General features: G+C 72.0%; 86 protein-coding genes, 1 tRNA gene and 1 pseudogene (1 of these 88 running past the window's edge). 50 read left to right on the plus strand and 38 right to left on the minus strand.

The features are described 5' to 3' along the window. From glpR to galU, 6 genes are all read right to left on the minus strand, one after another. Positions 1–1,279, minus strand: partial view of a gephyrin-like molybdotransferase receptor GlpR gene (gene glpR / locus HUT18_RS12745; protein WP_176100534.1) — the 5' portion only. 98 nt of this gene lie to the left of the window's left edge; 1,279 of the gene's 1,377 nt are visible here — the first part of the coding sequence; the start codon lies at positions 1,277–1,279; its stop codon lies off the left edge, out of view. A gap of 287 nt (positions 1,280–1,566) precedes the next feature. Further along, a complete protein-coding gene (locus tag HUT18_RS12750; RefSeq protein WP_176104468.1) occupies positions 1,567–2,238 on the minus strand; it encodes a GNAT family N-acetyltransferase in 672 nt (223 codons plus the stop codon). Further along, the gene (locus HUT18_RS12755; protein WP_176100536.1) at positions 2,235–2,777 is read right to left on the minus strand and encodes a molybdenum cofactor biosynthesis protein B; all 543 of its coding nucleotides are present in this window, start codon (positions 2,775–2,777) and stop codon (positions 2,235–2,237) included. Before HUT18_RS12755 ends, HUT18_RS12750 begins: the two co-directional genes overlap by 4 nt. Further along, positions 2,774–3,274 (minus strand): cyclic pyranopterin monophosphate synthase MoaC, encoded by a 501-nt coding sequence (gene moaC, locus HUT18_RS12760; RefSeq protein WP_176100537.1) that lies wholly within the window; start codon positions 3,272–3,274, stop codon positions 2,774–2,776. Before moaC ends, HUT18_RS12755 begins: the two co-directional genes overlap by 4 nt. A 250-nt stretch (positions 3,275–3,524) precedes the next feature. After that, positions 3,525–4,859: a gephyrin-like molybdotransferase Glp gene (gene glp, locus HUT18_RS12765; RefSeq protein WP_254878563.1), complete on the minus strand. Its 1,335-nt coding sequence runs from the start codon at positions 4,857–4,859 to the stop codon at positions 3,525–3,527. Between the two features lie 4 nt (positions 4,860–4,863). Beyond that, positions 4,864–5,769, minus strand: a complete 906-nt coding sequence (gene galU, locus HUT18_RS12770) for a UTP--glucose-1-phosphate uridylyltransferase GalU (protein WP_176100541.1) — start codon at positions 5,767–5,769, stop codon at positions 4,864–4,866. 95 nt (positions 5,770–5,864) lie between these two features. Between galU and HUT18_RS12775 the strand changes: the two genes are divergently transcribed. Beyond that, entirely contained in the window at positions 5,865–6,482 is a 618-nt protein-coding gene (locus HUT18_RS12775) for a 5-formyltetrahydrofolate cyclo-ligase (RefSeq protein WP_176100542.1), read from the plus strand. A gap of 70 nt (positions 6,483–6,552) precedes the next feature. On the opposite strand, the gene HUT18_RS12780 is transcribed toward HUT18_RS12775, so the two are convergent. Beyond that, positions 6,553–9,303, minus strand: a complete 2,751-nt coding sequence (locus HUT18_RS12780; protein ID WP_176100544.1) for a penicillin acylase family protein — start codon at positions 9,301–9,303, stop codon at positions 6,553–6,555. Between the two features lie 345 nt (positions 9,304–9,648). Here HUT18_RS12780 and HUT18_RS12785 point away from each other — a divergent pair, with 345 nt between their 5' ends. From HUT18_RS12785 to mscL, 6 genes and pseudogenes are all read left to right on the plus strand, one after another. Continuing rightward, the gene (locus HUT18_RS12785) at positions 9,649–11,142 is read left to right on the plus strand and encodes a potassium/proton antiporter (protein WP_176104469.1); all 1,494 of its coding nucleotides are present in this window, start codon (positions 9,649–9,651) and stop codon (positions 11,140–11,142) included. Positions 11,143–11,539: 397 nt separating this feature from the next. Further along, positions 11,540–12,870, plus strand: a pseudogene (locus HUT18_RS12790) (MFS transporter). A gap of 68 nt (positions 12,871–12,938) precedes the next feature. Then, positions 12,939–13,304 carry an FmdB family zinc ribbon protein gene (locus HUT18_RS12795; protein ID WP_176100546.1) on the plus strand — a complete coding sequence of 122 codons (366 nt, stop codon included), beginning with the start codon at positions 12,939–12,941 and terminating at the stop codon, positions 13,302–13,304. Positions 13,305–13,417: 113 nt separating this feature from the next. Continuing rightward, complete coding sequence (locus tag HUT18_RS12800) at positions 13,418–14,350, plus strand: S-methyl-5'-thioadenosine phosphorylase (RefSeq protein ID WP_254878564.1); 933 nt, start codon at positions 13,418–13,420, stop codon at positions 14,348–14,350. Positions 14,351–14,850: 500 nt separating this feature from the next. Beyond that, positions 14,851–15,363, plus strand: a complete 513-nt coding sequence (locus HUT18_RS12805; RefSeq protein WP_254878565.1) for a hypothetical protein — start codon at positions 14,851–14,853, stop codon at positions 15,361–15,363. 129 nt (positions 15,364–15,492) lie between these two features. Then, entirely contained in the window at positions 15,493–15,999 is a 507-nt protein-coding gene (gene mscL, locus HUT18_RS12810) for a large conductance mechanosensitive channel protein MscL (protein WP_176100548.1), read from the plus strand. Positions 16,000–16,039: 40 nt separating this feature from the next. Here mscL and HUT18_RS12815 read toward each other — a convergent pair whose 3' ends face one another. Then, positions 16,040–16,219, minus strand: coding sequence for a hypothetical protein (locus HUT18_RS12815; RefSeq protein ID WP_176100550.1), 180 nt, complete (start codon positions 16,217–16,219; stop codon positions 16,040–16,042). Between the two features lie 56 nt (positions 16,220–16,275). Here HUT18_RS12815 and HUT18_RS12820 point away from each other — a divergent pair, with 56 nt between their 5' ends. From HUT18_RS12820 to HUT18_RS12835, 4 genes are all read left to right on the plus strand, one after another. After that, positions 16,276–17,538, plus strand: a complete 1,263-nt coding sequence (locus HUT18_RS12820; protein ID WP_176100552.1) for a low temperature requirement protein A — start codon at positions 16,276–16,278, stop codon at positions 17,536–17,538. Between the two features lie 13 nt (positions 17,539–17,551). Continuing rightward, positions 17,552–18,640: a P1 family peptidase gene (locus HUT18_RS12825; protein WP_176100553.1), complete on the plus strand. Its 1,089-nt coding sequence runs from the start codon at positions 17,552–17,554 to the stop codon at positions 18,638–18,640. A gap of 532 nt (positions 18,641–19,172) precedes the next feature. Then, entirely contained in the window at positions 19,173–20,351 is a 1,179-nt protein-coding gene (locus HUT18_RS12830; RefSeq protein WP_254878990.1) for an Ig-like domain-containing protein, read from the plus strand. A 316-nt stretch (positions 20,352–20,667) separates the two neighbouring features. Further along, positions 20,668–21,447: a DUF6227 family protein gene (locus tag HUT18_RS12835; protein ID WP_176100555.1), complete on the plus strand. Its 780-nt coding sequence runs from the start codon at positions 20,668–20,670 to the stop codon at positions 21,445–21,447. A gap of 230 nt (positions 21,448–21,677) precedes the next feature. Here HUT18_RS12835 and HUT18_RS12840 read toward each other — a convergent pair whose 3' ends face one another. Next, the gene (locus HUT18_RS12840) at positions 21,678–22,727 is read right to left on the minus strand and encodes an RNA polymerase sigma factor RpoD/SigA (protein WP_176100557.1); all 1,050 of its coding nucleotides are present in this window, start codon (positions 22,725–22,727) and stop codon (positions 21,678–21,680) included. A gap of 134 nt (positions 22,728–22,861) precedes the next feature. On the opposite strand from HUT18_RS12840, the gene HUT18_RS12845 reads away from it, so the two are divergent. The 3 genes from HUT18_RS12845 to HUT18_RS12855 all read left to right on the plus strand — a co-directional run bounded on the left by HUT18_RS12845 (position 22,862) and on the right by HUT18_RS12855 (position 25,690). Continuing rightward, positions 22,862–23,536: a GNAT family N-acetyltransferase gene (locus tag HUT18_RS12845; RefSeq protein WP_176100559.1), complete on the plus strand. Its 675-nt coding sequence runs from the start codon at positions 22,862–22,864 to the stop codon at positions 23,534–23,536. Between the two features lie 146 nt (positions 23,537–23,682). Then, positions 23,683–24,192, plus strand: coding sequence for a MarR family winged helix-turn-helix transcriptional regulator (locus HUT18_RS12850; protein WP_176100561.1), 510 nt, complete (start codon positions 23,683–23,685; stop codon positions 24,190–24,192). Positions 24,193–24,403: 211 nt separating this feature from the next. Further along, entirely contained in the window at positions 24,404–25,690 is a 1,287-nt protein-coding gene (locus HUT18_RS12855) for a M6 family metalloprotease domain-containing protein (protein WP_176100563.1), read from the plus strand. Positions 25,691–25,849: 159 nt separating this feature from the next. Here HUT18_RS12855 and HUT18_RS12860 read toward each other — a convergent pair. Further along, positions 25,850–25,922 (minus strand) — tRNA-Arg (locus HUT18_RS12860). Positions 25,923–26,085: 163 nt separating this feature from the next. On the opposite strand from HUT18_RS12860, the gene HUT18_RS12865 reads away from it, so the two are divergent. Beyond that, complete coding sequence (locus HUT18_RS12865; protein WP_176100565.1) at positions 26,086–26,586, plus strand: glutathione peroxidase; 501 nt, start codon at positions 26,086–26,088, stop codon at positions 26,584–26,586. 135 nt (positions 26,587–26,721) lie between these two features. Here the strand turns inward: HUT18_RS12865 and HUT18_RS12870 are convergent, their stop codons facing one another. Next, positions 26,722–28,569, minus strand: a complete 1,848-nt coding sequence (locus tag HUT18_RS12870) for an MFS transporter (RefSeq protein ID WP_176100567.1) — start codon at positions 28,567–28,569, stop codon at positions 26,722–26,724. Between the two features lie 396 nt (positions 28,570–28,965). Further along, entirely contained in the window at positions 28,966–31,176 is a 2,211-nt protein-coding gene (locus HUT18_RS34180; RefSeq protein ID WP_176100569.1) for a D-alanyl-D-alanine carboxypeptidase, read from the minus strand. Positions 31,177–32,252: 1,076 nt separating this feature from the next. Here HUT18_RS34180 and HUT18_RS12880 point away from each other — a divergent pair. The 3 genes from HUT18_RS12880 (at position 32,253) to HUT18_RS12890 (ending at position 34,959) form a co-directional block, all read left to right on the plus strand. Beyond that, complete coding sequence (locus HUT18_RS12880; RefSeq protein ID WP_176100571.1) at positions 32,253–32,981, plus strand: GPP34 family phosphoprotein; 729 nt, start codon at positions 32,253–32,255, stop codon at positions 32,979–32,981. Between the two features lie 379 nt (positions 32,982–33,360). Further along, positions 33,361–34,218 carry a helix-turn-helix transcriptional regulator gene (locus HUT18_RS12885; RefSeq protein ID WP_176100573.1) on the plus strand — a complete coding sequence of 286 codons (858 nt, stop codon included), beginning with the start codon at positions 33,361–33,363 and terminating at the stop codon, positions 34,216–34,218. 531 nt (positions 34,219–34,749) lie between these two features. Further along, positions 34,750–34,959, plus strand: a complete 210-nt coding sequence (locus HUT18_RS12890) for a DUF397 domain-containing protein (RefSeq protein ID WP_176100575.1) — start codon at positions 34,750–34,752, stop codon at positions 34,957–34,959. Between the two features lie 308 nt (positions 34,960–35,267). Here HUT18_RS12890 and HUT18_RS12895 read toward each other — a convergent pair whose 3' ends face one another. The 3 genes from HUT18_RS12895 to HUT18_RS12905 form a co-directional block, all read right to left on the minus strand. After that, the gene (locus tag HUT18_RS12895) at positions 35,268–36,383 is read right to left on the minus strand and encodes an ADP-ribosylglycohydrolase family protein (protein ID WP_176100577.1); all 1,116 of its coding nucleotides are present in this window, start codon (positions 36,381–36,383) and stop codon (positions 35,268–35,270) included. Between the two features lie 303 nt (positions 36,384–36,686). Beyond that, positions 36,687–39,341 carry a bifunctional FO biosynthesis protein CofGH gene (locus tag HUT18_RS12900; protein ID WP_176100579.1) on the minus strand — a complete coding sequence of 885 codons (2,655 nt, stop codon included), beginning with the start codon at positions 39,339–39,341 and terminating at the stop codon, positions 36,687–36,689. A 167-nt stretch (positions 39,342–39,508) separates the two neighbouring features. Further along, the gene (locus HUT18_RS12905; RefSeq protein WP_176100581.1) at positions 39,509–40,411 is read right to left on the minus strand and encodes a TIGR03619 family F420-dependent LLM class oxidoreductase; all 903 of its coding nucleotides are present in this window, start codon (positions 40,409–40,411) and stop codon (positions 39,509–39,511) included. Between the two features lie 224 nt (positions 40,412–40,635). On the opposite strand from HUT18_RS12905, the gene HUT18_RS12910 reads away from it, so the two are divergent. The 5 genes from HUT18_RS12910 to HUT18_RS34310 all read left to right on the plus strand — a co-directional run bounded on the left by HUT18_RS12910 (position 40,636) and on the right by HUT18_RS34310 (position 49,949). Continuing rightward, positions 40,636–42,165, plus strand: a complete 1,530-nt coding sequence (locus HUT18_RS12910; RefSeq protein ID WP_176100583.1) for a CehA/McbA family metallohydrolase — start codon at positions 40,636–40,638, stop codon at positions 42,163–42,165. 834 nt (positions 42,166–42,999) lie between these two features. Then, on the plus strand, positions 43,000–45,957 hold the full coding sequence (locus HUT18_RS12915; RefSeq protein WP_176100585.1) for an AfsR/SARP family transcriptional regulator: 2,958 nt from the start codon (positions 43,000–43,002) through the stop codon (positions 45,955–45,957). A gap of 307 nt (positions 45,958–46,264) precedes the next feature. Continuing rightward, positions 46,265–46,459, plus strand: coding sequence for a hypothetical protein (locus HUT18_RS12920; RefSeq protein WP_176100587.1), 195 nt, complete (start codon positions 46,265–46,267; stop codon positions 46,457–46,459). Positions 46,460–46,980: 521 nt separating this feature from the next. Then, the gene (locus tag HUT18_RS12925) at positions 46,981–48,801 is read left to right on the plus strand and encodes an HNH endonuclease signature motif containing protein (RefSeq protein ID WP_254878566.1); all 1,821 of its coding nucleotides are present in this window, start codon (positions 46,981–46,983) and stop codon (positions 48,799–48,801) included. 149 nt (positions 48,802–48,950) lie between these two features. Beyond that, a complete protein-coding gene (locus tag HUT18_RS34310; protein ID WP_176100589.1) occupies positions 48,951–49,949 on the plus strand; it encodes a hypothetical protein in 999 nt (332 codons plus the stop codon). Between the two features lie 243 nt (positions 49,950–50,192). On the opposite strand, the gene HUT18_RS12935 is transcribed toward HUT18_RS34310, so the two are convergent. Beyond that, positions 50,193–52,688, minus strand: coding sequence for a PQQ-binding-like beta-propeller repeat protein (locus HUT18_RS12935; protein ID WP_176100591.1), 2,496 nt, complete (start codon positions 52,686–52,688; stop codon positions 50,193–50,195). 374 nt (positions 52,689–53,062) lie between these two features. Then, positions 53,063–53,842, minus strand: a complete 780-nt coding sequence (locus HUT18_RS12940) for a VOC family protein (RefSeq protein WP_176100593.1) — start codon at positions 53,840–53,842, stop codon at positions 53,063–53,065. Between the two features lie 386 nt (positions 53,843–54,228). Between HUT18_RS12940 and HUT18_RS12945 the strand changes: the two genes are divergently transcribed. From HUT18_RS12945 to HUT18_RS12965, 5 genes are all read left to right on the plus strand, one after another. Continuing rightward, on the plus strand, positions 54,229–54,876 hold the full coding sequence (locus HUT18_RS12945) for a TetR family transcriptional regulator (protein WP_176100595.1): 648 nt from the start codon (positions 54,229–54,231) through the stop codon (positions 54,874–54,876). Positions 54,877–55,474: 598 nt separating this feature from the next. Then, positions 55,475–56,086, plus strand: a complete 612-nt coding sequence (locus HUT18_RS12950; RefSeq protein ID WP_254878993.1) for a pyridoxal 5'-phosphate synthase — start codon at positions 55,475–55,477, stop codon at positions 56,084–56,086. 152 nt (positions 56,087–56,238) lie between these two features. Beyond that, a complete protein-coding gene (locus tag HUT18_RS12955; RefSeq protein ID WP_176100599.1) occupies positions 56,239–57,453 on the plus strand; it encodes an NAD(P)/FAD-dependent oxidoreductase in 1,215 nt (404 codons plus the stop codon). 66 nt (positions 57,454–57,519) lie between these two features. Beyond that, positions 57,520–59,139 carry an ABC-F family ATP-binding cassette domain-containing protein gene (locus HUT18_RS12960; protein WP_176100601.1) on the plus strand — a complete coding sequence of 540 codons (1,620 nt, stop codon included), beginning with the start codon at positions 57,520–57,522 and terminating at the stop codon, positions 59,137–59,139. Between the two features lie 212 nt (positions 59,140–59,351). Then, positions 59,352–61,841 carry an acetate--CoA ligase family protein gene (locus HUT18_RS12965; RefSeq protein ID WP_176100603.1) on the plus strand — a complete coding sequence of 830 codons (2,490 nt, stop codon included), beginning with the start codon at positions 59,352–59,354 and terminating at the stop codon, positions 61,839–61,841. A 151-nt stretch (positions 61,842–61,992) separates the two neighbouring features. On the opposite strand, the gene HUT18_RS12970 is transcribed toward HUT18_RS12965, so the two are convergent. Next, positions 61,993–63,279 carry an MFS transporter gene (locus HUT18_RS12970; RefSeq protein WP_176100605.1) on the minus strand — a complete coding sequence of 429 codons (1,287 nt, stop codon included), beginning with the start codon at positions 63,277–63,279 and terminating at the stop codon, positions 61,993–61,995. A 71-nt stretch (positions 63,280–63,350) separates the two neighbouring features. Here HUT18_RS12970 and HUT18_RS12975 point away from each other — a divergent pair, with 71 nt between their 5' ends. Continuing rightward, positions 63,351–64,364, plus strand: coding sequence for a GlxA family transcriptional regulator (locus HUT18_RS12975; protein ID WP_176100606.1), 1,014 nt, complete (start codon positions 63,351–63,353; stop codon positions 64,362–64,364). A 67-nt stretch (positions 64,365–64,431) separates the two neighbouring features. Here HUT18_RS12975 and HUT18_RS12980 read toward each other — a convergent pair whose 3' ends face one another. The 3 genes from HUT18_RS12980 to HUT18_RS33730 form a co-directional block, all read right to left on the minus strand. Next, complete coding sequence (locus HUT18_RS12980) at positions 64,432–64,917, minus strand: ATP-binding protein (RefSeq protein ID WP_176100608.1); 486 nt, start codon at positions 64,915–64,917, stop codon at positions 64,432–64,434. Positions 64,918–65,523: 606 nt separating this feature from the next. Further along, positions 65,524–66,036: an EF-hand domain-containing protein gene (locus HUT18_RS12985; RefSeq protein ID WP_176100610.1), complete on the minus strand. Its 513-nt coding sequence runs from the start codon at positions 66,034–66,036 to the stop codon at positions 65,524–65,526. Between the two features lie 206 nt (positions 66,037–66,242). Beyond that, positions 66,243–66,617 carry an STAS domain-containing protein gene (locus HUT18_RS33730; RefSeq protein WP_254878567.1) on the minus strand — a complete coding sequence of 125 codons (375 nt, stop codon included), beginning with the start codon at positions 66,615–66,617 and terminating at the stop codon, positions 66,243–66,245. 604 nt (positions 66,618–67,221) lie between these two features. Between HUT18_RS33730 and HUT18_RS12995 the strand changes: the two genes are divergently transcribed. Further along, positions 67,222–67,803 (plus strand): sigma-70 family RNA polymerase sigma factor, encoded by a 582-nt coding sequence (locus HUT18_RS12995; RefSeq protein ID WP_176100613.1) that lies wholly within the window; start codon positions 67,222–67,224, stop codon positions 67,801–67,803. A gap of 76 nt (positions 67,804–67,879) precedes the next feature. Further along, positions 67,880–69,322 (plus strand): MDMPI N domain containing protein, encoded by a 1,443-nt coding sequence (locus tag HUT18_RS13000; protein ID WP_254878568.1) that lies wholly within the window; start codon positions 67,880–67,882, stop codon positions 69,320–69,322. A 67-nt stretch (positions 69,323–69,389) separates the two neighbouring features. Here the strand turns inward: HUT18_RS13000 and purU are convergent, their stop codons facing one another. Continuing rightward, positions 69,390–70,295 carry a formyltetrahydrofolate deformylase gene (gene purU / locus HUT18_RS13005; protein WP_254878569.1) on the minus strand — a complete coding sequence of 302 codons (906 nt, stop codon included), beginning with the start codon at positions 70,293–70,295 and terminating at the stop codon, positions 69,390–69,392. Positions 70,296–70,433: 138 nt separating this feature from the next. Further along, positions 70,434–70,880: a hypothetical protein gene (locus HUT18_RS13010; RefSeq protein ID WP_176104477.1), complete on the minus strand. Its 447-nt coding sequence runs from the start codon at positions 70,878–70,880 to the stop codon at positions 70,434–70,436. Positions 70,881–71,051: 171 nt separating this feature from the next. On the opposite strand from HUT18_RS13010, the gene HUT18_RS13015 reads away from it, so the two are divergent. Then, positions 71,052–72,359 carry an ABC transporter substrate-binding protein gene (locus HUT18_RS13015; RefSeq protein ID WP_176100614.1) on the plus strand — a complete coding sequence of 436 codons (1,308 nt, stop codon included), beginning with the start codon at positions 71,052–71,054 and terminating at the stop codon, positions 72,357–72,359. A gap of 76 nt (positions 72,360–72,435) precedes the next feature. After that, positions 72,436–73,143, plus strand: coding sequence for an AAA family ATPase (locus tag HUT18_RS13020; RefSeq protein WP_176100616.1), 708 nt, complete (start codon positions 72,436–72,438; stop codon positions 73,141–73,143). A gap of 27 nt (positions 73,144–73,170) precedes the next feature. Here HUT18_RS13020 and HUT18_RS13025 read toward each other — a convergent pair whose 3' ends face one another. Continuing rightward, positions 73,171–75,243 (minus strand): hypothetical protein, encoded by a 2,073-nt coding sequence (locus HUT18_RS13025; RefSeq protein ID WP_176100618.1) that lies wholly within the window; start codon positions 75,241–75,243, stop codon positions 73,171–73,173. A gap of 144 nt (positions 75,244–75,387) precedes the next feature. Then, complete coding sequence (locus HUT18_RS13030; protein WP_176100620.1) at positions 75,388–76,770, minus strand: transcriptional regulator; 1,383 nt, start codon at positions 76,768–76,770, stop codon at positions 75,388–75,390. A gap of 815 nt (positions 76,771–77,585) precedes the next feature. On the opposite strand from HUT18_RS13030, the gene HUT18_RS13035 reads away from it, so the two are divergent. Beyond that, positions 77,586–79,040, plus strand: a complete 1,455-nt coding sequence (locus tag HUT18_RS13035) for a PAS domain-containing protein (protein ID WP_254878570.1) — start codon at positions 77,586–77,588, stop codon at positions 79,038–79,040. Between the two features lie 101 nt (positions 79,041–79,141). On the opposite strand, the gene HUT18_RS13040 is transcribed toward HUT18_RS13035, so the two are convergent. Further along, positions 79,142–79,918: an SIS domain-containing protein gene (locus tag HUT18_RS13040; protein WP_254878994.1), complete on the minus strand. Its 777-nt coding sequence runs from the start codon at positions 79,916–79,918 to the stop codon at positions 79,142–79,144. A 436-nt stretch (positions 79,919–80,354) separates the two neighbouring features. Here HUT18_RS13040 and HUT18_RS13045 point away from each other — a divergent pair, with 436 nt between their 5' ends. After that, positions 80,355–81,047, plus strand: a complete 693-nt coding sequence (locus HUT18_RS13045; RefSeq protein WP_176100635.1) for a metal-dependent transcriptional regulator — start codon at positions 80,355–80,357, stop codon at positions 81,045–81,047. A 318-nt stretch (positions 81,048–81,365) separates the two neighbouring features. Continuing rightward, a complete protein-coding gene (locus tag HUT18_RS13050) occupies positions 81,366–82,328 on the plus strand; it encodes an alpha/beta fold hydrolase (RefSeq protein ID WP_176100637.1) in 963 nt (320 codons plus the stop codon). Positions 82,329–82,365: 37 nt separating this feature from the next. Here the strand turns inward: HUT18_RS13050 and pdxH are convergent, their stop codons facing one another. Next, a complete protein-coding gene (pdxH, locus tag HUT18_RS13055) occupies positions 82,366–83,022 on the minus strand; it encodes a pyridoxamine 5'-phosphate oxidase (RefSeq protein WP_254878995.1) in 657 nt (218 codons plus the stop codon). Between the two features lie 295 nt (positions 83,023–83,317). Between pdxH and HUT18_RS13060 the strand changes: the two genes are divergently transcribed. Beyond that, on the plus strand, positions 83,318–84,418 hold the full coding sequence (locus tag HUT18_RS13060) for a citrate synthase 2 (RefSeq protein ID WP_176100641.1): 1,101 nt from the start codon (positions 83,318–83,320) through the stop codon (positions 84,416–84,418). 53 nt (positions 84,419–84,471) lie between these two features. Here the strand turns inward: HUT18_RS13060 and HUT18_RS13065 are convergent, their stop codons facing one another. The 9 genes from HUT18_RS13065 to HUT18_RS13105 form a co-directional block, all read right to left on the minus strand. Continuing rightward, complete coding sequence (locus tag HUT18_RS13065; protein ID WP_176100643.1) at positions 84,472–85,059, minus strand: TetR/AcrR family transcriptional regulator; 588 nt, start codon at positions 85,057–85,059, stop codon at positions 84,472–84,474. Further along, positions 85,047–85,778 (minus strand): enoyl-CoA hydratase family protein, encoded by a 732-nt coding sequence (locus tag HUT18_RS13070; protein WP_176100645.1) that lies wholly within the window; start codon positions 85,776–85,778, stop codon positions 85,047–85,049. The genes HUT18_RS13065 and HUT18_RS13070 overlap by 13 nt, the downstream gene beginning before the upstream one ends. 62 nt (positions 85,779–85,840) lie before the next feature. After that, positions 85,841–87,469 carry a 4-coumarate--CoA ligase family protein gene (locus tag HUT18_RS13075; RefSeq protein WP_176104478.1) on the minus strand — a complete coding sequence of 543 codons (1,629 nt, stop codon included), beginning with the start codon at positions 87,467–87,469 and terminating at the stop codon, positions 85,841–85,843. Positions 87,470–87,576: 107 nt separating this feature from the next. Continuing rightward, positions 87,577–88,743 carry an acyl-CoA dehydrogenase family protein gene (locus HUT18_RS13080; RefSeq protein ID WP_176100646.1) on the minus strand — a complete coding sequence of 389 codons (1,167 nt, stop codon included), beginning with the start codon at positions 88,741–88,743 and terminating at the stop codon, positions 87,577–87,579. A gap of 95 nt (positions 88,744–88,838) precedes the next feature. Further along, positions 88,839–90,917 carry a biotin carboxylase N-terminal domain-containing protein gene (locus tag HUT18_RS13085; protein WP_176104479.1) on the minus strand — a complete coding sequence of 693 codons (2,079 nt, stop codon included), beginning with the start codon at positions 90,915–90,917 and terminating at the stop codon, positions 88,839–88,841. A 41-nt stretch (positions 90,918–90,958) separates the two neighbouring features. Further along, a complete protein-coding gene (locus HUT18_RS13090) occupies positions 90,959–92,557 on the minus strand; it encodes an acyl-CoA carboxylase subunit beta (RefSeq protein WP_176100648.1) in 1,599 nt (532 codons plus the stop codon). Continuing rightward, positions 92,554–94,410: an acyclic terpene utilization AtuA family protein gene (locus HUT18_RS13095; protein ID WP_176100650.1), complete on the minus strand. Its 1,857-nt coding sequence runs from the start codon at positions 94,408–94,410 to the stop codon at positions 92,554–92,556. Before HUT18_RS13095 ends, HUT18_RS13090 begins: the two co-directional genes overlap by 4 nt. Then, positions 94,407–95,261 (minus strand): TIGR03084 family metal-binding protein, encoded by an 855-nt coding sequence (locus HUT18_RS13100; protein ID WP_176100652.1) that lies wholly within the window; start codon positions 95,259–95,261, stop codon positions 94,407–94,409. Before HUT18_RS13100 ends, HUT18_RS13095 begins: the two co-directional genes overlap by 4 nt. A 182-nt stretch (positions 95,262–95,443) precedes the next feature. After that, on the minus strand, positions 95,444–96,412 hold the full coding sequence (locus tag HUT18_RS13105; protein ID WP_176100654.1) for a DMT family transporter: 969 nt from the start codon (positions 96,410–96,412) through the stop codon (positions 95,444–95,446). A gap of 238 nt (positions 96,413–96,650) precedes the next feature. Here HUT18_RS13105 and HUT18_RS13110 point away from each other — a divergent pair, with 238 nt between their 5' ends. The 12 genes from HUT18_RS13110 (at position 96,651) to HUT18_RS13165 (ending at position 109,509) form a co-directional block, all read left to right on the plus strand. Then, positions 96,651–98,342, plus strand: coding sequence for an amidohydrolase (locus HUT18_RS13110; protein ID WP_176100656.1), 1,692 nt, complete (start codon positions 96,651–96,653; stop codon positions 98,340–98,342). A 208-nt stretch (positions 98,343–98,550) separates the two neighbouring features. Then, positions 98,551–98,928 carry a VOC family protein gene (locus tag HUT18_RS13115; protein ID WP_176100658.1) on the plus strand — a complete coding sequence of 126 codons (378 nt, stop codon included), beginning with the start codon at positions 98,551–98,553 and terminating at the stop codon, positions 98,926–98,928. A 183-nt stretch (positions 98,929–99,111) separates the two neighbouring features. Continuing rightward, a complete protein-coding gene (locus HUT18_RS13120) occupies positions 99,112–99,891 on the plus strand; it encodes a serine/threonine protein kinase (RefSeq protein ID WP_254878996.1) in 780 nt (259 codons plus the stop codon). Positions 99,892–99,927: 36 nt separating this feature from the next. Next, positions 99,928–101,607: a serine/threonine-protein kinase gene (locus tag HUT18_RS13125; protein WP_368661521.1), complete on the plus strand. Its 1,680-nt coding sequence runs from the start codon at positions 99,928–99,930 to the stop codon at positions 101,605–101,607. Between the two features lie 449 nt (positions 101,608–102,056). Beyond that, positions 102,057–103,061, plus strand: a complete 1,005-nt coding sequence (locus HUT18_RS13130) for an alpha/beta hydrolase family protein (RefSeq protein WP_254878571.1) — start codon at positions 102,057–102,059, stop codon at positions 103,059–103,061. Between the two features lie 130 nt (positions 103,062–103,191). Then, complete coding sequence (locus HUT18_RS13135) at positions 103,192–103,992, plus strand: peptidase S1 (protein ID WP_176100662.1); 801 nt, start codon at positions 103,192–103,194, stop codon at positions 103,990–103,992. Between the two features lie 227 nt (positions 103,993–104,219). Then, entirely contained in the window at positions 104,220–104,945 is a 726-nt protein-coding gene (locus HUT18_RS13140; RefSeq protein WP_176100664.1) for a C39 family peptidase, read from the plus strand. Positions 104,946–105,339: 394 nt separating this feature from the next. Beyond that, positions 105,340–105,522, plus strand: coding sequence for a hypothetical protein (locus tag HUT18_RS13145; protein ID WP_176100666.1), 183 nt, complete (start codon positions 105,340–105,342; stop codon positions 105,520–105,522). Between the two features lie 9 nt (positions 105,523–105,531). Then, positions 105,532–106,245: a hypothetical protein gene (locus HUT18_RS13150; protein WP_176100668.1), complete on the plus strand. Its 714-nt coding sequence runs from the start codon at positions 105,532–105,534 to the stop codon at positions 106,243–106,245. Next, positions 106,242–107,201 carry a hypothetical protein gene (locus tag HUT18_RS13155; RefSeq protein ID WP_176100670.1) on the plus strand — a complete coding sequence of 320 codons (960 nt, stop codon included), beginning with the start codon at positions 106,242–106,244 and terminating at the stop codon, positions 107,199–107,201. Before HUT18_RS13150 ends, HUT18_RS13155 begins: the two co-directional genes overlap by 4 nt. Next, positions 107,198–108,187 carry a hypothetical protein gene (locus HUT18_RS13160; protein WP_254878572.1) on the plus strand — a complete coding sequence of 330 codons (990 nt, stop codon included), beginning with the start codon at positions 107,198–107,200 and terminating at the stop codon, positions 108,185–108,187. Before HUT18_RS13155 ends, HUT18_RS13160 begins: the two co-directional genes overlap by 4 nt. A gap of 74 nt (positions 108,188–108,261) precedes the next feature. Continuing rightward, positions 108,262–109,509 (plus strand): serine hydrolase, encoded by a 1,248-nt coding sequence (locus HUT18_RS13165; protein ID WP_254878573.1) that lies wholly within the window; start codon positions 108,262–108,264, stop codon positions 109,507–109,509. Here HUT18_RS13165 and HUT18_RS13170 read toward each other — a convergent pair. Beyond that, positions 109,410–112,313 carry an FAD-binding and (Fe-S)-binding domain-containing protein gene (locus tag HUT18_RS13170; protein WP_254878997.1) on the minus strand — a complete coding sequence of 968 codons (2,904 nt, stop codon included), beginning with the start codon at positions 112,311–112,313 and terminating at the stop codon, positions 109,410–109,412. The genes HUT18_RS13165 and HUT18_RS13170 overlap by 100 nt on opposite strands. Before the next feature lie 281 nt (positions 112,314–112,594). On the opposite strand from HUT18_RS13170, the gene serC reads away from it, so the two are divergent. After that, on the plus strand, positions 112,595–113,713 hold the full coding sequence (gene serC, locus HUT18_RS13175; protein WP_176100671.1) for a phosphoserine transaminase: 1,119 nt from the start codon (positions 112,595–112,597) through the stop codon (positions 113,711–113,713). 133 nt (positions 113,714–113,846) lie between these two features. On the opposite strand, the gene HUT18_RS13180 is transcribed toward serC, so the two are convergent. Then, on the minus strand, positions 113,847–115,094 hold the full coding sequence (locus tag HUT18_RS13180; protein ID WP_176100673.1) for a DUF6777 domain-containing protein: 1,248 nt from the start codon (positions 115,092–115,094) through the stop codon (positions 113,847–113,849). Between the last annotated feature and the right edge of the window lie 249 nt (positions 115,095–115,343).

The raw sequence follows: 115,343 nt of genomic DNA on the forward strand, positions 1-115,343 counted from the left end.
GGGCGTCGCTGCGCTCGTCCGGTGTCTCGCTCTCGTCGTCCGCGGCGGGGGCGGCCGAGCGCCGGTCCCCGGTGCCGCGTCGGTCCGCGGAGCCGTTGCCGCGCCGGTCGCCCTTGCCGGAGCCTTGGGCTCCCGACTCGGTGCGCGTCCGGTCCTCGGGCTGTCGCCCGCGGCCGCCCGGTTCGGCGGCGCTGGAGCGGGCGGCGCTCCAGGTGTCGGGGGCGCCGAGGTCGACGCTGCCGGTGGCACGAGGGGCGACCGGGGCGGTGACGTACGTGGGCAGTGGCACCGGGACCGGGTCCCAGCTCTCGCCACGGGCGGGGCCTCGGCGCTCGCGCTGCTGGTCGACCCACTCCGCGTGGTCCGTCTGCTCGACCAGCGCGCGGCGGTCCGCGGCGAGGGAGGAGCGGGCCGGGTCGGCGGAGGTGCCCGGGCCGGGGCGCGGTTCGCCCGTACCGTGCTCCGCCTGGGCGTCGCGCCGCGCGGCCTGGCGCTCGCGCAGCCGTCGCGCCGCTTCCTCGTCCTTGCGGCGGTCCATGACGTAGGCGTACCGGCGTCGTTCCTGCCTGCGCAGGTGGACGATGTACACGCTCAGCAGTACGGCGGGCGCCACCGGCGCCCACAGGAAGGCCAGTCCGCCGACCCCCGCGACCACCGCGCCGACCGAGAAGGCGGCGAAGAGCAGCAGGGTGGTGCGGCGACGGCGGGCGAGTACCTGCGTACGCCGGGCGCGCGCCTCGCTGCTTTCACGGGAATCCCGGGAATCCCGAGGATCCCGGGACTCGCGAACCTCACGAGATCCGACGGCTTCTCGGGATTCCCGAGTTTCCCGGGCATCGCGGGGATCGCGGAACTCCTGGTCGGTCTCGGCGTGCTCGTCGAAACCGGAGGCCTCGGCCCGCGCTTCGGGCCGCAGTTCGGCACGCACTTCGCCGCGGCGGTTTTCCGCGCGGGCGGGGCGGGCGCGGTCCGGCGCTTCGGCGCGGGCCGGTTGTTCCGGGTGCTGCCTCGGGGGCACGGCGAAGGCCCGGACGTCGACCGAGTCGGTGACTTCGCCCGGGGAGAGGGGCGGCTCGGCGATTTCGTCCGAGCGCGCCTTCAGGTCCTTGGCGTACCGGCGTTCCATTCCCGCCCGGCCGGACAGAAGCCTTATGGCGGTGCTGAAACGTTCTGTTGGACGGGCCTCGTTCAGCTCGTCCTGCCTACGGAGCCACATCGGCACCAGGTAGGCGGCCCAGGCCCCGACAATGACTGCGTAGATGAGGCCGCTGCTGCTCACGCGTTACACGGTAGAGGGGTTCGCATGAGGCCATCTGCCAATTCGGCCGGTGTGTCGCACGATCTGGCTGATATTTTCAAGTTTTCTTCCGACCGTTGTGATCAACACCCCACGCCCATAAGGGAATTAAAACGCCCGAGTGACTCGATTCGCCCTCGATATTCGAACACGCATTCCCTTCTCCGTGATGTGCGCGAGTCGGCGGTGAATTTGCCGTCGGCATGCGCATGCGTAGCGCTTGCTTTCGGCCATGCGAACAGGCGCGGCGGATGGCGGGTGTGCGGGGGTTATTGGGGGGCGCGGGGATCGCGGTGCGAGCCGGTGTGGTGGGGCGGGGTGGGTGGCTGCGGGGTGCGGGTGCGGTGCCAGCGTTCGAGCAGCCCGTCGGCGGCCTCGTCGGCGGTGAGGGCGTAGACGAGGTGGTCGCGCCAGTCGCCGTCGATGTGCAGGAAGCGGGGGCGCAGGCCCTCCTCGCGGAAGCCGAGTTTCTCCACCACGCGGCGGCTCGGGACGTTCTCGGGGCGGATGCAGACCTCGATGCGGTGCAGGCCCACGGTGCGGAAACAGTGGTCCACGGCCAGCGCGACGGCGGTGGGCATCACACCGCGGCCCGCGACCGCGCGGTCGACCCAGTACCCGACATGCCCCGAGCACATGGAGCCCCAGGAGATACCGGCCACCGTCAACTGCCCGGCCAGCGCGCCCCGGTACTCCACCACGAACGGCAGCATGCGCCCCGCGTGCGCCTCCGCGCGCAGGTGCCGGACCATCTGCCGGTACGTGGGACGGTGCGCGACGGGGCCCGTCGGGGTGGGCGGGGGCACGGTGGCCTCCCAGGGGCGCAGCCAGTCCCGGTTGCGCCGGTTGACCTCGCGCCAGGCGCGCTGGTCACGCAGCTTTATCGGCCGCAACAGGACATCGCCGTCCGCGAGTTCGACCGGCCAGGACAGACTGTTCAGTGCGACCCACCCGCCCCGCCGGCCGGATGGTCCCCGCCGCGCAACTGGTCCACGGCGTGCGCGAGCAGCGGTTCGAGCACGGCGAGCCCGTCGCGTACGCCGCCGCTGGAGCCCGGAAGGTTGACGATCAGGGTGCGCCCGGCGACTCCGGCCAGCCCCCGGGAGAGGGCGGCGGTCGGCACCTTGGGGCGGCCGTGCGCGCGGATCGCCTCGGCGATGCCGGGGACCTCGCGGTCCAGGACGGCGCGGGTGGCCTCGGGGGTGCGGTCGGTGGGCGAGATGCCGGTGCCGCCGGTGGTGAGGACCACGTCGTGGCCCTCCCGTACGCCGGTGCGCAGCGCCTGTTCGACGGGGTCGCCGTCGGGCACCACGCGCGGGCCCGCCACCTCGAAGCCGAGCGTCTTCAGGGCCTCGGCGATCAGCGGTCCGCCGCGGTCCTCGTAGACCCCGGCGGCGGCCCGGTTGGAGGCAGTGATCACCAGTGCGCGGTACGGGAGTTGCGCGGCCGGTGCGGCCGGGTGGTCGTGGGGTGCGCTCACTGCCCGGCCTCCGCGCGGAGCCAGTCGCCGGACTTGCCGCCGGTCTTCTCCTCGACGCGTACGTCGGTGATGACGGCGGCCTTGTCGACGGCCTTGACCATGTCGACGACCGTGAGGGCCGCGACGGACACCGCGGTCAGCGCCTCCATCTCGACACCCGTGCGGTCGGTGGTCTTGACCCGGGCCCGGATCTCCACCGCCTCGTCGGTGACGGTGAGGTCGAGTTTCACACCGGACAGGGCGAGCGGGTGGCACAGCGGTACGAGGTCGGGGGTGCGCTTGGCGCCCATGATCCCGGCGATGCGCGCGGTGGCGAGTGCGTCGCCCTTGGGCACGCCCTCGCCGCGCAGCAGTGCGACGACCCGCGGCGAGACCAGGACCCGGCCGCTGGCGTGCGCGGTGCGCGCGGTGACGTCCTTGCCGGACACGTCGACCATGTGGGCCGCGCCCGCCGCGTCGAGGTGGGTGAGCCCGCTGCTGGGGTCCTTGGCTGTCATGTGCTGTGGCGCTCCCGGTCCGGGTCGCGCCGCGGACCGGCCGCCGACCGGCCGCGCGCGGACCATGTGTGCGCGACACCGTACCGCGCGGGGCACGCCGGGAGCCGGGCAGCACCGGCAGCCGGGGCACGCGGCGCGCGAGCCGAGCGCGCACCACCGCCTCCCGCGCCCCGCTGCTACGACCACCCCGGCCACCCAGCCACCACGGGCACCACGGCGGGCTACGGCCACCACGGCGAACGCCGCGCCCTCACCCCAGCAGCAGTACCTCGACCTCGGCCCCGGGCCGCAACTCGGTCGTCGACTCCGGGACGACGATCAGCGCGTCGGCCTTCGCGAGGGCGGCGACCAGGTGCGAGCCCGCGCCGCCGACCGGGGTGACCTCGCCGCGCGCCGCGTCGTAACGGCCGCGCAGGAACTGGCGTTTACCCTCCGGTGAGCCGAGCGGCTTCTTCGTGCGCAGCACGGCGCGGGCGCTCGGCCGGTGGATGTCCTCGACGCCCATCAGGGTGCGGATGGCGGGCCGTACGAACAGTTCGAAGGAGACGTAGGAGGAGACCGGGTTGCCGGGCAGGGCGAACAGCGGGGTGTGGTCGGGGCCGATCGAGCCGAAGCCCTGCGGTTTGCCGGGCTGCATGGCGAGCCTGCGGAACTCGACGCCGCTGCCGTCCTCCTCGGCGTCGGTGGTGTGCGCGAGGGCCTCCTTGACCACGTCGTACGCGCCGACGCTGACGCCGCCGGAGGTGACCAGGAGGTCGGCGCGGATGAGTTGGTCCTCGATGGTGGCGCGCAGGGTCTCGGCATCGTCGGCGACGGCGCCGACCCGGAAGGCGAGCGCACCGGCCTCGCGGGCGGCGGCGGTCAGCGCGAAGGAGTTGGAGTCGTAGATCTCGCCGGGGCCCAGTTCGGTGCCGGGCGGGCGCAGTTCGCTGCCGGTGGACAGGACCACCACGCGCGGGCGCGGCCGTACCCGTACGGCGGGGGTGCCGATGGCGGCGAGCAGGGCGAGTTGCGGGGCGCCCAGGACGGCGCCCGCGCGCAGCGCGCGCTCCCCGGCGCGGACGTCGCTGCCCGCGCGGCGGACGTGCGCCCCCTCGGCCGCGGGCTTGAACACCCGTACCTCACCGCCCGCGCCGCCGGGCGCCAGGCTGTGCGCGGTCATCGACTCGACCGGGCCCTCGCCGAGCCCGCCGTCGGTCCACTCGACGGGGACGACCGCGTCGGCGCCGGGCGGCAGCGGCGCACCGGTCATGATGCGGGCCGCCCGCCCGGGGCCGACGGTGGGCGGCTCTCCCGCGCCCGCGGCGACGTCGCCGACGACCTCCAGCGCGGCCGGGTAGGTCGCCGAGGCCTCGGCGACGTCGGCGGCGCGTACCGCGTAGCCGTCCATCGAGCTGTTGTCGAAGGGGGGCAGGGAGACGGGCACGGTGACGTCGTCGACCAGGACGCAGCCCTGGGCGTCGAGCAGCTGGAGTTCGATGGGCTCCAACGGTCGGACGGTGGCGAGGATGTCCTCCAGGTGCTGCGCCACCGACCACACATGGCCCTCGCCCTGGCCCGCGACCCGCGTCGTGGTACTGCTCAAATCGCTACATCTCCTCGGTGACGTAACTGCGAAGCCAGGCCCGGAAGTCGGGCCCGAGGTCCTCACGTTCGCACGCGAGTCGGACAATGGCACGCAGGTAGTCGCCGCGGTCGCCGGTGTCATAGCGGCGGCCCTTGAAGACGACGCCGTGCACCGGGCCGCCCACCTTCTCGTCGGCGGCGAGCTGCTGGAGGGCGTCGGTGAGCTGGATCTCGCCGCCGCGGCCGGGCTCGGTCTTGCGCAGTATGTCGAAGATGTGCGGGTCGAGGACGTAGCGGCCGATGATGGCGAAGTTGCTGGGCGCGTCCGCCGCGTCGGGCTTCTCGACCAGGCCGGTGACCTTGACGACGTCCGCCTCGTCGGTGGCCTCGACGGCCGCGCAGCCGTACATGTGGATCTGCGCCGGGTCGACCTCCATCAGCGCGATCACGGTGCCGCCGTGCTGCTCCTGGATGTCGGTCATCCGGGCGAGCAGCGGGTCGCGCGGGTCGATGAGGTCGTCGCCCAGGAGGACGGCGAAGGGCTCGTTGCCCACGTGCGGGGCGGCGCAGAGCACCGCGTGACCGAGCCCCTTGGGGTCGCCCTGGCGGACGTAGTGCATCGTCGCGAGGTCGCTGGACTCCTGGACCTTGGCGAGCCGGGTGCGGTCACCCTTCTTGGTGAGGGCCTCTTCGAGCTCGTAGTTGCGGTCGAAGTGGTCCTCGAGCGGGCGCTTGTTGCGACCAGTGATCATCAGGACGTCGTCGAGGCCCGCGGCCACGGCCTCCTCGACCACGTACTGGATGGCCGGCTTGTCCACAACCGGCAGCATTTCCTTGGGGGTTGCCTTCGTGGCGGGCAGGAAACGGGTGCCGAGTCCCGCCGCCGGAATGACAGCCTTGGTGATCCTGGTGTGGGGGTGCTCAGTCATGCCCGCCACCCTAACCGGTGCCTTTAAGAGGAATGTGATGGTCCGGTTAATTTGGCCGGTCTGTGCCCACCTGCGGAAAGAAGCGTGAACGTGAAATGAACGAGACCCAGCGCCAAGCGGATTCTGGCAAGCGGACATTGCGCCGGGAGTTCCTCTCGGTGAGGAACCGGTTGACGGAAGATGACGTACGGGAAAAGGCGGTGCTGCTTGCCGAGCGCGCCCTCGAACTGCCCGTGCTCGCCGGGGCGTCCACGGTCGCCGCCTATGTGTCGATGAGCACAGAACCCGGGACCGGGCCGCTGATCGAGGCGCTGGACGCGCGCGGGGTGCGGGTGCTGCTGCCGGTCCTGCTCGCGGACAACGACCTGTCCTGGGGCGCGTACCAGGGCCCCGACTCGCTGGTGGAGGTCCACCACCGGGGAAAGATGGCGCTGCACGAGCCGTCCGGTCCGCCGCTCGGCACGGACGCGGTGCTCGACGCGGATGCCGTACTGCTGCCGGGGGTCGCGGTGGACCGTGCGGGTGTGCGGCTCGGCCGCGGCGGCGGCAGCTACGACCGGGTACTCGCCCGACTGGCGCGCGCGGGCAAGGACCCGGCCCTGGTGGTCCTGCTCTACGACGCGGAGGTGGTGGCCCGCCTGCCGCACGAGCCGCACGACCGGCCGGTGCACGCGGCGGTGACGCCGTCAAAGGTCCACCGCTTCGGTGTCTGATCCCGTAACCGAAAAACGCCCGAGGGGCCCCGTCGCCGGAGCCCCTCGGTCATGTTGATGTGCGGCGACGTCAGGGCCGCAGCACCAGCGTGTCCTCGGTCGCCTTCTTCACGGCCTCTTCGGAGAACGCCCAGGTGTACAGCTCGCCCTTGGCCCACTTGTCGGTCTGGTCCGTGTAGTGGTCGCTGTAGGCGTGGCCCGAGGCGCCGGTGAGGTTGACCCACTTCGACTTGTCGAGGTCGTCGAGGTTGACCACCATCCGCATGGACGGCACCCAGACCACTCCGTAGCCGCCCGCCGCGTTCCAGCCGGTGGCGTTGACGGCCGCCTCGCCGCCGCCGAGGTCCCAGGGGCCGCGGTTGAGCAGGAACTGCACGAAGCCGGGGCCCTCGGTGCCGAGCGTCTGGTTCTTCAGGGTCAGCCGGTGCAGGCGTCCCCAGCTCCAGGTGTCGACGTCCTTGCCGAGCTTGGCGGTCAGGTCCCAGCGGGCGTCGGTCATGGCCCGGCGGAAGAGCTCGTCACGGGTGTCGGTGGCCTTCTCGGTACGCGTCTTGGGCGACTGCCACCAGTCGTTCTTCTCGTCCTCGACGATGCGGCGGACCACTTCCATCCACCGGTCGCCGCCGTCGGGCTGCGCCGAGTCCGGCTCGCGCTCGCCGCACTCGCGGACCTTGCGGCCCTCGTCGGCGGGCTGGGTGTTGTCGGTCGGCTCGACGGACAGGCACTCGTCCTCGACGCGCAGTTCCTTGGGCAGCTTGTCGCCGAAGGCCAGTTGCAGGATGTGCCGCCAGACGCCGTTGAAGTACGCGGCCGCCGCCGAGTCCGGGTCCTGGGTGTAGTCCCAGCCCTCAAGGAGCTTCTGCGCCTCGCGTACGTACGGGTCGGAGATGTCGATCTTCAGCAGCATCGGCGTGAGCAGCTTGGCGATCTCGCTGCTGTTGTCCGTCTGCATGAGGCGCATGTCCTCGGTGGAGATCTTGCCGCCGTTCTTGGTCTTCTGCTCGATCAGGTCGTTGATCCGCTGGCTTCGGGTGCCGTAGCCCCAGTCCTTGGTGAGCAGGTGCGGGTACTTGTCGGGGTCGACGACGGCCTGGTTGGCGGTGACGATGTAGCCGCGCTTCGGGTTGTACTCGTAGGGCAGTTCGTCCTGGTCCAGGTAGTCGGTCCAGTCGTACTCGCGGTCCCAGCCCGGGGCGGGCAGCGAGCCGTCGCCCTTGCCGCGTACGGGGATGCGGCCCGGCGCCTGGTAGCCGATGTTGCCCTCGGTGTCCGCGTAGATGAGGTTCTGCGAGGGCACTTCGAAGGACTCGGCGGCCTTGCGGAACTCCTGCCAGTTGCCCGCCTTGTTGAGCGAGAAGACGGCGTCCATGGTGCGGCCGGGCGTCAGGGCGGTCCACTTCAGGGCGACGCCGTAGCCCTCGCCGCGGTCGGGGGCGGACGCGTCCACGCCCGCCTTCCTGCCGACCTCGCGCAACTCGTCGTTGCGGTCGGAGATCAGCGGGCCGTGCTCGGTCTCGCGGACGGTGATCTTCCTGTCGGTGCCGTCGGCGACCTTGATGATCTCCTCGCGGCGGGCGAAGGGGCGCACCTTGCCGTCGTAGGTGTAGCCCTCGTCGCTGAACTTCTCCAGGTAGAGGTCGGTGACGTCGGCACCGAGGTTGGTCATGCCCCAGGAGATCTTGTCGTTGTGGCCGATGATCACGCCCGGCGTCCCGGCGAAGGTGTAGCCGGAGACGTCGTACTGGCACTTCTCGCTCACGCTGCGGCAGTGCAGGCCCATCTGGTACCAGACCGAGGGCAGCGAGGGCGCCAGGTGCGGGTCGTTGGCGAGCAGCGGCTTGCCGGTGATGGTGTGGCTGCCGCCGACCACCCAGGAGTTGGAGCCGATGCCGTTGCCGTTGGGGCCGAGCGAGGAGGGCACCGCGTCGAGCACCTCGGAGAGCTTCGACAGCTGAGTGCCCAGGCCCGGGGCCTCGGTGCCGCCCGCGAGGCCGGTGCCGGACTCCGCCCCTTCGGCGGCGTCCGCGCTCTTGACGCCGCCCTTGGGGTCGTACGTCTTGGTCGCCTCGTCGTAGCCGCCCTCCTCGACGATCGGCTTGTGCTCGTCGTACGGGTAGGGCGGGTACAGGTCCTTGATCTGCTGCGAGCCGAGGCGGCTGGTCATCAGTGAACGGTCGATCTCGTCCTGCATGTTGGCGCGCAGGTCCCAGGCCATGGCCTTGAGCCAGGCCACCGAGTCGACCGGGCTCCACTTGCCGGGGCTGTAGTCGTTGGCGAAGCCCAACGCCGCGTACTCCAGGGAGAGTTCCTTGCCCGACTTGTCCTCGAGGTAGGCGTTGACGCCCTTGGTGTACGCCTTCAGATACGACTTGGTGGCGGGCGACAGCTTGGTGTCGTACTCCTTCTTCGCCACCCGGTCCCAGCCGAGGGTGCGCAGGAACTCGTCGGTGTCGACCTGGCTCTTGCCGAACATCTCCGACAGGCGCCCGGAGGTGGTGTGCCTGCGCACGTCCATCTCCCAGAACCGGTCCTGGGCCTGGACGAAGCCCTGTGCCATGAACAGGTCCTCGTCGGAGTTGGCGTAGATGTGCGGGACGCCCTGGCCGTCGCGGCGTACGTCGACCGGGCCCGACAGGCCGTCGAGGCGGATGGAGCCCTTGGTCTGCGGCAGTGAGGCGCGCACGGTGTCCACGCCCCAGTAGGCGCCGTAGCCGATGCCCGCGACCAGGGCCAGAGCCAGGACGATCACGAGGAGCCGGGCTCGGCGCCCCTTCTTCTTGCCGGCCTTGTGACCGGAAGAGGCGTTGGTGTGTGCAGGCATCGCTGTCCTTGCTGTCCTTCGCAAAGCGGCAGGCTGATCGAGAAGACCCGGGCGCGACACAGGTGTCGGCCGCCGCGGTCCGCGGTTCTGAAGAGCGCTGGAGCAACCATAGGCGCACAGTTGAAGGGGTCAGGAGGCGGTGTCTGGCTGGGAATTGAGGGCGGTGTTCGCTCACAGCCGAAGAGCGTCAAGAAAACGTCAAAGATTAGGTAAGGTAACGAAGTAACGGCGCCCGAGATGCCGATGCCATACCCGGACCAACCGCCGTGAACGGCACGCGATCCGGCGCACCCCGGCCCATACGGACGTCAACAGCACGGAAACAGAAGCGGAAAGGACCAGCCCCTGACTGTCCACGACCTCAACCAGCTGCTGCTCGTCTGCTCCCTTGTCCTGCTCGTCGCCGTCGCGGCGGTGCGCATCTCCTCCCGCAGCGGGCTCCCCAGCCTGCTCGTCTACCTCGGCATCGGCATGGCCATGGGGCAGGACGGCATCGGCAACGTCACCTTCAACAATGCCGAGTTGACCCAAGTCATAGGCTATGCGGCACTTGTCGTGATTCTCGCCGAGGGCGGTCTCGGCACCAAATGGCGAGAAATCAAGCCCGCGTTGCCCGCCGCCGTCATGCTCTCGCTCGTCGGCGTCGCCGTGAGCGTGGGTGTCACGGCGGCAGGAGCGCACTACCTCGTCGGCCTGGAATGGCGCGAGGCGCTGATCATCGGCGCGGTGGTCTCCTCGACCGACGCCGCCGCCGTCTTCTCCGTCCTGCGCAAGGTGCCGCTGCCCTCCCGCCTGACCGGCGCCCTGGAGGCCGAATCCGGCTTCAACGACGCCCCGGTCGTCATCCTCGTCGTCGCCTTCTCCGCCGAGGGCCCGATCGAGGACTGGTACCACCTGCTGACCGAGATCACCGCGGAGCTCGCCATCGGCGCGGCCATCGGTCTCGCGGTCGGCTGGCTCGGCGCCTTCGGGCTGCGGCACGTGGCCCTGCCCGCCTCCGGCCTCTACCCGATCGCGGTCCTGGCCATCGCGGTGACCGCCTACGCGGCCGGTGCCCTCGCGCACGGCAGCGGATTCCTCGCCGTCTACCTCGCCTCGGTCATCCTCGGCAACGCCCGCCTGCCGCACTTCCCGGCCACCCGCGGCTTCGCCGAGGGCCTCGGCTGGATCGCGCAGATCGGCATGTTCGTCCTGCTCGGACTGCTCGTGACACCGCACGAGATGGCGGACGACATCCTGCCCGCCCTCCTCATCGGACTGGTCCTGACCCTGGTCGCCCGGCCGGTCTCGGTGGCCCTGAGCCTGCTGCCCTTCCGCATGCCCTGGCAGGACCGGGTACTGCTGTCCTGGGCCGGGCTGCGCGGCGCCGTGCCCATCATCCTGGCCACCATTCCGATGGTCAGCGGGGTCGACGACAACCGGCGCATCTTCAACATCGTCTTCGTCCTGGTCGTCGTCTACACCCTGGTGCAGGGCCCGACCCTGCCCTGGCTGGCCCGCCGCCTGCGCCTGACCGGCGCGGACACCGCCGCCGACCTCGGCATCGAGTCGGCCCCGCTGGAGCGGCTGCGCGGGCACCTGCTGTCGGTGGCGGTTCCGGAGGGCTCGCGCATGCACGGCGTGGAGGTCGCCGAACTGCGGCTGCCCAAGGGCGCGGCGGTCACCCTCGTCGTCCGCGACGCAACCTCCTTCGTCCCGCTGCCCACGACCGTGCTGCGGCACGGCGACGAACTCCTCGTCGTCGCCACCGACCCGGTCCGCGACGCCGCCGAACGCCGCCTGCGCGCGGTCGGCCGGGGCGGCAAGCTCGCGGGCTGGCTGGGCACAGGCGGCAACTGACGAGCGGGCGGCACCTGACGAGTGGGTGGCAACTGACGTGCGGCGACCGAGCGCGGCGGGCCGGTGCCTGCCTCGTTGCGGCGGGCCGGTTCCTGCTTCGTTGCGGCGGGCCGCCGCCTGCCTCGATTCCGTGCACCGCCCGGCCTCGTTCCGGGCCGATCGCCGGGAACGGGGCAGGCCCGGCGCCCCGGCCGCGACCTCCGCCGGGGTCGCGATGGCCTGTACGATGGGCGCGCATTTGTACGTCACCACCTCTGCCTGACGCAGAGCTGGCGCGACCGTATGGCGGCCGAAGCAGCCGGTGATCCACCGCGCGGCCCGGTATCTACCGCAGCTCCGCGCAAGAGGACAGCTCTCGGCGTGCTCCCGCGCTACCAGGCGGCAGAAAGGCCCGGCCGTGCCGTCCACGGTCACCCCCGCCGAATCCCCGGCTTCCCCCACGCCCCCCGCGCCCTCGGCACCCCGCCCCGGATACGCACGACTGCTGCGTACGAAGGGTGCCTGGACCTTTCTCGTCCCCGGCTTCGCGGCCCGTCAGCCGTTCGCGATGCTGACCCTCTCGATCGTCCTGCTGGTGCGGCACACCACCGGCTCGTACGGCACGGCGGGCGCCGTCGCCGCGGTCACCGGCGTCTCGATGGCGCTGTGCGCCCCGCTCGGCGGACGCCTCGCCGACCGGTTCGGCCAGCGCCGCGTCCTGGTGCCCGGCGCCGTCCTGCACGCGCTGTCCGCGCTCGCGCTCACCGCGCTCGCGCTGGCGCACGCGCCCGTCGCGAGCCTGTTCGCGACGGCCGCGGCGACCGGCGCCTGCGTACCGCAGATAGGCCCCATGGTGCGGGCCCGCTGGGCACGCCTGCTCGGCAACTCCCCGCTGCAGTCCACGGCGACCGCCTTCGAATCGGTCACCGACGAACTGACCTTCGTCCTCGGCCCGCTGCTGGCCACCGCCCTGTGCACCACCGTCGACCCGGCAGCGGGCCTGATCGCCGAGGCGGCGCTGACCCTCGCGGGCGGGCTGCTGTTCGCCGCCCAGCGCGCGACGGAACCGACGCCCGCCGCCGCGGGGCGCAAGGCCGTCGGTGGTGGCCCGGGCCGCACCGCCCACGGGGCGTCGGCCCTGCGCAGCGGCGGCGTACGCCTCCTCGCGGTCGCCTTCCTCGGCATCGGCACCGTCTTCGGCGGCATGCAGGTCTCGCTGGCCGCCTTCACCGAGTCGATCGACCGCCCCGGCCTCAACGGCGTGCTCTACGGGATCTTCGCCGCGGGCAACATGCTCGCCGGCCTCCTCTACGGCGCCGTCGCCTTCCGCCGCGGCCCCGAGCAACGGCTCGTCCTCGGCTACGCGGCCCTCACGCTCGCGGCCTCGGCCCTGTGGGCGGCCGACTCGGTGCTGCTGCTCGCCGCCCTCGGCCTGCTCGTCGGCAGCTGTGTCGCACCCGCGATCATCACCGGCTACACCCTGGTCGAGCGCCTCGTCCCGGCCGCCTCGCGCACCGAGGCGTTCACCTGGCTGACCGGCGCCGTCGCCCTGGGCCAGGCCCTCGCCGTCACCCTCGCCGGGCAGTTCGAGGACCGGCTCGGGCAGGGCGCGGGCTTCCTGGTCCCGCTCGGCGGCACGGCCCTCGCGCTCGCGCTGCTGCTCGCCCTGCGCACCCGGCTCGCGGCGCCCGCGCAGGCCACCGCCTCGCACGTGGTTTCGGTCACCGCTGCTCCGTCACAGTGGACTGATCCCTCGGAATACGTCACTATGGACCGTCGTTAGCACTCATCGAGTGAGAGTGCCAGGAGGAAGACAAGTGCCGACGTACCAGTACCAGTGCACCGAGTGCGGCGAGGGCCTCGAGGCGGTGCAGAAGTTCACCGACGACGCCCTGACCGAGTGCCCGGGCTGCCAGGGACGCCTCAAGAAGGTGTTCTCCGCCGTCGGCATCGTCTTCAAGGGCTCCGGCTTCTACCGCAACGACAGCCGCGGCTCCTCGTCGAGCAGCTCGCCGGCGACGTCGAAGTCGTCGTCCGGCACGAGCGGCGGCTCGGACTCCTCGGGCGCATCGGGAGCGTCGTCCTCCTCCGGCTCGACGTCCTCCTCGTCCGGTTCCTCGAGCTCCTCCGGTTCGTCCTCGTCGACGAGCTCCGCGGGCGCCTCCACGGCCGGCGCCGCCTGACACCACCGTCCGGTGCCCCGCGCACCGGGACGGATCACGCACTTCCTCGGGGCCCCGTCGCCTCCCCGGCGGCGGGGTCCTCGCCGTTTCCGGGCCCCGCTACTGTGCTGAACATGGCGAACTCGGAGAACACGGCGCACACAACGACCCCAAAGGCGGCTGCCCAGGCCCCCGCCCCCTCGGCCGTCCCGGCGGCGGACCGGACCTCCTCGCACCGGGCGGAGATCGGCGTCATCGGCGGCTCCGGCTTCTACTCCTTCCTTCAGGACGTGACCGAGGTCCAGGTCGAGACCCCCTACGGTCCGCCCAGCGACTCCCTCTTCCTCGGCGAGGTGTCCGGCCGCCGGGTCGCCTTCCTCCCCCGTCACGGCCGCGGCCACCATCTGCCGCCGCACCGCATCAACTACCGCGCCAACCTGTGGGCCCTGCGCAGCGTCGGCGTACGCCAGGTCCTCGGCCCGTGCGCGGTCGGCGGTCTGCGCCCCGAGTACGGCGTCGGCACGCTGCTGGTCCCCGACCAGTTCGTGGACCGTACGAAGTCGCGCGCGCAGTCCTACTTCGACGGGATCCCGCTCGCCGACGGCACCACCCCCAACGTGGTGCATGTGTCGCTGGCCGACCCGTACTGCCCCGAGGGCCGCAAGGTCGCGCTGAAGGCGGCACGCGGACGGGACTGGGAGGCGGTGGACGGCGGCACCCTGGTCGTGGTCGAGGGCCCGCGCTTCTCCACCCGCGCCGAGTCCCGCTGGCACGCCGCCCAGGGCTGGTCCGTGGTCGGCATGACCGGGCACCCCGAGGCGGCGCTCGCCCGCGAACTCGAGCTCTGCTACACCTCGTTGACCCTGGTCACCGACCTGGACGCGGGCGCCGAGACCGGCGAGGGCGTCTCCCACGCCGAGGTCATGCGCGTCTTCGCCGCCAATGTGGACCGCCTCCGCGAGGTTCTCTTCGACGCGGTCGCCGGATTGCCCGCGACGGGCGAACGCGGGTGCCTGTGCACGGAGGGGCTCGGTGGGTGGGATACGGGGATCTCGTTGCCTGAGTGAGGAGTTGGGCGTGGGGGTGGGCCTGGGGTTGGGCGTGGGCCTGAGGTTGGGCGTGGGCGTGGGCGTGGGGTTGGGCACGCGGTGGGCGGCGCGTGCGCTGCGGGGCATTGTGAGGTCGCGCGGGGGCCGGTCCACTTCCGAGTGAACAGGTTTTCCACAACCCGTGGTTCGGATCTCCGGTGCGCATCCGGTTGTCCACAGGCCCCGGCGAGATCTCCCGAACTGCCGCAAGGTGAGGACGCACAGAGCGAATTCCTCACAGCAGGACGGTGGTTCGGATGTCTTACGTTTCCCGATCGTGGGTTTCCCGATCGCGGGTTTCCGGGGTGGCGAGGGTGCCGCACGGGGTGACGGCTCCTCGGCAGGGGGATCCTCTGCAGGCGGCTCCCCGGCAGGCGGCTGCGCCTCCGCCGGTCGGCCACCCCGCACGGCCGTTTCCTCCCGCTCCCCCACGGGGTTCCCAACCACCGCCCAACTGCGAGGTCCCGCAGTTCGCACCGGTGCGGGTACGCGGCCGGGGTACGCACCGTCTGCGTGCGCTGCTGCGCCGGCGTCGACGCCTGGCCGCCGCCGGACTGGCCGTGACGGCGGCGGCGTTGGTGGCCACCGGAGGCCCGCCGCGCGGCGAGGCGCAGGCACAGGTGCGCCCGGATCCCTCGGTGCGCGGCAGCGGTGCTCCACTCCCGGGGCACCCGCAGCGGACAGCCCGGCCGGACCGGACAGCCGCACAAGTCCGCGTACTGGTACGTATCGCGGACGCCGAAAGCGTGCGTCTGCTGCGCCGCGGCGACCGGGTCGACGTGATCGCGACGGACGAGGACGGCGCCCCGCGCGTGGTCGCGGCGGGCGCGCGCGTCGACCGCGTGGCCTCTGCCGATCAGGCCGCCGCCACCGATCTCACCGGGGATTCCGCTTCGGACGGCGCGCTCGTCGTCCTGTCTGTGCCACGGCAAACGGGCCCCAAGTTGGCTGCGGCCGGGGGTCGTTCACGGTTGGCGGTCACACTGTGGTGACACGTGTCAACCATGTGAGGAGAAGTTTGCCGCAAAGCCACTCTGTCGTGTTATCCAATGGTGCACATTGCTCCAGTTGGCGGAGCACCGCCGTAAGTTGCGGTACCGCTCGCTCCACAACGTACACATATGAAGAAAGGCCCAGACGTGAGTCAGAACAAGGGGCCGGGTGTCTGGGAGGGCTTCAAGGCCTTCCTGATGCGCGGGAATGTTGTCGATCTCGCCGTTGCCGTCGTCATCGGTGCTGCCTTCACCAGCATCGTGAACGCGGTCGTGAAGGGCGTGATCAACCCTCTCGTCGGCGCCTTCGGTACCTCGGACCTGGAGAAGTACCGCTCCTGCCTGAAGGGCTCCTGCCAGACCCGCAAGGACGGGACCGTCGACGGCATCCAGATCATGTGGGGCTCGGTCCTGAGCGCCACGCTCAGCTTCGTGATCACCGCGGCCGTCGTGTACTTCCTGATGGTCCTGCCGATGTCGAAGTACCTGGCTCGCCAAGCCGCCCGCGCGGCGGAGAAGGAAGGCGTGCAGGAGACCCTCGAGGTCAGCGAGCTCGAAGTCCTCAAGGAGATCCGCGACGCGCTGGTCGCTCAGCGCGGTGGGGGCAACGAGAGCCCCGGGTCGAGTTCGTCCTGACGCTCGCGTCCCACGCTTCCTCGGCGCGGAGCGCGTCGCCTCACAGGTGGTGCGGCGGCTTCTCGTCGAGGAAGCGCGCGAGCTCGGCGGCACTGCCGCCACCAGAGGGCCGCTCACCCCATCCCCGGTCCGTATCGTCCGAGGACACCTGGCTCAGCGGATCGTCAAAGACCAGCGCGTCCTTCGGATCACGCGATTCGGGGGCGGGGGCGGCACTCATGAAACCAGGGTACGTCGCGCCCGGCCGGACGACGCCCCCTCTGTTCTCCTGGGTCCATGACGTCCCCCTCCAGCCACGAAGGCGCCCCTGGCCCCGACCCGGCGGGGAGCCGTGCGGTGCGCCCGATGACGCCCCGCAGCCGCCACGAAGCACACCGTGTGGCCTCACCGCTCGAGCTCTTCTTCGACCTGTGCTTCGTCGTGGCGGTGGCCCAGGCGGGCCGGGAACTGGTGCACGCGATCGCGGAGCACCACACCGCGGACGGACTCGTCAGCTACGCCATGGTGTTCTTCGCGCTGTGGTGGGCGTGGATGAACTTCACCTGGTTCGCCTCGGCCTACGACAACGACGACGCCCTGTACCGCGTGGTCACCCTCGTCCAGATCGCCGGAGTGCTGGTCTTCGCCGCCGGGGTCCCAGAGGCCTTCACCGACCACGACTTCGCACTGGCCTGGACCGGGTACGCGATCATGCGCCTGGCGCTGGTCACCCAGTGGCTGCGGGCCGCCGCCTCGTGCCGCGGCGCCGAACGCCGGATGGCGCTGCGCTACGCCACGGGGGTCCTGCTGTGCCAGGCGGGCTGGGCGGCCTTGCTGCTCATCCCGGAGGACGCCAGACCCTGGGTCTTCCTGGTGATGGTGGCCGCCGAGCTGTCGGTGCCCGCGTGGGCGGAGCACGCCCGCGAGTCCGCCTGGCACCCGCATCACATCGCGGAACGCTACGGCCTGTTCACGATCATCGTCCTCGGCGAATCGGTGGCCGCCGCCACGGTGGCGGTCAAGTCGGCGGCCGACGAGCACGAGGCCCTGGGCGAACTGCTGCCGATCGCCATCGGCGGCCTGCTGCTCGTCTTCGCCGCCTGGTGGATCTACTTCTCGGTACCCATCCACCTGCGGCTGCGCGGCAACCGTCAGGCGTTCCTGTGGGGATACGGCCACTACCTGGTGTTCGGCTCGGCGGCGGCGATCGGCGTCGGACTGGAGGTGGCGGCGGAACAGGCCACCGGCCACGCACACCTCTCGGCCCGCACCGCCGCCCTCTCGGTGACCCTCCCGATGGCGCTGTACCTGCTGACCGTCTGGGCCCTGCACGCCCGGCACGCCAAGCGGGGCCGCGCCCAGCAGCTCCTGCTGCCGGTGAGCGCGGTGGCCGTGCTGTGCTGCACCTTCACCGGAAGCCGGGCCGTGCTCTGGGCGGGTCTGGTGGCCGCCGCGACGATCGCCGTCGGACTGTGGCTGGGCAGAGCAGGGCACCCCCTGCCCGGTGAACCACCCCGGGACGCACCACACGGCCCCGGCGCCGCCGCGGACACCCCGTGATAGCCATGCCCGCATGACACATGACGCGGGACATCATGACGCGGGACCTGAGGCAAGAACGGGTGATTCCACGGCAGTTGACGCACTGACGGCCGTGGCGGGCCTACGGGTCGGACACGCCACCCTGCGCGAGGGCACCGCCCTCACCGGCACCACGGTGGTCCTGGGCCCGCCGGGCGGAATGACCGCGGCCGTCGACGTACGCGGCGGCGGCCCCGGCACCAAGGAGACCGACGCCCTCGACCCGCGCAACGTGGTCCGCCGCATCGACGCGATCGTCCTGACCGGCGGCAGCGCGTACGGCCTCGACGCGGCGAGCGGCGTGATGGCCTGGCTGGAGGAACAGCACCGGGGCGTACGGGTCGGCCCCGACCCCGCCCATGTGGTGCCCGTGGTCCCGGCGGCCTGCGTCTTCGACCTGGGCCGGGGCGGCGACTTCCGGGCCCGCCCGGACGCGGCCACCGGGCGGGCGGCGGTCACCGCGGCCGCGGCGTCCCCGCCGGGCACACCGGTCGAGATGGGCTCGGTGGGTGCGGGCACCGGCGCCGTCGTCGGCGGCATCAAGGGCGGCGTCGGCACGGCGGCCCAGGTCCTCGAATCCGGGTTCACGGTGGCCGCCCTGGTGGTGGCGAACGCCGCGGGCTCGGCGATCGACCCCCAATCGGGCGCGCTGTACGGAGAGTTGCTCACGGGTCCGGTCGACCGGCCGTCGAAGGAGGTACACGCACAGGCACAGCGCAGACTCGCCGAGGCGGCGGCCGCCAACGCCACTCCCCCGCTGAACACGACCCTCGCCCTGGTCGCCACGGACGCGCGGCTGACCCGGTCACAGGCCCAGAAACTGGCGGGCAGCTCGCACGACGGCATCGCCCGGGCGGTACGCCCCGTGCACCTGCTGAACGACGGGGACACCGTGTTCGCCGTGTCGACCGGAGCCCGGGAACTGGACGAGGACAACCCGTTGGCCCTGAACGAAATCCTCGCGGCGGGCGCGGACATGGTGACGCGAGCCATCGTCCGGGCGGTCAGGGCAGGGGAGTCGGTGGCGGGGGCGGGTGGGGTGTTTCCCGCCTATGGGGAGTTGTACGGGGGTGGGGTGTAGGGCGGGGGTGGGTGTAGGGCGGGGGTGGGTGTAGGGCGGGGGCGTGGGGCGGGAAGGGGGCGGGGGCTGGGTGGGGAGGGCGTGGGTTGGGGTGGGTGAGGTGGAGGGGGGAGGGAGGGCGCGGGGGGAGGGGAGGGGGAGGGGCCCCCGGCACAGCTCCTCCCACCCACCCCCGTGACACCCCCACAACACCCGTCACAAACCTGTGACCAACAGCCCGATATCGGACGGAACCGCTCCACCGTCCGCCGCCTCCTATCGAACAGAAGGACAACCGCGAAGCCACACGGGCGAAGCACGCAGCCGAAGCCCCCGCAGCTCAGCGACTCGGACCCCAGACACGCGTACAACTCACAGGGAACGCACACGAGGCGTGCCCGACCGGGAGCACGCGCCTCACCACTCAAGGAGCACCGTGATCACGCCGGAAAGCACCGCGCAGACACCGACCGCGACCTCCCGCAGCACTTCGGCGGGACCGTCCGGGCCGTGGCACGGTGCCTTTGCCCGCCGTCGCGCCGTACGACGGGCGCTGACCGCCGGGGCGTTGCTCGCCGCGGGGGCGCTGACACTGACGGGCTGCAACGGCGACGCGAACGCGGACGACGGCAAGGGCGGCGACGAGGGACCCGAGCAGACCCGTATCACGATCTCGGCGAAGGACGGTTCGACCGGGGCGTCCATCAACTCGACCGGGGTGAAGGTGAACTCGGGCCGTCTGACGGACGTGACGATGATCCAGGTCGCCGACGGGGCGAAGGTGCCGGGCAAGATCTCCTCGGACGGCGCCACGTGGAAGCCCGCCGAGCAACTGGAGCGCGGCACCAAGTACCGGATCTCGGCGCGCGCCAAGGGCACCGACGGCCGCGCCGCCGCGGCCAACGCGATCTTCACCACGGTCTCCGACGCCAACAGCTTCATCGGCAGTTACGCCCCCGACGGCGGCACCACGGTCGGCGTCGGCATGCCGGTCTCGTTCACCTTCGACAAGGCGATCACCGAGAAGGTGGACGTCCAGAAGCACATCAAGGTCACCTCCAGCAGCGGGCAGAAGATCGTCGGTCACTGGTTCGGCGCTCAGCGCCTCGACTTCCGCCCCGAGCAGTACTGGAAGTCGGGCTCGAAGGTGACGATGCGCATCGACCTGGACGGCGTGAAGGGCGCCAACGGCCTCTACGGCGTCCAGGACAAGACGGTCACCTTCACCATCGGCCGCTCGCAGGTCTCCACGGTGGACGTGAAGACGCAGACCATGACGGTCGTACGGGACGGTCAGGTGCTGCGGAAGGTGCCGATCTCCTCGGGCAGCGCGCAGAACCCCACGTACAACGGTCAGATGGTGATATCGGAGAAGTTCGAGCAGACCCGTATGGACGGGAACTCGGTCGGCTTCGGCGGTGAGTACGACATCCCGGACGTGCCGCACGCGATGCGCCTGTCGACGTCGGGGACGTTCATCCACGGCAACTACTGGTACAACCAGGCGAACCCGCCCTTCGGGCGCGAGGGCACCAGCCACGGTTGCGTGGGGCTGCGCGACGCCCGGGGCGGCGGCGGGGACACCGAGGGCAAGTGGTTCTTCGACCACTCGCTGATCGGCGACGTGGTGAAGGTCCAGGGCTCCCCCGACAAGACCATAGCTCCGGACAACGGCCTCAACGGCTGGAACATGAGCTGGAGCGAGTGGGTGGCGGGCAGCGCGACGGACTGACCGGGAACCGCACCGATCCGAAGCCCGGACCGTTCCGAAGCCGGGACTGACCCGAAGCCCGGCCGGTTCCGAAGCCGACCGGCACTCGCCACACCCGCCGCACTCGCCGTACCAACCGGCCCCTCCGGGCGCCGTTCCCGAAGCGGGCGGCGCCCGGGCACCCCTACCTCAACACCCCATAACCGCAGTTCAGTTGGGCCGCGCACGGTTCATTCCGTGCGCGGCCGTCTTCTTTGTCCGCAAGCCTGGCACGGAGCCTCCGGAAGCACTACGGTATGCACCCACCAAGTGACATGCAGCAACGCCGGGAGAGACATTGAGCGTTCGGTACGAGCCCGACGAGGCGGCGGACGAACCACCCGGGGCGCCCTGCGCGCCATCCCCTCAGGGCCGGTTGGCACACCTGCTGGCGCGTGCCCTGAACTCGTTCGAGTTGCCCGACGCGACGATCGAGAGCGCGCGTGACTCGCTGGCCTACGACAGTGCGCTGCACTCGGCGCACCACAGCAGCGGCCGCTACCGCCGTACGTACCGGCACACCTGGCTGCTCGCCGACGGGGAGACCCTCACCTTGTGGGAACTCGCGCACAACACCGGCCCGCTCGGCCGCGCCGAGCCGACGCACTGCGAGATCTACACCGACGAGGACGAGTTGCGCGCGGCGGCGGCCAGACTGCCGTTGCCGGGCCGCTCCCCCGAGTTCGCGCTGCCCGAGGCGGCCCTCGGCGGGCTGCCGGCGATTCCTCAGCCCCGGCAGACGTACGCGCTGGACAACTCCCCCGACCACGCGCGCCGTTTACTGCGCCGGGCGGAGAACGAGGACCGGCCGGGTTGTGAGACGGCGCGGTTGCTGACGGCGGCGTGCGCGCATCGCATCACGCAGAGCTTCGGGCAGACGGTGCCGGTCTTCTCCGCCACGGGCGGAAGCTGCTTCTCCCTGTACGAGCACGCGTTCCTGCTGTGCGACGGCAGGGAGATCAGCCTCTGGGAGGTCGAGCACACGGCCACCGAGGACGGCCGTCATATGTGCGAGGTGTACATGACGGTGAGCGCGGCCCGCGCCGCGATGGAACGCCGTGCCTCGCAGCTGAGTTGAGCACGGGCCGAGCCGGGCGGGCAGCGTCGGACGAGCCAAGTCGCACGGGCCGAGCCGCACAGGCCAAGCCGCACGGGCCGAGTCGAGCGCCCGCACACAGGCGGGAGCCCCGACACCTGGGGGGGGAGTAGGTGCCGGGGCTCGTCTGTGGTGACGGCCGCCTGGCGGTCCGCATGCCGTGGTCGGTACGGCGCCCGCTACCGCGATTCAGTTCGGCGCCATGGCATGGCTCAGGCCGCCTCGTCGAAGCCCGTGTCGCGGGCCAGCTTCTTCAGTTCGAGCAGGGCGTGCTTCTCGATCTGCCGGATGCGTTCGCGGGTGAGTCCGTGCTGCTTGCCGACCTCGGTGAGGGTGCGTTCGCGGCCGTCGTCGATTCCGTAGCGCATCTTGATGATGGAGGCGGTGCGTTCGTCGAGCCTGCCGATCAGGTCGTCGAGTTCCTCGCTGCGCAGCAGTGTCATCACGGAGGTCTCGGGCGAGACGGCGGAGGTGTCCTCCAGCAGGTCGCCGAACTGGGTCTCGCCCTCGTCGTCGACGTGCATGTTGAGCGACACCGGGTCGCGGGCCCAGTCGAGGACGTCGGTCACGCGCTCCGGGGTGGAGCCGAGTTCCGCGGCGATCTCGGCGGGCTCGGGCTCCCGCCCCTGTTCGCGGTTGAACTCGCGCTGCACCCTGCGGATCCGCCCCAGCTCCTCCACGAGGTGCACGGGGAGCCGAATGGTGCGGGACTGGTCGGCGATGGAACGGGTGATGGCCTGCCGGATCCACCAGGTCGCGTACGTCGAGAACTTGAAGCCCTTGCGGTAGTCGAACTTCTCCACCGCGCGGACGAGACCCGCGTTGCCCTCCTGGATCAGGTCCAGCAGAGGCAGTCCGCTGCGGGGGTAGCGCCGCGCGACGGCGACGACCAGACGCAGGTTGGACCGGATGAAGATGTCCTTGGCGCGCTCTCCTTCGTCGACCAGCGCCTGGAGTTCGGCACGTGAAGCGACCTTCTTGCTCCTGCGCTTGCCCGCGTGCTGCGAGTCGACTTCGCCGTCGAGTATCTGTTGTGCGTAGACGCCCGCCTCGATGATCTGTGACAGCTCGACCTCCTTCGCGGCGTCGAGCAGCGGTGTCCGCGCGATCTCGTCGAGATACATGCCGACGAGGTCGCGGTCGGCGATCTCGCCGCCCGTGCCACGGACGCTCTGTGCCGTCTCGGACTCCGCCCCTGCCCGGGCGGCCCGAGAGGTCCCCCCGGTTGCGGGCTGACGACGGGCGACGGCGCGGGTTGCCATGCGTGCTCCCTTGCGATGGTGGGGCCAGCTTCTGTCTGATGGAAACAACGACTGGAATCAGGACAGAATTCCCATGACGTCCCCCGTTTTTTATGATCTTGCAGTATCCTGCGTCGCCACACGGGGAGGGGCATGTGCCAGTGCACTCAGAAGTGCAGGTCAGAGCGGGCACCGAGGGTGACCTGACCGCCCTGACGGAGATCTACAACCACTATGTGCGTGAGACCGGCATCACTTTCGACACCCGGCCCTTCACACCCGGTGAGCGACGCGAGTGGCTGCTCTCCCACCCTGAAGACGGCCCGCACCGCCTCCTGGTTGCTCGGGCCGCTCCCTCGTCGGCCTCGAACGCCCCGTACGGCGACGCCTGCCCCGAAGCGGCGGGCGGCATTCTCGGTTACGCGACGTCGAGCCCGTTCCGGCCCAAACCGGCGTACGCGACCTCGGTGGAGGTGAGCATCTACCTCGCCCCGGGCTCCGGCGGCCGCGGCGTGGGCAGCGCACTCTACGGCGCACTCTTCGAGGCACTGCGCGGCGAGGGCCTGCACCGCGCGTACGCGGGGATCGCGCGCCGGTCGCAGCACGCCGCCGCGCCTGCGCCCTCCAGCACTTCCGCGTCCAGCCCTTCTGCCTCCGTTCCTCCCGCCCCCGCCCCGGCGGCCAACGAACCCTCGCTGCGCCTGCACCGGCGTTTCGGCTTCCGGCACATCGGCACGTATCGCGAGGTGGGCCGCAAGTTCGGGGTCTGGTGGGACGTCGACTGGTACGAGAAGGACTTGGCGGATGCCGGCCCCGGACTCCGGCCCTGACATCGACCCCGACCCCGACCCCGACCGCGATCCCAACCTCTACCCCGGTCGCGGCCGCGACCCCAACCCCGATCCCAGCCCTGACCGCGACCGCGAGCCCCCCATTCCGTACAAGTTTCAATAAATGGTTCCGTACAGTGGTGACCATGGACCCGCAGCCCGTACCCGCCCCCGAGCCGCGCTGGCTCGACGATGACGAGCGCCGCGTCTGGCTCTCGTATCTGCACGCCACGATGCTTCTCGAGGACCACATCGACCGGCAGTTGCAGCGGGACGCGGGGATGCCCCACCTCTACTACGCGATGCTCGTCCAGCTCTCCCGCGCCCCGCGGCGGCGCCTGCGGATGACCGAGCTCGCGAAGAACCTGAAGATCACCCGCTCCCGGCTCTCACACGCGGTGGCCCGCCTCGAGAAGCACGGCTGGGCGCAGCGCGAGGACTGCTCCTCGGACAAGCGGGGCCAGTTCGCCGTCCTGACGGACAAGGGCCAGGAGGTCCTGCGCGTCAGCGCCCCGGGCCATGTCACCGCCGTACGCCAGGCACTCTTCGACCGTCTCACGCCCGAGCAGCAGCGCTCCCTCGGCGAGATCATGGAGATCATCGCCGAGGGCCTCCAGCCGAACCAGGCGGACGCCGACCTCCCCTGGCTGCGCTGAGCCGCTTCGCCCGCCGCGCCAAGCCGTACCCGAGCCGCAGCCCAAGCTGCCTCACCCCGGGCCCCCGACCCTCAGCCCTCAGCCCTCAGCCGTGCCCAAGCCGAAAACCCCACGATCGGCGCACCCAGCGCGCGGTCGCGCACGCCCCGAAACAGGCTGAGTACAGGGCGCAGCCGAGGCCGGAGGCTGCCGCGGACCGGAAGGCGCATGCATGAGCAGCAGTCGGATACGCGGCCCCCACCGCAGCTCCGCGCTCGCCGCCCTCGCCGCGCTCGTCCTCGCGGCCACCACCACCGCCAGCACGGGCCGCCTGCTGCCCGACTCGGCCACCGCCCCCGGTCCCGTCGCGCAGGCCCGCGGCGCCGCCCTCGGCCCCTGCCTGATCAAGGGCTCCTCCGGCGTCCAGATGTCCGAGGGCATACCGACCGTCTCCGGCTACGCCCGTGCCACCGGCACCCTGCGCGCCCTGAACCTGATGGTCGACTTCCCCGACGCCCGCGGCGAGGGCAGCGCCCTGGACCGCCTGGCCGAGTTCTTCCCGCAGACCCAGGAATGGTTCCGCACCAGCTCGTACGGCCGGCTCGACTACCGTCCCGCCGCCCCGGTGGCCCGCTGGCTGCGGATGCCCAAGCCGTTCAAGGCGTACGGGATAGACCGCGGCGCGCCCTTCGACCCCGGTTACCGGGGCCTGGTCGAGGACATCGTGAGGGTCGCGGACCCCGATGTCGACTTCCGCGACTACGACATCGTCAACATCATCGCGACCCCGAACGCGGGCCCCTCCGCCCTGGACACGGTCCTGTCGGTGACCTTCGCGGGCAACCACGAGGCCCCCGTCGCCGACGGCATCAGCCTGTCCAACACCTCGTTCGTCTACAGCCGCCAGGACGACGGCTCCGGTTCCTACGCGGAGACCGGCTTTCGCGTACTGCCGCACGAGAACAGCCACACCTTCGGCCTGCCGGACCTCTACACGCAGGAGGGCGGCGGCGCCGTCGGGCACTGGGACATCATGAGCGAGGACTGGGGCGCCAACAACGACCTGCTCGGCTGGCACAAGTGGAAGCTCGGCTGGCTGGTCGACAACCAGGTCGACTGCGCCGCCGCCCCGGGCATCAGCGACCACGTCCTGACCCCGCTGTCCCGCAAGGGCGGCAAGAAGCTGCTCTTCGTCCCGGTCGGCGAGCACGTCGGCTACGCCGCCGAGGTCCGCGTCCGCGGCGGCAACGACGCCGCCGTCTGCCGCCCCGGAGTCCTCCTCTACCGCGTCGACGCGGACGTCGACACGGGCCACGGCCCCATCCGCGTCATGGACGCCACCGAGGACAGCGGCGGCTGCACCCGCAGCCCCAACGTCCACGCCGAACTCTCCGACGCCACCTACACCCCCGGCGACACCTTCACCGACCCGACCACCGGCATCCGCATCTCGGTGACCCGAACCAAGGACAAGGACAAGGGCGAGTACGGGGTACGGGTCAACCGGCCGGGGGCGTGAGCGAGTTGCCCCTCACGCTGAGTTCCCCCGCGCGGAGGGGCACTCGACAACTCGGCGATGTGTCCTCTCTCCCCCCAGCGAGCACGGAAAAGGCCCAAGTCTCCGCTGATCTGCGGAAACCTGGGCCTCGACTTCGTCCGACGCTTTCGCCCGACACTGTGCCCCCGGCAGGATTCGAACCTGCGACACCGGCTTTAGGAGAGCCGTGCTCTATCCCCTGAGCTACGAAGGCGTACGGCCGGGATCCGCGGACCCGCCAGCCGACCACGAACAGGGTAGCGGATCGCCCCAGCTCGGCGCGCCCGGCTTGCGAGCCGCCCCGCCCCGCGCTGCGCCTGCCTGTTCGCCCGGCCGTTCACCCCCGGCCGTTCGTCCTCAAGCAGTAGCATCCGCCCATGTCTGTCAACGATGTGTACGACGTGGAGATCGGGGCCCTCGGTGGGGGCTCCGCCGAACTCGGGCAGTACCGGGGCAAGGCCGTACTGATCGTGAACGTGGCCTCGCAGTGCGGGCTCACCCCGCAGTACGAGGGGCTGGAGCGGCTGCACGCGCGTTACGCCGCGCAGGGCTTCGCCGTGCTCGGCGTTCCCTGCAACCAGTTCGGTGGGCAGGAGCCGGGCAGTGCGGAGGAGATCGCGACGTTCTGCTCGACGACGTACGGCGTCACCTTCCCGCTGACCGAGAAGATCGAGGTCAACGGCTCCGGACGGCACGCGCTCTACAAGGACCTGGTGACAGTCGCCGACGGCGGGGGCCACACCGGGGACATCCGGTGGAACTTCGAGAAGTTCCTGATCGGCCCCGACGGCACCGTCGTGGCCCGGTTCGCCCCGCAGACCGAGCCCGACGGCCCGGAACTGCTCGCCGCCGTGGAGAAGTCGCTGCCCGCCGCCTGACCCTTCGCCCGAGGGCCGGGGCAGCGGCGGTTCCCCACCACTCCCCCGGCCCTCGGCACAGCCACAGCCACAGCCACAGCCACAGCCACAGCCACAGCCACAACGGCTACCGCCGCTCTCCGTACCGGGCGGCGCTCAGCGCCACTCCTCCGGGCAGGGCGTGCCGCGCGGCAGCTGGTACGGGGCGGCCAGGCGGTACACGCCCGGGCCCGGGGCGATCAGTTCGGTCCACTTGTCGCCGGCGGCGTTCTCCTCGGCCTCCATCAGGCAGCCGTTGAGGTTCTTGTACTCCTTGGGCTCGCCGTCCTCGCGGTGCTTGGACGCCTTCGTCTCCTGGGGCGCCTTGAGGCTCTTGCCGTTCTCGTTGACGAGGCCGAGCCACGGCGAGTACGGGATGCGGATCAGTACCCGGCCCGCGCGTTCGACGCGCAGCGTCAGCTCGCCCTGGTCGGCGCGGGTGACGTGGCCCGGGGGCTCCGCGAGCGGCGCGGAGTCGGTGACCTTGTACAGCGTCCAGTTCTTGTCGCCCCACAGACGCTCCAGATACGGCTGGCCGCGCTGGATCAGCTCGCGCTCGCGGGGGCCGCCGATGCCGTCGAGGTCGTCGGTGGGCAGCACGATGAAGTGCACGGCCCAGCGCTGGAGCCACTCGTGGTAGTTCGCCGAGTTCAGCGTCTCGTCGTAGAAGAGCGGGTTGCGCTCCATGTCGGCCTGACGGTTCCAGCCGCGGGCCAGGTTCACGTACGGGGCGAGCGCGGACGCCTCACGATGGCTGCGGGTGGGGACCACCTCGACCCGGCCCTTGTCGGCGCCCTCCTGCTCCAGGTGGTGCACCAGCGGCGCCAGCTCGCGGGCCCAGGACGCCTCCGGGGTGGTGTGGATGATGTCGATGATGGTCTTGATGCCGATCCACACCACGAAGCCGAGGATGCCGAAGGCGAGCCAGAACCAGCGCCGCGTACGGGGCTCGGCGAAGGGCAGTGCGGCCATCAGCACCGCACCGCCGAAGAGCATGCCCAGGCGGGTGATGTTCGAGCCGATCTGCGAGCTGATCAGCCAGGTGAGCAGTACCGCGAGGGCGTAGACGTACGCGGTGATCCGTACCGTCTTCCAGCTCTTGGGCACCGTCCGGGCCACGATCACCGCGCACAGGAACGGCGGGAAGGTGGCGACGAAGTCCATCGGCTGGGTCCCCGAGAAGGGGAACAGCCAGGCGCAGAGCCCGACCACCACCGCCGGGGCGATACCCAGCGCCCAGGCGCCCGGTCTGCGCTTCTGCAGGAACAGGGCGACCGCGACCAGGCCCACGAACAGGCCAGCGACCGGTGAGGCGGCCGTCGCGAGACCGGCCAGCGGGGCCGCCAGCAGCGCCTTGGCCCAGCGGCGGCGGCGCCAGCGGTGCGGCCAGCAGAAGACGACGGCGACGGCCGCGAGGGCGAGCATCGTGCCGAGCGCGAAGGTGACCCGCCCCGAGATCGCGTTGCACACCAGGCCGAACACCCCGGCGAACGCCGGCGGCAGCACCCACGGGGAGCGGCTGCGTACCAGGATCACGGTGAGCAGCGTCGCGGACAGCGTCCCGGCGATCATCATCGTCGTCCGCACACCGAGTACGGACATCAGATACGGCGAGACCACGCTGTACGAGACCGGGTGCATGCCGCCGTACCAGGCGAGGTTGTACGCCGAGTCGGGATGCCGTCCGACGAACTCCGCCCAGGCGTCCTGTGCGGCGAGGTCGCCGCCACTGTTCGCGAACACGAAGAACCAGCCGATGTGCAGGACACCGGCTACCGCTGTGACGTAGAGCACCGGATGGCTGAACAGCCAGGTGACCCACCACGGTCTGCCCGAAACGGCACTCGCCCCGACCGGCTCACGCTGCCGCTGGGCAGGAAGCGCTATTCGCTCGGCTCGCTCGCCCGCGTCCGGCTCCTTGTCAGGATCGGCACCGTCGGCCCGCGTCGGCTCCGCAGTCGCCACTGGAGGATCTCCCCGTACTCAAGTCTCGGCGGGACCCGGCCTCGGCACAGTCGCCCTGCTGTACCGCTCCCGGGGACCCGGTGTGCTGCCCGCCCCCGGTCTCGCGACGCTAGCACGCGCGCGGGGTTCGCCGCTTCGCGGTATGCGGCGCGCGGGGCGGTCGGCGGCGGTCGGTCCCTGGTGGGACCTTGGCCGGAACTCGGCGGGAACTGGGCCGACGCTCCTGTGACTTCGGCGGGGCGGCCCGGCCGAAGACGTGGCCGAGGCGGCCGACCCGGTGGGCCGGCCGCCTCAGTCAGGTGTGGGATGTATCGCCTTCATGCTGTCTGATGGCTTCCATCCCGCCCTGGTGGTCTCCAGGCCGGGCTGGGAGTCTCCAGCCCGGCCTGATGGCCTCTATCCCACCCTGGTCAGCTTGTCGGCGAAGCCCGGTTCGGAGAGGTTCTCCTTCAGGGCTACGGGGACTTCGACGGCGCTCGCCGTTCCGTCCCCGACCCGCAGTACGCCGACCTCGGTGCCCGCCTCGGCCTGGTGCGGCAGGGACTTGCCGTTGTCGGCGAGCTTGAGTTCGACGGTGAGGCCGGGCCAGCCGACGGCGGTGACGTCCTTGGTCGCGACGACCGGAGTCGTACCGCCGAGCCCGTCGTCCACGGTGCCGACCACGTCACCCTTGCGGACCACGGTCTTCGCCTCCAGTACGCCGCGGGCCGCCTGCATCAGTGCGTTGCCCGCGTCCAGGGCGCCGGTCAGGATCGAGTCGTCGCGAGCGGCGGCCGGTTGCGAGAGCACCGCTCCGATAATGGTCTGCCGGGTGCCGCCGACCTCCTTGGTCGCGGCGAAGAGCAGGTTGCCGCCCGCCTTGGTGGTCGTACCGGTCTTGATGCCCATGACGCCGTCGACCGGGACCAGACGGTTCCAGTTCTTCTGTTCCGTGCCGTTCACGTCCACGTACGAGGACTGGCTGACGACCTCGCGGAACAGCGGGTTCTCCATGGCCTTCTTGCCGAGCTTCACCTGGTCCGCGGCGGTGCTCACGGTGCTGGCGGTCAGGCCGGAGGGGTCGGTGTAGTGGGTGTTGGTCATGCCGAGCTGCTTGGCGGTGGCGTTCATCTTCTCGACGAAGGCCTTCTCCGTGTCGGCGTCCCAACGGGCCAGGCGGCGGGCGACGTTGTTCGCGGAAGCGAGCATGACGGCCTGAATGGCCTCCTTCTCGCTTATCTTCTGCCCCTCGCGGACCTCCACGGTCGACTCGCCCTCCGCGGACTTCGCGGCGTCTTCCTCCGCCTGCTTGTCCATGGTGATCATGGGCCCGTCACCCTGCTTGATCGGGTGGTCCCGCAGGATGATGTACGCGGTCATCACCTTGGCGACACTCGCGATCGGCGCCGGCTTCTGCTCCCCGGACATACCGAAGCTCCCGACACCCTCGACCTCCATCGCCGCCTGCCCCTCACTGGGCCACGGCATGGACGGCTTCTCGCCGTCGAAGACGAACCGCTCGTCGGCGGTCAGCGACAACGTCGGCTCGGGAAGCGGTCGCACTGCCTGCGCGACCGCAAACACGATCACCAGCAGCAGCACCAACGGCGACCAGATCTTGACCCGGCGCAGCACGGTACGCAGCGGAGTCTGCGGGGGCGGCGGCGTGTTCGTCAGCTCGGCCAGCAGATCCAGCGGCGGCAGAGGCGGCAACGGCTGCTGGCGGGTACGGCCGAGACCGTCCGGGTCGGGGCCGGGAGTGGTGGTGCCGTGAGCGGCGGGAGTGGTTCCCGAGCCGGGGGCCTGCGGGCTTGCGGTGGGCGGCAGGGCACCGGCTGCGGGCGCGTTCGGCCCGGCGGGACGCGCGGTGGGACGCGCGGCGGGACGACGCTCCTCGACGTCCTTGAGCGCGACGAACTTGCTGGTGCGCTCCGGGTCGGTGAGGGCGGGAGAGGTGCTGGGAGCGGGCGAGGTGGTGTGGGAGGAGGACGCGGCGCTGGAGGGGCCCGGCTTGTCCTCGGAGTTGTCCTGGGCCTGGCTGTCCTGGCCCTGGTTGCCCTGGCCCTGGCTGTCCTGACCCTGGTTGCCCTGGCCCTGGCTGTCCTGACCCTGGTTGCCCTGGCTCTGGTTGCCCTGGCCCTGCTTCCGGTCGGACTTGTTCTGGCTCGGCTCCTGGTCCTGCTTTTGGTCCAGCTTCCGGTCCTGCTCCTGCTCCCGGCCCGGCTCGGCGGAGGTCGACGGAGCTGATGCGCTGGAGGCTGCGGAGGACTCCGCCGAGGCCTTGCTCGCGGCACCTGCCGCCGCCTCGCCGTCATCCTCAACATCCGACTTGGCCCCGGACTTGGCCTGGGCCTGGGCCTCAGACTTGGCCCCGGCGCCGTCCTCGGCCTCGGTCCCTGCCTTGCCGTCAGCCTCGGTTTCGGTCGCGCTCTCGGTCTCGGTGTCAGCCTCAGCCTCGATGGCGCCCTTGGCTTCGGACTCGTCCGAAGCCGCCGCGGTCGACGGAACCTGCTCCGAGTCCGCCGTACGCCGCGCCTGCGGGACGGAACCCGCCTCCTCCGACGCACTCGCGTCCGACGCGTCCGAGGCCGAGTCCCGCTCCTCCGAGGCGCCTGGCTCACCGTTCACAGCGCCCAGCCCACCGTTCGCAATCGAAACGGCGGCGGGCGTCGTCGTTTTCGCGCGGGAAGCCTTCTCCGCGCCGGAAGCCCTCTCCTCCTCGGAGGGTGCTTCCCCGCCGTCCGACTCGGCCCCAGGTATGGCCACGCCCGCGAGTTCCGCGAGCTTCAGAGTCGTCGTCGGCTGGTCCACGGGCCGTCGGGGCAGTTGGAACACCGCGGTCGCCTGATCGACCCCCGCCCCACCGGAACGCGCCTCGGCACCGGACGCCTCCTCGGCGCCGGCACCGGCATCAACACCGGAACCCGCCCCCGTACGCGTACCCGAGCCGGCACCCGTACCCGCACCCGCGCCCGTTCCGGTATCCGAGCCGCCGCCCGCACCGGAAGACCCACCAGCGCCCGCGGCCCCAGCCGCCCCGGCGGCCGGTTCACCCGTCCCGGACTCACCGGCGGCCCCACCGGACACCCAAGCGGCCACGGCCTCCCGCAGACGCGCGTCGCGGCCCTCGCCGCCCGCTGCCGCGTCATCCGCCGCAGCGGCACCGTCCGCGCCCTCTCCGGCACTCCGCGCATCGGCGGAGGCAACCGAGCCCCCACCGTCCCGCGTCTCACCCTTCGAGGAACCCTCAGCAGCAGCCGGAGAACTCTCCGAACCCGAGCCCTCAGAGGACTCCGAGGCACCCGAGGACTCCGAGCCGTCCGTGCTCCTCCCCGCGGCGGACGCGCTCCGCGTCGAAGGTGCCTTACGGGCCATGGCGAGCCGGGGATCGTGCTGGGCGGGCGGCTGGGAGCCGTCGCCGCCCGCCGCACCATCACGCCGCTCCGAACCGTCCCGCGGCTCGGAGTTCTGCGTCTTCGCTCTGTCGGGGGACTCGCCCGCCACCGATTCCTCCTTCGTGCGCCGCGCCCCAGCGGCCGCGCTGTGGGTGTCCAAACCGTCTACCAGTGTCCCGTGTGGGGGGTTGACTCCTCCGCTAGACGAGAACGACATACCTTCCGGTTCCAGGATCAACCGGGCAGGCACTCTCGACAGACCAATGTGAGAGGGGTCACCCTGTCATTCATCCACGCGGGGAGGCATGGATGGGCAGGAGCCGCAGAACGATTCCGGAGGAGCTTCTGTTGCTCGCTCTGGACCCGGCCACGGGTACCACAGCGCAGCCGCAGTCGCTCGACCTCGGTCTGGCCGGAGCACAGCTAGTGGAGCTGGCACTGGCCGGACGAATAGCCCCTGACGGGGATCGTATCGCCGTGGTGGTACCACGGCCGACAGGAGATCCGACGCTGGACTGTGCACTGGAACTGCTGCGAAGGCGCGGCGCTCCGGTACGTGCCGTCCACTGGATCGGCGGGCCCCGACTGGGGCTGCGCCAGACGTATCTCTCGCATCTGGAGAGGTGCGGCATGGTTCATGCCGTGGCAGGCCAGATGTGCGGGGTACTGCCGACGACTCGCTACCAGGCGACGGACACGGCAATCAGCCGGGAGATCAGGGCCCGGCTGGATTCAGCGATCCGTACCGGTGTACCGCCGGACCCACGGACCGCGGCGCTCGCCGCGCTGGCCCACGCGGTCGGCCTCGGCAAGCACCTCTACCCGGGGAACGAGGGGCGCTCCTCGCGCTCCCGGCTGCGGGATCTGATCAGGCACGACCCGATGGGCGGTCTCGTCGCGCACGCGGTGATGGACGTCCAGAACGGTGTGGCGGCACAGCCGCGCCGCGCACCGGCGGCAGGCGCCCGTCCGACGGCCGACGCAGGCCGCGTCCCGGTGGGCGGCCGACACGGACCGATGGCGCGAGCCGCGAGCTGAACCGATCCGCCGACGCGGACCGTCCGACCACAGCCCGGCCGCCGCCGGGCCGGTCGGCCGGTCAGTCGGTCAGTCGGTCAGCCGGTCAGTCGGTGATGCCTGCGGCGAAGGCGCGCGGTGGGCCGGTCGGTTGGCCGGTCAGCCGGTTCAGTCGTCCGGTCGCTCGGTCAGTCGGTCAGTCGGTCACGGGCCGAACCGAGGAGTACGCCATGGCGTTCTCCGGCGTCGCACCCGCGGGTGCGACGCCGGAGAGTGCTGTCCATGTCACGCGGTAGAGGGTCAACAGGCCCGTTTTCCAGCGCTGTACGCCCGGTTGGTGGCAATCTGCTCAACAGCAGATACGCAAAGTTCCGTGAGCCGCAGCCGGAGGTGCACGTCCGTGGCATCCAATGTCAATCCCACCGTAAGACGCCGACGGCTGGGTCAGGAGCTGCGCAGGCTCCGCGAGTTGAAGGGTCTGACCGCAGAGGAGGTCGCCGAGCGCCTGCTGGTCTCGCAGTCGAAGATCAGCCGCCTCGAGAACGGCCGCCGCAGCATCAGCCAGCGCGATGTGCGCGACCTGTGCGGGGTCTACGAGGTGGAGGACACCCGCATCGTCGAGTCGCTGATGCAAATGGCCAAGGACTCGCGCCAGCAAGGCTGGTGGCACTCCTTCGGCGACATCCCGTACAGCGTCTACATCGGACTCGAGACCGACGCCGCCTCGCTGCGCGTCTACGACCCGCAGGTCGTCCCCGGCCTCCTGCAGACCCGCCCGTACGCGGAAGCCCTGATCGCCGGGGCGCTGCCCGAGACGGCGCACTCCGACATCGACAAGCGCGTCCAGGTACGACTGCGCCGCCAGGACCGGATCAGTTCGCCGGACAGCCCGCTGCGACTGTGGACCGTACTCGACGAGGCCACACTCCGCCGCGTGGTCGGCGGCCGCTCCCTGATGCGCGAACAACTGGAGCATCTCGTCGAGCAGTCCCAACTGCCGCACGTCACCGTGCAGGTGATCCCCTTCGACATGGGGGCGCATCCGGGACTCAACGGCCAGTACGCCATTCTGGAATTCCCCGACGCCGCCGATTCCAGCGTCGTCTACATCGAGGGCGTGACCAGCGACCTGTATCTCGAAAAGGCGAATGACGTCCACAAGTACAGCGTCATGTACGAACACTTGCGCGCGCAGGCCCTGAACGTGGACCAGTCACGACAGTTCATCGCCGATATCGCCAAGGAATACGCGCGTTAGGCACGGAGCCGGGCAATACGGAAGCCAAAGGCCGTGAAGAAGCGGTCGTGGAGAAGCGGTCGTGGGAAACGGCCGTGAAGACAGGGCGTGAAGCAAGGGGGCAAGGAGACAGGGGCAGTGGCAAAGCGCGACCGGCGAGGCGCCCTCGTAGCGCGCCAGCCGTCGCGCCAGCCCACCCAGCCCCTCTGCCGACCAGGCCCCGCCGCCCTGCCGCCCGAGCCCCACAGCAACCGCCCCGCAGCTCCCGCCTCACCCCGCCCCGCCCCGCCCCACCCCAACAGCCCGTATCCCATGGCCGACGGCTCGCGCTGTGCGACGAGTGGGGCGGTCGCGGCGAAAAGCGCCGCACGGTACACCGCTGTCGGGGTGGGGCGGAAGTCCCCTCTGGTATATGCCATCCGGTCGAGTGAACGGCTCCGACGGCCGCGGAAGCGGACGAGTAGCGTCGATCACGCCTTCACGCAAGTGAGTTGGCACGTGACCGCCCCCACGCGGTGACGGCACAAATCGACTGGCCGAACCGGAGCAGACATGGCAATTCAGCAGGGCGCCACGAATACCTGGATCAAGTCCTCGTATTCCACGGGAAACGGCGCTTGCGTCGAAGTGAAATCCCCCCTCTTCGACGCGATCGCCGTACGGGACTCGAAGGTCCCGGCAGGCCCTTCACTCGCCTTCACCCCCGATTCCTGGCGCGCATTCATGACCGAGGTGAGCCGCGGCGTCTTCGTCCACGGCTGATCACGGCAAGCCCGTAGCCGCGCTCGCGGCGGCTGCGGTCCGGCGGACTCGTCCGCACGTCCCCCGCCCCTACGAGAAGCTGCCGCAGGACAAGCCGCCGCACGGTGAACAGCCGTACAACGAACGGCCCTACGGCAGCAGCCCCACGGCAAGAGCCCTCTCGACTGGTCCGCCGTCCCGGCCGAGGGGGCTCGGCGCTGCCCGCCGCACGTCACAACGGCTCGGCGCTGTCCACCGCACGTCACAAGGCCTGGCGCCGACAGCCATACGCCACAACTCCCGCCCCGTGCACCCGCGTACGCCCCGCCTCACCCCCGCGGATACCGCGCCAGCCAGCCCGGCGAGGACACGGCCGGGCCGTGCAGGGCGGGCCCCTGGGTCATCTCCATCGCGTAGTCGTCGGCGAGTTCGAGGACGGTGGCACGTCCCTCCAGCTCGGCTACCCAGGCCGGCGGCAGCGCGGTCTCCCCGTGCAGCGCGCCCAGGAGGGCGCCGGTCAGGGCACCCGCCGCCGAGGAGTCGCCGCCCTGGTTCACCGCCAGGCACAGTCCGTGCCGGATGTCCTCGCTCACCAGGGAGCAGTACACGGCGGCGGACAGCAGACCGTCGGCCGCCCCGTCCGCCACGAGTTCGGCGACCCGGGCCGCGGTCGGCATGCCCTGGCGCACCGCGCCGAGCGCGTGCTGCAGGGCATCGGTGACCGGCTGATGGCCGGGCCGAGCGGTGAGCAGCGACAGCGCCCGCTGCACGGCGGCGTCCAGGCTCTCGCCGCGCGCCAGGGCGTGCACGATCACCGCGTACGCGCCCGCCGACAGGTACGCGGTCGGGTGGCCATGGGTCTGTACGGCGCATTCGACGGCCAGTTGGAGCACGAGTTGCGGCTCCCAGCCGACGAGCAGCCCGAAGGGTGCGGAGCGGACCGCGGCACCGGCTGAGGTGTCCTCGGGGTTCTTCGGCGACTCCAGGGTGCCCATCGTCTCGTCGCCGAGCCCGACCAGGCAGGCGCGGGTGGGCGAGCGTCGCGCGTAGAGCCACTCCTCGCGGGCCAGCCAGCCGTCGTCGACCCGGCGTTCGTCGGGGCCCCAGTCGCTCTGGGTGGCCGCCCAGCGGCGGTAGGCGCGGTGCAGGTCGGTGGGCGGGTGCCAGGCGCCGGTGTCCCGGCGGACCTGGGCCCGGATCAGTCCGTCGACCGTGAACAGGGAGAGCTGGGTGGCCGCCGTCACGGCTCCTCGTCTGCCGTGTGCGGACGCGGGCGCGGTGAGCCCCTCGGCGCCGTGCTCCTCGCGGATCCGCTCCAGGCTCAGGCCCTCCAGCGGTGCGCCGAGCGCGTCACCGAGGGCGGCGCCGAGCAGTGCCCCGCGCACCCGGCTACGGAAGTCCTGCTGCTCGGCGCGGCCCCAGACGGCGGTGGCGCTTGCGTTCACCGGTCCACCCTTCTGCCCTTCTGCCTCGTAGCGATCAAGGCGCGGTGCCGCGGCCCCCCACAGGCCGCTCGGGCAGCACTGTAATGGACCTCGAATCCGCCCTTCCGAGCCGGAGCGTTATACGGAAAGTGAGCGTTCCGCGCCCTTTTGAGCAGCCTTCGGCGATGCATCCCACCGCTTTTGCCGACTTTCGACCGACTCCGGCTCGAATTCGGGCCCCACCTCGGACACGGGCCCACCTCGGACACGGACCCAACTCGGACACGGACCCAACTCGGACTCGGGCCCACCTCGGACTCGGGCCTACTCCAGCACCGGCAACAACTCCGGCAGCTGTCCGTCCCGGGCCTCGGCCACCGCGCGGCGTTCGGCGGGCACCTCTTCGTAGAGCGTGGTGCGCGGCCGGGCCGGACGGCCTGCCGCGTCCGCGATGGCGACCAGGTCGCGGACCGAGCGGTGGGAGCCGTAACCGGAGCCCGCCATGCGGGAGATGGTCTCCTCCATGAGGGTGCCGCCGAGGTCGTCGGCGCCCGAGCGGAGCATCTCGGCGGCGCCTTCGGTGCCGAGTTTGACCCAGCTGGTCTGGATATGGGGGATGTGCGGGTGCAGCAGCAGCCGGGCCATCGCGGTGACCGCGCGGTTGTCACGGTCGCTCGGGCCGGGGCGTGCGATGCCCGCGAGGTAGACCGGGGCGTTGGTGTGGATGAAGGGCAGCGTGACGAACTCGGTGAACCCGGCGACGTTCTTCTCCAGCGCCGTCCGCTGGATGCGGGCCAGTGTGCGCAGGTGCCCGAGCCAGTGCCGCGGCTGGTCCACATGTCCGTACATCATCGTCGAGGAGGTGCGGATGCCGAGTTCGTGCGCGGTGGTGATGACCTCCTCCCAGGTGGCGGCGGGCAGTTTGCCCTTGGTCAGGACCCAGCGCACCTCGTCGTCGAGGATCTCCGCGGCCGTGCCGGGCAGCGAGCCGAGGCCCGCCTCGCGGGCGGCGGTCAGCCAGTCCCGTATCGACATGCCGGTACGGGTCGCGCCGTTGACCACCTCCATCGGGGAGAAGGCGTGCACATGCATGTCCGGCACGCGCTCGCGGACCGCCCGTGCGATGTCGAAGTACGCCGTGCCGGGCAGGTCCGGGTGGATGCCGCCCTGCATGCACACCTCCACCGCGCCCACGTCCCACGCCTGCTGGGCCCGGTCGGCGATCTGGTCCAGGGAGAGGGTGTAGGCGTCGGCGTCGGTGCGCCGCTGCGCGAAGGCGCAGAAACGGCAGCCCGTGTAGCAGATGTTGGTGAAGTTGATGTTCCTGGTGACGATGTACGTGACGGTGTCGCCGACCACGTCGCGGCGCAGGTCGTCGGCGATCCGGCACAGGGCGTCCAGGGCGGGGCCGTCGGCGTGCAGGAGCGTCAGGGCCTGGGCGTCGGTGAGGCGCTCGGGGTCGTCGGCGGCCACCGCGAGCGCGGCGCGTACGTCCCCGTCGACCCGCTCGGGCACCATGCCGGGCGCCGCCTGTTCGCGCAGTGCGCCCCAGTCCCCGTACACCTCGTCGAAGTCCTCGCGCCGGTCGGCCGAACGGCCCTCGGTGTCGATGTCGCGGTGCAGTCCGGTACGGCCGAAGGCGGTGAAGGCCTCCTCCGGCTCCTGCCAGGGCCTACCCTCGGGCCGTGCCTGTGCCAGGGCGAGACCGGTGTCCGGGTCGGCGAGGGCGCGTACGTGCGGCAGCAGTCGCGGGTCGAGCCAGGGCTCGCCGCGGGTGAGGAACTCCGGGTAGATGGTGAGGCGTTCGCGGAGTTCGAAGCCCGACTCGGCGGTGCGGGCGGCGAGTTCGTCGATGTGCGGCCAGGGGCGTTCGGGGTTCACATGGTCCGGGGTCAGCGGGGAGACTCCGCCCCAGTCGTCGATACCCGCGCCGATCAGCAGTGCGTACTGCGCGTCCACCAGGTTCGGCGGCGCCTGCACACGCGCCGAGGGCCCGAGGACGTGCCGGGTGACCGCGATGCAGGCCGCGAGTTCCTCCAGTTCGGCGTCCGGCATCGCGCGCATCGCCGTGTCCGGCTTGGCACGGAAGTTCTGCACGATCACCTCCTGCACGCCGTGATAGGCGCGCTGGATGCGGCGCAGCTCGAACAGCGCCTCGGCCCGTTCCTCGTAACTCTCCCCGATTCCGATGAGCACACCGGTCGTGAACGGCACATTGCTGCGCCCCGCGTCCTCCAGTACGCGCAGCCGTACGGCGGGTTCCTTGTCGGGCGAGCCGTGGTGCGGGCCGCCGGGCTCGGACCACAGCCGTCGCGCCGTGGTCTCCAGCATCATCCCCATCGAGGGCGCCACCGGCTTGAGCCGCTGGAAGTCGGTCCAGGTGAGCACTCCGGGGTTGAGGTGCGGCAGCAGTCCCGTCTCCTCCAGAACCCGGATCGCCATCGCCCGTACGTAGGCGAGGGTGTCGTCGTAACCGTGCGCGTCCAGCCACTCGCGTGCCTCGGGCCAACGGTCCTCGGGCCGGTCCCCGAGCGTGAACAGCGCCTCCTTGCAGCCCAGTTCGGCCCCCTGCCGGGCGATGTCGAGGACCTCGTCCGGCGACAGGTACATGCCGTGACCCGCACGCCGCAGCTTGCCCGGCACGGTCACGAAGGTGCAGTAGTGGCACTTGTCCCGGCACAGCCGCGTCAGCGGGATGAACACCTTCTTCGAGTACGTGAGGACGCCGGACCGCCCGGCCGCGTCCAAGCCCGCGTCACGCACCCGGGCCGCCGAGGCGGACAGGTCCCGCAGGTCCTCGCCCCGCGCCCGGAGCAGCACCGCGGCCTCCGTCACGTCCAGGGCGACGCCCTCCCGCGCGCGTTTGAGGGCCCTGCGCATGGCGTTGGCGGTGGGGGGCGCACCGGCGGCCGCCTCCGTCGTGCCGGTCACAGCGGGGGCCGCGGCCCCGGAACGCGCGGCGGGCTGGTCGTCAGTCATGGCTTCGAGCATACGAGCGAGTCACGAACGGCTCGTGATCGCGCCGTAACGTCGTTGGCCGCCGTTGGTCGCCGTTCGCCGCCGTTGGTCGCCGCTGCCCGCCGCTGTCCGTCACACAGGCCCGGCGCCCGGCGCCCACGTTCGGGTATCCGCCTCCCCGTGCACCGTTACGCCCCCGGTGGCTCCGACAGGTAACGGGCGCACTCGTCCAGCGAGTCGAGCACCTCGCGCTCGGGGGCGGAGGGCAGGCGCACGATGACCTCGCCGATGCCGAGGTCGGCGAACCGGGCCAGGTTGCCCGGCGTGGGACGTACGGAGGTCGGCACCACGTGCAGCGCCGCGGGCTCGCGCCCCGCCTCGGCCCAGGCGGCACGCAGGGCGGGCAGCGCCTCCGGCAGTCCGCTGCCGCCGAACGGCGGCAGCCAGCCGTCCGCGTACTCGCAGATGTGCGAGAAGAGGCCGGGTCCCGCCGAGCCGCCGATGAGGGTGCGCGGTCCGGTCAGGGTGCTCCCGTGGCCGCCCGGCCGTGGCGCGGTGACCGGCTTGGGGTGCGCCTCGCTGGCCTCGACGGAGCCGAACCGGCCCTCGTAGCCGGTCGGTTCACGCGCCCACAGCGCCCGCATCAGCGCCATCCGGTCCCGTACCAGCGCTCGGCGGGTGCGCCACTGCACACCGTGCCCGGCCGCCTCCTCCCGGTTCCAGCCGAAGCCGATGCCGAGCGTGAGACGGTTTCCGCCGCTGAGGTGGTCCAAGGTGGCGATCTGCTTGGCGAGGTCGACCGGGTCGTGCTGTGCGACGAGGGCGACCGCCGTGCCGATTTCGAGCCGACGCCCGGCGCCCGGATCGCTCCTGGTCGCGGCGGCGGCCTGGGCCAGCGCGACGAAAGGGTTCAGCATCCGCCCCGCCCCGGCGGGCAGTTCACCGCCCGGGTACGGCGAACGGCGCTCCAGCGGGATGTGGGTGTGCTCGGGCAGATACAGGCCCGCGTAACCACGTTCCTCGAGCGCGGTGGCGAGCGGCGCGGGGCCGATGGTCCGGTCGGTCATGAGCATGGTCACGGCTATGCGCATGCAACTGTTCATACCCACCGACGCCGCCCGGCAGGCAGCCGTCCGGCGGTGTGCCGGCACCTCCGGCGGTGGGAAGGCTTCCCGACGGAAAGCTGCCGATTCCCTTCCCTTACGGGGAAGTTCATGGCGCGATACCACTCTGACGGGAACCACTGGGACCGCGCGACCGCCCGGACCCAGCCGCAGGGCCCCACCCTGACGGGACCACATCCACGGGAGTCAGCATGTGCGAGGAGCACGTCACCGACCGGCACTTCTCGAGGCGCGCGTTGTTCGCGTCCTCGGCCGCCGCCGCGCTTACCTTGGGCACCGTGAGCTTCGCCGACGCCGCCGAGGACGGCACCCCCGCCGCGGGGACCAAGCAGACCCGTACGGTCAAGGGCACCCTGCCGACCGGCGCGCCCGACTTCGTGTACCTGCCCGTGGAAATCCCGCGCGGGGTACGTGAACTGCACGTCGCCTACACGTACCAGAAGCCCACCGTCCCGGCCGGTACCCAGGGCAACGCCCTGGACATCGGCCTCTTCGACGAGCGCGGCACCGCCCTCGGCGGCGAGGGCTTCCGCGGCTGGTCCGGCGGCGCCCGCACCGAGTTCTTCGTACGCGCCGACGACGCGACGCCCGGCTACATCCGCGGCCCCCTGCGCCCCGGCACCTGGCACATCGCCCTCGGCCCGTACACCGTCGCCCCCGAGGGACTCCCGTACGAGGTCACCCTCACGCTGACCTACGGGACGCAGGACCCGACGCCCAGGGCGGTGTACCCGCCCGAGCACGCCAAGGGCCGCGGGCGCGCCTGGTACCGGGGCGATTGCCATCTGCACTCCTGGCACTCCGACGGCCGTCGCACCACGCAGGAGATCGCCGACCTCGCCCGTGCGGCGGGGCTGGACTTCATCAACTCCTCGGAGCACAACACCCACTCGGCGCACCGTGACTGGGCCGCCGCGGCCGGGGACGACCTGCTGGTCCTGACCGGCGAGGAGATCACCACCCGCAACGGTCACGTCCTCGCCCTCGGCGTCGACCCCGGCACCTTCGTCGACTGGCGCTACCGGGCCCGCGACAACCGCTTCGGCAAGTACGCCAAGCAGATCCGGGAGGCGGGCGGCCTGGTCGTCCCGGCGCACCCGCACGCCACCTGTGTCGGCTGCAACTGGAAGTTCGGCTTCAACGACGTGGACGCCGTCGAGGTGTGGAACGGCGCCCACACCCCCGACGACGAGGTCTCCCTCGCCGAGTGGGACAACATGCTGGTGGCCGCCGCCCGTTCACGCAGCGGCTGGATTCCCGCCATGGGCAACAGCGACGCCCACCGCGACCCCAACGTCGTCGGCATGCCGCAGACGGTCGTCCTCGCCGACGACCTCACCCGCGAGGCGATCCTCGCCGGTATCCGCGCGGGCCGCAGCTACATCGCCGAGTCCTCGGACGTGGAACTGTCGTTCACCGTCTCCGGCGGCCGCGGCCGGCACGCGGGCATCGGCGAGCGACTCCGTGTGCCGCTGGACAGCCCGGTCACCGTGCGCCTCGAGGCGAAGGGCGCCCCCGGCGCCGTCCCGAGCATCGTCACCGACCAGGGCACCCTCTTCACCGGCCCCGCCCTCCCGCCGTCCGGCACCGGCACGGTCGAGTGGCGCACCACGCCGCAGTACGCCGCCTACGTACGCGCCGAGGTCCGCCGCCCGTCGGCGACTCCGGGGCTGCCGGGGGCGTTCGTGGGGTTCACGAATCCGGTGTTCTTGGGGGAGTGAACCGAGCGGGTGAGGCGGTGAGTTGGTGCGCTGGCGAGGCGGTGCGTTGGTGAGGTGGTGAGTTAGGGGCGGGTCGCGGGAGGGGCGAGAGGCTGCGGGCGGGGTGGTTCCGGGGCCGAGGCGGGGTCGTTCCGATGCGGGGCGGGGTCGTTCCTATACGGGCAGACGGCGGCCGTCAGCCGCACGCCGCGGATCCGCCGAACTCGCGGCCCCGCCCGGTCCCGTGGCCGCGCAGAGCCGGGTGGCTCCGCCCCTCCGAGCCCCAACGCCCCGCCTCGCTATCGATTTTCAGCCCCTTTTCCCGCACTGTCACAGTTCGTCGCCGCCGCATGTGCGCCCCGCAGCCAGGCGCTGCGAGGCGGCGCCCCTCTCTCCGGGACAGTTGGGCCCGCCTCCACCCCTTCTCCTCACCCGCTCTTGGCACCCGCTCCCCGCCGAGCGAACTTGCCCGCGCGAAAAATGACTTCACGGACACTTCCTGACGTCGAGTCACGTCACCTCACCCACCCCGGGCCACCAGCCCGTGTCCTGCTGCTTCAGCAACCCCAATCTTGGCGAGTCCACGACAGGACACTCCCGCTCACGCCGCCCGACACCCAGGCCGCCGACCACGCCCCAACAACCCCGGACTCACGGCCACTTCACCGCGCCTAACCCCACCAACCGCACTCCTCCCCCGACGCCCCGTCACCCCCTCGCGCGCCCCGCCTGCGCCCCGCGTGCTTCCGGCCACCTAGGGGGACCTTGTGAGAGCTCACACCCGTGGCTGACGGACGCCCACAGGACAAGGCAAACTGACGGGAGCGAACTCACGGGCCCGGCAGGAGGGAAGCAATGGACCGCGCAGAGCGGGTACCTCAGCAGCGGCACGCGGTCCCGGGGGCCGAGACCACAGGACCGGCTCCGCGCTTCAACGTGCTCGGCCCCGTACGCGCCTGGCGCGGCGACGAGCCCCTGCCCACCGGCTCCCCCCAGCAACGCGCCCTGCTCGCCGCCCTCCTGCTGCGCGAGGGCCGCACCGCCACCGCCTCAGAACTCATCGACGCCCTCTGGGGCGACGATCCCCCGTCCCAGGCCCTCGCGGCGGTACGTACGTACGCTTCCCGGCTGCGCAAGGTGCTCAGCTCGGACGTCCTGGTCAGCGAGGCGGGCGGCTACGCGATCCGGTTCGCCCTCGACCAGTTGGACCTGTCGGTCGCCGAAAGTCTGCGTACCGAAGCCGACAAGGCGCGTGCCGCCGGAGACCTCGGACACGCGCGGGCGCTGGTGGGCAAGGCTCTCGGCATGTGGGACGGCGAGCCGCTGGCCAACGTCCCGGGCCCCTTCGCCGAGACCCAGCGCACCCGGCTGGAGGAGTGGCGGCTCCAACTCCTCGAATCCCGGCTCGACATGGACCTCGAACACGGAGCCCACGCCGAGACCGTCGCCGAGCTGACCGCCCTGACGGCCGCGCATCCGCTGCGCGAGCGCCTGCGCGAGCTGCTGATGCTGGCCCTGTACCGCAGCGCCCGGCAGGCGGAGGCCCTCGCCGTGTACGCGGACACCCGGCGGATGCTCGCCGAGGAGCTCGGAGTCGACCCGAGCCAGGAACTCAAGGAACTCCAGCAGCGCATCCTGCAGGCCGACCCGTCGCTGGCCCAGATGTCGGCTCCGGTACCCGAACACGCCCCGACAGCGGTACGCCCCGCCCAACTCCCGGCCCGCGTCCCCGACTTCACGGGCCGCGACTCCCTGGTCCACGAACTGGGCGAGGTGCTCACCACGGCCGACGGGCGTGTGATGGCCGTCTCCGCGGTCGCGGGCATCGGCGGCGTCGGCAAGACCACGCTCGCCGTGCACGTCGCCCACGCGGCGCGGGGCTCCTTCCCCGACGGCCAGTTGTACGTGGACCTTCAGGGCACCAGCGCCGTACCGGCCGACCCGGAGGCGGTACTCGGCTCCTTCCTGCGAGCCCTCGGCACCGCCGAGTCCGCGATCCCCGAATCGCTGGACGAGCGGGCCGCCCTCTACCGCTCCACACTCGACAGCCGCCGGGTCCTCGTCCTCCTCGACAACGCCAAGGACGCCGCCCAGGTACGCCCGTTGCTGCCGGGCGCGGAGGGCTGCGCCGCGCTGGTCACCGGGCGGGTACGGATGGTCGACCTGGCGGGCGCACACCTGGTCGACCTCGACGTGATGTCACCCGAGGAGGCCCTGGAGCTGTTCACGCGGATCGTGGGCACCGAGCGCGTCTCCTCGGAACGCGAGGCCGCCCTGGACGTCGTCTCCGCCTGCGGTTTCCTCCCGCTCGCCATCCGTATCGCCGCCTCCCGGCTCGCCGCGCGCCGCACCTGGACCGTCTCGGTCCTCGCCGCGAAACTCGCCGACGAACGCCGCCGCCTCGACGAACTCCAGGCAGGCGACCTCGCCGTCAAAGCCACCTTCGAACTCGGCTACGGCCAGCTCGAACCCGCCCAGGCCCGCGCCTTCCGCCTGCTCGGCCTCGCCGACGGCCCCGACATCTCGCTGGCCGCGGCGGCAGCTCTGCTCGACCTGCCGATCGACGACGCCGAAGACCTCCTCGAAGCCCTCGTCGACACCTCACTGCTCGAATCCGCGGCCCCCGGCCGCTACCGCTTCCACGACCTCGTACGCCTCTACGCGCGTGCCTGCGCCGAACGCGACGAACACCCGCCGAGCGAACGCGACGCGGCCACCTCGCGCCTGCTCGACTTCTACCTGGCCACCGCCCGCAGGGTCTACGAGATCGACCGCCCCGGCGACCGCCTCGCCGACGGCCTCGAACCCACCGAGCAGGCCGGACTCACCTTCACCGAACGGCGCGCAGCCCAGGACTGGCTGTACGCGGAGGCCGTCCCGCTGCTGGCCTGCGTACGCCAGGGCGCCTCGCAGGTGATGACCCTCAGACGCGCCATCGACCTTTTGTGGGCCGCCGTCGACCTCGCCGAGTCCGGGGCCAACGCCCGCGAGTACGAGGCGGCCGCCACGGGCCTGTTCGACGCCGCGTGCGCCTGCGAGGACACCCGGGCCGAGGGCCGCGCCTCCATCGTGCTCGGCAACGCCCACCTGCTGACCGGCCGTTTCGACCAGGCCGACGAGGAGGGCCTGCGGGCCGTACGCCTGTCCCAGGCCGCCGGGGACCAGCTCACCGAGTGCTGGGCCTCCAACATGGTCGGCGCCATCGCCTTCTACCAGAACCGTTTCGACGTCGCCGAGGAGTACTTCCAGCGCGCCTACGAGGGCTTCGACGCCTACGGCGACGGCCCCGGCGCGGCAAGCGCCCTGTGCAACGTCTCCCGGGCCCACCTCGGCACCGGGCGCGCGGAGAGCGCCGTACGACTGGCCCAGCAGGGCACGGACATGTACGAGGCCATGGGCCACGCCCTCAAGGGAGCCAACGGCCGCTACGCACTGGGCATGGCCCTCAGCGCCAGCGGTCGGCACGCCGAGGCGGCGGAGCGGTTCACGGAGGCGCTCGAGGTGTTCCGCAGCAGCCGTCAGCGCCTCTGGGAAGGCATGACCATGCTCCGCCTCGCCGAACTCGACCTCGCCGTCCAGCGCCCCGCCCCCGCGGCGGCTCACGCCGAGGCGGCGCTGACCGTGTTGCGCGGCATCGGCGGCGAGTGGCGGCGCGGCAATGTGCTCACCGTCCTCGGCCGCGCCCTCAACCTGATCGGGCAGACCGGACGCAGCCAGGTCTGCTGGCGCGAAGCCCTCGCCATCTACGAGGAGTTGGGTTCGGACGAGGCCGAAGAAGTACGGGCCCTGCTCGCACCTGTTGCCGTCGCCTGAGGTTCCGCGGCATCAGCAATCCCTGCACAGAGCGGGCTTGACGCCCCGACAGGGCCGAGGCGCCCGTTACAGAGCCCGGGGCCTCTGCTGCGCAATGCGGGCAGAACGTTAATCGTTCGTTTATCACTGGACGGCAGTCTTGTTCCTGTCGATCCGTCGCAACGGGGGGCAGACGGACCGCTGATGAGGTTGTCCCACCTGTCATTTAGGGTGAGCGACCCATGGCGGCCCTGTCCGGACGTCCTCGGGGGAGTGTCCGGACGGGGCCGTAGTCGACCCCAAGAATTGCCAGTCACAGGAGTGAGCCATGTCCGCACAGAAGAACACCGAAGAGCAGACCATCAAGCCGCTCAACATACATGTCACGGACAACACCGACGAGGACGGCGTCAGCCCCGAGGCGAAGGTGCGCCGCCGCAAGGACGGTGCGAAGGACGACCAGGGCGGCGAGACCGACTTCAGCGCGGACAACATCCACGTCACCTCGGAGCCGGTCCGCTGAACCACTTCGCCGAATGAACCACTCCTCCGAAGACCCGGCCGCGACAGCTTGGAGGGGAGCTGTCGCGGCCGTGGTGTATTCGGGGTCGGGCTGGGTGCATTGGAGGCGGCCCCGCGAGGGCGCGGCGCGGCGCCATACGGCGCGGTCGGCCCGCCACAGCCTGGCGATGCCGCTGAGTTCCCCAATAAGCCCTGAACCACTCCATTGCGTGAAACCTGCCCACGACCTGCCGTTATCACGCTCAGTAATGGATTATGGGTCCAGTGCGACCCGTACGGAGCGGGGAACAGGGAACACGGCAGGGGGCAGGTGTCATGGGAACGGGGACAAGGGCGGCAGGCCGCGCGCCGGGGGAGGCGATTGCGCCGGGGGAGGCGATTGCGCCAGGGCAGAGGGGAACGGCGCAGACGGGAACGGCGCAGTCCTCGGCTGGGTCGGGTGAGCATGCCCGTAGGGAACGGGTACCGAAGTCGCGGGCGTCGAGGCCGAGTTCCGAGCTGACGAAGGCGAAGACCCACGGGGTGGGCGCAGCGCCTCGGGCATCGGACCCGCTGACCCTGGCAGCGGAGCAGCAGCCGTCAGCAGCGAAGGCGAAGTCCCGGAAGTCGAAGAAGACCAGCAAGGGGCCCGAAGGCCCGCCGAAGCCGAAGCTGGAGCCGTTGTCGGCGGATGAACTCCTCCCCTGCCTCCTGGGCCTCGAGACCCTGGACCACTGGGCCGAGGTGCTCCGCGAGCAGCCACCGTCGCCGCAATCCGCGGGACTTCTCGACGTACTGAGCCCCGAACTCCTCACTCCCCGCGGCCGTATCGACGCGCTCGCCGCACTGGAACGGCACATCTCCTGGCTCCAGGCCAAGCAGATGGACATGCTCGCCGCCATCGCCGCCCATACCGAGGAACACACTCCGCCGGCCAGCACAGCCACTCCCACCGATACGTGCGAAGACAGCGGTTCGCCGGGCGACGCCGCACCCGACGGTCAACCGGGCCCTGTCGCCACTCCGGTGCGGACCTTCGACGAAGAGCTGCTGGGCGACTGGCAGTTCGCTGCCGAAGAGGTGGCCTGCGCACTCCGGCTGGCCAACAACACGGCCAGCGACCGTCTGCAGACGGCACGGCAGTTGGACTCCAAGTTCCCGACCACCATGAACCTGCTCGGGCGGGGAGAGATCTCCTACCTGCAGGCGAAGGCGGTAGCCGACGTCTGCGAGACCCTGGACCCGCAGGTCGCCGAGCAGGTCGAGGCATCGGTCGCACCCAAGATGCCGTTCCAGCCCGCCGGGCGGACAAGGGCGGCACTGCGCCGCGCCATCCACCAAGTCGATCCGCGCGGCGCCGAGGAACGTCACCGCCGACGCAAACAGGAACGGGAAACCGTCTGTTACCCGCGGGAGGACGGTATGGCACTGTTCGGCGCCGTCCTCCCCGCGGAGCAGACCGCCCGTATGGAAGCGGCAGTCGACGAGCACGCGGCCCAGCTCGCCGAGGATGGCCGCAGCCTGCCCCAACGTCGCGCCGACGCCTTGTACGACCTTGTCGTTCACCGAGGCACCACAGCGGCCCGCGCTCTGCAACCGATCCGCGCCCTGCTCAACCCGCAAGGCAGCACGCCTGGTTCTGACCCCACGTCGTCCGCAGCCACCCCGGCAAACTCGACCGCGATGGCACTCCCAACGAAGCTCACAGCATCGGCAGCAACAACGGCGACCGGCGACAAGAGCCCCGCGCTGTGGACTCCCGATGCCGCGGTCGAGGCCGTGCTGAACGGCCCGGTCCCCACCACGGATCCCGTACGACGCCGCTCCGGCCGGTCACGCGGTATGGCGGTCGTGCAGGTCACGGTTCCCCTGGACGTACTCATCGGGGCGGACGACGGCCCTGCCGATCTGACGGGCTACGGCCCCATCACGGCAGAGCAGGCGCGAGCGATCGCCTTCGCGCCGGGCACCGTGTGGCGGCGCCTGATCACCCACCCCGAGACCGGCCTGCTGATCAAGAGCGACCCGACCACCTACCGCCCGACGGCGGAAACCGCGAGGCACGTGATCGCACGAGACGGCTGCTGTGCTTTCCCCAGCTGCCGTGTGCCCGCCTACCGTTGCGACCTCGACCACATCGAACCCTTCCATCACCGCTCCCCGGACCACGGTGGCAAAACGGTGCCCGACAATCTTCAACCGCTCTGCCGACGTCACCACCGGCTGAAGACACATCACGGTTGGAAGGTCACCCGGGACTCCAGGACCGGCATCGCGACTTGGACGAGTCCCGTCGGTCACCGGTACACCAACAAGCCCGTCGCGTACGGGCGGAGTCACGGAGGCAACCGCCCCACATCGTGAACGCGGCCACCCGCTCCGGGTTCGTGATGCTGAACGAAACCACGTGCACCACGTGCAGAGAGCCGCGCTCGCCGCGGACCTGCGTGGCGGAGGTTCGTCACCGGGCGTAGCGTCGGAAGGGAGAGCAGCCCCGAAGGAGGATGCCTGCGATGCGTTCCGCGAGTTTTCGCTATCTCCTCGGGTCGGTTCTTGCTCTCGTCGGAGCGGCGGCCGCCGTCTGGAGCCCCTTCCGTGCCTGGTACGACGGCCGTCACGGGCGTGACTTCCGCCTGGAGGACCTGTTCAGCAGCACCGGCGTCTCGAATACGAACGCCGAATTGCTCGGCTCGTTGTTCCTGCCGTTCGCAGTCGCCGCCGTGGTGACCGTCATCGCACTCGCCCTGAGATCACGCCTGCTGCTCGTGCTCGCCGGGTTGATCGTGCTCGGCTTCACCGCCCTGTGGATGACCCGTCAGGCACAGGAAGACGGCAGCCTGCGGGTGGCCGGAGACGGTACCGGCCTCGATCACGGAGCGGCCATGGCACTGGGTGGGGCGCTCCTCCTCCTGCTCGCGGCAGCGGTCCTGCCCGGACGGAAGTCGAAGCGACGGTCCGACCGAGCGGTCTCGTCGGCCCCAACAGCGGCATACGAGACCGCGGCAGCTCCGCCCCCGGCACCCACAACAACGGCGGTGCCACCGTCTGCGGCGTACGACCGCGCGGGATACGAGTCGAGCCGTACCGGATACGAAGCAGGCCGCACCGGACAGGAATCGGCATGGGTCGCCGGGCAGCAGACAGCCCAGCACAACATGCCGGGAGCCGGAGCTCGGGGGAACGAAGAGGAAGCCCCCACACGTGCGTGGCCGAGTCCCTACACGGCGGGGCGAGCCGCCGCTCAGCCCGCGGAAGCCGACCAGGAAACGGTCGCGGGAAGTTCCGCTGCCGCCTCGGATTCGCCGGGGTCGCCTGGTTCGCCTGGTTCGCCGACGACCGTCGACAGCTCAACGCCGACTCGCGAGATCGCCTACGGTGCCGATGACAACGGCGGCGAGGGGCTGACCCGGATCACCTGGGGTTCGTCATCGGGTTCCTCGGCCGAGGCCCCGAGTAGGCCCTCGAAGGGGCACCGTCCTTGGCGCACCCACGCGACGCACAAGCGGTCGTAGGGCTCGGTTGCTGCGCGTGCCCGTGGTGCTCGCAGCAACCAGTTGTTCCAGTAACCGCGTTGCTCCCGCGTACCGGCAACGCGGTGAGAGCAGTCGCGATCGGAGTACGCCGGTTGTGCAGTCAAGGCCGTGGTGGTGCGAGCGCACAAGCAACCCTGTGACGCCATGAGTCGCGGCAACTCGGGGCGGAGCGCAAGCCACCCAACCGACAGCCAGCCGACCCACAGTTGGCCGACCGCCTCCTCAACTCGCCCTGGTCCCGGTCCCCTTCCCCGCGTCGAGGGCGTAGACGCACCGGTCCTTGCTGCACGCGTAGACCACGCCTGCCTCCACCACGGGAGCGCCGGTGATCTCGCCTCCGGTGGCGAGTTTCCAGCGCAGGCGGCCGTCGTCGGCCTTCAGCGTGTAGAGCAGGTGGTCCGTGGAGCCGAAGTGGATCCGTCCCTCCGCGACCACGGGGGTGCCGACCACCTCGCCACCGGCCTGGAACCGCCACTTCGGGGTGCCGGTCACCGCGTCCAAGGTGTAGAGCCCCTTGCCGCTGCCCACATGCACATGACCACCCGCGACGAGTACGGGCTCGGTCGAGGAGCGGGACTCGGTGGCGATGCGCCAGCGGTCGCGGCCGTCGGTGGCGTCCAGGGCGTAGACGGTGCCGAGGTAGTCCGCGAGGTACACGCCGCCTCCAGTGACCGCCGGGCCCGGAGCGAAGGCGGGTGGGCTCAGGAACACCGCGGGGGCTTCGAAGTGCCAGCGGACGTGACCGCTGGCCACGTCGAGGGCGAGGGCTCGGGTACCGGCGGCGACGTAGACGTAACCGTCGGATGCCTGCGTCAGTCGGACCGGTACGCCGCCGCAGGAGGCCGCGTCACCGATGGGGTACGACCAGCGCTCGTCGCCGGTGCGGGCTTCGAGGGCGCGCAGTCGGGCGTCCTGCCAGACGTACACGGTGCCGTCGTGGAGCACGGGCCCCGCCTCGGCGTTCTCGAAGTCGGTCTGGGCCCCGGTGATCTCCCACAGCTTCTGCCCGCTGGACGCCTCCCATGCCTGGACGCCTCCGCCTCGGGTGCCGGTGACCACGGTGCCTCGTTCGGCCTGGAGCGAGTAGACCCAGGCGTCCGTGGACAGCCGCCACAGGTCGGTGCCCTCACGGGCGTCGAGAGCGTAGAGGGTGGGGCCGTCGGAGGCGTGGATGCGTCCGCCTGCCACCGCCATGGACCAGGCGACGTCCCGGGTCTTGAAGCGGCGGCGGCCGGTGCCCACATCGAGTGCGTGCACCTCGAAGGAGGTGACGTACACAAGGTCCCCGGCGACGGCGGGCGTGCCCCAGACGTCGTTGGACATCCGGAAGCGCCACGGACGCCAGGCACCGCCGGAGTCCGCCGCGGGCGCCGGGCTCGGCACGGCTGCTGGTTCGGCGTGAGGGGCGGGGCCCGCCTGGGACCGCGACCAGGAGCCGGCGAGACCCGTCTCGGCGGCGGGTGCCTGGACCGCAGCGGCACGTGCCTCGGCGACCCTCGGCCCGGGTCCGATCGGGACACGTGCACCGGCCAGGTGCACCGGCGCCGCGTCCGGGGCTTGGTGGGTGGCTCCGTTTCCGTTCACGTTGCCGGGGCCGCCGCCGTTGGCGTGACCGTTCGCGTTCCAGCCGTCGTCGCCGTTCCAGCCGCCCTCACCGGTGGCCGCGGCCTGCGCGGGTGCCGGAGCGTGGGCGGGGGGAACAGGCGAGGAGGGGCCCGGAGCCGGGGCGTGGTGCGGGGGCGGGGCGTGCCGAGGAGGGGGCGGGGCCGTGGCCGCACTGCTCTTGGGGGCGGCGGGGCGCGGCTTCTCCTTCGAGGCTGGACGACCGTTTCGGCGCGCCTCGATCAGGGCCACGGCTTGTTCCGGCAACCACGCCGAGGCGGTGCCGCTGTCGTCGGAGCCGGAGGCGAACAGGTGCGGGGCGAGCTGGGCCTGCAGGTCGGCGGGGCTGGGTCGCTCGGCGGCCTCCATTCCCATGCAGGCGTCGATCAGCGGGCGCAGTTCGTCGGGCAGGCCCTTCAGGTCCGGACCCTCGCGCAGCAGCATGAAGACTGTCTCCACCGGGTTGGCACCGTGGTACGGCGCGTGCCCCGTGGCCGCGAAGACCAGGGTGGACCCGAGCGAGAACACGTCGCTGGCCCCGGTCACGCTGCGGGAGTCCTTGGCCTGCTCCGGCGACATGTAGGCAGGGGTGCCCACGGCGACGTTCGTCATGGTCAGCCGGGTGTTGGAGACGCCCGAGGCGATACCGAAGTCGATGACGCGGGGGCCGTCCTCCACGACCAGGACGTTCGAAGGCTTGAGGTCGCGGTGGACCAAGCCGGCCCCGTGGATGGACTGCAGCGCCTCGGCGATTCCGGCGGCGAGCCACCGTACGGCCTGGACCGGCAGCGGTCCGCACTCGTTCACTATTTCTTCGAGGGAGGGCGCCGGTACGTACGCGGTGGCGAGCCACGGGACGGCGGCGCGGGGGTCGGCGTCGACGACGGCGGCGGTGTAGAAACCGGAGACCGCGCGGGCGGCCTCCACCTCACGGGTGAAGCGGACGCGGAAGAGCTGGTCCTCGGCGAGCTCGGTCCTGACCGTCTTGATCGCCACGCGCCGCCCGGAAGCGGAGCGCGCGAGATAGACCAGTCCCATGCCGCCGGCTCCGAGCCGGCCAAGCACCTCGAACGGACCGATCCGTCTCGGATCATGCTGCGTCAGCTGATCGACCACTTGCCTGCCACCTCCCCGTACGGGTCGCTTCTCGAGTTGCAACCCCGTGCAGCGTCTCACCACCGAAAGGCACGGCGGAACGCACCCCGATTCTTCCTGTCCGGGCTCCCGGTTGCGAACCCGGGGCAGGATCGGGGTGTCTCTGGACAAAACCCTCACGAATCCCGCGCCGATACGGCCTCGCAACCCCCATGACCAGGCTGCCGGTCCCCCGTTCAGCCTTCAAGGACTCCACGGTGCGACACAGGGTTGCCGCCCGCCGCGGGGCCGCGCGTGCAGATCTCATGAAGAACTGGGGACGGAACGCCCGAGTCCGGGCTGGAATGATCGATTCCGGGGCTTTTCAGCCTTGCGGGGCGGGATGGGGGCGCGCCTCACACGTCCTGCAGTACGGCGAACTCCGCTCCCTGGTTGTCGATGAGTACGGCCATACGTCCGTAGGGAGCCACGTCGAAGGGATCCGCGGTGACCCGGCCGCCGAGGCGGACGACGGAGGCGGCGGTGGCATCGCAGTCGGCGACGTTGAAGTAGACGAGGAAGTGGGGCGGCAGTTCGGCGGGGAAGGACGCGTCGACGACGCTCCGGCCGCCGACCGCGGTCTGCGGGCCGGGTTCCTCCCCGGCGGGTGACCACATGCGGAAGTCGAGGACCTCGTCGGGAGCGTCGGTGGTTCCGTAGCCGAAGACGTCCTCGTAGAAGGGGTCGACCTTGGTCTTGTCGCGGCAGTAGACCTCGGTCCAGCAGAAGGAGCCGGGGCTCTGTTGGAGCTCGAAACCGGTGTGGGTGCCGCCCTGCCACAAGCCGAACACGGCGCCCTCCGGATCGGCGGCCAGCGCCATCGTCCCGAACGGCCCCACGGACAACGGCTCCCGTACGACGCCACCGCCCGCCCCGCGGATCCTGCGGCACAGGGCGACGGCGTCGGGGGTGGCGAAGTAGACCGTCCACACGGTGGGCATGCGGCCGTCCCGCTTCGGGGCGAGGGCGGCGACGTTGCGGCCGTCGCGGTAGGCCTGCGTGTAGAAGCCGTGCTCGCGCTCGGCGCCGCCGTCGAAGGTCCACTGGAAGAGTTCGCCGTAGAAGCGCTTGCCTGCCTCCAGGTCGGGCAGCATCGCGTCGACCCAACAGGGGACGCCTTCGGCGGCTTCGGCCATGGGCACGGTCCTTCCCGTACGTCTCCACAACGGCCCGGCAGGTCCGGTACGTCTCCGCCCCGGGCGGGCCGGCGTGGAGGAGGGCTGTGGCACCCGTCACAGGCCAAGCTAGCGCGCGCGATGCGTGCGCGCAGGGCGCAGTCGGGCGGCAGGGTGGGCCGGAGGCGCCGGGGTCCCGGGTGGGGGCGCAGGGCCGCGGGGTCGCGGCCTCGATGCTGCGGAGCCGGGGACCGCCGGGCCCACGGCGGCGGCACGGCGGCGGTACGCGGTCCGGAAACGGCGCGCGGCGAGCCGGCCACTGTCCGGGAACGGCGTCCAATGTCGCCTCAACCCCATTTGCAGTCGGTCAAATCGCGCTCCGATCACCCCTCGGTAAGCTGACGGGCATGACAGGACAGGTAAGAACCGTCGACGGCCGTGTGGCCGGGCGGCGCGGTCAGGCGACGCGCCAGAAGCTGCTCGACTGCCTCGGCGAGATGCTCAGTTCCTCGCCCTACCGGGATGTCAAAGTCATCGATGTGGCGCGCAAGGCGGGTACCTCGCCGGCGACCTTCTACCAGTATTTCCCGGACGTCGAAGGCGCCGTACTGGAGATCGCGGAGCGCATCGCCGTGGAGGGAGCGGGGCTCAACTCGCTCGTGGAGGAACGTTCCTGGGCCGGTAAGGGCGGCTGGCAGACCTCGCAGGATCTGGTCGACGGCTTCCTCGACTTCTGGCGCAGAAACGATGCGATCCTGCGGGTGATCGACCTCGGCGCGGCCGAAGGGGACAAACGGTTCTACAAGATCCGTATGAAGGTCCTCAACTCCGTGACCCACGCGCTCACGGACGCCGTCTCCGAGCTCCAGTCCAAGGGCAAGGTCGACAAGGACCTCAACCCGGCGGCGATCGCCGGATCCCTCGTCGTGATGCTGGCGGCGGTTGCCTCGCACCAGAAGGGCTTCCAGACCTGGGGCGTCAAGCAGGCGGAGCTCAAGCCCAACCTCGCCACGCTCGTGCACCTCGGCGTTACGGGCAGGAAGCCCACGAAGTAGGGCCGCAGCAGCCCACCAAGTAGGGCCACGCAGCAGGCGAGTAGCTCGGCGGGACGCGCCAACTCCCGGCTTGCCGCCCTCGGATGTACCAGCTCCGACAGCCCGTCTCGCCGCCTCGCTCGGGCACTCTTCGTCGTGCAATGGCGCACAGCGTTCGTACGACAGCGCACCGCCTTTCCCCTCGGAGCCTCTCCCCCTCGGTGACTCCGCTCCACGGCCCGGCCTTTCTCCCGGTCACTCCGTGCGCCCCGGCCCGGTTCTGCCTCCGCGCTGCCTCCGCGCTGCCGCCAGTCACCCGTCCCGGCAGGCCGAGCGAACCCCCACATCACCTGCGCGCGACAATCGCCGTATGACCGACTCGTCGGAACCGCGCCGCCCGGATCCCACACCCACACACGCCTCCGGCCGCGCCCAAACCCAAGCGCAGACCCAGGCCCAGGAGCAGGACCAGGCCCAAACCAAGGCCCAAGCCCGGGAGCAAGCCGAAGGCGAAGCCCAACCCCCCGTCCCCTCCCCTACCCCCGCCCCTTCCCCCACCCAAGCGACCTTCGACCACCTCCTCCACACCCTCCCCGTCTGGCACCCCTCCCGCACCCAACTGCCCTCCTTCGACACCGAGAGCGCGCCGGACACCCCGCTCCCCCTCTTCCACGACTGGTTCGCGCAGGCCGCGGCGGCCGGGCAGGCGGAGCCGCAGACGATGTCGCTGGCCACCTCGGACGAGGACGGGCGGGCGGACGTACGCATCGTGATGCTGCACGGGGCCGATGCCGAAGGCTGGTGGTTCGCGACGCATGCGGGGAGCCGTAAGGGCAGGCAGTTGCGGACGACGCCGTATGCCACGCTCGGCTTCTACTGGTCCGTGCAAGGGCGCCAAGTACGAGTGCGCGGTGCCGTACGGGCGCAGTCGGGGGAGGCGGGGCAGGCGGATCTGCGGGCGCGTTCGACGGGAGCGTTGGCTTCGGCGCTGGTCGGCAGGCAGAGCGAACTGCTCGATTCCTACGACCAGTTGGCACGGGCATCCGAGGCGGCCTGGAAGCGGGCGGGCCGTGAACCCGACGCCCAGGCACCGAGTTGGACCCTGTACCTGCTCGAACCGGACGAGGTCGAGTTCTTCCAGGGCGACATCCACCGACGGCACGTACGCCTCCGCTACCGCCGCTCCGCCCACCAACCCCCCATCTGGCAAAAGGAATTGCTCTGGCCCTGAGCCGAGCCCCGCCGCACCACGAGCCCCGCCGCACCCCGCCCCACCAGCCACCAACCACCAACCACCAACACGGACCGAACCGTGACCCTTTCGCAATACATTTCACCTTTGACCGAGACCCATCAACTCAAGAGCTGATTACTCTCGCGTACATGCCCCACTCGTCACACCACGGCCAACTCCCCCACAGCAGGCTCCCCCAGGACCAACCACCCCGCCGCACCGAGGACCACCCGGTCTACGTCATCGGCGGCGGGCCGGGCGGTCTGGCGGTGGCACGTGAGTTGCGGGGGCGGGGCGTACGGGCCGTGGTGCTCGAACGGGCGGAGAGTGTCGGCGGGTCCTGGCGGCGGCACTACGACCGGCTGCGGCTGCACACCTCCCGCCGCGCCTCCTCGCTGCCCGGCCTGCCCATCCCGCGCCGGTTCGGGCGCTGGGTGGGCCGCGACGACATGGTGCGCTACCTGGAGAAGTACGCGGAGCACCACGAGCTGGAGGTCGTCACCTCGGTGGAGGTCTCCCGCATCGAACGGACCGAGGACGGCGAGGGCTGGCTGCTGCACGCCTCCGGCGGCCGTCGGCTGACCGGCAGTGCCGTGGTGGTGGCGGCCGGGTACAGCCACACCCCGCACCTGCCCGACTGGGCGGGCTCCGAGAGCTACACCGGCGAGCTGCTGCACGCCGCCCACTACCGCGACCCCCGCCCCTACCGCGACCGCGACGTCCTCGTGGTCGGCGCGGGCAACACCGGTGCGGACATCGCCGTGGACCTGGCCGAGGGCGGGGCCGCGCAGGTACGGCTCGCGGTGCGCGGAGCGCCGTATCTGGTGCGGCGTTCCGTGCTCGGCGTGCCCGTGCACCGGGCGGGGATCGTGCTGCGGCGGCTGCCGGCCCCACTCGTCCGGTGGCTGACCCGGGTCGGGGTACGGGTGGCGGTGCAGGACCTCACCGCGTACGGGCTGCCGCGCCCGGACGCCGGAATCTCGGCTCGGGCACCGCTGGGCACCCTCCCGGTGCTGGGCACGGGCCTGGTCCGCGCCGTGCGGAAGAGGAAGGTGGTACCGGTGGCCGCGGTCGAGGCCTTCGAGGGTGACAAGGTCCTCCTGGCCGACGGCAGTCGTCTGGCGCCCGAGGTGGTGATCGCGGCGACCGGCTACCGGCCGGGCCTTCAGCCCCTGGTCGGCCACCTCGACGTCCTGGACGAGCGCGGGCTGCCGCGGGTCCGCGGCGCCCGCAGCCCGCGGCACGCCCCCGGCCTCTTCTTCACCGGCTACACCAACCCCATCAGCGGCATGCTCCGCGAACTGGCCCTGGACGCACGGAAGATCGCGAAGAAGATCGCGAAGCAGGCCGCCCGCCACCGCTGAGCGGCGGCCCCGCCCCGCATCAAACTCGTTTGCCGCCCCGGCGGTCCCCCACCCACAATGCGCCCCATGGGACATCTCGAAGCGGCGCACGTGGAGTACTACCTGCCGGACGGACGTGCGCTGCTCGGCGACGTCTCGTTCCGGGTCGCGGAGGGCTCCGCGGTCTCCCTGGTCGGGCCGAACGGCGCGGGCAAGACCACCCTGCTGCGTCTGCTCGCCGGTGAGCTCCAGCCGCACGGCGGCACCGTGACGGTCAGCGGCGGGCTCGGGGTCATGCCGCAGTTCGTCGGCAGTGTGCGCGACGAGCGGACGGTGCGCGACCTGCTGGTCTCGGTCGCGCCGCCACGTATCAAGGCCGCCGCGGCGGCGGTGGACACCGCCGAGGAAGCGATCATGACGGTCGACGACGAGGCGGCCCAGATGCGCTACGCCCAGGCACTCTCCGACTGGGCCGAGGCCCAGGGCTACGAGGCCGAGACCCGCTGGGACATCTGCACCATGGCCGCGCTCGGCGTCCCGTACGAGAAGGCGCAGTGGCGGCGGGTGAACACGCTCTCCGGCGGTGAGCAGAAGCGGCTCGTACTGGAGGCGCTGCTGCGCGGCCCCGACGAGGTGCTGCTGCTCGACGAGCCGGACAACTATCTCGACGTGCCCGGCAAGCGCTGGCTCGAGGATCAGCTCCGGTCGACCCGTAAGACCGTGCTGTTCGTCTCCCACGACCGCGAACTGCTCGCCCGCGCGGCCGAGAAGATCGTGAGTGTGGAGCCGGGGCCGTCCGGGGCGGACGTGTGGGTGCACGGCGGCGGCTTCGGTACGTATCACGAGGCGCGCAAGGAACGCTTCGCGCGCTTCGAGGAGTTGCGGCGCCGCTGGGACGAGAAGCACGCCCAGCTGAAGAAGCTGGTGCTCAGCCTGCAGCAGGCGGCCGCGGTCAGCCACGAGATGGCCTCGCGGTACGCGGCCGCGCAGACCAGGCTGCGCAAGTTCGAGGAGGCGGGGCCGCCGCCGGAGCCGCCGAGGGAACAGGACATCACGATGCGGCTGCGCGGCGGCCGTACCGGGGTGCGGGCCGTCACCTGCGAGCAACTGGAACTGACCGGCCTCATGCAGCCGTTCGACCTGGAGGTCTTCTACGGGGAGCGGGTGGCCGTACTCGGTTCCAACGGCTCGGGCAAATCGCACTTCCTGCGGCTCCTCGCGGGTGAGGACGTGGCGCACACGGGCGCCTGGAAGCTCGGCGCCCGCGTGGTGCCCGGCCACTTCGCGCAGACCCACGCCCACCCCGAACTCCTCGGCCGCACCCTCCTGGACATCCTCTGGCTCGACCACGCCCGTGACCGCGGCGCCGCGATGTCCGCACTGCGCCGCTACGAGCTCACCGCCCAGGCGGAGCAGCCCTTCGACCGGCTCTCCGGCGGCCAGCAGGCCCGGTTCCAGATCTTGCTGCTCGAACTCGCCGGTACGACGGCCCTGTTGCTGGACGAGCCGACGGACAACCTCGACCTGGACAGCGCCGAGGCCCTTCAGGAGGCGCTGGAGGCGTACGAGGGGACGGTGCTCGCGGTGACCCACGACCGGTGGTTCGCCCGTTCCTTCGACCGGTTCGTGGTGTTCGGCTCGGACGGGCGACTGCGGGAGACCACCGAGCCGGTCTGGGACGAGCGGCGGGTCGAACGCAAGCGCTGAAACGGTTACTCCAAGTACCTCCGGGGTACCCAAGAGTCAGCGGTGGGCCACCGTGGCCTCTCGTTCCCCGGTCGTCCACCGTGCCACACGGCCCTGTTCCCGACAGGCCGCCAGTTCAGTAACTGACCCTGCATCAGATACATGTCTGCTTCAGATACACGTCTGCTTCAGATCACTCACTGCAACTGCCGTCGACAGGAGCGGGGCGGGACATGCTCGGATCGACCCATGGCACCCTCACCACCCATGGCCGCCGCGGCCCGGCGGGCGAGGAGCCCCATCCGGCGCACACGGGCGAGCGGGGCGCGGACCCGGTACGGGACGACGTGGACGTCAGCGGCCGCCCGCTCCACCTCGGCATACCGGACCTCGACCGCCTGTTCCGCCCCGACACGGTGACCGTGATCGGCGCGAGCGACACCGACGGCGACCCCGCCACCCCGCTCACGGCCCAACTCTGCACCTGGGCCGAGCGGATCGGGGCACGGCTCCATCTGGTGGGTACGCCTCAGGGAAGCCCGTACGGACTGCCTCGCGCCGCGCCGGTCACCGAAGCGGCGGACCTCGCCGTCCTGTTGCACACGGATCCGGGACCGCTCTTTGGCCAACTCGCCGAGGCCAAGGTCAAGTTCATCGTCGTGGTGGGCGAAGCACATGCGGCACGGCACGATGCGGCACGCGGCACGGACACGGCGGCTCAATTCCCGCCCGGCGGCTTCCCGCCCGGCCCCCTGTCGGGTGCACACCGCCGAACGCCCACCACCCCCGGCTTCACCCCCCGCCTGCTCGGTCCCACTACAGGCCTCGGCACCTTCGAGCCCCTCCGCGACGACCTCACCGGCCCCGCGATCGCCCTGATCACCCGTACCGAGGACGAGGGCCGCCCACTGCTCGGCCTACAGCAACTGGGCGTACGGCTCTCGCACTGGGCCGAGACGGGCAGCGGAGCCGGAACCCGTGCCCGGCCCGAGACCGGCGGCGGAGCCCAGATCGGTGACGGAGCCGGGATCGGCAGAGGGGCCCAATTCGACACAGGGGCTCGGATCGGCACAGGGGCCCAGATCGGTACAGGGGCCCAGATCGGTACAGGGACCCAGATCGGTACAGGGACCCAGATCGGTACAGGGACCCAGATCGGTACCGGAGCCGAAACCGCCGCCACGGCAGGGGCCGCAGCGGCGGACCACGCCCTGAAACACCCCCTCACCACAGCGGACTTCCTCGCCTACTTCGCCGAGCAGCCCGAAGTCGGCGCCATCGCCTGCTGCCTCGGCCCGCTGCACGACGGCCGCGCCTTCCTGCTCGCCGCCGACCACGCGGCCCGCCGCCGTACCCCCGTCGTGGTCATGCGTACGACCACCGAACCGGACCGCGCGCCCACCACCCTCAACCCGAGCCCCGGCCCCGGCCCCGGCCCCGGCCCAATCTCCACCCCCACCCCCACCAGCACCCCCACCTCCGTACTGGACGCAGCCCTACGCCAATACGGCGTAATCCGAGTGGACACCCCCGACCAACTGCAGGACACCGCAGCCCTGTTGGCCCGTGCGCGCCCGCCGCAGGCGGAGGGCGTCGCCGTCCACTCCCTCTCCCCCGCTGCCGCCGCCCACTTCCGCGCCCTCGCCGCGGAAGCGGGCCTGCGACTCGCCGCTCCACCCGCCCCACCCGCTCCACCCGCCGCCCTCAACCCCACCACCCCCGAATCCCTCCTCTCCGACCCGGCGGTGGGCACCCTCGTCTGCCCCCTGCCCACCCCTTCCGCACCCGGAATCGAGGTGTACGTAAGGGAATTGGCGACCCTGGCGGAGCGGACCGACAAGCTGGTGTGTGTGGTGTGGGGTTCACCTCTCGGCACCGAACCCGCGTACCGCACCACGCTGCTCGGCTCCGCTCGCGTGGCGACCTTCCGCACGGTCGCCCACTGCCTCACCGCGCTCCGCGCCCACCTGGACCACCACCGCTTCGTCACCCGGTACCGCTCGCCCTTCGACGAGGCGCCCCGCACCCCCTCCCCCAGCCTGCGCAAGGCGGACGCGCTGATCCGGCCGGGCACCCGGCTGAGCGAGCACGCGGCCAAGCAACTGCTGCGCGCGTACGGGATCAGGGTGCCGCGCGAGCAGTTGGTGACCAGTGCGGCGGCGGCCGTACGGGCCGCCGCCCAGGTCGGCTACCCGGTGGCCCTGAAGGCGTCCGGCCCCCGGCTCGCGCACCGTTTCGAACGCGGACTGGTACGGCTCGGGCTGAGCGCGGCCAGCCAAGTACGCGACGCCTACCGGGAGTTGACGGAGATCGCCCGCTACGAGGGGGTGGCCCTCGACGGGGTGCTGGTCTGCCAGATGGTGGAGCGGGGTGTGGAAATGGCGGTACGGGTGTCCCGTGACGCCGTGTTCGGTCCGACGGTCTCGCTCCGGCTCGGTGGGGTACTGGCCGAGGCACTACGGGACGAGGCACTCGCGGTACCGCCCTTCGGCGAGGACCGCGCCCGCGCGATGCTCGGTGAACTGAGCGGCCGCGGCCTGCTCGACGGCGTGCGTAACCTCCCGCCCGCCGACGTCGACGCCCTGGTCGAAGTCGTCCTGCGGGTGCAGCGGCTCGCCCTCGAACTCGACGGCAGAATCGCCGAGTTGGACGTGGACCCGCTCATGGTGCTGCCCCAGGGCAGCGGCGCGGTCGCCCTCGGCGCGGTCGCGGTCTGCGATTAGCACGCGGTCACGGTCCGCGAATTGCACGCGGTCGCGGTCCGCGAATTGCACGCAGTCGCAGTCCTGCGAACGGCCTTTGCGCAGGCGGGCGCGCATTGCCGACAGCCGGGTGCACGATGGGGCCTGCGACTATCCCGCCGCACCCGGCCATTCACAACGGTCGCACCCGCCGAATCACCAGCACCATCAACGCGGCCGCCGCACACAGCGCCCCGGAGGCGTACCAGACGACGTTGTACGAGCCGAAGACGTCGCGGGCAAGGCCGCCGAGTCCGGCCACCAGGGCGGCGCCAAGCTGGTGCGAGGCGAGGACCCAGCCGAAGACGATGGCGCTGTCGTCCCCGTAGTGCTCGCGGCACAGGGCGAGGGTGGGCGGGACGGTGGCCACCCAGTCCAGGCCGTAGAAGACGATGAAGAAGATCATCGGCGGGTTGACGTCGGGGGCCAGCAGGATCGGCAGGAAGAGGAGGGAGATGCCGCGCAGCGCGTAGTAGACGGCGAGCAGGCGGCGGGCCTCGAAGCGGTCGGTGAACCAGCCGGAGGCGATGGTGCCGATGATGTCGAAGATGCCGATCACCGCGAGCAGGGAGGCGGCGGCGGGCACCGGCATGCCGTGGTCGTGGGCGGCGGGGATGAAGTGGGTCTGGATCAGCCCGTTGGTGGAGGCGCCGCAGATCGCGAAGGATCCGGCGAGCAGCCAGAAGGTGCCGGTACGGGAGGCGGTAGCCAGTACCCGCAGGGCGCGGCGGGCGGCGCCGGTGACGGGTGCGGGCTTGGGTACGTGTGCGGTGGCGCCGTAGGGGCGCAGGCCCACGTCGTCCGGGTGGTCGTGCAGGAGCAGCCAGACGAACGGGACGACGGCGAGCGCGGCGAGGGAGACGGTGACGGCCGCCGGGCGCCAGTCGTGTTCCTCGACGATCCAGGACAGCAGCGGCAGGAAGATGAGCTGGCCGGAGGCGGAGGCCGCGGTCAGGATGCCGGTCACCAGGCCGCGCCGCTCGGTGAACCAGCGGTTGGTGACGGTCGCCGCGAAGGCCAGCGCCATCGAGCCACTGCCGAGGCCGACAAGCACGCCCCAGCAGAGCAGCAGCTGCCAGGGCTCGGTCATCCACACGGTGATTCCCGAGCCGACGGCGATCACGGTCAGGGCGACGGCGACCACCCGCCGCACACCGAACCGGTCCATCAGCGCGGCGGCGAACGGCGCGGTGAGCCCGTAGAGCGCGAGGTTGACCGAGACGGCGGCTCCGATCGTGCCGCGCGACCAGCCGAACTCCTCGTGCAGCGGGTCGAAGAGGAGGCCGGGCAGGGAGCGGAAGGCCGCCGCGCCGATGATCGTCACGAAGGCGACGGCGGCGACGAACCAGGCACGGTGAACCCGTCGGGGAGGCCGGACGGGGCCACGCACGGCGGCGGCTTCGGAGGAGATCTGGGTCACCGCCCCAGCATGCGTGTCCTGTCATGAACTCAGCGAGTGGCCCGAGGGACAGCATTCGCTAGGATCGGGCCATGGCTCCGATCCGCCGCCCGGCGCGGCCACACAGCGCGGCGGCCTCCCGGCACCGGGTGGTCGTTCTGGCCATGGACGGCCTGCTGCCCTTCGAACTCGGCATCCCGCAGCGCATCTTCGGCCTGGCCAAGGACGCCCACGGACACCCGCTGTACGAGATCCTGACCTGTGCGCTGCGGGCGGGCCCGGTCCGGACCGACGGCGACTTCGCCGTCCTGGTGGACCACGGCCCCGAACTCCTCGCCACCGCCGACACGGTGGTCGTGCCGGCCTCCTACGAGCTCGGCCCGGTGCACGAAGAGGGCAGGCTCACCGGGGAACTCGCGGCGGCGCTCGGCCACATCAGACCCGGCACCCGGCTGGTGGCGATCTGTACGGGCGGGTACGTACTGGCCGCCGCGGGCTACCTCAACGGCCGGCCCGCCACCACGCACTGGGCCTCGGCCGACCACTTCCAGGAGTTGTTCCCGAAGGTCGAGGTCGACGCGGACGTGCTGTTCGTGGACGACGGCGACGTCCTGACCTCGGCCGGGGTGGCCGCCGGGATCGACCTGTGCCTGCACATCGTGCGCCGCGACCACGGCACCGCGGTCGCCAACGAGGTGGCCCGCCGTACGGTGGTGCCGCCGCACCGGGACGGCGGACAGGCCCAGTACATCGAACGCCCGCTGCCGGAACCGCAGTTGGCGACCACCACGGCGGCCCGGGCCTGGGCCCTGGACCGGCTGCACGAGCCGATCCAGCTGCGCGACCTGGCCGAACGCGAGGCGATGTCGGTACGGACCTTCACCCGCCGCTTCCGCGAGGAGGTCGGCGTGAGCCCCGGCCAGTGGCTGACCCGTCAACGGGTGGAGCGGGCACGGCAGTTGCTGGAGTCCAGCGACCTGAGCATCGACCAGATCGCCCAGGACGCGGGGTTCGGCACGGCCCAGTCGATGCGCCAGCATCTGCAGTCCGCCCTGGGGGTGACCCCCACCGCGTACCGCCGCACGTTCCGCACGGCCGGACGGTGAGCCGAGCGCGAAGGAGGGCAGCACCCGGACCCTCGAAGTCCCCGCATCCTCAAGCCACCCCGAACTCTCAAGCCACCCCGAACGCGAACCCGCCGAACCCCGTACGCGTACCGGCCGCGGTGCGCTGCGGCGCGGCGCTCGGGCCGCCGCAGCGGTCGATCTCGCACCAGATCCGCTTACCGCTGCCCTCGCGCTGCCAGCCCCAGCGGTCGGCGAGGCCCTCGACTAGTTCCAGGCCGCGGCCGCCGGTCTCCTCGTCGTCCGCCCGGCGCGGACAGGGCGGCAGGGTGCTGCGGTCGTCGACCTCCACCCGGACCGTGCCGTCGGGGCCGAGGACGGCGGGGTGCGGGATGCGCAGGCGCAGTACGGCCGGACAGCCGGTGTGCACCACGGCGTTCGTGACGAGTTCGGAGACCAGCAGCACCAGGGTCTGGGCCACGTGCTCCTCGGCGTCCATCCCCGAGCCCGCCAGTCGCGCGCGTACCCATCTGCGCGCCCGCCCCACTTCCGCGGGATCGGCCCCGACCTCCAGCTGCACCTGAAGCTCCTGCACCGCTCACACCATCCGAACCGGCGGACACGTCGCCTCGCGTCTCCATGGGGTCACGGAACGTGATCCCCTCCAGAGACAGCATGGTTGACGTACAGTCACCTCAACAAGCGCTTCGGGCATATTCCCGCGCGAAGGAGTAGGCGTACTGCATACTGTGCGACGCCCGCCGCGAAGAGTCGAACACGAGCCGCCTCGACCACCGGCGCACGCCCCGGAGCCCGTCATCACCGGGCGCGCCAGGCACGAGCCGCTCCCCCGGGAAGCCGGATCGGCAACTCCCGGGCGGCTGGGGCCGGACACCACTCGCATCTGAGACAAGGTACCCGAGCCGGGCGCCGACTCCATGCCGTAACGAGTCACGCATGGGACACAAACCCGCATCGCCACCCGCGAGGAGCGCACCGCTCACCCTGAGTGACCTTCTGCGGTACGGGTGTTGGGGCAGGGGGTTGAGGCAGGGAGGGTGAGGCAGGGCCGAGACAGAAGTCGGGGCGGACGGAAGGCCCGCGCGCCCCAACTCCGGTGATCCCCGACTGCGGTGATCCCCGACTCGGTTGATTCCCGACTCGGTTGATTCCCGACTCGGTTGATTCCCGCCCGGCGTACTCAGACCTCCGGGGTCGTGTAGTACGCGGCGAAGGCGGCGAGGGTCTCGTCCTCCGAAATCCGCCCGTCGTGCTCGGAGTCGAGAGCGGCGGCGGCCTTCGCGGCGACGTCGGCGGGGACGTTGAGGGTGCGCAGGACGCGCTCGGCGGCCTGGAGCGTCACGCCGTTGCCGTCCTCGTCGGCGAGTGCGAGCACCGCCCGCAGGAACGGCCGGGCGATCTCGGCGAAGCGCACCGGGTTGTCGGCGAGACGCTTGACGGCTCCGGTGACGAACTCCTGGCGGCTGACGCGCTGGTCGCCGTCGACGTCGGCGATCCCGGCCATGCCCTGCCAGAAGGCCTCGGCACCGATGTACACCGCCTGCCCCTTGTCGGACCGGGCGGTGACGCCGAACTCGTCGATCAGGGCCTTGGCGGCGCCGCTGAAGTCCTCGCGATCGATGAAGCCGTTGCCGTCCTGGTCGAATCCGGCGAACCGGGAGGCGATTTTGCGCTCGTACTCGCTGCTGCCCATGGGTTGTCCGACCACCTCGATGTCGTTCCTGTACTGGGGGGAGCGTACGTCCTCGTGGGGCCGCCCGGTGCGTGAACGAGAAGTGGACAACGGGTTGTTGCACAGTGGAGACCGGACCGGTTCGGCAATGTCGCCAACTGTCGAGACCGTCACCGTCGACGGCGCCTTCGACAACGCCGTACGCGAGGGGCGGGCCGAGTAACGGCTCAGGCGGACAGCGGTTCGCGCGCCTCGTCCACCGCGGCGGCGACGTCCGGGTACACGTCGAACAGGCGCCGTACGCCGAGCGCCGCGAGGACGCGGTTCACATGGGAGCCGTCCACCGCGCCGCGGGCCGGGAGGATGACGCGCAGCCTGCCCCGGCAGGAGCGGATCAGACGGCGGGTGGCGATCAGCACGCCGACGCCGCTGGAGTCGCAGAACATCACGTCGGACAGGTCCACGACTATGGAGCGCCGGCCCTCGGCGACCGCTTCGTGCACGCCCTGCCGCAGTACGGGAGACGTCACCAGGTCCATCTCTCCGGACACGTGCAGGACGACCCAGCCGCCCTGTCTGCCTTCGGTCACCTTGAGCGTCACGCCATGCCTCTCGCTCTGCCGGTCCCTTGACCCTGCTCCGGCCCGCTGCCCGGTCCGCCGCTCGCGCGCGATCCGGAGCCCGGTCCTACGCTTACCCTGCGCGGCTGCCCCGCTCGTCACCTCATGAAACACCGGCGGGGCCCGGCCCGTGTCGTAAAGCAAAGGCTTGGTTCCCCGCTGGCCGGAATTCGACTGCCGGACAGCCATTTTCTGCCGGGTGCGGCAACCGCCCCACAGGCTCTTACACACGCCTTACGGGCGTGGGGCCAAAGCTCCGGCCGCACGCGGGCCTGCCGTCCACCCTCGCACGGTCCGGCCGGAAGCCCCACCCGGAGTGGCATGACTCACCCCGAAATCAACGAAATTCGGCCACGTTGTGCGGTCATCTCGGCACTCTCCGCCACGAGTTGCGGCTGTCATCGTCGCAAAGGAGGAGTCTGCCCCCGGGCCCTCGCACTACATTCGGGGACGGGTGAGAATGGCGGGCACGGCACCCGGCAGAGGTTCAGACCGGTACCGGAGCGGAAGCGGTACGGGCCTGAAACGGCCGGGAGGGCCCGCAGCATTCCGTCCGCGTACCGCCGGCAGCAGTCAGGGGGACCGTATGGCGAGCGACGTATCGCCGCGCTGGGACCGCAGGATGCAGCAGAGGCTGGCCCGCGGCGAGTCGGCGGCGCTCGGCGAGGTCTACGACCGTTTCGCCTCCCTGGTGCACGCGCTCGCCCACCGGGTGCTCGGCGAGGAGGCGGCCGCCGACGCCGTGACCCTGGACGTGTTCACCCGGCTCTGGGAGCGGCCCGAGTCCTTCGACCCGGCGCGCTCGGGACTGCGCGCGTGGATCGCGGCGCTGGCGCACCGGCTCGCGGTGGAGCGGCTGCGGCGTACTGAGGCGGCCGCGCTGGTCGGCGGCGGCGAGGGCACCAGCGAGGACCTGGACCGCAAGGTGCGCGAGGCGTCGGTGGCGGCCCGCGCCGACTACATCGTGACCTCGATGCCCGCTCCGCTGCGCGCCGCCCTCGAACTCGCCTACTTCCAGCGGCGCGACTACCGGCAGACGGCCGCCGACCTCGGCATCGCCGAGGAGGAGTCCCGCCGCCGCCTGCGCCTCGGCCTGCAACTCCTCGCCACGGCCCACGACGTGAACGGCCCCGGCGGGCCGTCGCCCGGACCGGGGAGGTCCGCGTGAGCGGCCGGGGCGAAACGGTACGGCTCGTCGCCGTACCGAGCGGTGGCGGGGTGCGCACGGCCCGGCGGAGGCCCGCATGAGCGGCAGCCCGGACCGGTCGGGGCCGCGCCCCGGCGACGACGTACCGCCGGACCCGCCGCGCATACCGGAACAGCGGTTCCCGGCAGAGCACGGGGAGGGCGGGCTGCCGGATGGCGCGGTGCGCGATGGCGCGCAGCCCGATGCCGCGCAGCCCGGCGCCGCGCAGCCCGGCGCCGCGCAGTCGGACTCCCCGCAGCCGGACTCCCCGCAGCCGGATTCGGTACGCCCCGAAGCGGCGGGCCCCGACGAAGCCCTGTCGCCAGCCGTGCCGCCTGCCGTGCCGTCGTCCGCGCCGTCGTCCGTGCCACCTGCCGCGTCATCTGCCGCCCTGCCCCACTCCGTACTGAAGTCGCTGCTCGGTGCCTGGGCGCTCGCCGCGTGTTCGCCGCAGGAGAGCGTGAGTGTGGAGGAGCACCTCGGGGTGTGCGGGGTGTGCGCGGAGGAGGCGCTCAGGCTGCGGGAGGCGGTGGGGCTGCTGCATCCCGCCGAGCCACTCGACCTCGATCCCGCGCTGCGGATGCGGCTGCTCGGGCGCGCCTTGGAACGCCGCCCGCCCCGGATCCCGCTGCCCCGCTGGGCCCAGCCCTACGACGCCGAGGCCGCCCGGCTCGACGCGCTGCTCCAGGACATCCGCCCCGCCGAGTGGCACGTACCGGTGGAACTGCGCTGGTACGAGGAGGAGTTGAGGACGACCACGAGCAGCACCACGGTCGCCGGGGTGCTGACCCGGCTGCTCTCGGCGGACAACCTGGTGGCGCGGGCGCTGGGGCTGCCGGAGGCCGGTACCGACCAGGCGGACGAGGACCAGGACTCCGGCGCGGGCCCGGGCGGCGGGAAGCAGCCCAGCGGCCGCGCCATCCGCCGGGTCTGGCGGGAGCAGAGCCACGAGGTGGTACGTACCGTCGCCTTCGCGGGTGGCGGGTCGGGGCGGCTGCCGGTGCCGTACGGACGGCCCGTGTTCGCGGGGCGCGAGGCGCTGCCGCTGTGCGACGCGATGGTGGAGCGGGCCTTCGCCTGCTGGGTGCACGCGGTCGACATCGCCGACGCGGTGGAGTATCCGTACGAGCCTCCGGCGCCGCGCCATCTGCACGCCATGATCGATCTCGCGGCGCGGCAGCTCCCGGCCGCGGTGGACGCGCGGCGGCGGGCCGGACGCGGCGGCCCGGCACGGCCCGTCGGCGTGGGCTCGCCCGGCCGCAGCCTGCGTCTGGAGGTGGAGGGCGCGGGCGGCGGCCAGTGGCTGATCCCGCTGGACTCCCCGCACGCCACCGGCTCCGCCGCGCACGAGGTGGCCCATCTCGCCCTGGACGGCGTGGAGTTCTGCCGACTGGCGGCGGGCCGGGTGGCGCCGCGCGAAGCGGTGGCCGGGGAGCACGGGGACCGCGACGCCGTCCACGAGGTGCTGTGCGCGGCGTCGCGGCTGGCTGCCGGCGGGTGACGGGTCGCCGGCGGCGAACAGCTGGGACGAGCCACTAGGGAAGACCCCTAGCAGCTGGGACGAGCCGCTAGGGGAAGACCACCGTCCGCCGCCCGTTGAGCAGGATGCGGTGCTCGGCGTGCCACTTCACGGCGCGGGCGAGGGCCTGGCACTCGACGTCGCGGCCGATGGCGACGAGCTGTTCGGGGGTCACGCCGTGGCCGACGCGTTCGACCTCCTGCTCGATGATCGGGCCCTCGTCGAGGTCGGCGGTGACGTAGTGGGCGGTCGCGCCGATGAGCTTCACGCCCCGGGTGTGCGCCTGGTGGTACGGCTTGGCGCCCTTGAAGCTCGGCAGGAAGGAGTGGTGGATGTTGATGACCCGGCCGCTGAGCTGCTTGCACAGGTCGTCGGAGAGGACCTGCATGTAGCGGGCGAGGACGACGAGTTCGACGTTCTGTTCCCGTACCAGTTCCAGGAGTTCGCGCTCGGCGTCGGCCTTGGTGTCCTTGGTGACCGGGATGTGGTGGAAGGGGACGCCGTAGGAGCCGACGAGTTCGGCGAAGTCCGTGTGGTTGGAGACGACGGCGGCGATGTCCACCGGCAGGGCGCCGCTGCGGGCGCGGAAGAGCAGGTCGTTCAGGCAGTGACCGAACCGCGAGACCATCAGGACCACGCGCATGCGGTCCTCGGCGCGGTGCAGCTGCCAGTCCATCTGGAAGGCCTCGCCGATGGCGGCGAAGCTGGCGCGCAGCTTGTCGAGGGTGACCGGGGACTCGGCGGAGAACAGCACCCGCATGAAGAACAGGCCGGTGTCGTGGTCGCCGAACTGCTGGCTGTCCTCGATGTTGCAGCCCGTCATGAACAGATAGCTGGACACGGCGTGCACGATGCCCTGCTTGTCGGGGCAGGAAAGGGTGAGCACGTAACTTCCGGCTGCGGTGCCGTTGCTGGCTCCGGTGCCGGTGCTGGCTTCGGCTTGGCTCGGCGGCATACCGCAAGGATTCCACAGCCCCGAGGGGCCGCGGACGCGGATATCGGCTGGTGAGACGGCGCGCGCCGGTGCTCCACGCCGGTGTGCGCGCGGGGCGGAACGGGGTAAACGGCGTGCGGCGAGAGCCGGTTCGTGCCGTCAGGTGGTGCTTGTCACGATCCGCAGGGCTTGCAGGGTGCGCGGCGGCAGGTCGGGGTCCTCGCCGTCACTGGTGGCGAGCCTCACATGCGCGTCGCGGGCCGCGCGTACCGCCTCGGGCCAGGCGTGGTGCTCCAGATAGGCGGACACCTGGGCGTCCGGCCCGACCTGGTGCATGATCCGCAGCACCCGCAGGACGGCGACGTCGACGAGGGCGGCCTCCTGCGAGTCGCGGAAGATCGTCCCGACGTACTTCTCCGCCGACCAGTTGTCCAGCCAGGTGTCCTCCACCAGGCGGTACACGGCGTCGGTGACGTCCCCGTACTCGGTGTGCCCGGCGAGCCAGCACTCGTGCTGGAACCGCGGGTCGGAAAGCATGTGCAGCGCGGAGCGCACATTGCTGCGCCAGCGCCACCACGGCATGTCGTTCAGTGGCATGACGCCCATGGTGGCGGAGCGACTGCCGCGGCGGGAAGGGTTCTCCGTTCGATGCACGAGAACCGATCGTACGTTCCGCCCCGGCCGTCGCGTACGGACCCCCGCAATTCACCTTTACGACACCACCCGTTACCCGAGGGTCACTCGAAGGTTCGTAGGCCGCCGGAATCGTACGTGGACATGACCGAAAGGCGCCGCACGCGTACCTTGCCCCTGCCTCCCCAGAGAACCCTCCGCCGTTCCGCGAACGGCAAACGGGCCCGCAAAGCGGGGACGCTGGCGCTCTGTTCGGCGATGCTGCTCTCCGGCTGCTCCCTGCTCGGCGACTCCTCCGAGAAGGCCCCGATCACGGTGATGACCTGGGCGCCCGACCATACCAAGGCGGCCAACAAGCCCGGCATGACGGCCATGGCGCAGGCGTACGCGCGCTGGGTCAACGCCGAGGGCGGCATCGACGGCCGCAAACTCGAAGTCCTTGTCTGCAACGACCACGACGATCCGGTGGGTGCGGCGGCCTGCGCCCGGCGGGCGGTGAGCAACAACGTGACGGCGGTGGTCGGTTCGTACAGCCAGCACGGACGTTCCTTCCTCGCCCCGCTCGAATCGGGAGGAATCCCCTACATCGGCGGATACGGCATCACCGAGGCCGAGTTCACCAGCCCGCTCTCGTATCCGGTGAACGGCGGCCAGCCCGCCGCGATGGCCGGGATCGGCAAGGAACTCTCCTCACGCTGCGACCGGGTTGCCCTCGTTCGCCCCGATACGGTCACCGGTGACGACCTTCCGGTCCTGTTCAACTCGGGCCTGGCGGGGGCGCGGATCCGAGCGGGCGACATCGCCGCCCCGGAGGACGCCACCGAATACACGAGCTCCGCGGACCGGGCGCTGGATCACGCCACCGCGGATCCCGCGGCACGCGGCTGTGTGACGGCCGCCCTCGGCGAGCGCACGGACACCTTCTTCGACTCCTTCCGGCGCACCGAGGAGGCCTACCCCGGGGTCAAGACAGCCTCCGTGCTCGGCAGCGTGGACCAGTCGCTCATCGACCGCACGGGCGGCGCCTCCGGCCCGTACGAGGGCGCCTACGTCGCCGGGTGGTACCCGGTGGCCTCCGACCCGCGCTGGAACGGTATGCGCGAGGTGATCAACGAGCACGCCTTCGGCGACAACCGGATCGACCCCGCCGACGCGGGCGTACAGACCACCTGGATCGCCTTCACCGTGCTGCGCCGCGCGATCGAGGCCCTCGGCGACGGCGACGTCAGCGCCCAGGCCGTACGCCGCACCCTGGACAGCGGCCTCAAGGTCGACACCGGCGGCCTCACCCCCAAACTGAGCTGGCGCTTCGAGGACATGATCGCGGTCCGCGACTTCCCGCGCCTGGTCAACGCGAACGTCACCTTCCAGGTGGTACGCGACGGCCGCCTGGTCTCGGCTCGCCGCGGCTTCGTCAACATGAGCAAGACGTTGGAGCGGAGTACGGACTGAGGGGGACGGGCTGAGGGGGACGGGCTGAGAAGTACCCGGGGGGTACGGGCCGAGCGGCGGGGTGCAGGCTCGGGTCATGGCGTCCGCGACAGAAAACTCCGTCCCGTCACACTCGGTCCCGTCACACCCGGTCCCGTCCAACTCGGTCCCGTCCGCGGCCGAACGCTTCGTCGTGATCACCGGCGGGCCCGGGGCCGGGAAGAGCACCTTGATCGACCGGCTGCAGGAGGCGGGCTTCGCGCGCTCCCAGGAGGCGGGCAGGGGCGTCATTCAGGACCAGACGGCCGTCGGGGGACGCGCGCTGCCGTGGACAGACCCCGATTTGTTCGCCGAGTTGATGCTCTGCTGGGAGCTGCGTTCCTACCGCGATCTGGCGGCCCACGCGGCGCGGTCCGTCTCGCCGGGCTCGGCTGCTTCGGCTGCTTCTGCGGGCCCGGATTCCCCTTCGCCAGGCCCGGTCTTCTTCGACCGCGGCATCCCCGACATCGTCGGCTACCTCCGCCTCGAAAACCGGCCGGTCCCCGCCCACATCGACACGGCGGCCCGTGAATTCCGGTACCACCGGCGGGTGTTCATCGCCCCGCCCTGGCCGGAGATCTACCGGCGGGACGCCGAGCGGCGGCAGTCCCTCGCGGATGCGGAGCGGACCTACGCGTCCATGGTCACGACCTACACCGAGTACGGCTACGAACTGGTGCGGCTCCCCCGGGTCTCCGTGGCGGAGCGCGTCCGGTTCGTGACCGAGCACTTGAGCGGACCGCTACCGGTCGTCGCCAACCGGTAGTCGCCGACCGGTGGTGGCCACCGCCACTCAGAGCTGCGACTTGTCCCTGCTCGTCAGCCCGTACCGCTTGGCGATAGCGTTCCACAGGGTCGCGGCCTCGGCCTTGGCCTTGGTGGCCTCGCCGCTCTGCCGGTTGCCGGAGGCGGTGTGCGGGGTGTTGCGGGCCTTGCCCTTCGGGCAGGCCTTCTTGCCGCCCTTGGCGATCTGGTCGGCCCAGGCCGCGTAGTGGTTGTCGGCGGAGGCGGAGGCCTTCCAGGCGGCGGTGAGCGAGGCGGTCAGCCGGGCGTGCTCGGGGAGCTTGTCGACGGAGAGCTGGCCGAGCCGGGTGACCAGACCGTTGCGCTGCTGGGCCGCGGCGCGCAGGTCCCGGGAGGCCTCGCGGAGCTTGGTGCAGCTCTTCACGTTGCCGACCGAAGTGATCACCGAACTACGGCTGTTGTTGCTGTCGGCGAGCAGCTTGTCGAGTTCGACGGCCTGCGCCTTCGCCGGGTCGGGCGCGGGGGACGGCGAGCCGGAGGGCTTGCCGGTGGGCGCGGTCGCCGAGACCGGTTCCTTCTCGTCCTCGCCCTTGTCCGAGCCGGCGCTGAGCAGCGCTCCGGTGCCGACGCCGAGTACGGCGATACCGATGCCGACGGCGGCTATCAACGGCAGGCGCGAGCCGGTACGGCGTCGTTGACGCGGGGCCTGCGGGTCGCCCGCCGGAGCACCGTGCGCCGCCGCCCCGATACCGCCACCGCCGTGCCCGCCGTGACCACCAGGGCCCCCACCGTGCCCACCGGGACCACCCGGCCCCCGAGGGCCTCCGCCGTGGCCCGGGCCGCCCGGGCCGTCCGCGCCGTTGCCGCCGACCTGCACGCCACGGGTGCGGCGCGACTGCTCGAACCGGGGCATCTGCTGGGTGGCGGCGGGTCCTTCGCTCGGTTCGGTGCGGAAGAGGCTGTCGAACTCGGCGGGCGGCTGCCGGTTGTCCTCGCCGCCCTCCTGGTACGCGGCAGCGGCGGGCGCGTCCGCGGGAGTGCCGGGGCGGATGCCGTACGGCGCTCCGGACGGGGGCGTGGGAACCGGCGCGATGTACTGCGTGGCCTCGGCGTCGGTGTTGGCGGCCGGGGGCCGGTCCGGCATGCCCGGGAGACCTGCCTGGGGCGCGGAGGCGGCGGGCTGCTGCGGGATGCTGCCGAGGAACTGCGTCGAGTCGACCGGGTTCTCGGGTGGGAGCGCGCCGGGCGCGACCGGCGGTATCAGCTGCGTGGGGTCCTCGTACGGCACGTACGGCTGCCCGCCGGGCGCCTCCTGCGCGTACGAGGGCTGCGGCTGTGCCTGGGGGTAGTGCTGGGGCTGCTGGGCCTGCGCCTGCGCATGTGCCTGCTGGAACTGCGGCTGGGGGAACTGCGGTGGCTGCGGCGGGAGTTGGGGCTGCTCCTGCGGGAGAGCACCGGCCTGGGGCAGCGCACCTGTCTGAGGCAATGCACCCGCCTGGGGCAGCTCACCGGCCTGAGGCAGCGCACCCGCCTGCGGGTACGGGGTGGCCTGCGGAGCGGGCTCGGCGGCGGGCGGCAGGTCACCGGCGAAGTGGGACGGGGCGGGCGGCAGGTCGCCCGCGTGGGGCCCGCCGGATATCTGTCCCGCCTGACCGGGGTGAACCGGACCGGGCTGCCCGTGCTGAGCCTCCTGGCCGTGCGAAAGCTGCTGCCCGTGCTGGACCTCTTGTCCCTGCGGAAGCTGCTGCCCGTACTGAACCTCTTGCCCGTGCTGCCCAGGCGGAAGCTGCTGCCCCTGCTGAACCTCCTGGCCGTACGGAAGCTGCTGGCCCTGCGGGAACCGCTGGTCCTGCTGCGCCGCCTCGGACTCCGCGCCCCAGGCGTAGCCGGGGGCAGCGGGCGGGGGTGCGGCGTGGGACGAGGCGGAGTCCGGGCCCCAGGGCTGGCCCCAGGCCTGGCCGCCGACGGGGGCGCCGCGGCCCGGGTCGCCCGCCGGGGCGGCGGGCTCGGCGAAGGTACCGGGCAGGAGGGGTTCGCCGCCGTCCGAGGGCAGCACGATGCCTTCGTGCGTGTGCCGCACCGGGGGGAGGGACCGATCCTCGCCCTGACCGCTCTGCGTCACCGGGACTCCTGACAGTGGGTGCCTTGCCAACGTCGGCTCACGCTACCGGGTGTCCCAACTGCCGTGCCATGCAGGCGGTCACGGCTCCTCCCAAGCCCCCGCACGCCGCCCAACCACGCCGATTCACCCCCGAACCGGCACCGGTCAGGCGGCCCGTAGCTCGGCCCTCGCACCGAAGTCGCGTACCACCGGCTCGTCGCGGAAGGGCTCCAGGCCGCGGCGGAACTCCTCCAGATACTCGGCGCCCCGGTCCGAGCGCAGCCCGGAGAGGATCTCCACGGCGTGCAGCGCGGTGTCGCAGGCCTGTTCCAACTGGCGCTGCTGGAGCTGCGCCCCGGCCAGCAGGAGGTGACCGATCGCGCGGCGGCGGGCGCGCGACTCCGGGTGCCCGGCGAGGGACTCCTGGGCGGCGCGGGCGGCGGCGGGCCACTGGCCGAGGTCGCGGTGGCAGTGGGAGAGCTCGTCGGCGAGGTAGGCGTGGTCGAAGTGGGCGATCCAGACGGGGTCGTCGCCGCTCACGCCGTCCGCGCGTTCCATCGCGCCCAGCGCTCTGGACATGGCGGTCTCGGCGGCGCCTCGGTCGCCGAGCAGGGCGTGGCCGCGCGCCTCGGCCGCGTGGAACATGGCCTCCGCGCGCGGGGTGACGCGGCCCCGGGCGCCCTCCTGCGCGGCGCGGGCGAGCTGCGAGATCTCCCGCGGGTTGCCGAGCTGGGCGGCGAGGTGGCTCATGGAGGCGGCCAGTACGTAGCCGCCGTAGCCGCGGTCGCCCGCCGCGTGGGCGAGGCGCAGGGCCTGGATGTAGTAGCGCTGGGCGAGGCCGGGCTGGCCGGTGTCCACCGCCATGTACCCGGCGAGTTCGGTCAGCCGGGAGACCGAGGCGAACAGGTCGCGGCCCACCGACTCCCGGTACGAGCCGGAGAGCAGGCCGGAGACGACGCTGTTGAGGTAGTGCACGAGGACGGGCCGCACGTGGCCGCTGCCGTACTGGTGGTCCAGTTCCACCAGGGCGCCGGTCATGGCGCGCACCGCGGCCACGTCGGAGGAGCCGACGCGGGGGCCGGTGTTGCGGGCGACCTGGCCGTCGGGCGCCGAGATCAGCCAGTCGCGGCTCGGTTCGACGAGTGCGGAGGCGGCGACGGTGGCCCCGGAGAGGAAGTCGCGCCGTCCGACGTCGCTCCGCCACAGCTCGCTGACCTGCTCGATGGCGCCCGGCACGGTGGCCGAGAACTGCAGACCGACGCCGGAGGCGAGGTTCTTGCCGCCGGACATGCCGATCTCGTCGACGGTGATGGCCCGGCCCAGCTTGCGGCCGATCGCCTCCGCGATGACGGCGGGGGCCCGGCCGCGCGGCTGCTGTCCACGCAGCCAGCGGGCCACCGAGGTCTTGTCGTAGCGCAGGTCGAGTCCCTGCTCGGCCCCGCACATGTTCACCCGGCGGGCCAGGCCCGCGTTCGAGCAGCCTGCCTCCTGGATGAGTGCCTGCAGCCGTTCATTGGGCTGGCGTGCGACGAGCGGCCTCGCGGCCATTGGCGTACCCCCCTTGTCCCGGTGATGCGGTGTCCCGGTGGTCCGGTGGGCTGATCAATGCCCACGGAAAAACCGGAAGATGCAGGACATTGCGAGCTTCGCGTGCGTTTCACCCGCGAAGGTTGGAGTCGGGCGAAGACGACGTGTCCCGCCGCCGCACCCCTCTCACGGCGACGACACCGGCCGCAGTCGCGACGACGGAATGACGCCGTCCGATTGCGGGCTACCCGCCCCGGAGGCCCTTGGTTCACACGCGCCCCGGAGGTGCATCCGTGCGCCCCGCCGGACCCCGCGCGTACGCCCCGCCGCGAAACGGCGCACACGCGCCCCCGGCGCACTCGCACCCCCGCCGCAAACACACCCCCGCCGCAAACGCAGACGACCCGCGGGCCATGGTCCCCTCCCGGTCGGCGGACCGGGAAGGGAGCCGGCCGGACGTTACCGGCGGCCCGCGGGTCGGGTGACTGCTTGGAATGGGCCGGGTGTGTACGCGGGGCGCACACGGTCCGGCACCGAATCGCTGATGGTGACGGGCCTAGCCCGCAGCCACCTCACGCGTCCGGATCTCATACATCTGCCGAACCACCTCCCTTCTCGTGTACCTCCACCGTAGGAAGCCGCCGCGAGCGGTTCAACGGAATTTCGTCCGCACAACGATTTCCGGGAACCCGATGTGCGATGCGTCACGTTCGAGTTCAATGGGGCAGGGTTGGCAAGCGGCACTCGCGGTTGACGGCGGCAGGCCGCGATCGATCGGGTCCGACCGCGTTGCGACCACAGTTGACGGCGCAGGAGCACACGGCAGGGGGTGCCAGGTGACTGCTTCCCGGCGCAGTGGATCCACCGGCGAACTGGGCGAGTCCGGCGCGGAGCCCGGCCTGCCACCCGGCGGTACGGAGTCCGGGGCGGGAACCGGCTCGGGATCCGGACCGGTGTCCGGGGGCCCGGCCGCGGGCGCCGACCCCGAACCCGGTCCCGACAGCGCGCTGCTCACCTCCCTCCTCGACGGCATGGACGCCGCCCTGTGCGCGTTCGACGAGAACGGCACGGTCACCCACTGGAACCGGGAGGCCGAGCGGCTCCTCGGGTGGAGCGCCGAGGAGGCCGTGGGGCGCCAGGGCCTCGGCGGTTGGGCGGTGCGCGAGGCGGACGAGGCCGACGTCCGGGAGCAACTCCTCGCCACCATGCGCGCGGACGGCCGCCAGGTCCACGAGTTCGCGCTGCTCACCAAGGGCGGCTGCCGGGTGCTGGTACGTACCCAGGCCGCCGCCGTACGCGGACCCTCGGGCGACGAGGCCGGGGTGTACTGGGCCTTCAGCGAGGTGCACGCGCAGATCGATCTGGAGCGGTCCATAGCCCTCAGCGAGGCACTGTTCGAGGAGGCCTCCTGGGGTGTGGTCCTGGTCGACGCCGATCTGCGGCCCGCTGTGGTCAACACCTGCGCCGCCCGCGCCTTCGGCTGCGGCCGCGCCGGGCTGCTCGGCCGCCCGCTCGGCGATCTGCTCACCCAGGGCGTCGACGAACTGGAGAGCGCGCTGGTCCACGTCCTCGCCGAAGGCGCCCCGCCCGCGCCGACCGAGATGTGGGTGACCGTGCGCACCCCCGAGGGCGAGCGCCGCCGCTGCTGGCGCAGCGGATTCGTGCGGCTTTCCTCGCCGCTGTCCGAGGAACCCGTGCCGCTGGGCGTGGGCTGGCTGTTCCAGGACATCACCGAGTCCCGGCTCGCCGAGCAGGAGGCGGCCCGACTCCGGTTCCGTACCCACCAGTTGCACCGCGCGGCGCTCGCGGCGGCCGAGTGCGAGGACCCGCGGGAGGCCGCCGTGGTCCAACTCGACTTCGCCCTCGCCGGGTTCGCCGACCACGCCCTGCTCGACGTGGCCTCGGGCGAGGATCCGGTACGTCTGGTCCGGGCGGCGTCCACCCCGGCGGGCACCCACGGACCGGGCCTGGCGACCGGGCGGTCCGGCATCCCGGTGAGCTACCCGGAGGGCCACCCGGCCCTGCAGTGCGTACAGCGGGCGGGGTCGGTACGGGCGGACGCCACCGGCCGCGAGGACGACACCCGGGGCTGGGCCGGGGCCCGGCAGTGGCCCGAGGACGCGGTGCACGCGCTGTGCGTGGTGCTGCGCAGCAGGGCCAGGACCCTCGGCGCGGTCACCTTCCTGCGCGGCGCGAACCGCCCCGCCTTCGGCCGCGACGACGCCCTGTACGCGGAGAGCGTGGCGGCCCGCGTCGCGACCTCGCTGGACCTCGCCGAGGGCGGGGCGTGACCCTCACCGGTCGCTGAGGCTCACCGACGGGTCAGGTGCAGTCACCGGTGGAAGACGCGGCTCGCCGACAGAAGATGCGGCTCACCGATGGAGGAAGCGGCTCACCGATAGAAGATCCGGTCCCCGTACTCCTCGAACACCCGCCGGTTCCACTCCGTACCGCCGTCGACGTTGCCGGACCTGAGCAGGGGCACGTCCGCGCCCCGGCGGGCGAGTTCCCCGGCGGTGGCGGCGAGGACGGCCTGCAGCAGTGCGCTGGTGACCGGTGTGGAGACCGGCGCGAACGGCGCGTCGATGCCTTCGGCCGTCAACTGGGCGTCGCCCACCGGGACATGGGTGTCCAGGACCAGGTCGCAGTGGTCGGCGAGGCGGGTGCCCGAGGGGTGGCAGGGCTCGGTGGCCGCGACATAGGCGAGCGAGGTGACACCGATGGTGCGCAGGCCCTTCTCGCGCGCCCGGATCGCCATCTCCACCGGCAGCACATTGCGGCCCGACAGGGAGATCAGCAGGAGCAAGTCCCCTTCCGCGGCAGGGGAGTTGTCGAGTACGGCGGTGGCCAGGCCCGCCACGCGTTCCAGTGCCGAGCCGAGGGTGGCGGGCGCCTCGACCCCTGCGGCGCCCGGGACCTGGAGCAGGTTCACCAGCGCGAGCCCGCCCGCGCGGTAGACGAGGTCCTGGGCGAGGAGCGCGGAGTGCCCGGCGCCGAAGGCGAACAGCCGCCCGCCGCCGATGACCGTGTCGGCGAGCAGACCGGCCGCCGCGGCGGCGACCTCGGACTGCTCCTCGCGCACCCGGGCCAGCAGCGCGAGGGTGGCGTCGAGATACTCCCGCGCGAGACCGGTCCCGGGCGACGGCGCACGCCCCGCCCCCGCCCGCACTTCCGCCGCCCCTTCCCACGCCTCCCGCGAGCCGTCCGGGCCGTGCGCGCCCCGCTCCCCCGCCGCACCCTGCTCCCCCTGCGCCCCGCTCACCCGCGTACCGCCTTCCATCCGTCTTTAGTCGGCCCCGTGCCCGGTGACCGCCCGGTCACCGGGCCGGTCGCCACCCGGCTCCACCAAGCTCCCGCCCGGCTTCCCGCCCGGCCCGTCGCACCGGCGGAACCGCGCCCGCCGTACCGTCGTTCTTCACGTACCGGACACCCTGCGGTGTCACAGGCATCACACTGTGCCGTCGCTCACCGTCGGCGCTGGGCAGCTGCTGTGTCAACACAGGGGACTTGGGGTCGGGAATCCCGCGGATGCGTCAGAATTGACGCAGGGCGGCTGCAGCACGACGGCGAGCCACCGCACCGAACGGCGAATTCGAGGGGCACGTATGTCCGCACTGATCGACACCACGGAGATGTATCTGCGCACCATCCTCGAGCTCGAGGAGGAAGGTGTGGTCCCCATGCGCGCCCGTATCGCCGAGCGCCTCGACCAGAGCGGCCCAACCGTCAGCCAGACGGTGGCGCGGATGGAGCGCGACGGTCTGGTGTCCGTGGCCAGCGACCGGCACCTGCAGCTCACCGAGGAGGGCCGTCGGCTCGCGACCCGGGTGATGCGCAAGCACCGGCTCGCCGAGTGCCTGCTCGTCGACGTGATCGGCCTGGAGTGGGAGCAGGTGCACGCCGAGGCCTGCCGCTGGGAGCACGTGATGAGCGAGGCCGTGGAGCGCCGGGTGCTCGAACTGTTGCGGCACCCGACCGAGTCCCCGTACGGCAACCCGATCCCCGGTCTGGAGGAGCTCGGCGAGAAGGACGGCGCCGATCCCTTCCTCGACGAGTCGCTGGTCGCGCTCTCGGAGCTGGACACCGGCGAGGACGGCAAGACGGTCGTGGTGCGCCGGATCGGCGAGCCGATCCAGACCGACGCGCAGCTGATGTACACGCTGCGGCGGGCCGGTCTGCAGCCGGGCGCGGTGGTCAGTGTCACGCAGTCGCCGGGCGGGGTGCTCGTCGGCAGCGGCGGCGAGGCCGCGGAGCTGGACACGGACATCGCCTCGCACGTCTTCGTCGCCAAGCGCTGAGGCCCGCCGCGACACGGGCGGCACACGCAAAGCGGCCCCGGCGCCTTACGACGCCGGGGCCTTCCTCCCCTGTTCCGACCCGGAGCCCCGAGCTCCCAGGGTCGGTCCCGTCGGACCGTCTTTCCCCGAGCGGCCCGCCTCCCGGTCCGAATCTCCCCGCGAGGCCGGGGAGCAATCCTGGAGCGGTGTCACTCGTCCGAGGGGTCCTGACGGCTCAGCACATGTTTTCGAATGGGGGTTCGATAACGTGGTGTACGTGGAGTACGTGGGGTCAGCACACCGGAGCAGAGTGGCGGACGGTGAGGGGGTGCCCGGCCGATGGCACGGCACATGGAGGTGACCGGCAGCGGCGGTGTCCGGCTCGCCGCGCGGGAGTTCACCGGCACCCGCGAGCCCGCCGGGACGGCCGAGGCGGCCGGTCCCCTGCCGGGAGTGTTATTGCTGCACGGCCTGATGGGCTGCGCCGCGCACTGGGAGTCCACGGCCGACTGGCTGGCGCCCCGGTTCCGTACGGTCGCCCTCGACCAGCGCGGTCACGGCCGCAGCGAGAAACCCGCCACCGGGCCCTGGACCCGGGAGGCCTACGTCGCCGACGCCGAGGCGGCCGTTGAACAACTGGGGCTCGGGCCCGCCGTACTGATCGGCCACTCGATGGGCGCGCTGACCGCCTGGCAGCTCGCGGCCCGGCGGCCCGATCTGGTGCGGGCCCTGGTCATCTGCGACATGCGCGCCTCCGCGCTCGGGGCGGCCAGCCAGCGGGCCTGGGAGGACTGGTTCGGGAGCTGGCCGCTGCCGTTCGCCTCGCTCGACGCGGTGCGCCGCTGGTTCGGCGCGGACGATCCGCGCCTGGAGCGGCCCGACCCGAGCCGCGGCGCGTTCTACGCGAGGGTGATGCGGCAGACCGGGGACGGCTGGCGCCCGGTCTTCGAGCCCCGGCAGATGCTCAGCTCGCGCGAACGGTGGGTCTACGACGCCCACTGGGACGACCTCGCCGCGGTGCGCTGCCCGACGCTGGTGGTTCGCGGCCTGGACGGCGAACTCGGCCGCGCCGAGGCGCAGGAGATGGTGAGGGTACTGCCGCACGGCGCCTACGCCGAGGTCCCCGAGGCCGGACACCTCGTCCACCACGACCGGCCCGAGGACTGGCGGGCCGTGGTGGAACCCTTCCTCGAAGGGGCGCTCCGCCCCAAGGACGACCCCGCCCAGACGACGGCCCGGGCCACCCCCGTAGTACCGCCGCAGTCCCAACTCCCCTCGCGGATCGAGCCGTTCAGGGACTGAGCCCGTTCAGAGACCGAGCCATTCAGAGATCGAGCGTTCAGGGACTGAGCCGCTCCACCCGCCACGCCGCCGCCCCCGCCGCCGGGCCCTCGCCGATACGTACGTAACGCAGCCTGTCGTGCAGCCTGTTGCCGCGCCCCTGCCAGAACTCCACGGTGGACGGGGCGAGTCGGTAGCCGCCCCAGTCCGGCGGTACCGGGACCTCGCTGCCGACCGGATAGCGGGCGTTCAACTCGGCCCAGGCGCGGTCGAGTTCGTCCCGGGAGGCGATCACCTCGGACTGGGCGCTGGCCCAGGCGCCGAGCTGGGAGCCGTGCGGGCGGGCGTGGAAGTAGGCCGCCGTCTCCTCGGGGGCGATCCGGCCGACGGTGCCGGTGACGTGGACCTGGCGGGCCATCGCGTGCCAGGGGAAGAGCAGCGCGGCGTGCGGGTTGGCGCTCAGCTCGCGGGCCTTGCGGGAGCGGTAGTTGGTGAAGAAGACGAAGCCGCTGGCGTCGTACTGCTTCATCAGGACGGTGCGGGCGCTCGGGCGGCCCTGCTCGTCGGCGGTGGACAGGACCATCGCGTTGGGCTCGTAGAGGCCGCCGAGCATCGCGGATTCGGCGGCCTCGCGGAACCACCGGCCGAACTGGGTCATCGGGTCGGCGGCGAGCGCCTCGGCGTCGATGCCCTCGGCGCGGTACTGCTCGCGCATGGCCGCGGGGTCGAAGGCGGCTTCCGGGAGGCGTTCGACACTGTCAGGGTGCGCTGGGTCTCTCACGCGGTCATCCTGCCGCATACGGACGGAGGTTCGCCTCCGCCGCCGGAACGGGACAAAAGCTGCCGCGTACCCGTCGACGGGTGGCACCCGGCAGTGGCAGAGTGGCACTGAGTGCCGCACAATCGCCATGGCGATGGCACAGAGGGGCACACATGCTGCCGTCGCCACCGCGGCGCGCAGCACCAGGAGCAGAGCCGCCGACCACCGTCGCACCCTGAGGAGCCGCCTGATGTCCGACTTCGTACCCGGACTCGAAGGAGTCGTCGCGTTCGAGACGGAGATCGCCGAACCCGACAAGGAAGGCGGCGCCCTTCGATACCGGGGCGTCGACATCGAGGACCTCGTCGGCAACGTCTCCTTCGGCAATGTGTGGGGGCTGCTGGTCGACGGCGCCTTCAACCCGGGCCTGCCGCCCGCCGAGCCGTTCCCGATCCCGGTGCACTCCGGCGACATCCGTGTCGACGTGCAGTCGGCGCTGGCCATGCTCGCGCCGGTCTGGGGCCTGCGGCCGCTGCTCGACATCGACGAGGCCCGGGCCCGCGACGACCTGGCCCGCGCTGCCGTGATGGCCTTGTCGTACGTGGCCCAGTCGGCGCGCGGGCAGGGGCGCCCGATGGTGCCGCAGCGCGAGATCGACAAGGCGCAGTCGGTGGTGGAGCGGTTCATGATCCGCTGGCGCGGCGAGCCCGACCCGCGCCATGTCGCCGCCGTCGACGCCTACTGGACCTCGGCCGCCGAGCACGGCATGAACGCCTCCACGTTCACCGCCCGGGTCATCGCCTCCACCGGCGCCGACGTGGCCGCGGCCCTCTCCGGCGCGGTCGGCGCCATGTCCGGCCCGCTGCACGGCGGCGCCCCGTCCCGGGTGCTGCACATGATCGAGGAGATCGAGCGCACCGGCGACGCCACCGCGTACGTGAAGAGTGCCCTGGACAAGGGCGAGCGTCTGATGGGCTTCGGGCACCGCGTCTACCGGGCCGAGGACCCGCGCGCCCGGGTGCTCCGGCGTACCGCCCGCGAGCTGGGCGCGCCCCGTTTCGAGGTCGCCGAGGCGCTGGAGAAGGCGGCGCTCGCCGAGCTGCACGCCCGGCGCCCGGACCGGGTGCTGGCCACCAACGTCGAGTTCTGGGCGGCCATCGTCCTGGACTTCGCGGAGGTCCCGGCGCACATGTTCACCTCGATGTTCACCTGTGCCCGTACCGCGGGCTGGTCGGCGCACATCCTGGAGCAGAAGCGCACCGGCCGTCTGGTCCGCCCCTCCGCCCGCTACGTGGGGCCCGGCTCGCGCCCGCCGCAGTCCGTGTCGGGCTTCGAGGACATCAAGGGCTGAGCCCCGCCGCTCGGGGGCGCCGCAGTCCGGCGCCCCCGTCGGCTCGGCCCGCGTCAGCCCAGCGCCCCGTCCAGGATCCGCCCCCACTCGGCGACGACCCGCTCCCGGCGGGCGGTGTCGTCGGTGAGGAGGTTGGCCAGGCCCAGGCCCCGGGCCATGTCGAGGAGACCCTGGACGCTCTCGCGGGCGCCGGGGCGGGACTCGTCCACGCCGAGCAGTTCGACGGCGATCCGGTGCGTCTCGCGGCCGACCCTGGCCTCCAGCTCGGCGACGCGTGCGCCGAGCTGCTCCTCGTTGGCGGCGGCGACCCACAGGTGCAGGGCAGCCACGAACAGCGGCCCGGTGTACAGGTCGACCAGGGCGGCGACGACGGCCCCGCGGTCGGCGCCGCCCTCGGGGAACAGGGCGCGCAGGGCGGTGGAGCGTTCCTCGGCGACGTACTCGACGGCCGCGGTGAACAGGTCCTCGCGGGTCGGGAAGTGGTGCTGGGCGGCGCCGCGGGAGACCCCCGCGCGTTCGGCGACGACGGAGACCGTCGAGCCCGTCCAGCCGCGTTCGGCCAGACAGGACACGGCGGCTTCGAGCAGCCGCTGCCGGGTGGCCCGGCTGCGGTCCTGCTTGGGCGGCGTCACCAGACCCATGCGGCATCCCGTCGTTCGAGGAAAGCGGTCATCCCTTCACGTGCCGTGTCGGTGGTGAACAGCCGCGCCGACAGCGCGACCAGGTCCGCCGCCTGTGCGTCGAAGGTGTCCAGCACCCTAACCGTCAGGAGTTTCTTCGTCTCGGCCAGGCCCTCGGGTGCGGACCTGCGCAGCCCGTCGAGCATCGGCGCGAGCGCCTCGTCGACGTCGGCCCCGGCCGTGGTCACCAGGCCCATCGCGGCGGCCTCGGCCGGGCCGAACTTCTCCCCGGTCAGGTAGTAGCGGGCCACCGTACGCGGGTCCAGGCGAGGAAGCAGCGGCAGCGAGATCACCGCCGGGGCCACGCCGATACGGACCTCGGTGAAGGCGAAGGTGGCCGCATCGGAGGCCGCGCTCAGGTCGCAGGCGCCGAGCAGTCCGAGGCCCCCGGCCCGTACGTGGCCGTCGATCCGGGCCACCACCGGCTTGGGCAGTTCCACGATCTGCCGCAGCAGCGCCACGAAGGCCTTCGGGTCCGGCGGGTCGCGCAGGTCGGCTCCGGCGCAGAAGGTGGTGCCGGAGTGGGTGAGGATCACGGCGCGTACGCTCTCGTCCTCACCGCAGGCCCTCAGCTCCGCGGACAGGTCCTCGACCAGGGCCGCGGACAGGGCGTTGCGGCGCTCTGGGGCGTCCAGGCTGAGCGTGACGAATCCGTGCTGCCTGCTGCGGCCGACTGTCATGTGGTCTTCCCTTCCGTGTGTGCGGCCCGCCCCGCGGGCACGGTCTGCTCGCCGGGTGTGGCCTACTCGCTGGGTACGGGCTGCTCGCCGGGTACAGACTGCTCGCCGGGCACGGCCAACTTCCCGTACACCTCCCGCAGTTCACGCCGCAGGATCTTCCCGCTGACGGCGCGCGGCACCGAGGCGACGAACTCCACCCGGCGGACCTTCTTGTACGGGGCCACGCGCGCGGCGACGTAGGCCATGACCTGCTCGGCGTCCAGGTCGTCCGCGCCTGGCGCGCGCACCACGCAGGCCAGCGGGATCTCGGTGCCGTCCGGCTCCTGTACGCCGATCACGGCGGCGTCGGCCACCGCGTCGTGGGTGAGCAGCAGGGCCTCCAGTTCGGCGGGAGCGACCTGGTAACCCTTGTACTTGATCAGTTCCTTGACCCGGTCGACGACGAACAGCCAGCCGTCGGAGTCGACTTGGCCGATGTCGCCGGTGTGCAGCCAGCCCTCGGGGTCGATCATCGCGCCGGTGTCCTCGGGGCGGCCGAGGTAGCCCTTCATCACCTGCGGTCCGCGGAACAGGAGTTCGCCGCGTTCGCCGGGGCCGAGGTCGCGGCCGTCCTCGTCGACGACGCGCATCTCGGTGCCCGCCACGAGTTTGCCGACGGTGCCCGGCGGGACATCCCTGGCGCCGAGCGGGACGACATGGGTGCCGGGCGAGAGCTCGGTCATGCCGTAGGCCTGGGCGATCGGGCCGATGCCGAGGCGGGCGCCGCAGGCGCGGGCCAGTTCGGCGTCCAGCGGGGCGGCGGCGCTGATGGCGTACCGGACCGAGGAGAGGTCGTAGTCGTCCACGCTCGGGTGCTTGGCGAGGGCGAGCGCGATCGGCGGGGCGATGTACAGGCCGGTGATGCGCTGGTCCTGGATGGCCTTCAGGAAGGTCTCCAGGTCGAAGCGGGGCAGGACGACGACACTGGCGCCGTGCCGCAGGGGCGAGTTGAGCAGCGCGGTGAGGCCGTAGATGTGGAAGAAGGGGAGCACCGCGAGGATGCGGTCCTCCGCTGTGACGGGCATCAGGGGGTACAGCTGGGCCAGGTTGGTGGCGATCGAGCGGTGGGTGAGCATGACGCCCTTGGGGGCGCCGGTGGTACCCGAGGAGTACGGCAGTACGGCGATGTCGTGCACCGGGTCGACGGTGACCCGGGGCTCGGCCGCCGTCTCCTCGGGCACGGCGAGCATGCCGAGCAGCGACTGGTGCCCCTCGGCCCGGTCGCAGACCATGATCTCCCGTATGCCGCCCGCGAGTTCGGCCGCCGCGCGGGCGGTGGCGAGCAGCGGCGAGACGGTCACGATCCAGCTCGCGCCGCTGTCGCGGAGCTGTTTGGCGAACTCCTCGGCGGTGGCCAGCGGGTGCACCGTGGTCACCGAGGCGCCCGCCCGGGTGGCGCCGTAGAAGGCCATCGGGAAGGCGAGGGTGTTGGGGCTGTGCAGGGCCAGGACGTCGCCCTTGGTCAGGCCCGCCGCGGCGAGTCCGGCCGCCACCCGGCGGTGGAAGGCGTCGAGTTGGGCGTAGCTGACGACGGTGCCGTCGACTCCGTCGATCAGTGCGGGCGCCTCGCCGCGGGCGGCCGCCTGCCCCAGCACCGCCTCGTGGATGGGCAGTTCGATCGCCGGGACGTTCTCGTACTCGCTGACGTACACCATGCTGACTCCGCTCCCAAGTCGTCACCCGGTGGCCCCGGGGCCTGTTCCGAAGTCCCGCGGAACAGGCCCTGGATCCCGCCCGCCTTTCCCCAAGTAGAGCCGGATCAGTACGACTTGGGGAGACCCAGGCTCTGGTGGGAGACAAAGTTGAGGATCATCTCGCGGCTGACCGGGGCGATCCGGGCGACCCGGGCGCCGGTGATCAGCGAGGCGAGGCCGAACTCGCGGGTCAGGCCGTTGCCCCCGAGGGTGTGCACGGCCTGGTCGACGGCCTTCACACAGGCCTCGGCGGCGGCGTACTTGGCCATGTTGGCGGCCTCGCCCGCACCCATGTCGTCACCCGCGTCGTAGAGCCGGGCGGCCTTCTGCATCATCAACTGGGCCAGTTCCAGCTCGATATGGGCGACCGCGAGCGGGTGCGCGATGGCCTGGTGGGCGCCGATGGGCTGCTTCCAGACGGTGCGCTCGCGGGCGTAGGACAGCGCCTTGTCCAGGGCGAAGCGGCCCATGCCGAGCGCGAACGCGGCGGTCATGATCCGCTCGGGGTTCAGACCCGCGAAGAGCTGGAGCAGACCGGCGTCCTCGTCGCCGACCAGGGCCTCGGCGGGCAGCCGTACGTCGTCCAGGACCAGCTCGAACTGCCGCTCGGCGGCGTGCAGTTCCATGTCGATGGGGTTGCGGGTGAAGCCCTCGGCGTCGCGCGGCACGATGAACAGACAGGGCTTGAGCTTGCCGGTGCGGGCGTCCTCGGTGCGGCCGACGATCAGGGTGGCGTCCGCGATGTCCACCCCGGAGACGAAGACCTTGCGGCCGGTGAGCAGCCAGTCGCCGTTGTCGTCGCGGCGGGCGGTGGTGGTGATGCGGTGCGAGTTGGAGCCCGCGTCCGGCTCGGTGATGCCGAAGGCCATGATGCGGCTGCCGTCGGCCAGGCCCGGCAGCCACTCGCGCTTTTGCGCCTCGGTGCCGAAGCGGGCGATGACGGTGCCGGTGATCGCGGGCGAGACGATCATCATCAGGAGCGGCGAGCCGCCGGCCCCCAACTCCTCAAGGACCAGGGCCGACTCGTATATCCCGGCGCCACCGCCGCCGTACTCCTCGGGCAGGCTGACCCCCACATAGCCGAGCTTGGCGGCCTCGCGGTGCAGCTCGTGGGGGTACTCGCCCGCCTCGACGGTCTTCATCATGTAGTCGCGGCCGTACTTCTTGCTGAAGGCGGCCACGGCCTCGCGCAGGGCCTGCTGTTCCTCGGTCTCCAGGACGGGAGCGGTCACGGGGTGTCCTCCACGGTCTTGTTGTCGTGCGCGGTGGTGTCAGTCACGTGCGGTGTCGTCGTGCGCGGTGCTGTCGTCGTGCCCGGTGCTGTCGGTCACGCGTCCTGCGCGGTGTCGTCCTGCGCGGTGGCGTCGCTGCTGACCACCGCCAGTACGGCGCCGACCTCGACCTGGTGGCCGACGGCGGCGGGCAGGGCGGTGAGCGTTCCGGAGGCGGGAGCGGCGATGCGGTGCTCCATCTTCATCGCCTCCAGCCAGACCAGCGGGTCCCCGGCTTCGACCCGGTCGCCCACCGCGAGCCCCTCGGCGAGGCGGATGACGGTGCCGGGCATCGGGGCGAGCAGGGAGCCGGGCGCGCGCTGCTCGCTCGGGTCGGGGAAGCGGGGCAGCGCGGTCAGGGTGTACGCGCCCTCCGCGGTGTCGACGTGGACCCGGCTCCCGTACCGGCCGACGGTGAACCGCCGCCGCACGCCGTCGACTTCGAGCACCACCGAGCCGGGCGCCGCCTCGCTCACCCGTACGCCGGGCAGGTCCACGGGTTCCAGGCCCTCGCGCAGCGCCCGGTAGCGGACCTCGATCTCGCCGCCGGGTCCGGCGTAGCGCCGGGACTGCGACTGTGAGGGCAGGTTGCGCCAGCCGCCGAAGGTGCGAGTGCCGGGCTGGACGCCGCCGGGGCGGCCCGCGTCGTTGGCGGCGGGAGCGCTCGCGGTGCGTTCGGCGCTGTCGGCGAGGGCGGCGGCGAGCGCGGCGACGGCCACCGCACGCTCCTCCAACTCCCCTGCCGAATCGGTGAGTTCGGTGGCGTGGCGCTCGTAGAAGCCGGTGTCGAGTCCGGTCAGGAGCAGGCCGCCGGGGGCGCCCGCGTCCGGGGTGCCGGTGAACTCGGGGTGCCGCAGGGAGCGCACGAGCAGGTCGCGGTTGGTGACCGGGCCGTGCAGTACGGCGCGTCGCAGGGTGCCCGCGAGGGTGCGTACCGCTTCGGCGCGGGTCGGCGCCCAGGCGATGACCTTGGCGAGCATGGCGTCGTAGTGCACACCGACGGTGTCGCCGCTGGCGTAACCGGCGTCCAGACGTACCGAGTTGGGGGTCGTGCCGAGTTCGAAGCGGTGCAGGGTGCCGGTCTGCGGCAGCCAGCCCTGTGCGGGGTCCTCGGCGTACAGGCGGGCCTCCACGGCGTGGCCGCGCGGCGCGGGCGGCTCGGTGTCGAGCGCGCCGCCCTCGGCGATCCGCAGTTGCAGGGCGACCAGGTCGAGGCCGAACACGGCCTCGGTGACGGGGTGTTCGACCTGGAGGCGGGTGTTCATCTCCAGGAAGTACGCCTGCTCGCCGCGGACCAGGAACTCCACGGTCCCGGCGCCGGTGTAGCCGATGGCGCGGGCCGCCGCGACGGCCGCCGCGTGCAACTCCTCGCGCAGCGCCCGGCTCAGGCCGGGCGCCGGGGCCTCCTCGATGACCTTCTGGTGGCGGCGCTGGAGCGAGCAGTCGCGGGTGCCGAGCGCCCAGACGGTGCCGTGCGCATCGGCGAGCACCTGCACCTCGACGTGCCGCCCGCGCTCCAGGTACGGCTCGACGAACACCTCACCGTCCCCGAAGGCGCTCGCGGCCTCCGCCCGCGCCGCCTCCAACTCCTGTGGCAGGTCGGCTAGTTGGCGTACGACGCGCATACCGCGTCCGCCGCCGCCCGCAGCCGCCTTCACCAGTACCGGCAGATCGGCCTCGGTGACGGCGGCCGGATCCAGCGGGGCGAGCAGCGGAACCCCGGCGGCGGCCATGAGCTCCTTGGCGCGGGTCTTGGACGCCATCGACTCGATCGCCTCGGGCGGCGGACCGATCCACAGCAGTCCGGCGCCCTGCACCGCGCGGGCGAACTCGGCGTTCTCGGACAGGAATCCGTACCCCGGGTGGACCGCGTCCGCGCCCGCGGCCTGGGCCGCCTTCACCAGCAGCTCGCCGCGCAGATAGGTCTCGGCGGGCGTGTTGCCGGGCAGCCGTACCGCCGACTCGGCCTGCCGGGTGTGCAGGGCCCGCTCGTCCGCGTCCGAGTGCACGGCCACGGTGGCGATGCCGAGCTCGCGGCAGGTGCGGAAGATACGGCAGGCGATCTCGCCGCGGTTGGCGACCAGGACGGAGCCGATCTCGCGAACTTCCGCCGGACGCGCGGCAGTCGGCCGCATGGGCTGCGTCGTCTGCGTGATCTCGTTGCTCATTTTCCGCCTCACATCCGGAAGACGCCGAAGCCGCCACGTGCGCCCTCGACGGGTGCCGTGTGGATCGCGGACAGGGACATACCGAGCACGGTGCGGGTGTCGCGCGGGTCGATGACGCCGTCGTCGTACAGCCGCCCGGACAGGAACATGGGCAGCGACTCGGCCTCTATCTGCTGCTCGACCATGGCGCGCAGCGCCGCGTCCTGCTCCTCGTCGAACGGCTTGCCCCTGGCGGCGGCCGACTCGCGCATCACGATCGACATCACCCCGGCCAGCTGCTGCGGGCCCATCACCGCGGACTTGGCGCTCGGCCAGGCGAACAGGAACCGCGGCTCGTAGGCCCGCCCGCACATGCCGTAGTGACCGGCCCCGTAGGAGGCGCCGAGCAGCACCGACAGATGGGGCACCTTCGAGTTGGAGACGGCGTTGATCATCATCGCGCCGTGCTTGATGATGCCGCCCTGTTCGTACCGCGCGCCGACCATGTAGCCGGTCGTGTTGTGCAGGAACACCAGCGGGATGTCGCGCTGGTTGGCCAACTGGATGAACTGCGCGGCCTTTTGGGACTCGGCGCTGAACAGCACACCCTGGGCGTTGGCCAGGATGCCGACCGGGTAGCCGTGCAGGTGCGCCCAGCCGGTGACCAGGCTCGGCCCGTACAGCGGCTTGAACTCGTCGAAGTCGGAGCCGTCGACGATCCGGGCGATGACCTCGCGCGGGTCGAAGGGGATCTTCAGATCGCCGGGCACGATGCCGAGGAGTTCCTCCGGGTCGTACTTCGGCGCCTTCGCCACGGCCGGATCGGCGTACGCCTTGCGGTGGTTGAGGCGGCCGACCACCCGGCGGGCCTGGCGCAGCGCGTCCGGCTCGTCGAGGGCGAAGTAGTCGGCGAGCCCGGAGGTGCGGGCGTGCATCTCGGCGCCGCCGAGCGACTCGTCGTCGCTCTCCTCGCCGGTGGCCATCTTCACCAGCGGCGGACCGCCGAGGAAGACCTTGGAGCGCTCCTTGACCATGATCACGTGGTCGGACATACCGGGGATGTACGCGCCGCCCGCCGTCGAGTTGCCGAAGACCACGGCCACGGTGGGAATCCCGGCGGCGGACAGCCGCGTGATGTCGCGGAACAGGGCGCCGCCCGGGATGAAGATCTCCTTCTGCGAGGGCAGGTCGGCGCCACCGGACTCGACCAGGCTGATGCAGGGCAGCCTGTTGGCGAAGGCGATCTCGTTGCCGCGCAGCGCCTTCTTCAGCGTCCACGGGTTGCTGGCGCCGCCGCGCACCGTCGGGTCGTTGGCGGTGATCAGGCACTCCACGCCCTCGACAGTGCCGATGCCGCAGATCAGCGAGGCGCCGACGGCGTACTCGCTGCCCCAGGCGGCGAGCGGCGACAGCTCCAGGAACGGGGTGTCGGGGTCGAGCAGCAGCTCGATGCGCTCACGGGCGAGCAGTTTGCCGCGCCCCCGGTGGCGGTCCAGATACTTCTGGCCGCCGCCGTCGAGCGCCTTGTTCTGCTCGGTGTGCAGTTCGGCGAGCTTGCCGAGCATGTGCTCACGGTTCGCCGTGTATTCGGGTGCGCTCGCGTCGAGCGCGGTGGGCAGGACGGTCACGAGTGGGTCCCCTCGCTGCTGGGCTGCTGCCGTACCTCGTCGGGCAGAAGCGCGGCGGGAATGTCGAGATGGCGGGCGCGCAGCCATTCGCCGAGCCCTTTGGCCTGCGGGTCGAACCGGGCCTGGGAGGCCACGCCCTCACCGAGCAGGCCCTGGACGACGAAGTTCAGCGCCCGCAGGCCGGGCAGTACGTGCCGGGTCACCGGCAACTCGGCGCACTCCGGCAGGAGTTCGCGGAGCCTGTCGACGGTGAGCGTGTGCACCAGCCAGGGCCAGGCGGCGTCCTCGCGCACCCAGAGCCCGATGTTGGCGCTGCCGCCCTTGTCGCCACTGCGCGCACCTGCGATACGGCCGAGCGGGGCGCGCAGGGTCTTCGCGGGCGCCGGGGCCGGGGGCAGTGGGGGCTCGGGAAGTTCGGCCAGGGTGAGGGTGACGGCGGGCGCGGGCACCGGCTCGCGCAGTCCGTCGGGCAGGACCGCGGTGTGCGTGACGGAGTCCTGCGCGGCCCACGCGGCCTCGAAGACGCCGTACGGCGCGCCCTTGGACGGCGGCGCCGTCAGCGTGAATCCCGGATAGCTGGCAAGCGCCAGCTCCACGGCGGCCGCGCTCACCGGCCGCCCGACCACACTCTGGTCCGGGTCCCGCACCACCAGCCTGAGCAGCGCGCTGGCCGTCTCCTCGGTGGCGGCGTCGGCCCGGTCGGTGCGGGCCAGTTCCCAACGCACCTCGGCCGGGGGCGACTTGGCGAGTACCTCGTCGAGCTGGGCCTTGATCAGATCCGCCTTGGCCTCGATGTCGAGCCCGGTCAGGACGAAGACGACCTCGTTGCGGAAGCCGCCGAGCCGGTTCAGGCCCACCTTCAGCGCGGGCGGCGGCGCCTCGCCCCGTACGCCGTCGATACGGACCCGGTCGACTCCCTCGGCGGTCAGCCGTACGGTGTCGAGGCGGGCGGTGACGTCGGGTCCCGCGTACCGGGCGCCCTGGGTCTCGTAGAGCAGTTGGGCGGTGACGGTGCCGACGTCGACGCGGCCGCCGGTGCCGTCGTGCTTGGTGATGACGCTGGAGCCGTCCTCGTGGATCTCGGCGAGCGGGAAGCCGGGGCGCCGCAGCAACTCCCGTACGGCTTCCCGGTTTTCGCCGAGCGAGGTGAAGAAGGCGTAGTTGCCGCCGGTGGCCTGGGTGCCGCATTCGAGGACATGCCCGGCGATAACGGCACCGGCCAGCCGGTCGTAGTACGGATCGCCGGCGCGTGCCGCCTCCGGCGACGGCGGCCGCCAGCCGAAGTGCGCGGCGGCACTGCCGCTGACCAGCGCGGCGTCGGTGACCCGCCCGGTCACCACGACATCGGCGCCCGCCCGCAGACAGGCCGCGATGCCCTCGCCGCCGAGATAGGCGTTGGCGGTGAGCACGCCCTCGCCCCAGCCTCCGCGCGCCAGCAGGTCGTCGCCCTCGACATGGGCGACTCGTACGTCCAGGCCGAGGCGTTCGGCGAGTGCGCGGACGCGGTTGGCCAGCGCGGCCGGGGCGAGCCCTCCGGCGTTGCTGACGAGCCGGACCCCGCGCTCGCGGGCGAGGCCGAGGCACTCCTCCAGCTGCCGCAGATAGGTCTTGGCGTAGCCGAGGTCGGAGTCGCGCAGCCGGTCGCGGCCGAGGATGAGCATGGTCAGCTCGGCCAGATAGTCGCCGGTCAGCACGTCGAGCGGGCCGCCGGTGAGCATCTCGCGCATGGCCTCGAACCGGTCCCCGTAGAAGCCGGAGGCGTTGCCGATCCGCAGGGCGGGGACGGGGGCGGGGGCCGGGTTCGCGGGATCTGGGGCAGAGGCCGGGCTCGTGGGCTCGGGGGCGGGCGTCATCCGTCGGCTCCCGGTCGCTCGGCGGAGACCGCGGTGGCGCGGGCGGCTTCGGCGGCTCGGGGGGCTTCGGCGGCGGGCCGTCGTCCCTTGCCGGGTGGTCCGGCGAAGGCCTGGACGATGTCGAGCCAGTGGTCGGCGTCGGGGCCCTCGGCGCGCAGGGCGACCTCGCCGCGGTGCACGCGCTGGGTGGCGAGCAGACAGAAGTCGTGGGCGGTTCCGGTGACCCGCTGGGGCGCGTCCTCGGGGCCGTAGGTCCACAACTGGCCGGAGGGGGCGGTGAGTTCGATGCGGAAGGGCTCGGTGGGCGGGGTCAGCCCGTTGGCCTGGAAGGCGAAGTCGCGGGCGCGGACGCCGATGTGCACCACGTTCTTCAGCCGGTCGGTGGGCGCGCGCCGTACGCCGAGCGCGTCGGCCACGTCCTGGCCGTGCGCCCAGGTCTCCATCAGCCGCCCGGTCGCCACCGAGGCGGCGGACATCGGCGGGCCGAACCACGGGAACTTCACCCCGGGGGCGGCCTCGCCCAGTGCCCGCTGAAGCCGGACGCGTCCGGCCCGCCAGTCGGCGAGCAGCTCGGCGGGCGGCAGCGCGGCACCGCGGGCGGCACCCTCGTCGACGAAGGTGTCCGGCGCCTTGAACGCCTTCTCCAGCTCGGCGGCGAAGCCCTGGGCGTCGGTCAGGGCGAGCAGCGCGGCCCGGTCCGTCCAGGCCAGATGCGCGATCTGGTGGGCGACGCTCCAGCCCTCGGCGGGCGTCGGCAGCGCCCACTGCTCCGGCGCCAACTCCCTTACCAGCGCGTCGAGTTCCTCTCCCTCGGCACGCAGATCCTCGAACACGGGCAACGGGTCGGACACGGAGCACTCCCCTCGGCACGGCGGCTTGCAGGGAGCATGGCACCGGAGGAGAAAACAAGCAAGCGTGCTTGTATTGTTTTTACCCGGGGTAACAGCGGGCGGGTGGAGAGCCGCTCAGGAGCTGGTGGCAGGGCTGCCGGCCGGACTGCCGGCAGCCCTGGCGACAGGACCGGCGGCGGGACTCAGCGGCCCGCGGCCTGCCGGGTGTGGGTACGTACCGCGCCCATGCTGGCGGCGACCACCAGGACGATCGCCATGGTCTCGGCCACCGAGAGCGCCTGGCTCAGGATGAGCAGCCCCGCGAGCGCCGCGACGGCCGGTTCGAGGCTCATCATGACCGCGAAGGAGGCGGCGGGCATACGGCGCAGGGCGAGGAGTTCGAGGGTGTAGGGCAGTACGGAGGACAGGACGGCGACGGCCGCGCCGAGGGCCACCGTGGTCGGCACCGCGAGCTTCGCCCCCGACTCCGCGAGACCGACGGGGAGCATCAGCAGCGCGGCGACGAGCATGGCCAGCGCGAGCCCGTCGGCCTGCGGGAAGCGGCGGCCGGTACGGGCGCTGAAGAGGATGTACGCCGCCCACATCACGCCCGCCCCGAGGGCGAACGCGGCACCGGCCGGGTCCAGCCCGTCGAATCCGCCGCCGCCGAGCAGGAAGACACCGGCGAGCGCGAGCCCGGCCCACAGCACGTTGATCAGCCGCCGCGAGGTGAGCACCGACAGGGCCAGCGGCCCGAGCACCTCCAGGGTGACGGCGGGGCCGATCGGCATCCGCGCGATCGACTGGTAGAACAGCGCGTTCATGGCGGCCATCACCGCGCCGAAGGCGAGCACGGTGCCCCAGTCGGCGCGCGAGTGCCCGCGCAGTGAGGGGCGGCAGATGACCATCAGGACCAGCGCGGCGACGGCCAGGCGCAGCGAGACCACACCGAGCGCACCGGCCCGGGGCATCAGCTTCACCGCGAGCGCGCCGCCGAACTGCACCGAGATGCCGCCCGCGAGCACCAGACCGACCGGGCCGAGGGTCGTCTTCCCGGAGGTCCGTGCGGAGGACGCCGCGGCGTCCGCGGGACCGGTGGCGGCGGCTCCCCCGGCGGCGAGGTCAGGGGTGCCCGCCCGGACGGCTTTCCGGGAGGAGTAGTTCAGGGGCATGGCAGCAGGTTACACATGACCGGTGCATCTTGGTGAACCGCATGGTTCAGAGTAATGAACGATCTTGAGGGGTTCGGGGTTGGCGTCCGCCGGTGTCCGCTGCCCGCCCGGCGCGCTCGCCCGGTGGGCGCAGACCGAGGACGAGTTCGGCGTCCGCCGGTGTCCGCTGCTCACCCGGCGAGCTCGTCCCGTGGGCGCACGCCGGGTGGGAACGCCGCCGCCGGACTAAAATCGAGCTGTGAATCCGCGCCGCCTGGCGCCCGCGCTGGTCGCCTGCCTGCTCGCGACGGCCCTCTCGTCCTGTGGCGAAGGGGGGTCGGGGGCGACGGTCGTGGTCAACGCCGAGGTCTACACGCTCGACCGCGACCAACCGTGGGCGGAGGCGTTCGCCTACGACGCCGACGGGAAGATCACGGCGGTCGGCTCCGAGTCGGACGTGCGCGCGAAGGCCGGCAGCGGTGCGAAGGAGATCGACGCCCGCGGCAACATGGTGCTCCCCGGCTTCCAGGACACCCATCTGCACGTCCCCGAGGCGGGCATCAACCGCGACCTGTGCCCCATGGAGAGCGGGAGCACGCTCGCCGAGTACGAGGACATGGCCGCCGACTGCGCCGCCGAACAGCCCGACTCCGAATGGGTACGCGCGGCCGGGCCGTCGATCTTCGATCTGCTCGACTCCGACGAACCCCCCATCGACGTACTCGACCGGGCGATCCCCGACCGTCCGGCGCTGATCCTCGACGACCTCGGCCATGCGGTGTGGACCAACAGCGCGGGCCTGAAGGCCGCGGGGATCGAAGCCGACGATCGCGACCCGCAGGGCGGCATCTACGGGCGTGACCCCGAGACCGGCCGGCTCAACGGCCTCCTGCTCGAGAACGCGCAGCAGCGCATCCGCAACGCCGCCGCCCCCGACGGCGAGACCGTCTACAAGGGGCTGCTCGTCGCGCTCGACGAGCTGGCGAAGAACGGGGTCACCAGCGTCAGCGACGCGGGCGGATTCTGGGGCCAGGACCACCCGGCCGCCTGGCAGCGGGCCCTGAAGGAGGACAAGCTGTCCGTCCGGGCGGTCAACAGCCTGTACCTCTACCCCGACGTCGGCATGGAGAAGCAACTCGCCGAGTTCGAGCGGCGGTTCAGCGACGACCCCGACAGCCTGCTGCAGTTCGACACGGCGAAGATCTACGTCGACGGGATCCTCGACCTCGGCACCGCGTGGATGCTCAAGCCCTACGACGAGCCGGTCAACCCCGAACACCCGTCAGGATTCCCGTACTTCAAGCGCGACCAGCTCCGCACCTATGTGTCCGAGCTCCACCGGATCGGCTACCGGATGCACTTCCACGTCATCGGAGACGCCGCGACCCGCGCGGCGCTCGACGCGGTCGAGGCCATCGAGGCCGACAGCGGCGAGGTCGCCGACCGACGCCACCGCACCACGCACACCTACCTCGTCCAGCCCGACGACATCGAACGCTTCGCCGAGCTCGGCGTCATCGCCGACTTCCAGGTGGGCCCGGAGGCGGTCGACCCCGCCTACCACGAGCAGCTCTCGGCCTCCATCGGCGATCGGGCGTTCGACCTGATCCCCGTCGAGAAACTGCTCGACGCCGACGCGCAGGTCTCCCTGTCGAGCGACTGGGACGCCGACCCACTGTCACCGTTCGGCATCATCGAGCGGGCGGTCACCCGCGAGACCAACGCCGTGAACGACGTCGGGACCGCCATCCGGCTCGTCACGGCCGACGCCGCCCACGCACTCGGACAGGACGACATCACCGGCTCGATCAAGGTCGGCAAGCAGGCCGACTACGTCGTCGTCGACCAGAACCTGCTGGAGGTCCCCGTCGACAGGGTCGATGAGACGAAGGTGCTCCTCACCGTGCTGGCCGGGCACAGTACGTATCAGGCGGCGGGTTTCGACAGGTGACACCCGGTCAGGGGCTGGTCGCGTGCGACCGTCAGGCCGCCCGGCCGAGCCGGGTCGAGCCCGTCCGAGACCGTCCGAGACCAGCGATCCGAGCCGCCCGGCGATACGGCCCAGCGGCTGCGCGCTGCGCTTGGTGACCGGGAGCGGACCCACGCCCACGGCCGAATTCAATGGACAGCTCGTGTCCGGCCCACCGATAGTGCGGCGCATGACCTCACTTGTGCGACACCTCACCTTCGACTGCTCCGACGCCTACGAGCAGGCCCGTTTCTGGGCCGGCGTCCTCGGCGGCACCATCGCCGAGGACGACTTCCCCGGCGACCCCGAGGCCCTGGTCACGGCGCCCGGTACGACGCTGCTCTTCGTGACGGTGCCGGACGCCAAGACCGTGAAGAACCGGGTCCATGTCGACCTTCAGCCGCAGGACCGCGGTCGCGACGAGGAGGTCGACCGCCTCCTCGCGCTGGGCGCCACACTCGTCGGCGACCACCGCGTGCCCGACGGGAGGGGCTGGGTGACGCTCGCCGACCCGGAGGGCAACGAGTTCTGCGTGGAGCGGAGTGCGGCGGAGCGGGCCGGAAGTTAGGCCTTGTCCGCATAGTCCGGCCTGCCCCGCGACGCCTGGGCGGCGGGGCGGGCGGAAACTGTGCTTTCCCTGTGATGTCCAACTGGAAACCGCCCAGGGGCCCCGGAGCGTCGGTATCGTCGCGACCATGATGACGGCCAAGTCAGGGGTGAGGTGGGCTGGTTGAGCGGGGTGGTCGTCCACCTGCCGGGTGCCGGAGCCGGGCAGGCCGGAGACACCGGACAGACCGGGCAGGCCGGACAGACGCTGCGGCTGGGGCCGGGCGAGGCGGTCCGTTTCGGCCGGGGTTCGGCGACGGTGCCGGTCGAGCTGCGACTCGACGACGAGGCGGTGTCCCGGCTGGCCGGGGAGATCCGCGCCACCGACGACCACTGGCAGCTGAGCAACTACAGCGCCACGCACAGCTATCTGGTCGAGAACCCGGAGGGCGCCGGGGAGTACCTGCGCGTGCCGCCGCGGCGCACCGGTGCCCCCATCCCCTTCGAGTTCTCCCGCGTGGTGCTGCCCGCGCGCGGCGGCACCGTCTCCTTCCAGGTGTTCGCGCCCGATCACGTCTACCTCGACGCGGACGCCGTCGCCGGACCCTTCGGCGGGCGCACCGTCGCCGCGTACTCGCTCGACGAGACCGCCACGTACTTCCTGGTACTGCTCGCCCTGTGCGAACCCCGGCTGCGGGACGTCTCGCCGATGGCCGTACCGACCACCCCGCAGGTCGTCGAGCGGTTGCGCGGGCACCCGGCCTGCGCCCGGCTCACCGCCCGCGCGGTCAGCTCCCACATCGACTACCTCGCCGACGAGAAGATGCGCCTGAGCCCGCCCGCCGGGGACGCCGAGAGCCGCGCGGGCCGCCGCACCGGCAAGCGGGAATCTCTCGTCGGCGTCGCCCTGCGGTTCGGTCTGGTCCGCGAGGAACACCTGGCGCTGCTCCCGCCGCGGCCCCGCGGCGCGGAGGGCGGCCGGTGAGACGCGGAGGGTGGCCGGTGAGACGGGGAGGCGCCGGTGGGCGCGGCTGACGGCGACACGACCCTGCTCCTGCCCGGCGAACGCATCGGTGACTGGGAGATCGCCGGGACCCTCGGCACCGGCGGCTGGGCACGGGTGTACGCGGCCCGGCCGGTCGGGCCCGCCCCCGCGTACGCGAGGGCGGAGGACCTTCTCGCGCTGAAGGTGCTGCCCACCGGCGGCCTCTCCCCGCACCAGGCCCGCAACGTCACCGAACTCGCCCGCCACGAGGTCGAGTTCGGGCAGCGTGCGGCCCACCCCCGGCTGATCCGGCTGCTCGACTTCTTCCGTGTGGAGGACACCGTCCGGCCCGCGCTCGCCGGGGCGACCGTGCTGGTGATGGAACGCGCCGAACGCAGCCTGCGCGACTTCATCGGCGAAGGGCCGAGCCACGCCCAGGCCGCCCGCGTCGTCACCGAGATCCTCGAAGGCCTCGCGCACCTGCACGGCCAGGGCTGGGTGCACGGCGACCTCAAGCCCGACAACGTCCTGCTCATGGCGGACGGTTCGATACGCCTCTCCGACTTCGGCCTGGCCACCGAGCTCACCGGCACCAGCGGCACCCACGGCTGGGCCCTGCCCCTTGGCACCTTCGACTACCAGCCGCCCGAACGCCGCCGGGCACCGCTCGGCGAACGCGGCGTACAGGTCCGTACCAGCGCCGACATCTGGGCGCTCGGCGTCCTGATCCACGAGGTCTTCACCGGCGGCGCGCTGCCGTTCGCCGGTTCCACCCCGCCCGCCCGTTTCGCCCAGGCGCAGGTGTACGCGGAGGGGCGCGCCCCGCTGCGGCTGGACGAGGAACTCCCCCCGTTCTGGCGCGAGTTGGCCGCCGACTGCCTGGCGCCGACACACGAGGAACGCGCTCGGCACACCGCCGCCGGGCTGCTGGCACGTATCGGGGCGGCGGGGTCCGGGGCGGTTCACTTGGCGGGGCCCGGCGCGGCGCGCTCCGGCACGACGCAGCCCGGCTCGCCCGGCTCGCCCGGCTCGCCCGGCTCCGGCACGGTGCACGAGGCGGCGGGGCGGCCGCCGCTCTCCCGGTCGGTGCTGCTCGCGGCCGCGGGGGGTGCCGTAGCCCTCGCGGTGGCGGCGTCGGCGGCCCTCGCCTGGTCCTGGGACAGGGAAGGGCGGGGCGGCCACGCCGCCGACGGGGGCACCACACAGCCCGGCATCTCCCCGGCCGCCCCGCCGGTGGGCAAGGGGCAACTCCGGGTCCACAACGGTGAGACGCGCTGCCAGTACCCGGCCGGGCCCACCCGGGACCCCTCCTGCAGCCTGGGTCTCGCACGGGACCCGCGGCTGCCGTACACCGCGGAGAACGTGGTGCGCACCCGGGTCTGGCACGGCGACGTCCTGCGCGCGGTCTGCGTGGAGCGCGAGGGGCTGCAGATCATCGACGAGACGGACGCGAAGTCGGACGACTGGTACCGGGTAAGGACACCGGGCGGGGACACGGAAACGGCCTGGCTGCCCGCCGTACGTACCAAGGACCACCCCGAACTCCCCGTCTGCGCAAGGCCGTCGGGGACGGACCGCGGCCCGGACGGCGCCCCGCACACCAGCCCCGGCGGGTCCCCGGGAGGCACCCCGCACGCCACTCCCGGCAGCACCCCGGCCGGACTCCCGCCGACGCCCCGGGAGTCGTCGTCCGCCGCGCTCCCGCCATCCGCGTAGTCCTCCCGCCATCCGCGTAGTGCCCCACCCGTAGGTCCTCCCCCGCCGTTTCCTTCGCCGCTTCCTTGCGGTTGCCCGGCGCTTCCTTCGCGGCGCCCCGCGCCTCCCCGCGCTTCCCCGCCGCGCTTCCTTCGGCGCCTCCTCCGCGCGGTCCCTCGCGTCGGCACTCCCTGTTCCTCGTCGCATTTCTCGTCGCAGCGGACGCTATCCGCACCGCGGATCGGCGGACCCCCGGAACTTTCCGGATAGCGCCACTCTCCAACGCCTGGCAGTTTTCTCCTCACGAACCCGAGAGGGCCGGGGACACCGGTCGTACGGGTCGCCGCACGGATCCGCCGAAGGGGGCGGGACCGGGCAGCACGGCCGTCGGGAACCGCGCCGTGAACGCCGAACCGCCGTAGCAATCTCCGCACCGATCGCCGCACCAATCGCCGTACCAGGAGGACAAGTTGAGTCAGCACCGTGCCAGCCGCCGCTCCCTGCTGAAGCTCGGCGGGGGTCTCACCGCCGCTGCCGCGCTCGGCGCGGGCGGCCTGCTGACGTACACCAACACCGCGGGTGCGGCCGGTCGCGGCCCCGGTGACGGGAACGGTCTGCGCATCACGGACCGCAACGAGAACGACCCGCGGATGTGGTACTACCGCTTCGCGACGGACGCGATCAGCACCGAGCCGCGCGTCAACGTCCTGCTGCCGGACGGCTACCACGACAGCGACCGCGCCTACCCGGTGCTGTACCTCTTCCACGGCGGCAACCAGGACTTCATGGAGTTCGACCGCCTCCCCGAGGGCGGCATCCGCCAGTGGACCGCGGGCAAGCCGGTCATCGTGGTCATGCCCGACGGCGGCCGCGCGGGCTGGTACTCCAACCCGGTCAGCTCCAACGCCGGTGCCCGCAACTGGGAGACCTTCCACATGGCGCAGCTGCTGCCGTGGGTGGACGACAACTTCCGTACCATCCGCGGGCCCGAGGGCCGCGCCGTCTCCGGCTTCTCCATGGGCGGCTTCGGCGCGCTGAAGTACGCGACCAAGTACTACGGCCACTTCTCCTCCGTCAGCGCCCACTCCGGCCCGGCGAGCCTGCGCCGCGACGGCGGCCTGGTCGTGCACTGGGCCAACGTCTCCTCCGCGGCCGTGGAACTGGCGGGCGGCACCATGTACGGCGCGCCGCTGTGGGACGAGAAGCGGGTCAGCGACGACAACCCGGTCCAGCACATCGACCGGTTCGCGGGCAAGCGGATCTTCCTGGTCGCGGGCACCAGCCCCGACCCGATCAACTTCTTCGACGTCGCCAACGAGACCCAAGTCCTCGCCGGACAGCGGGAGTTCAAGTCCCTGCTCGACCGGGACGGCATCCGGCACGACTCGCACGAGGTCGGCGGCGGCCACTTCGTCCGCCCGGACCTGTTCCAGCAGGACCTGGAAGGCATCGTCGCCCACCTGCGCAAGGCCTGATCCGGGACTCCGGTGGCGACCCGGTGGTGGACTCCGCCACGGGGGACCCCGAGTCCACCACCGGGCCACCGGGCCACTGGACTGCCGGACTGCCGGACTACCAACCACCCGACCAACCGAAAGCGAGCACATGAGCCGTCGCGTCATCCGTATCCTCGGCGCCGCCGTCGTCCTCGCGGGCGCCGCCCTCGCGGGCCCGCCCGCCCTCGCCACCCAGACCTCCGCGCCGCAGACCGCCGCGCCGCAGGCCACCCAGGAGCGCACCGCGGTCGGCGGCGGCACCGGGCTCATCTTCCGGATGGCGCCGAGCCCGGAGGACGTCAAGGCCCTGCACGTGTGCACGATGACCGCCGTCGGCCGGGACCGCACCGGCAACCTCGTCGGGCTCACCAACGCGCACTGCTTCATCGACGAGAACGGCAAGAAGCTCGTCGGTGAGAAGGTCTACCGGGACAGCTCGCCCGCCGGTACCGCCTTCGCCCCGGCGCCGCTCGACAAGAGCCGCCCCGACCTGGACACCGGTGTCATCGGCGAGGTCACCTACGTCAGCACCCCGAACAACCTGCTCAACTCCGGCCCCGACGGGCTCGACTTCGCCGTCATCAAGCTGGACGAGTCCCGCGTCCGGGCCACCAACAAGGTCGGCGACGTCACCATCGACAAGATCGGTGCCCCGCCCGCCAACGGCACCCGGATGTGCAAGCAGGGCCACCGCACGGGCACCACCTGCGGCGTCAAGGTCGGCACCCACAACCAGTGGTTCACCCACCTCGTGTGGACCGACGGCGGCGACTCCGGCTCACCGGTGGTCGCCGGGTCCACGCTGGTCGGCAACGCCTGGGGCGTACAACACAGTTCGTCGATCCTCGACATCATCGCCGAGATGGACGACAACGGCGGGGTCGGCGCCGGGTTCCACCTGGACAGCTGACCCTTTCCCGGCGGCCGGTGCGCTCGGCCGCCCTCCCGTGGGCCCGGCGGCAAACCCCCCGCGCCGGGCCCACGGGCCCCTCCGCTCCACGTCCCGCAGCGTCCCTCAACGCCGCTCCACGTCCCTCAACGCCGCTCCCGTACGGCGCACTTCGCACGCTCACCCGGCATCTCGCTCCCCCGGCATCTCACTCATCCGGCATCTCACTCACCCAGCAGGAGTGTTCCATGCGTCGCAAACTCGCCGCCGCCGCTCTGGTGACCGCCACCATCGGTGCGCTCGCCCTTCCCGCCGGGGCCGCTCAGGGCGCCCCGCCCCGGCCCGACACCGCACCCACCGCCGTCTCGGTGCTCGACCACGGCTCCGAGGCGGGCACCGCCGTAGTCGGCGACCGCAACGCGCCGGGCACCCGCTTCCACGTGGACGGTGTGCGGGCCGAGGGCACCCGCACGCTGGAGATCGACTACCAGGTCCAGGAGACCGGCTGGTGGTGCGGTCCCGCCGCGACCCGGATCGCGCTCTCGGCCCGCACCGCGCCGCCGAGCCAGGCCGACCTGGCCGCCCAGCTCGGCACCACCGAGGCGGGCACCGACCACATCGGCCAGGTCACCGGTGTCCTCAACCAGAACCTCGGCACCGGCTGGTACGAGACCAAGGAAATACCGAACGACCCGCCCACGCAGGAGCAGAAGGACCTGCTCTGGCAGGACATCGTCACCGACATCGACAACAACTACCCGCTGGTCGCCAACATCGTCGCCCCGCCCGGCAACCAGCCCCCCGGCTACCCCTCGGACGAGACGATCTACCACTACTTCACGGTGATCGGCTACGACGACGTGAACCGCACCGTCCTCATCGCCGACCCCGCCTCCTTCGGCGGCAACCAGATCTACTGGCTCTCCTTCGACCAGCTCGCCTCGCTGATCGCCACGAAGGGGTACGCGGCCTGACTATCCGCTGCCGATACCGCGGCCGACCGCTGCCGACCGCGGGCAAGCGCCGGGCACCTACGGGGGGGTGCCCGGCGTTTGGGCGTGTACGGGCGGGAGTGACGCCCTCCGGGAGGGCGGTCTATGCGTACGAAATATGCGCGAGCGGCGCCCAGTTGACCGTGAAAACTCCCGGTGATAAACCTCCGGACTCCGCATTCGCGCGCGAGGAATCAGCCCTGCGGGAATTCCCGGATACGGATTCGGAAATTCCCGCGAAGCGCACGTAGGACGAGGCAGGACGGCCCTCACCCGTTTGGACCAGACAGCGCGCGGGGCCCGGGATCTGCTGCGCATGGTGGTGCCGTGGGCGTCCGCATCGCGCGGGCACACACCGACACTAGGAGATGGTCGTATGCCCATGGAGTACACAGCCCCGGTCGACACGACCGGCCTTGGCACCGAGGTCGAGGAAATGCTGAACACCAGCGAAGCCGAAGGCACTTTCCGGGACTCCCGGGAGTGCGCGGGAGTAGTGCTGCTCGCGGCGCTGCTGCTCGCCTCCCCGCCGACTCCGCGGCCCAAGCCGACCCGGTAACGGACGGCGATGGCGACCGAGCGAGCGGAGCGCCCCGAGGGTGCGCTCCCATTGCGCGCCGCGGTCGCCGAGGCTGCCGAACGGGTCGCTCTCGCCCTGCGGGGCGAGGGCGACCCGTACGCGCTCTCCGCGCTGCTGCGCGAGGGGGAACAGGTGGCCTCGGCCGCGATCCGGGTCCTGGGGCCCGACGCGCTGGCACCGTACGCGGCCGGGAGCGGCGTGCTGCCGCCCGGCGGCGAGGACGAACGACTGCTGCTGACCACACTGAACGCCTACCGGCCCGGCGACGGGGCCTCCGAGGTGTCGGTGTGGAGTTATCTGGGGCTGCTCCGTGCCTCCCGGGCGCTGCTGCCCGGCGGGCAGTACGAGTGGCCCGTGGTGCCCCGGGCGGGCGCGACGTGGATCACCGCCGAGCCCTGGCCGGTCTTCGCGCACCACGCCTCCCAGCTCGCGGCCTTCGCGCAGCCGGAGCTCGCCAAGGAACTCGCGGGTCAACTGGCGCCCCGCACCGAGGACTTGGCCCGTGGCTTCGTACGTGCGGTGCGGCGCCGCGACTGGCTGCAGGCGGCCGGGCTCGGGCGCTGGCTGAGCTGGCTGCCCGGCACCCCGCCCACCCTCGGCCTGGAAAGCGGCCTTGTGTTCGTACGGCACATGGGCGGCGACGATCCGCGGGTGGCCCTGCACCTCGCCGCGGCCCGGCGGTTCGCGGGAGCCGCCGGGTGAGCGGGCGGACGGCGGCGCTCGTCCCCGCGCCGCTGCTCGACCGGATCACCGACGGCTGTCTCGGCTGGCTCCAGGAACGGCAAGAGGAGTTCCGGCTGCCCGCGTCGGTGGTCCACGACGCCGATCCGCACACCACCTTGAAGCCGCTCGGTGAACTGGCCGCCCTCAGCCAGGTGATCCGCGAGCGGCATCCGCGTGCCTCGGTCCGCGCCGCCGCCACCCGGCTGCTCGGCTTCGCCTGGGAACAGACCCGCGAGGGCAGGCTGTTCCTCGACCTCGTACGGGGCGAACCGCAGGCCACCTACCCGGTGGAGTTCTACGGGGCGTTCGCCAGGGCCGGACTGCGCGACGAGTCCGTCGACGCGCTGCTGCGGGCCACCACACGTACCCGGAGCTGGCGAGTTGCCCGGCACGGCGAGACTCGCACCCTTGCCGTACTGGCCGCCGAACGGCACATCGGGCTGACCCCGCACGCCGCCTTCTGGTCGGTGCTCGGCCGGACCGGGCTCGGTATGCGGGCCGAGCCGTGGACGCTGGACCGCTCGGCGGCGTACGGCATCACCCACGACGTCTTCCACCTCACCGACTGGGGCCGGGCCCGGCACCGGATGCCGGAGGCGCTCGCCGAGTACCTGCGGCTGTGGGTACCGGCCTGGCTGGAGTGCTGGCTGGAGGAGGAGCTGTGGGACCTGACCGGGGAGTGGCTGGCCGTTGCCGCCTGCCTGCCGCGCCCCTTGCAGGAACCCGTGGCCTGGGAGCGGCTCGCGGCCGCGCAGCGGACGGACGGCGCGGTGCCGGAGACCGGCCTGCGCGAACCGGAGCCCGACGAGGTGTTCCGGGCCTGCTACCACTCCACCCTGGTGACGGCCTTCGCCGCCACCCTGGCCCGCAGCGCGCCCAAGGAGCCCTCGGCCCCGGCGGCGGCGCACGCACGCGAAAGCGAGGCAGTACGGTGACCGCTCCCGCCCCCTCACCCACCGGGCCCGCCGTGGCCACCGCCTCCCCCGCCCTGCTGCACCGGGTCGGCGAGCGGGCGCTGGCCTGGCTGGACACCCACCGCGAGTACTTCCGGCTGACCCCGGAGGACCTCGCCACCGGGCGTGGCACCGGTGAACGGCTCAAGCCGCTGGCCGAGTTGGGCACCCAGCTGCGCATCCTCGCCCGCGAGGGCATCGCGGGCTCCGAGCAGCACCGGCGGGCGACCCGGCTGCTCGACTTCCTGTGGGGTGAACTCCTGGACGGCGGCGGTGTGTTGGCCCGGCTGCACCACAACGAGCCGTTCTCGCCGGTCCCGTTGGAGGTCTACGCGGTCTTCCACGAACTGGGGCACCGCCACCCGGGACTCGAGGCCAGTTTGCGTACGGTGCGCGGTACGCGGAGCTGGGCCGCCATGGAGGTGGTCCCGAACCGGCGGCTGGGGCTGCGCAACGCGGAACGCCGGATGGGGCTCACGGACGGCGGGCGTGCCGTCCCCGGCCCGCAAAGTGCCCTGGAACAGACCTGGTTGGACCAGCTGCCCGAGCCGTGGACCGTGCATCTGCACACCGCCTACGACATCACCCACACCATCTTCCACCTCACCAACTGGGGCGAGGCACCCGAGCGCGTCCCCGCGCACATCGCGGACTACCTCACCCTCTATCTGCCCGCCTGGCTGGAGGACTGGGCCGACCTCCAACACTGGGATCTGCTCGGCGAGTTGCTGGTCGTCGACGCCTGTCTGCCCAGGCCCGGCCTGGACGCGGACATCTGGGCACGCTTCGCCGCCGCGCAGAGCGAGAGCGGCGCCATGCCCCTGCACCACGAGATGCCCGACGGCGACCCGGACACCGTCTTCGACATCGTCCACCACCCCACGATCGTCGCCGCCTTCGCCTCCGCCATGGCCACCTCGCGTGCGCTGGAGGGGCCGGGGGACGGAGGAGAGGCGGGGCGGGAGTGACGGCTTCGGATCGGGCGGGAGGCGGACCCGACACGGACGGGTCCGGGGCCGGCGCAGACCGGTCCGGGTTCGCCGTGGACCGGTCCGGGGCCGCCGTGGATCCGCCCGGCGAACTGCTCGGCGAGGGGCTCCCGCTGAGCGAGGACCTCTCTCCCGGCGCGGGCCTCCCTCCCCACACGGACCTCCTCCTCGGCACGGACCTCCCCCTCGACGAACGCCTCGCCCGGGCGCTGCCCCACATCGACGCACCGCAGGCAGTGATCGCGGTCAGCAGCGGCGGTGTCGTGACCGAGGCGGTGCGCGAGCCCGAAGAGTGCTCGGTCAGCAGCGGCGGCGCGGTGACCGAGGTGACGCGCGAGCCCGGCGCGCGGCGCTATGAACTCGGGTCCGCCACAAAGACGTTCACGGTGCTGCTCCTCGCCGAGCTGGCCCGGTCCGGCGTACTGCGTCTGGACGATCCGCTGGCCGCGCATCTGCCGTCGCTGCGGCTGCCGTACCCCGAGCAGCGGCGGATCACCCTGCGCCACCTGGCCACGCACACCGCGGGCCTGCCGCGGCTGCCGCCCGATCTGACCCGCAGCGCGCTGCTGCACCCCGGTACCAACCCCTACCCGCGCTACGACACCCGGCTGCTGCTCGACGCCTTCGCACGGATCCGGCCCCGGCACCGGCCCGGTACCCGCTGGCACTACTCCAACCTCGGTGTGGCCCTGCTCGGCCCGGCCCTCGCGCACGCGACCGGCACCTGCTACCCGGATCTCCTCGCCGAGCGGGTTCTCACGCCAATGGGCCTGTGCGACACGGGACTTGGCGCTTCGGCCGCCGATGTCACCGGTCACCGGGCGCTGCGGCCCGCCCCGCTGCCCGCCACCGATATGGGCGCCTTCGCCGCGGCGGGCGGGCTGCGGGCGACCTCCGCCGACGTGCTCGCTTACCTGGTGGCCCACCTGCGTCCGCAGGACCACCACCGCTCCCCCGCACAGGCGCCGCTCGCGGCCGCCCTGGCCGATGTCCAGGTGCCGCAACTCCGGCGCGGCGCACGGCGACAGCACACCCACACGCTCACCTGGTTCCAGCATCCGGCGCCCGGCGGAGAGCTGCTCTTCCACTGCGGGGCCACCTTCGGCCAGCAGGTCTTCCTCGGCTTCCACCGGGCCTCCGGCACCGCGCTGTTCGCCGCCTGCACCCGGCGCGGCAACCGGCGCGGGCTCGTCGCCACCGGCTACCGCGTCCTGTGGGAACTGGCCTCCTCCTCCGCCTCGGCGCCGAGCCCCGCGGCGAGCACCTCGGCCAGATGCCGGGCCCGTACCCCGGCGAGCTGACCGAGCTGGGTGCGGCAGGAGAAGCCGTCCGCGAGCAGGACCGTACTGTCGACACCGGCCTCGCCCGACCCTCCACTTGAGCCCTCGCCCTCACCCGTGCCCTGCAACGCCCTTACGGAGGGCAGCAGTTGCTCCTCCGCGCAGGCGCGGGACACCTTCTCGTGGCCGCGTTCGAAGCCGAAGTTCCCGGCCAGGCCGCAGCAACCGCCGCTGAGTTCGCCGCTCAGGCCCGCCTTGGTACGCAACCGCCGTTCGGCCTCGTCGCCGAGGACGGCGTGCTGGTGGCAGTGGGTCTGCCCGGCGACCGGGCGGTCGATACGGGGCGGGGTCCAGTGGGGTGCGTACTCCTCCAGGGTCTGCGCGAACGTCCGTACCGAGGCGGCGAGTTCGGCGGCCCGGGGGTCGTCGTCGAGGAGTTCGACCAGGTCCGAGCGGAGGGCGGCGGCGCAGCTCGGTTCGAGGACCACGACGGGCACGCCGGGGTCCAGGTGGGGGGCGAGGTGGTCGAGGGTGCGGCGCAGCACCGTACGGGCGCGGTCGAGCTGGCCGGTGGTGACGTAGGTGAGGCCGCAGCAGACGCGTTCGGGGACGACGCAGCGCAGCCCGGCATCCTCCAGGACCCGCACGGCGGCCCGGCCGACCTCGGGTGCGAGGTGGTCGGTGAAGGTGTCCGGCCACAGGATCACGGTGGGACGGGGAGCCGATTGCGCAGCCCGGCCGCCGCCCTCGCGGATCGTTTCATCTCCCTTGCCGGGCAGGCGTGTTGGAGGTGCTCCACGACGCGAGGCCCGGAGCATCCGCGCCCGCCACCACTGCTGGAAGGTCCGCCGTGCGAGCGGCGGGACGGCGCGCTCGGCGGAGACTCCGGCGAGGCGTTTGCCGAGGGCCGCGAGGGGGCGAAGCGAGGCGGCGGCGTTGACCAGCGGGGCGAGGCGGAGCGCGGCCACCGCGTGCAGCCACTGCGGCAGCCTGCCGAGGGAGTAGTGGGCGGCGGGGCGCAGCCGTCCCTCGTAGTGGTGGTGCAGGAACTCCGCCTTGTAGGTGGCCATGTCGACGCCGACGGGGCAGTCGGAGCGGCAGCCCTTGCAGGACAGGCACAGGTCGAGCGCGTCGCGCACCTCGGTGGAGCGCCAGCCGTCGGTGACCACCTCACCGGCGAGCATCTCGTGCAGCAGCCGGGCGCGGCCCCGGGTCGAGTGCTGTTCCTCCCCGGTGGCCCGGAAGGAGGGGCACATCACTCCCGAAGTCGTCGTGGTTTCGCGGCACTTGGCGACGCCGACGCAGCGGCGTACGGCCGCCGAGAAGTCGCCGTTGTCGTGCGGGTAGCCGAAGGCGACGTCCACCGGGCGGCGCGGCAGTACCGCGAACCGCAGATTCGCGTCCAGCGGAGCGGGCCGCGCGAGGATGCCGGGGTTGAGCAGATGTGCCGGATCCCAGAGGGACTTGGCACGCTCGAAGAGGTGCACCAGGTCGGGGCCGTACATCACCGGCAGGAGTTCGGCGCGGGCCTGCCCGTCGCCGTGCTCGCCGGAGAGCGAACCGCCGTGCGCCACCACGAGCCTGGCCAGCTCCTCGCTGAACAGCCGGAAGCTGCGCACCCCTTGGTTGCTCAGCAGATCGAAGTCGATACGTACGTGGATGCAGCCGTCGCCGAAGTGTCCGTACGGCGTACCGTGCAGCCCGTGTTCGGCGAGCAGCGACCTGAAGTCCCGTAGATACGCGCCGAGTCGGGCGGGCGGCACCGCGCAGTCCTCCCAGCCGGGCCAGGCCTCCGCGCCGCCCCCGGCGGCTCCACTGCGGGCCGCGTCGTCGCCCGCGGGCATCCGGGTCGCCGAGCCGCTGGCGTCCTCGCGGATGCGCCACAGCACCCGCTGCCCGGCCGGGTCGGCGACGATCAGCGAGTGCCTGGTGTCGGCGGCGCGTACCAGTGCCTCCGCCGCCGCACGCGCCTCGGCCTCGCTGTCGCCGCCCATCTCCACGAACAACCATGCGCCGCCGCCCGGGAGTTGACGCGTTCCGGCCGGTACGAGATCGGCGGCCATCCCCTCGACGGTCAGCGGGCCGTGCGGCAGAAGTCCGGCCGCCGCCTCCGCCGCAGCGCTCTCGTCGCGGTAGCCGAGCACGGCGAGCACCCGGGCCCGGGGCGGCCTCACCAGGGCGACCTCGGCCTCGGTGATCAGGCCGAGGGTGCCCTCGCTGCCGCAGAAGGCGCGGGCGAGGTCGGTGCCGTTCTCGGGCAGCAGGGCGTCCAGTGCGTAGCCGGAGATCCGGCGCGGCAGGTCCGGGAACCCCGTACGCAGCAAGGCGAGTTGGCCGGCCACCAGCTCCCGCAGACCCTCCGGTGCGCCCTGCCAGCCGCGGCCCAGGTGCCTGCTCGTACCGTCGGAGGTGAGCACCCGCAGGCTGCGCAGGCTGTCGGCGGTGGTGCCCCAGGCGACCGAGTGCGAGCCGCAGGAGTTGTTGCCGATCATCCCGCCGAGTGTGCAGCGGGAGTGCGTGGAGGGATCGGGGCCGAACCGCAGACCGTGCACGGCCGCGGCGTCCTGGAGCCGGTCGAGCACCAGGCCCGGCTGGACCAGGGCCGTCCCGGAGCCCGGGTCGAGTTCGAGCAGCCGGTTCATGTGCCGGGTGAAGTCGAGGACCACCCCGGTGCCGGTGGCCTGTCCCGCGATCGAGGTACCCGCGCCGCGGGCGACGACGGGTACTCCTTCCGCGCGGCAGACGCCGAGCACCGCGGCCACGTCGTCCGCGTCGCGCGGGGCGACCACCACCTGCGGGACCCGGCGGTAGTTGGAGGCGTCCATCGTGTGCAGCGCTCTGGTCTGCGCGTCGGCCAGGACCTCGCCGCGGACCTGGGCCCGCAGCCGCCCCGCCAGGGCGATCCGCGCCCCGCCCTCGTCGCCGGTCTCCCGGGGGATCTCGCCGGGCATCTCCGCAGGCATCTGTCCAGACATGTCTTCAGGATGCCCACACGTGAAACCTGCTCACCGTCAGCCACGGGCGCACGGCGGGAAACAGTCGCGACGGGTGTCTCATCCGGCGGACAGTGGGCGGCCCGGGCCCGTCGAGCGTCTAGGCTCGGTCCGTGGCTGAGATCCGTATTCCCGAAGACATCAAGCCCGCGGACGGCCGGTTCGGCGCGGGTCCCTCCAAGGTGCGCACCGAGGCCGTCGACGCGCTCGCCGCGACCGGCACCTCGCTGCTCGGCACCTCGCACCGCCAGGCCCCGGTCAAGAACCTGGTCGGCCGGGTCCGCGACGGCGTGCGCGACCTGTTCTCCCTGCCCGAGGGCTACGAGGTGATCCTCGGCAACGGCGGCTCCACCGCGTTCTGGGACGTCGCGACCCACGGCCTGATCGAGAACAAGTCGCAGCACCTCAGCTTCGGCGAGTTCTCCTCCAAGTTCGCCAAGGCCGCCAAGGCCGCGCCGTGGCTGGCCGAGCCGACCGTGATCAGCAGCGAGCCCGGCACCCACCCCGCGCCCTCGGCCGAGGCCGGCGTCGACGTGTACGCGCTGACCCACAACGAGACCTCCACCGGTGTCGCCGCTCCCATCGAGCGGGTCGCGGGCGCCGACGAGGGCTCCCTGGTCCTGGTCGACGCCACTTCCGGCGCGGGCGGACTTCCGGTGGACGTCAGCGAGTCGGACGTGTACTACTTCGCGCCGCAGAAGTCGTTCGCGGCGGACGGCGGACTGTGGGTCGCCCTGTTCTCCCCGGCCGCGATCGAGCGGGCCGAGCGGGTGCACGCCTCCGGGCGGCACGTGCCGGAGTTCTTCAGCCTGCCGACGGCGATCGACAACTCCCGCAAGAACCAGACGTACAACACCCCGGCGCTCGCCACCCTGTTCCTGCTCGCCGAGCAGCTGGACTGGATCAACGGCCAGGGCGGCCTGGACTGGGCCGTGCGCCGCACCGCCACCAGCTCCCGCACCCTGTACGGCTGGGCCGAGGACAGCAAGTACGCGACCCCGTTCGTGGCCGACCCGGCCCAGCGCTCGCAGGTCATCGGCACCATCGACTTCGACGCCGAGGTCGACGCGGCCGCCGTCGCCAAGACCCTGCGCGCCAACGGCATCGTCGACACCGACCCGTACCGCAAGCTCGGCCGCAACCAGCTCCGCATCGCGATGTTCCCCGCCGTGGAGCCCACGGACATCGAGGCGCTCACCAAGTGCGTGGACTATGTGATCGAGCGGCTTTGATCGTGTAGGGCCGTTACCGCGTGAGGCGGAGCCCCGGCCCCCGGGCCGCTGCGCAACGCCGACGGCGCGACCTCTTTTCGAGGTCGCGCCGTCGGCGTTTTCCCGCTCCCGAAGGGGTGATTCGAGCTCGCGGTCAGGTGGCCGGGACGGATTCGGGCGTGCCCTGGTCCGGTGGGGGTTCGGTGGTGCCGCCGTCGGGGGGCGGGGTCTCGGCCGGAGGTTCGGTCGGCGGGGCGGAGGTCTCTTCCTCGGGCGGCGTCGCGGAGTCGTCGGGCTCGGTGGGCGCGGTGTCGGAGACGGTCGGGGACGGCGAGGTCGTGGGCACGTCCGTGATGCCGTCCTCGTCGCCCTTCTCGCGCCGGAACCAGTCCCCGGTGTCCAGGTCGACCAGGACGAACACATTGATCACCGTGGTCGATTCGCGGACCACCACCGTCCGCGAGGGCCGGTAGCCGGGCCAGGGGCTGCCGACCTGCTTCGGCTCGTCGAGAGCCACCGGCTCGGTGAGCGGATTGCCGCAGGCGCAGCGCACCCGGGGCACGCCGCGCGAGTCGACCAGTGTGGCGGTGCCCGCCTGCAGCACGGCCTGGTACGAGGTGGCCTTGCCGTTCTTGAAGCCGTGGTTGGTGACCCGGGTGTCCATCCGCAGCTGGACGGGTGTCAACGAGCGCAGGTACGAGGGGATCTCGTTTCGCCCGATGCCCGCCACCCCGGCGAACGCGCCCGCCTTCACCTGATCCCTGCGCAGGAACTCGATCTGCTTCTCGACATCGCAGCTCGTCGTGGACCGGCTGCCGCCGTACAGGCCGGGCGCCGAACCCCGCACACTTGCCGTACCGCCCTCGTTCCCGGACGGTTTGGGCCTGCCGCTGTCCCCGTCGGGCGGCGTGGACTTCTTCGCCGTCGAATCGGTGAACGGCTCCCGGCCCTTGGCCGAGGCGGGCTGGAGAAACACCTCGCCGGACTTCTTGCCGTCGTCGTCCGGTCGGGTGAGGAGGACGATCAGCGTCGCGGCCACGAGTACGGCGGCCACCGCGACGGCCACCTTGGGCGCGGACCGCCACCAGGGGCCGCCGCCACCCCGGGCGGGTCCCGTGGCGCCGCTGCCCTCGCCCCCTCCCCCGCCGCCGCCACTTCCCCCGCCGCCGTCCCCGCCGTCGCCGCCACCACGTGAGCCGCCGTCACCCGGGCCCTGCGGCCGGGCGGCGGGGGTCACCTCGGTGGGCTCGTGCGAGGGCTGCCCCTGGGACGGGCCGGACGAGGACGGGTCCGAGGACGAGGGGTCGGACAGCGGGCCGGAAGGCGGCCCCGCAGGAGGCTGCGAACCGGAGCCCGAGCCGGGACCGCTCGGGCGGCTGTCGGGGGGTGGCTGAGAGGTCACGGTGCCCCTTGGGTGTGGCGGGGTGTGCGGCGGAGTCGGGGGATTCGCGGAGTCGGGGAGTCGGGGAGTCGGTGGAGTACGTCCGGATCGGGTGGGTGGAGTGGCCCGGGCTGTGGGGCCTGTGGGGGCTACGGGCAATTCGCTCACGTACGGACCGATTTGACCGTCGGCCTCATTGTGTGTGCGAGCCGGGTGCGGTCCGCAAGCGGAGTCGACGCGGCCCGCTTACGGTGAGGAAACGCTGAGGAA

Origin of the sequence: Streptomyces sp. NA04227, assembly GCF_013364195.1 — a bacterium.
Taxonomy (GTDB): domain Bacteria; phylum Actinomycetota; class Actinomycetes; order Streptomycetales; family Streptomycetaceae; genus Streptomyces.

Excerpts from the sequence above, each read along its gene's own strand:
- moaC (WP_176100537.1), bottom strand. The coding sequence starts at position 3,274 with ATGACAGCCAAGGACCCCAGCAGCGGGCTCACCCACCTCGACGCGGCG.
- galU (WP_176100541.1), bottom strand. The coding sequence starts at position 5,769 with ATGACTGAGCACCCCCACACCAGGATCACCAAGGCTGTCATTCCGGCG.
- HUT18_RS12775 (WP_176100542.1), top strand. The coding sequence starts at position 5,865 with ATGAACGAGACCCAGCGCCAAGCGGATTCTGGCAAGCGGACATTGCGC.
- HUT18_RS12780 (WP_176100544.1), bottom strand. The coding sequence starts at position 9,303 with ATGCCTGCACACACCAACGCCTCTTCCGGTCACAAGGCCGGCAAGAAG.
- HUT18_RS12800 (WP_254878564.1), top strand. The coding sequence starts at position 13,418 with ATGGCGAACTCGGAGAACACGGCGCACACAACGACCCCAAAGGCGGCT.
- mscL (WP_176100548.1), top strand. The coding sequence starts at position 15,493 with ATGAAGAAAGGCCCAGACGTGAGTCAGAACAAGGGGCCGGGTGTCTGG.
- HUT18_RS12815 (WP_176100550.1), bottom strand. The coding sequence starts at position 16,219 with ATGAGTGCCGCCCCCGCCCCCGAATCGCGTGATCCGAAGGACGCGCTG.
- HUT18_RS12820 (WP_176100552.1), top strand. The coding sequence starts at position 16,276 with ATGACGTCCCCCTCCAGCCACGAAGGCGCCCCTGGCCCCGACCCGGCG.
- HUT18_RS12825 (WP_176100553.1), top strand. The coding sequence starts at position 17,552 with ATGACACATGACGCGGGACATCATGACGCGGGACCTGAGGCAAGAACG.
- HUT18_RS12840 (WP_176100557.1), bottom strand. The coding sequence starts at position 22,727 with ATGGCAACCCGCGCCGTCGCCCGTCGTCAGCCCGCAACCGGGGGGACC.
- HUT18_RS12850 (WP_176100561.1), top strand. The coding sequence starts at position 23,683 with ATGGACCCGCAGCCCGTACCCGCCCCCGAGCCGCGCTGGCTCGACGAT.
- HUT18_RS12855 (WP_176100563.1), top strand. The coding sequence starts at position 24,404 with ATGAGCAGCAGTCGGATACGCGGCCCCCACCGCAGCTCCGCGCTCGCC.
- HUT18_RS12865 (WP_176100565.1), top strand. The coding sequence starts at position 26,086 with ATGTCTGTCAACGATGTGTACGACGTGGAGATCGGGGCCCTCGGTGGG.
- HUT18_RS12880 (WP_176100571.1), top strand. The coding sequence starts at position 32,253 with ATGGGCAGGAGCCGCAGAACGATTCCGGAGGAGCTTCTGTTGCTCGCT.
- HUT18_RS12890 (WP_176100575.1), top strand. The coding sequence starts at position 34,750 with ATGGCAATTCAGCAGGGCGCCACGAATACCTGGATCAAGTCCTCGTAT.
- HUT18_RS12900 (WP_176100579.1), bottom strand. The coding sequence starts at position 39,341 with ATGACTGACGACCAGCCCGCCGCGCGTTCCGGGGCCGCGGCCCCCGCT.
- HUT18_RS12905 (WP_176100581.1), bottom strand. The coding sequence starts at position 40,411 with ATGCGCATAGCCGTGACCATGCTCATGACCGACCGGACCATCGGCCCC.
- HUT18_RS12910 (WP_176100583.1), top strand. The coding sequence starts at position 40,636 with ATGTGCGAGGAGCACGTCACCGACCGGCACTTCTCGAGGCGCGCGTTG.
- HUT18_RS12915 (WP_176100585.1), top strand. The coding sequence starts at position 43,000 with ATGGACCGCGCAGAGCGGGTACCTCAGCAGCGGCACGCGGTCCCGGGG.
- HUT18_RS12920 (WP_176100587.1), top strand. The coding sequence starts at position 46,265 with ATGTCCGCACAGAAGAACACCGAAGAGCAGACCATCAAGCCGCTCAAC.
- HUT18_RS34310 (WP_176100589.1), top strand. The coding sequence starts at position 48,951 with ATGCGTTCCGCGAGTTTTCGCTATCTCCTCGGGTCGGTTCTTGCTCTC.
- HUT18_RS12940 (WP_176100593.1), bottom strand. The coding sequence starts at position 53,842 with ATGGCCGAAGCCGCCGAAGGCGTCCCCTGTTGGGTCGACGCGATGCTG.
- HUT18_RS12945 (WP_176100595.1), top strand. The coding sequence starts at position 54,229 with ATGACAGGACAGGTAAGAACCGTCGACGGCCGTGTGGCCGGGCGGCGC.
- HUT18_RS12955 (WP_176100599.1), top strand. The coding sequence starts at position 56,239 with ATGCCCCACTCGTCACACCACGGCCAACTCCCCCACAGCAGGCTCCCC.
- HUT18_RS12960 (WP_176100601.1), top strand. The coding sequence starts at position 57,520 with ATGGGACATCTCGAAGCGGCGCACGTGGAGTACTACCTGCCGGACGGA.
- HUT18_RS12965 (WP_176100603.1), top strand. The coding sequence starts at position 59,352 with ATGCTCGGATCGACCCATGGCACCCTCACCACCCATGGCCGCCGCGGC.
- HUT18_RS12975 (WP_176100606.1), top strand. The coding sequence starts at position 63,351 with ATGGCTCCGATCCGCCGCCCGGCGCGGCCACACAGCGCGGCGGCCTCC.
- HUT18_RS12985 (WP_176100610.1), bottom strand. The coding sequence starts at position 66,036 with ATGGGCAGCAGCGAGTACGAGCGCAAAATCGCCTCCCGGTTCGCCGGA.
- HUT18_RS12995 (WP_176100613.1), top strand. The coding sequence starts at position 67,222 with ATGGCGAGCGACGTATCGCCGCGCTGGGACCGCAGGATGCAGCAGAGG.
- HUT18_RS13000 (WP_254878568.1), top strand. The coding sequence starts at position 67,880 with ATGAGCGGCAGCCCGGACCGGTCGGGGCCGCGCCCCGGCGACGACGTA.
- purU (WP_254878569.1), bottom strand. The coding sequence starts at position 70,295 with ATGCCGCCGAGCCAAGCCGAAGCCAGCACCGGCACCGGAGCCAGCAAC.
- HUT18_RS13010 (WP_176104477.1), bottom strand. The coding sequence starts at position 70,880 with ATGGGCGTCATGCCACTGAACGACATGCCGTGGTGGCGCTGGCGCAGC.
- HUT18_RS13015 (WP_176100614.1), top strand. The coding sequence starts at position 71,052 with ATGACCGAAAGGCGCCGCACGCGTACCTTGCCCCTGCCTCCCCAGAGA.
- HUT18_RS13020 (WP_176100616.1), top strand. The coding sequence starts at position 72,436 with ATGGCGTCCGCGACAGAAAACTCCGTCCCGTCACACTCGGTCCCGTCA.
- HUT18_RS13030 (WP_176100620.1), bottom strand. The coding sequence starts at position 76,770 with ATGGCCGCGAGGCCGCTCGTCGCACGCCAGCCCAATGAACGGCTGCAG.
- HUT18_RS13045 (WP_176100635.1), top strand. The coding sequence starts at position 80,355 with ATGTCCGCACTGATCGACACCACGGAGATGTATCTGCGCACCATCCTC.
- HUT18_RS13050 (WP_176100637.1), top strand. The coding sequence starts at position 81,366 with ATGGCACGGCACATGGAGGTGACCGGCAGCGGCGGTGTCCGGCTCGCC.
- pdxH (WP_254878995.1), bottom strand. The coding sequence starts at position 83,022 with ATGCGCGAGCAGTACCGCGCCGAGGGCATCGACGCCGAGGCGCTCGCC.
- HUT18_RS13060 (WP_176100641.1), top strand. The coding sequence starts at position 83,318 with ATGTCCGACTTCGTACCCGGACTCGAAGGAGTCGTCGCGTTCGAGACG.
- HUT18_RS13065 (WP_176100643.1), bottom strand. The coding sequence starts at position 85,059 with ATGGGTCTGGTGACGCCGCCCAAGCAGGACCGCAGCCGGGCCACCCGG.
- HUT18_RS13070 (WP_176100645.1), bottom strand. The coding sequence starts at position 85,778 with ATGACAGTCGGCCGCAGCAGGCAGCACGGATTCGTCACGCTCAGCCTG.
- HUT18_RS13085 (WP_176104479.1), bottom strand. The coding sequence starts at position 90,917 with ATGCGGCCGACTGCCGCGCGTCCGGCGGAAGTTCGCGAGATCGGCTCC.
- HUT18_RS13095 (WP_176100650.1), bottom strand. The coding sequence starts at position 94,410 with ATGACGCCCGCCCCCGAGCCCACGAGCCCGGCCTCTGCCCCAGATCCC.
- HUT18_RS13105 (WP_176100654.1), bottom strand. The coding sequence starts at position 96,412 with ATGCCCCTGAACTACTCCTCCCGGAAAGCCGTCCGGGCGGGCACCCCT.
- HUT18_RS13115 (WP_176100658.1), top strand. The coding sequence starts at position 98,551 with ATGACCTCACTTGTGCGACACCTCACCTTCGACTGCTCCGACGCCTAC.
- HUT18_RS13135 (WP_176100662.1), top strand. The coding sequence starts at position 103,192 with ATGAGCCGTCGCGTCATCCGTATCCTCGGCGCCGCCGTCGTCCTCGCG.
- HUT18_RS13140 (WP_176100664.1), top strand. The coding sequence starts at position 104,220 with ATGCGTCGCAAACTCGCCGCCGCCGCTCTGGTGACCGCCACCATCGGT.
- HUT18_RS13145 (WP_176100666.1), top strand. The coding sequence starts at position 105,340 with ATGCCCATGGAGTACACAGCCCCGGTCGACACGACCGGCCTTGGCACC.
- HUT18_RS13150 (WP_176100668.1), top strand. The coding sequence starts at position 105,532 with ATGGCGACCGAGCGAGCGGAGCGCCCCGAGGGTGCGCTCCCATTGCGC.
- HUT18_RS13170 (WP_254878997.1), bottom strand. The coding sequence starts at position 112,313 with ATGGACGCCTCCAACTACCGCCGGGTCCCGCAGGTGGTGGTCGCCCCG.